General features: G+C 67.8%; 96 protein-coding genes and 5 pseudogenes (1 of these 101 running past the window's edge). 71 read left to right on the top strand and 30 right to left on the bottom strand.

What is annotated here, in order from left to right:
• The 3 genes from ACWCP8_RS22865 to ACWCP8_RS22855 form a co-directional block, all read left to right on the top strand.
• A protein-coding gene (locus tag ACWCP8_RS22865; protein ID WP_451117794.1) for a S8 family peptidase crosses the window boundary here: on the top strand, positions 1-1424 show its 3' end. It extends 2437 nt beyond the left edge of the window; 1424 of the gene's 3861 nt are visible here — the last part of the coding sequence; its start codon lies beyond the left edge, outside the window; the stop codon is at positions 1422-1424.
• Positions 1425-1612: 188 nt separating this feature from the next.
• Positions 1613-2638, top strand: coding sequence for a TrmB family transcriptional regulator (locus ACWCP8_RS22860; protein WP_352269141.1), 1026 nt, complete (start codon positions 1613-1615; stop codon positions 2636-2638).
• Positions 2639-2746: 108 nt separating this feature from the next.
• Positions 2747-3016: a sulfurtransferase gene (locus ACWCP8_RS22855; protein WP_352269142.1), complete on the top strand. Its 270-nt coding sequence runs from the start codon at positions 2747-2749 to the stop codon at positions 3014-3016.
• 101 nt (positions 3017-3117) lie between these two features.
• On the opposite strand, the gene ACWCP8_RS22850 is transcribed toward ACWCP8_RS22855, so the two are convergent.
• Both ACWCP8_RS22850 and ACWCP8_RS22845 read right to left on the bottom strand, forming a co-directional pair.
• Positions 3118-5166: a PA14 domain-containing protein gene (locus tag ACWCP8_RS22850; RefSeq protein WP_451117792.1), complete on the bottom strand. Its 2049-nt coding sequence runs from the start codon at positions 5164-5166 to the stop codon at positions 3118-3120.
• Positions 5167-5590: 424 nt separating this feature from the next.
• Complete coding sequence (locus ACWCP8_RS22845) at positions 5591-6475, bottom strand: SIS domain-containing protein (RefSeq protein ID WP_451117790.1); 885 nt, start codon at positions 6473-6475, stop codon at positions 5591-5593.
• Between the two features lie 185 nt (positions 6476-6660).
• Here ACWCP8_RS22845 and ACWCP8_RS22840 point away from each other — a divergent pair, with 185 nt between their 5' ends.
• Positions 6661-7461 (top strand): DeoR/GlpR family DNA-binding transcription regulator, encoded by an 801-nt coding sequence (locus ACWCP8_RS22840; protein WP_267000833.1) that lies wholly within the window; start codon positions 6661-6663, stop codon positions 7459-7461.
• Between the two features lie 282 nt (positions 7462-7743).
• Positions 7744-8616 (top strand): annotated as a pseudogene (locus ACWCP8_RS22835) (Gfo/Idh/MocA family protein); the annotation flags it as partial.
• A 201-nt stretch (positions 8617-8817) separates the two neighbouring features.
• Here ACWCP8_RS22835 and ACWCP8_RS22830 read toward each other — a convergent pair.
• Complete coding sequence (locus ACWCP8_RS22830) at positions 8818-9084, bottom strand: hypothetical protein (RefSeq protein WP_451117788.1); 267 nt, start codon at positions 9082-9084, stop codon at positions 8818-8820.
• On the opposite strand from ACWCP8_RS22830, the gene ACWCP8_RS22825 reads away from it, so the two are divergent.
• From ACWCP8_RS22825 to ACWCP8_RS22790, 8 genes are all read left to right on the top strand, one after another.
• Positions 9074-10102 carry an MBL fold metallo-hydrolase gene (locus tag ACWCP8_RS22825; protein ID WP_451117786.1) on the top strand — a complete coding sequence of 343 codons (1029 nt, stop codon included), beginning with the start codon at positions 9074-9076 and terminating at the stop codon, positions 10100-10102. The genes ACWCP8_RS22830 and ACWCP8_RS22825 overlap by 11 nt on opposite strands.
• Positions 10103-10164: 62 nt before the next feature.
• A complete protein-coding gene (locus ACWCP8_RS22820) occupies positions 10165-11559 on the top strand; it encodes an ATP-binding protein (RefSeq protein WP_451117784.1) in 1395 nt (464 codons plus the stop codon).
• A complete protein-coding gene (locus tag ACWCP8_RS22815) occupies positions 11556-11981 on the top strand; it encodes a roadblock/LC7 domain-containing protein (protein WP_352269149.1) in 426 nt (141 codons plus the stop codon). The genes ACWCP8_RS22820 and ACWCP8_RS22815 overlap by 4 nt, the downstream gene beginning before the upstream one ends.
• Positions 11978-12331: a DUF742 domain-containing protein gene (locus tag ACWCP8_RS22810; protein ID WP_352269150.1), complete on the top strand. Its 354-nt coding sequence runs from the start codon at positions 11978-11980 to the stop codon at positions 12329-12331. Before ACWCP8_RS22815 ends, ACWCP8_RS22810 begins: the two co-directional genes overlap by 4 nt.
• Positions 12309-12923, top strand: a complete 615-nt coding sequence (locus tag ACWCP8_RS22805; protein WP_355997803.1) for a GTP-binding protein — start codon at positions 12309-12311, stop codon at positions 12921-12923. Before ACWCP8_RS22810 ends, ACWCP8_RS22805 begins: the two co-directional genes overlap by 23 nt.
• Complete coding sequence (locus ACWCP8_RS22800; RefSeq protein WP_352269152.1) at positions 12920-14188, top strand: cytochrome P450 family protein; 1269 nt, start codon at positions 12920-12922, stop codon at positions 14186-14188. The genes ACWCP8_RS22805 and ACWCP8_RS22800 overlap by 4 nt, the downstream gene beginning before the upstream one ends.
• A 104-nt stretch (positions 14189-14292) precedes the next feature.
• Complete coding sequence (locus ACWCP8_RS22795; RefSeq protein ID WP_355997799.1) at positions 14293-14691, top strand: cell division protein SepF; 399 nt, start codon at positions 14293-14295, stop codon at positions 14689-14691.
• Between the two features lie 55 nt (positions 14692-14746).
• A complete protein-coding gene (locus ACWCP8_RS22790) occupies positions 14747-15955 on the top strand; it encodes an AAA family ATPase (RefSeq protein WP_451117780.1) in 1209 nt (402 codons plus the stop codon).
• Between the two features lie 903 nt (positions 15956-16858).
• Here ACWCP8_RS22790 and ACWCP8_RS22785 read toward each other — a convergent pair.
• From ACWCP8_RS22785 to ACWCP8_RS22765, 5 genes are all read right to left on the bottom strand, one after another.
• The gene (locus ACWCP8_RS22785; RefSeq protein WP_451117778.1) at positions 16859-18940 is read right to left on the bottom strand and encodes a restriction endonuclease; all 2082 of its coding nucleotides are present in this window, start codon (positions 18938-18940) and stop codon (positions 16859-16861) included.
• Positions 18941-19048: 108 nt separating this feature from the next.
• Positions 19049-19342, bottom strand: coding sequence for a hypothetical protein (locus tag ACWCP8_RS22780; protein ID WP_451117776.1), 294 nt, complete (start codon positions 19340-19342; stop codon positions 19049-19051).
• A 1751-nt stretch (positions 19343-21093) separates the two neighbouring features.
• On the bottom strand, positions 21094-21231 hold the full coding sequence (locus ACWCP8_RS22775; RefSeq protein WP_451117774.1) for a hypothetical protein: 138 nt from the start codon (positions 21229-21231) through the stop codon (positions 21094-21096).
• Positions 21232-21330: 99 nt separating this feature from the next.
• Positions 21331-21843 carry a hypothetical protein gene (locus tag ACWCP8_RS22770; protein WP_451117772.1) on the bottom strand — a complete coding sequence of 171 codons (513 nt, stop codon included), beginning with the start codon at positions 21841-21843 and terminating at the stop codon, positions 21331-21333.
• A gap of 42 nt (positions 21844-21885) precedes the next feature.
• Complete coding sequence (locus ACWCP8_RS22765) at positions 21886-22185, bottom strand: hypothetical protein (RefSeq protein WP_451117770.1); 300 nt, start codon at positions 22183-22185, stop codon at positions 21886-21888.
• A 353-nt stretch (positions 22186-22538) separates the two neighbouring features.
• Here ACWCP8_RS22765 and ACWCP8_RS22760 point away from each other — a divergent pair, with 353 nt between their 5' ends.
• Positions 22539-22940, top strand: coding sequence for a flavoprotein (locus tag ACWCP8_RS22760; RefSeq protein ID WP_451117768.1), 402 nt, complete (start codon positions 22539-22541; stop codon positions 22938-22940).
• Between the two features lie 72 nt (positions 22941-23012).
• On the opposite strand, the gene ACWCP8_RS22755 is transcribed toward ACWCP8_RS22760, so the two are convergent.
• From ACWCP8_RS22755 to ACWCP8_RS22745, 3 genes and pseudogenes are all read right to left on the bottom strand, one after another.
• Positions 23013-25613 carry an NB-ARC domain-containing protein gene (locus ACWCP8_RS22755; protein WP_451117766.1) on the bottom strand — a complete coding sequence of 867 codons (2601 nt, stop codon included), beginning with the start codon at positions 25611-25613 and terminating at the stop codon, positions 23013-23015.
• A 491-nt stretch (positions 25614-26104) separates the two neighbouring features.
• A pseudogene (locus ACWCP8_RS22750) lies at positions 26105-26350 on the bottom strand (NUDIX hydrolase); the annotation flags it as partial.
• A 338-nt stretch (positions 26351-26688) separates the two neighbouring features.
• On the bottom strand, positions 26689-27090 hold the full coding sequence (locus ACWCP8_RS22745; RefSeq protein ID WP_451117764.1) for a hypothetical protein: 402 nt from the start codon (positions 27088-27090) through the stop codon (positions 26689-26691).
• Positions 27091-27297: 207 nt separating this feature from the next.
• On the opposite strand from ACWCP8_RS22745, the gene ACWCP8_RS22740 reads away from it, so the two are divergent.
• On the top strand, positions 27298-28311 hold the full coding sequence (locus ACWCP8_RS22740; RefSeq protein ID WP_451117762.1) for a hypothetical protein: 1014 nt from the start codon (positions 27298-27300) through the stop codon (positions 28309-28311).
• Positions 28312-29439: 1128 nt separating this feature from the next.
• On the opposite strand, the gene ACWCP8_RS22735 is transcribed toward ACWCP8_RS22740, so the two are convergent.
• Positions 29440-29583 (bottom strand): DUF6233 domain-containing protein, encoded by a 144-nt coding sequence (locus ACWCP8_RS22735; protein WP_451117890.1) that lies wholly within the window; start codon positions 29581-29583, stop codon positions 29440-29442.
• Positions 29584-29885: 302 nt separating this feature from the next.
• On the opposite strand from ACWCP8_RS22735, the gene ACWCP8_RS22730 reads away from it, so the two are divergent.
• Together ACWCP8_RS22730 and ACWCP8_RS22725 are read left to right on the top strand one after the other, a co-directional pair.
• Positions 29886-30767: a serine/threonine-protein kinase gene (locus ACWCP8_RS22730; RefSeq protein WP_451117761.1), complete on the top strand. Its 882-nt coding sequence runs from the start codon at positions 29886-29888 to the stop codon at positions 30765-30767.
• Between the two features lie 177 nt (positions 30768-30944).
• Positions 30945-31943, top strand: a complete 999-nt coding sequence (locus ACWCP8_RS22725; protein WP_451117759.1) for a hypothetical protein — start codon at positions 30945-30947, stop codon at positions 31941-31943.
• On the opposite strand, the gene ACWCP8_RS22720 is transcribed toward ACWCP8_RS22725, so the two are convergent.
• The 3 genes from ACWCP8_RS22720 to ACWCP8_RS22710 all read right to left on the bottom strand — a co-directional run bounded on the left by ACWCP8_RS22720 (position 31921) and on the right by ACWCP8_RS22710 (position 34212).
• Entirely contained in the window at positions 31921-32682 is a 762-nt protein-coding gene (locus ACWCP8_RS22720; RefSeq protein WP_451117757.1) for a hypothetical protein, read from the bottom strand. The two genes, ACWCP8_RS22725 and ACWCP8_RS22720, sit on opposite strands and share 23 nt — an antisense overlap.
• A 79-nt stretch (positions 32683-32761) precedes the next feature.
• Positions 32762-33427: a YdcF family protein gene (locus ACWCP8_RS22715; RefSeq protein WP_451117755.1), complete on the bottom strand. Its 666-nt coding sequence runs from the start codon at positions 33425-33427 to the stop codon at positions 32762-32764.
• The gene (locus ACWCP8_RS22710) at positions 33424-34212 is read right to left on the bottom strand and encodes a GntR family transcriptional regulator (RefSeq protein ID WP_451117753.1); all 789 of its coding nucleotides are present in this window, start codon (positions 34210-34212) and stop codon (positions 33424-33426) included. The genes ACWCP8_RS22715 and ACWCP8_RS22710 overlap by 4 nt, the downstream gene beginning before the upstream one ends.
• Positions 34213-34754: 542 nt before the next feature.
• Here ACWCP8_RS22710 and ACWCP8_RS22705 point away from each other — a divergent pair.
• From ACWCP8_RS22705 to ACWCP8_RS22600, 22 genes and pseudogenes are all read left to right on the top strand, one after another.
• Positions 34755-35063 carry a hypothetical protein gene (locus ACWCP8_RS22705; protein WP_451117751.1) on the top strand — a complete coding sequence of 103 codons (309 nt, stop codon included), beginning with the start codon at positions 34755-34757 and terminating at the stop codon, positions 35061-35063.
• 11 nt (positions 35064-35074) lie between these two features.
• Positions 35075-35401, top strand: coding sequence for a hypothetical protein (locus ACWCP8_RS22700; RefSeq protein WP_451117749.1), 327 nt, complete (start codon positions 35075-35077; stop codon positions 35399-35401).
• On the top strand, positions 35398-35610 hold the full coding sequence (locus ACWCP8_RS22695) for a hypothetical protein (protein ID WP_451117747.1): 213 nt from the start codon (positions 35398-35400) through the stop codon (positions 35608-35610). The genes ACWCP8_RS22700 and ACWCP8_RS22695 overlap by 4 nt, the downstream gene beginning before the upstream one ends.
• Positions 35600-36478 carry a hypothetical protein gene (locus ACWCP8_RS22690; RefSeq protein WP_451117745.1) on the top strand — a complete coding sequence of 293 codons (879 nt, stop codon included), beginning with the start codon at positions 35600-35602 and terminating at the stop codon, positions 36476-36478. The genes ACWCP8_RS22695 and ACWCP8_RS22690 overlap by 11 nt, the downstream gene beginning before the upstream one ends.
• Positions 36478-36810 carry an RRQRL motif-containing zinc-binding protein gene (locus ACWCP8_RS22685; protein ID WP_451117743.1) on the top strand — a complete coding sequence of 111 codons (333 nt, stop codon included), beginning with the start codon at positions 36478-36480 and terminating at the stop codon, positions 36808-36810. The genes ACWCP8_RS22690 and ACWCP8_RS22685 overlap by 1 nt, the downstream gene beginning before the upstream one ends.
• A gap of 2 nt (positions 36811-36812) precedes the next feature.
• Positions 36813-38348 (top strand): hypothetical protein, encoded by a 1536-nt coding sequence (locus tag ACWCP8_RS22680; protein WP_451117741.1) that lies wholly within the window; start codon positions 36813-36815, stop codon positions 38346-38348.
• A 2-nt stretch (positions 38349-38350) separates the two neighbouring features.
• Positions 38351-40427: pseudogene (locus ACWCP8_RS22675) on the top strand (hypothetical protein).
• A 224-nt stretch (positions 40428-40651) separates the two neighbouring features.
• Positions 40652-41137 (top strand): hypothetical protein, encoded by a 486-nt coding sequence (locus ACWCP8_RS22670; RefSeq protein ID WP_451117739.1) that lies wholly within the window; start codon positions 40652-40654, stop codon positions 41135-41137.
• A 268-nt stretch (positions 41138-41405) separates the two neighbouring features.
• Positions 41406-42134: a DNA methylase gene (locus ACWCP8_RS22665; protein WP_451117737.1), complete on the top strand. Its 729-nt coding sequence runs from the start codon at positions 41406-41408 to the stop codon at positions 42132-42134.
• Positions 42131-42970, top strand: a complete 840-nt coding sequence (locus tag ACWCP8_RS22660) for a DNA primase (protein ID WP_451117735.1) — start codon at positions 42131-42133, stop codon at positions 42968-42970. The genes ACWCP8_RS22665 and ACWCP8_RS22660 overlap by 4 nt, the downstream gene beginning before the upstream one ends.
• 2 nt (positions 42971-42972) lie before the next feature.
• Positions 42973-44448 (top strand): ATP-binding protein, encoded by a 1476-nt coding sequence (locus tag ACWCP8_RS22655; protein ID WP_451117733.1) that lies wholly within the window; start codon positions 42973-42975, stop codon positions 44446-44448.
• Positions 44449-44926: 478 nt separating this feature from the next.
• Complete coding sequence (locus ACWCP8_RS22650; protein WP_451117731.1) at positions 44927-45172, top strand: helix-turn-helix domain-containing protein; 246 nt, start codon at positions 44927-44929, stop codon at positions 45170-45172.
• Positions 45173-45249: 77 nt separating this feature from the next.
• Positions 45250-46485: a tyrosine-type recombinase/integrase gene (locus tag ACWCP8_RS22645; protein ID WP_451117729.1), complete on the top strand. Its 1236-nt coding sequence runs from the start codon at positions 45250-45252 to the stop codon at positions 46483-46485.
• Positions 46486-46498: 13 nt separating this feature from the next.
• Complete coding sequence (locus tag ACWCP8_RS22640; protein ID WP_451117727.1) at positions 46499-46879, top strand: nucleotide pyrophosphohydrolase; 381 nt, start codon at positions 46499-46501, stop codon at positions 46877-46879.
• Between the two features lie 124 nt (positions 46880-47003).
• Complete coding sequence (locus tag ACWCP8_RS22635; RefSeq protein WP_451117725.1) at positions 47004-47540, top strand: DUF6099 family protein; 537 nt, start codon at positions 47004-47006, stop codon at positions 47538-47540.
• 114 nt (positions 47541-47654) lie between these two features.
• The gene (locus ACWCP8_RS22630; RefSeq protein WP_352269157.1) at positions 47655-48578 is read left to right on the top strand and encodes an LLM class F420-dependent oxidoreductase; all 924 of its coding nucleotides are present in this window, start codon (positions 47655-47657) and stop codon (positions 48576-48578) included.
• 91 nt (positions 48579-48669) lie between these two features.
• On the top strand, positions 48670-49644 hold the full coding sequence (mmuM, locus tag ACWCP8_RS22625; protein ID WP_451117723.1) for a homocysteine S-methyltransferase: 975 nt from the start codon (positions 48670-48672) through the stop codon (positions 49642-49644).
• A 53-nt stretch (positions 49645-49697) separates the two neighbouring features.
• Complete coding sequence (locus tag ACWCP8_RS22620) at positions 49698-51176, top strand: 3' terminal RNA ribose 2'-O-methyltransferase Hen1 (RefSeq protein ID WP_352269160.1); 1479 nt, start codon at positions 49698-49700, stop codon at positions 51174-51176.
• Positions 51173-53752: a polynucleotide kinase-phosphatase gene (locus tag ACWCP8_RS22615; protein WP_352269162.1), complete on the top strand. Its 2580-nt coding sequence runs from the start codon at positions 51173-51175 to the stop codon at positions 53750-53752. The genes ACWCP8_RS22620 and ACWCP8_RS22615 overlap by 4 nt, the downstream gene beginning before the upstream one ends.
• A 68-nt stretch (positions 53753-53820) precedes the next feature.
• Complete coding sequence (locus ACWCP8_RS22610; protein WP_352269163.1) at positions 53821-55053, top strand: arginine deiminase; 1233 nt, start codon at positions 53821-53823, stop codon at positions 55051-55053.
• Between the two features lie 156 nt (positions 55054-55209).
• Entirely contained in the window at positions 55210-56214 is a 1005-nt protein-coding gene (argF, locus tag ACWCP8_RS22605; protein WP_352269164.1) for an ornithine carbamoyltransferase, read from the top strand.
• 195 nt (positions 56215-56409) lie between these two features.
• The gene (locus ACWCP8_RS22600; RefSeq protein ID WP_352269166.1) at positions 56410-57876 is read left to right on the top strand and encodes an amino acid permease; all 1467 of its coding nucleotides are present in this window, start codon (positions 56410-56412) and stop codon (positions 57874-57876) included.
• A 73-nt stretch (positions 57877-57949) separates the two neighbouring features.
• Here the strand turns inward: ACWCP8_RS22600 and ACWCP8_RS22595 are convergent, their stop codons facing one another.
• Positions 57950-58381: an ATP-binding protein gene (locus ACWCP8_RS22595; RefSeq protein WP_330246739.1), complete on the bottom strand. Its 432-nt coding sequence runs from the start codon at positions 58379-58381 to the stop codon at positions 57950-57952.
• A 237-nt stretch (positions 58382-58618) separates the two neighbouring features.
• Here ACWCP8_RS22595 and ACWCP8_RS22590 point away from each other — a divergent pair, with 237 nt between their 5' ends.
• Both ACWCP8_RS22590 and ACWCP8_RS22585 read left to right on the top strand, forming a co-directional pair.
• Entirely contained in the window at positions 58619-59446 is an 828-nt protein-coding gene (locus ACWCP8_RS22590; RefSeq protein WP_352269167.1) for an enoyl-CoA hydratase family protein, read from the top strand.
• 4 nt (positions 59447-59450) lie between these two features.
• The gene (locus tag ACWCP8_RS22585; protein ID WP_451117719.1) at positions 59451-61733 is read left to right on the top strand and encodes a bifunctional salicylyl-CoA 5-hydroxylase/oxidoreductase; all 2283 of its coding nucleotides are present in this window, start codon (positions 59451-59453) and stop codon (positions 61731-61733) included.
• Between the two features lie 44 nt (positions 61734-61777).
• Here ACWCP8_RS22585 and ACWCP8_RS22580 read toward each other — a convergent pair whose 3' ends face one another.
• The 3 genes from ACWCP8_RS22580 to ACWCP8_RS22570 are packed head-to-tail and all read right to left on the bottom strand — an operon-like array spanning position 61778 to position 65094.
• Positions 61778-62596, bottom strand: a complete 819-nt coding sequence (locus tag ACWCP8_RS22580) for a GNAT family N-acetyltransferase (RefSeq protein WP_451117717.1) — start codon at positions 62594-62596, stop codon at positions 61778-61780.
• Between the two features lie 40 nt (positions 62597-62636).
• The gene (locus tag ACWCP8_RS22575) at positions 62637-63464 is read right to left on the bottom strand and encodes a PaaX family transcriptional regulator (protein ID WP_451117715.1); all 828 of its coding nucleotides are present in this window, start codon (positions 63462-63464) and stop codon (positions 62637-62639) included.
• A gap of 4 nt (positions 63465-63468) precedes the next feature.
• Positions 63469-65094, bottom strand: coding sequence for an AMP-binding protein (locus tag ACWCP8_RS22570; RefSeq protein WP_352269172.1), 1626 nt, complete (start codon positions 65092-65094; stop codon positions 63469-63471).
• Positions 65095-65182: 88 nt separating this feature from the next.
• Between ACWCP8_RS22570 and ACWCP8_RS22565 the strand changes: the two genes are divergently transcribed.
• From ACWCP8_RS22565 to ACWCP8_RS22525, 9 genes are all read left to right on the top strand, one after another.
• Positions 65183-66349 (top strand): acyl-CoA dehydrogenase family protein, encoded by a 1167-nt coding sequence (locus ACWCP8_RS22565; RefSeq protein WP_451117713.1) that lies wholly within the window; start codon positions 65183-65185, stop codon positions 66347-66349.
• A complete protein-coding gene (locus ACWCP8_RS22560) occupies positions 66346-66747 on the top strand; it encodes a RidA family protein (protein WP_352269175.1) in 402 nt (133 codons plus the stop codon). The genes ACWCP8_RS22565 and ACWCP8_RS22560 overlap by 4 nt, the downstream gene beginning before the upstream one ends.
• A 334-nt stretch (positions 66748-67081) precedes the next feature.
• On the top strand, positions 67082-70036 hold the full coding sequence (locus tag ACWCP8_RS22555; RefSeq protein WP_352269176.1) for a Na+/H+ antiporter subunit A: 2955 nt from the start codon (positions 67082-67084) through the stop codon (positions 70034-70036).
• On the top strand, positions 70033-70644 hold the full coding sequence (locus tag ACWCP8_RS22550) for a Na(+)/H(+) antiporter subunit C (protein ID WP_355997752.1): 612 nt from the start codon (positions 70033-70035) through the stop codon (positions 70642-70644). The genes ACWCP8_RS22555 and ACWCP8_RS22550 overlap by 4 nt, the downstream gene beginning before the upstream one ends.
• Complete coding sequence (locus tag ACWCP8_RS22545; RefSeq protein WP_352269178.1) at positions 70641-72299, top strand: Na+/H+ antiporter subunit D; 1659 nt, start codon at positions 70641-70643, stop codon at positions 72297-72299. Before ACWCP8_RS22550 ends, ACWCP8_RS22545 begins: the two co-directional genes overlap by 4 nt.
• Positions 72296-72928, top strand: a complete 633-nt coding sequence (locus tag ACWCP8_RS22540) for a Na+/H+ antiporter subunit E (protein WP_352269179.1) — start codon at positions 72296-72298, stop codon at positions 72926-72928. The genes ACWCP8_RS22545 and ACWCP8_RS22540 overlap by 4 nt, the downstream gene beginning before the upstream one ends.
• Positions 72925-73254: a monovalent cation/H+ antiporter complex subunit F gene (locus tag ACWCP8_RS22535; protein WP_352269180.1), complete on the top strand. Its 330-nt coding sequence runs from the start codon at positions 72925-72927 to the stop codon at positions 73252-73254. The genes ACWCP8_RS22540 and ACWCP8_RS22535 overlap by 4 nt, the downstream gene beginning before the upstream one ends.
• Positions 73251-73604, top strand: a complete 354-nt coding sequence (mnhG, locus tag ACWCP8_RS22530; RefSeq protein ID WP_267000753.1) for a monovalent cation/H(+) antiporter subunit G — start codon at positions 73251-73253, stop codon at positions 73602-73604. Before ACWCP8_RS22535 ends, mnhG begins: the two co-directional genes overlap by 4 nt.
• A 73-nt stretch (positions 73605-73677) precedes the next feature.
• The gene (locus ACWCP8_RS22525) at positions 73678-74814 is read left to right on the top strand and encodes a PP2C family protein-serine/threonine phosphatase (RefSeq protein ID WP_352269181.1); all 1137 of its coding nucleotides are present in this window, start codon (positions 73678-73680) and stop codon (positions 74812-74814) included.
• Here the strand turns inward: ACWCP8_RS22525 and ACWCP8_RS22520 are convergent.
• Complete coding sequence (locus ACWCP8_RS22520; RefSeq protein WP_451117709.1) at positions 74789-76282, bottom strand: DUF6056 family protein; 1494 nt, start codon at positions 76280-76282, stop codon at positions 74789-74791. The two genes, ACWCP8_RS22525 and ACWCP8_RS22520, sit on opposite strands and share 26 nt — an antisense overlap.
• 396 nt (positions 76283-76678) lie before the next feature.
• Entirely contained in the window at positions 76679-77092 is a 414-nt protein-coding gene (locus tag ACWCP8_RS22515) for an organic hydroperoxide resistance protein (protein ID WP_267000747.1), read from the bottom strand.
• A gap of 115 nt (positions 77093-77207) precedes the next feature.
• On the opposite strand from ACWCP8_RS22515, the gene ACWCP8_RS22510 reads away from it, so the two are divergent.
• Positions 77208-77723, top strand: a complete 516-nt coding sequence (locus tag ACWCP8_RS22510; RefSeq protein WP_451117707.1) for a MarR family winged helix-turn-helix transcriptional regulator — start codon at positions 77208-77210, stop codon at positions 77721-77723.
• 2 nt (positions 77724-77725) lie between these two features.
• On the opposite strand, the gene ACWCP8_RS22505 is transcribed toward ACWCP8_RS22510, so the two are convergent.
• From ACWCP8_RS22505 to ACWCP8_RS22485, 5 genes and pseudogenes are all read right to left on the bottom strand, one after another.
• Entirely contained in the window at positions 77726-78043 is a 318-nt protein-coding gene (locus tag ACWCP8_RS22505; protein ID WP_451117705.1) for a molybdopterin cofactor-binding domain-containing protein, read from the bottom strand.
• Positions 78044-78467: 424 nt separating this feature from the next.
• Positions 78468-78944, bottom strand: a complete 477-nt coding sequence (locus tag ACWCP8_RS22500) for a hypothetical protein (RefSeq protein ID WP_425900996.1) — start codon at positions 78942-78944, stop codon at positions 78468-78470.
• A 21-nt stretch (positions 78945-78965) separates the two neighbouring features.
• Positions 78966-79376, bottom strand: a complete 411-nt coding sequence (locus ACWCP8_RS22495; RefSeq protein ID WP_451117703.1) for a hypothetical protein — start codon at positions 79374-79376, stop codon at positions 78966-78968.
• A gap of 120 nt (positions 79377-79496) precedes the next feature.
• Positions 79497-79928, bottom strand: a pseudogene (locus ACWCP8_RS22490) (helix-turn-helix domain-containing protein); the annotation flags it as partial.
• A gap of 252 nt (positions 79929-80180) precedes the next feature.
• On the bottom strand, positions 80181-81005 hold the full coding sequence (locus ACWCP8_RS22485; protein WP_425900994.1) for a thioesterase II family protein: 825 nt from the start codon (positions 81003-81005) through the stop codon (positions 80181-80183).
• A 756-nt stretch (positions 81006-81761) separates the two neighbouring features.
• On the opposite strand from ACWCP8_RS22485, the pseudogene ACWCP8_RS22480 reads away from it, so the two are divergent.
• The 4 genes and pseudogenes from ACWCP8_RS22480 to ACWCP8_RS22465 all read left to right on the top strand — a co-directional run.
• Positions 81762-82316: pseudogene (locus ACWCP8_RS22480) on the top strand (4'-phosphopantetheinyl transferase family protein); the annotation flags it as partial.
• Positions 82317-82325: 9 nt separating this feature from the next.
• Positions 82326-82502: a hypothetical protein gene (locus ACWCP8_RS22475; RefSeq protein ID WP_425901037.1), complete on the top strand. Its 177-nt coding sequence runs from the start codon at positions 82326-82328 to the stop codon at positions 82500-82502.
• A gap of 266 nt (positions 82503-82768) precedes the next feature.
• Entirely contained in the window at positions 82769-83176 is a 408-nt protein-coding gene (locus tag ACWCP8_RS22470) for a hypothetical protein (protein ID WP_425900993.1), read from the top strand.
• A 128-nt stretch (positions 83177-83304) separates the two neighbouring features.
• Positions 83305-83457, top strand: coding sequence for a hypothetical protein (locus tag ACWCP8_RS22465; protein WP_425900992.1), 153 nt, complete (start codon positions 83305-83307; stop codon positions 83455-83457).
• A 7-nt stretch (positions 83458-83464) separates the two neighbouring features.
• Here the strand turns inward: ACWCP8_RS22465 and ACWCP8_RS22460 are convergent, their stop codons facing one another.
• The gene (locus ACWCP8_RS22460) at positions 83465-86524 is read right to left on the bottom strand and encodes an AfsR/SARP family transcriptional regulator (protein ID WP_451117701.1); all 3060 of its coding nucleotides are present in this window, start codon (positions 86522-86524) and stop codon (positions 83465-83467) included.
• 233 nt (positions 86525-86757) lie between these two features.
• Between ACWCP8_RS22460 and ACWCP8_RS22455 the strand changes: the two genes are divergently transcribed.
• From ACWCP8_RS22455 to ACWCP8_RS22395, 13 genes are all read left to right on the top strand, one after another.
• A complete protein-coding gene (locus ACWCP8_RS22455) occupies positions 86758-86952 on the top strand; it encodes a hypothetical protein (RefSeq protein ID WP_425900990.1) in 195 nt (64 codons plus the stop codon).
• Entirely contained in the window at positions 86949-87200 is a 252-nt protein-coding gene (locus ACWCP8_RS22450) for a hypothetical protein (RefSeq protein ID WP_425900989.1), read from the top strand. The genes ACWCP8_RS22455 and ACWCP8_RS22450 overlap by 4 nt, the downstream gene beginning before the upstream one ends.
• 975 nt (positions 87201-88175) lie before the next feature.
• Complete coding sequence (locus ACWCP8_RS22445) at positions 88176-89885, top strand: non-ribosomal peptide synthetase (RefSeq protein ID WP_451117698.1); 1710 nt, start codon at positions 88176-88178, stop codon at positions 89883-89885.
• 99 nt (positions 89886-89984) lie between these two features.
• Positions 89985-90899, top strand: a complete 915-nt coding sequence (locus ACWCP8_RS22440; RefSeq protein WP_425900987.1) for a TauD/TfdA family dioxygenase — start codon at positions 89985-89987, stop codon at positions 90897-90899.
• Positions 90797-92377 carry a condensation domain-containing protein gene (locus tag ACWCP8_RS22435; RefSeq protein ID WP_451117695.1) on the top strand — a complete coding sequence of 527 codons (1581 nt, stop codon included), beginning with the start codon at positions 90797-90799 and terminating at the stop codon, positions 92375-92377. The genes ACWCP8_RS22440 and ACWCP8_RS22435 overlap by 103 nt, the downstream gene beginning before the upstream one ends.
• Positions 92374-93717, top strand: coding sequence for an MFS transporter (locus ACWCP8_RS22430; RefSeq protein ID WP_425900985.1), 1344 nt, complete (start codon positions 92374-92376; stop codon positions 93715-93717). The genes ACWCP8_RS22435 and ACWCP8_RS22430 overlap by 4 nt, the downstream gene beginning before the upstream one ends.
• A 62-nt stretch (positions 93718-93779) precedes the next feature.
• Positions 93780-97058, top strand: coding sequence for an AMP-binding protein (locus ACWCP8_RS22425; protein WP_451117693.1), 3279 nt, complete (start codon positions 93780-93782; stop codon positions 97056-97058).
• Entirely contained in the window at positions 97055-100621 is a 3567-nt protein-coding gene (locus ACWCP8_RS22420) for an acyl carrier protein (protein WP_425900983.1), read from the top strand. The genes ACWCP8_RS22425 and ACWCP8_RS22420 overlap by 4 nt, the downstream gene beginning before the upstream one ends.
• Positions 100615-101841 carry a phosphopantetheine-binding protein gene (locus ACWCP8_RS22415; protein WP_425900982.1) on the top strand — a complete coding sequence of 409 codons (1227 nt, stop codon included), beginning with the start codon at positions 100615-100617 and terminating at the stop codon, positions 101839-101841. The genes ACWCP8_RS22420 and ACWCP8_RS22415 overlap by 7 nt, the downstream gene beginning before the upstream one ends.
• 20 nt (positions 101842-101861) lie before the next feature.
• Complete coding sequence (locus tag ACWCP8_RS22410; RefSeq protein WP_425900981.1) at positions 101862-103022, top strand: acyl-CoA dehydrogenase family protein; 1161 nt, start codon at positions 101862-101864, stop codon at positions 103020-103022.
• Between the two features lie 4 nt (positions 103023-103026).
• Positions 103027-103926, top strand: coding sequence for an aminoacyl--tRNA ligase-related protein (locus tag ACWCP8_RS22405; protein ID WP_451117690.1), 900 nt, complete (start codon positions 103027-103029; stop codon positions 103924-103926).
• Positions 103927-104156: 230 nt separating this feature from the next.
• Positions 104157-104672 (top strand): flavodoxin family protein, encoded by a 516-nt coding sequence (locus ACWCP8_RS22400; RefSeq protein ID WP_425900979.1) that lies wholly within the window; start codon positions 104157-104159, stop codon positions 104670-104672.
• Positions 104673-105085: 413 nt separating this feature from the next.
• On the top strand, positions 105086-106363 hold the full coding sequence (locus ACWCP8_RS22395) for an ATP-grasp domain-containing protein (RefSeq protein ID WP_451117688.1): 1278 nt from the start codon (positions 105086-105088) through the stop codon (positions 106361-106363).
• Between the two features lie 71 nt (positions 106364-106434).
• On the opposite strand, the gene ACWCP8_RS22390 is transcribed toward ACWCP8_RS22395, so the two are convergent.
• The 3 genes from ACWCP8_RS22390 to ACWCP8_RS22380 all read right to left on the bottom strand — a co-directional run bounded on the left by ACWCP8_RS22390 (position 106435) and on the right by ACWCP8_RS22380 (position 110157).
• Positions 106435-107349 carry a transposase family protein gene (locus ACWCP8_RS22390; RefSeq protein ID WP_451117888.1) on the bottom strand — a complete coding sequence of 305 codons (915 nt, stop codon included), beginning with the start codon at positions 107347-107349 and terminating at the stop codon, positions 106435-106437.
• Positions 107350-107785: 436 nt separating this feature from the next.
• Entirely contained in the window at positions 107786-108091 is a 306-nt protein-coding gene (locus ACWCP8_RS22385) for an IS3 family transposase (RefSeq protein ID WP_451117686.1), read from the bottom strand.
• Positions 108092-108627: 536 nt separating this feature from the next.
• Positions 108628-110157: a helix-turn-helix domain-containing protein gene (locus ACWCP8_RS22380; RefSeq protein ID WP_352269187.1), complete on the bottom strand. Its 1530-nt coding sequence runs from the start codon at positions 110155-110157 to the stop codon at positions 108628-108630.
• A 524-nt stretch (positions 110158-110681) separates the two neighbouring features.
• On the opposite strand from ACWCP8_RS22380, the gene ACWCP8_RS22375 reads away from it, so the two are divergent.
• The 3 genes from ACWCP8_RS22375 to ACWCP8_RS22365 all read left to right on the top strand — a co-directional run bounded on the left by ACWCP8_RS22375 (position 110682) and on the right by ACWCP8_RS22365 (position 115121).
• The gene (locus ACWCP8_RS22375) at positions 110682-111557 is read left to right on the top strand and encodes a COG4705 family protein (protein WP_451117683.1); all 876 of its coding nucleotides are present in this window, start codon (positions 110682-110684) and stop codon (positions 111555-111557) included.
• A 427-nt stretch (positions 111558-111984) separates the two neighbouring features.
• Positions 111985-114699: an aconitate hydratase AcnA gene (acnA, locus tag ACWCP8_RS22370; RefSeq protein ID WP_451117681.1), complete on the top strand. Its 2715-nt coding sequence runs from the start codon at positions 111985-111987 to the stop codon at positions 114697-114699.
• A gap of 110 nt (positions 114700-114809) precedes the next feature.
• A complete protein-coding gene (locus tag ACWCP8_RS22365; RefSeq protein WP_451117679.1) occupies positions 114810-115121 on the top strand; it encodes a hypothetical protein in 312 nt (103 codons plus the stop codon).
• The last annotated feature ends 222 nt before the right edge of the window (positions 115122-115343 follow it).

The following is a 115343-nucleotide window of genomic DNA, read 5'->3' as shown; positions in this document are numbered from 1 at the left end:
AGGTGACGGGCCCCGGGCACGTGACCATTCCGCTGAAGTCCTCGGTGAACGCGAAGCGCTTCGAGGGCACCAAGCACACCGAGCTGGTTGACCTGGGCGCCGGCACCGAGCAGGACTTCGCCGGTACCGACGTCAAGGGCAAGACCGTTCTGGTCTCCGTGGCCGATGTCACCAAGGCCGGTGACCAGGCCGTCAGGGCCGCGGCTGCCGGAGCCGTCGCGATGATCGTGGCCCCTGCCGTTCCCGGGCCGAGCGGAAGCGGCGTCCCCGCCGGACAGACCATCCCGGTTGCCCACGCCACGTACGACAACGCCGCAACCCTCAAGGCTTTGCTGGCCAAGGACAAGGTCCGGATCGCCCTGAAGGGCGTCCTGGAGTCGGGCTACTCCTACTACCCGCACTTCACCGACGACCGGATTCCCGCCGACCTGGCCAAGACCGTCGACGTCAAGGACTTCGCCAAGGTCACCAATACGTTCCACTCCGACGGCGCCCGGCGCCTGGGCGCCGAGAACATGAGCATCTGGGGTCCCCTGCAGGTGAGCACCGGCTCCGTCGGCCAGCCCCTCTACCAGGGCACCACCCGCGACGACTACTTCCTCGCGGGCACCGGGGTGACGTACCTGCCGAGCGTGTCGGCCAGCTTCAGCTCCTCGACCTGGCGGATGAACGGCCAGCGCGCCACCTACCTCACCCCGGGCAAGTCCTACACCCGGAGCTGGTTCGACGCGCCGATGCGCCTGTCCCAGTACGAGTTCGGGCCGTGTGTGTTCTGCCGCGCCGACGTCTGGCAGAACCTTCCGGGCAGCAACGGTGCCGACAACGATCCCACCCACACCCTGTCGGGCCTGACCGGCACCTGGAGTTTCTACCTCAACGGGCAGCCGATCACCGGTTTCGGCCAGCTGGCGCAGGAGAAGGCTGACTACCGGTACGTCCTCGACCAGAAGCTGACCAAGGACGTCCCGGGCGTCACCCTGGGCCGCCAGATGCGCACGGAGTGGAACTTCAGCCAGGCGGCACCGACCACCATGGCCATCAAGGACTGCGACACGGCGTTCATTCCCACGCCCAAGGTCTGTGAGTCCATGCCCGTGCTCCTGCTCGACTACGACCTGCCGCTGAACGTGCTCAACCAGGCACAGGCCGGACTGCCGTACACCTTCACCGTGAACGCGGCACGCCCCAAGGGCTGGGCCGGGTCCACGGCGATCGCCGGCGCCAAGGTCTCCGTCTCCTACGACGACGGCGCCACCTGGAAGTCCGCCGCGATGCTGCGTAAGGACGACAACTCCTTCCAGGCACTGCTGTCGCACCCCAAGCTGGCCGACACCAACGGTTTCGTGACCCTCAAGACCGAGGTCTGGGATTCCGCGGGCAGCCGCACGGTCCAGACCATCACCCGGGCCTACGCCCTCAAGTGAGGTTCTGAACCAGAAGTCCGTCGGACACTGCCGGGCGCCCGGCGCAGGGGTGAGAAATTCCCTGCGCCGGGCGCCCTGTCTGTACAACTGGCCGTATCGTCATCACATACATGAACGCTTCGAACTCGCCGTGATGCCGCTTCAGCAGGTGAACGGGGCTTCTCGGAGCCTGTGAGGGAGATACGCAGATGCTGGAGACGCTCGGTCTGAGCACCACCGAGTCTCAGGTGTACGAACTGCTCGTTCGCACAGGACGCACCGATGCGGGCCGGATCCAGCAGCTTCTCCGCCTCGGTGCCGAGCATGTCGAGGAGGCGGTCGGCGGACTGGCCGACAAGGGGCTGGTGACCACCACCGATGACCAGCCCGCACAGCTGATTCCGTCCCCTCCGGACATAGCGGGGGAGGTGCTGCTCCTCGCGCGGATGACCGAGCTGACGAAGGCCCGCGGGGCTCTGGACCGGCTCGCGGACGAGTACCGCAGCGCGCCCCGCCCGGACATCTCGGGGGACATGGCCGACGTCGTCCCCGACGACGAGGTGGCGCTGCGCTACCAGCAGATCCAGGCTCGGGCCCGCAGGGAGGTCGTACGGTTCGACGCCCCGCCGTACGTGGTATCCGAAACCGTCAACGAGGTCGAGATCGAACAACTGGCGGCGGGGGTGAGGTTCCGGACCGTCTACGACCGGCTGGGGCTGGAGGCGGACGGGTCGCGGGAGGAGGTCCTCCAGTACGCGGAGGCGGGGGAGCAGGGCCGGGTTCTGAATCATGTGCCGGTCAAGATGGTCATCGTCGACGGTTCGACGGCCCTTCTTGCGATGCGCTCGGGCGAAGCGTGTGCACAGCGGGTCGTCCACATCCACCCCGGTCCGCTGCTGGAGGCGTTGGTCGCGCTGTTCGAGCTCGTGTGGGAATCCGCACTGCCCCTGCACCCCATGGCCGTCCAGCCGCGCAGCGAACTGACGGACGACGACATCGAGCTCCTGACCCTGCTGCTCTCCGGACTGACCGACACCGGCATCGCCCGACAGCTGCGGATGGGAAGACGGACCGTGCAGCGCCGGGTGCGGGATCTGATGGATCGTGCTGCTGCCACCAGCCGGATCCAACTGGGCTGGCAGGCAGCCCGGTTGGGATGGATCGCCGGGTCGGGGGACCCGATGGGGACCACCCGGGAAGACGTCAGTCCGAGCTGTCGCCTGACGGAGGCCTGACGTCCGTATGGCCGTGGCCGGACAATGCCGTACGGCGCCCGTGGAACCTGACCCGTCTCTGAAACGGCAGGGCATGAAGGGAACTGCGGACCGAAGAACCTTGAAGTCATGGCACCACCGTGGTGGCGCACGACGAACGGGGTCTTCGCCCCGCCGGAGCGGCTGCGCGAGCACTACGAGAACCTCGGTGTCGCACCGGACACCGATGTCATCGTGCGCTGCGGCAGCAGGGTGACCGCCTGCCACGACCTGCCGGCGCCGGAACGGGCGGGGATCGGCTCGGCCGCCCTGTACCCCGGTTCCTGGTCCGCCTGGTCGGCGGACCCGACCCGCCCGGTCGCCACGGGCGACGAGGAGCTGCCGTCGGGACGTCACTGAGTGCGTGCGACGCCGACGGCATGGCGAGGGGGACCGGAAGTTCGACTTCCGGTCCCCCTGGCGGATTGCCGCCCGCGTGGATGCGCTCGATGCGGGTGCGCTCAGTCGGTCACGGCGGCGGTCTGGGACGCGCCGGACTCGGTGCCGTCCTCGTAGCGGACCGTGACGCGGTAGTACACCGTGGTGCCGGCCGGCTGGGTGCTGTCCCACCAGTATCCGGCGCCGGAGTCGTCCACGCCGATCAGGTCGAAGGTCTCGGTCTGCGGGTTCCACCGGTGGACAGCGACACCCGACACCCGGCTGCCGTTCTCGTTCCTGTCGGCGGTGCCGCCCCAGGAGATCCGGCCGCCGAGGCTCGTGCTGAGGTAGGTGAGCGGAGCGCCGGTCGCCGGCGGGGCGGTCGGGCGGAGGTCCAGCTCGGTGACGTCGGCGACGGTCGCGCCGGTGTCCGGGGTGAGCTGGTTGCCGTACTGGTCGACGGCGACCACGCCGTAGCGCGCCTGCTGTCCGTCGGCCGGTACGGCGTCGTGGAAGGTCGTCGCCGTGATCTCGCGCGGCCGCAGGGTCCAGGGATCCTGCACCGGGGTGTACGTCCACTGCCCGTCGACGAGGGTGCCGCGCAGCACGCGGTAGTGGTCGAAGCCGGGAGCGTTGCTCGCCTCCCAGGAGAGAGTGATGCCGTTCTCCTTCGGGGTGGCCGTCACGCCGGTGACCGGTGCGGGGGCGGTCGTGTTGCCGGTGACGGCGACAGTGACCTCCTGGGAAGGGGTGCCCCCGTTCCCTGCGTGGTCCAGGGCGACCACCCCGTAGTAATACGTGACGCCGGGCGGCGGGGCGGCGTCGGTGAAGGTGGTGCCCTTCACTCCCTTGCCGACTTCCTCGCGCTGGGCCCCGGCGACGCCGCGCGGCTGACGCGACCGGAAGATCGAGTAGCCCGCGAAATCGCGGCTGGTCCGCTCGGAGGCGTCCCAGGTCAGCGTGACGCCCGCCTCGCTCTCCGAGGCCCGCGCGTTGAGGGCGGTGTCCACCGGGCCCGTCAGGTCGCGGGTGTAGTACATCGCCGCGCCCGAGGCCGCCGACTCGTGGCCGTGCGTGTCGACGGCGGTGACGACGTAGTAGTAGATGTCGCCGGTCTGCGGCAGGGGCCCGCTGTAACCGCCTCCCGACAACGTGTCGCCGGTCAGCCGGTTCTCGGGGGTCAGGGCGACCGGGGTGGACGTCGAGCGGTACACGCGGTAGCCGGCGAGGTCGGACTCGGTGTTGCTGTCCCAGTAGAGGGTGATCTTGTCCGGGTAGCCCATGGCCCAGTTCTCCTCGACGCCCTTCGGGGCAGCGGGAGCGGTCCGGTCGAGGGTGGTGATGCCGAGGTCGACGGTGCCTGAGGAGGCGTTACCGGCCTTGTCGTAGGCGCGGACCTCGTAGTAGTAGACGTTGCCGTCCTTCGGGACGGTCGTGTCGGTGTACGAGGTGGACGTCGTGGTCGCGATCGGCTTCGCGGGGTAGGAGGTGCCCTTCAGCCGCCGGTACACGCGGTAGCCGGCGAGATCCATCTCCTTGTTCTTGGCCCAGCTGACCTTCGTGGACATGGTCGCCGTGCTGTAGGTGACGGTGGTCCCGGTCGGGACGAGCGGCTTGACCTTGTCGACGGTCGCCGAAGTGCGGGGGGCGTAGGCGAACTTGACGTTGGCTGCGCCGGTCCAGTTGACGAAGTCGACGCGGAGACTGTGCTTGCCCGACGGGATGGTCACGTTGACGGTCTTGGAGACGGTGGTGGCGACGTTCTTCCACAGGTCGACCTTGCGGACGCCGTCGAGGTAGACGCGTATGCCGTCGCGGGAGGAGGCAGCGAATGTGAAGGGCCCGCCGGAGCCGAAGTCGCGGGTCGTGGACCAGCGGACGCCGAAGTTGTTGGCGGGCATGCCGTTGTAGCCGGGTGCGCCGGTGCCCCAGTTCTGGTCGATCACGGAGTCGCAGTCCGTGCCCTTGGGGGTCCCGGAGAAGGTGGTGTTCGCGTAGAACGTCCGCTTGAAGACAGGTGACGCGCAGGTCACTGCGGCGGAGGCGGGGCCGGCTGCGGCGAGCAGCCCGCCCGAGGTGGCGAGCACGACGGCGCCTGCGGTGGCGATCGTTGTGCTTCTTGGTCGGTTCATGCGTTCCTTCAGTCTTGATCCTCGGCGGCAGGATGTGACCGCCGACGATCAAGACTCGCGAGCAACGCGCTTGGTTGTAGGCCCGGGAATTCCGACTCCGGCCCGCTGCTGCGTGTCCGTTCCGCGGCGACCATCGCACGGACCGCGGGGGCCACCTCCTCGCCGAACATCAGCAGCTGATCGGACGCGTGCGCGGGCAGCAAGAAGGTGCTTGTGCCGTGCTCCAGGGTGAGCTCCGTCAGCTGCTCGGCCGGTCGGAGACCGGCGCCGGGCCCTCTCCGGGAAAGCGCGGGCGGTGTCCGCCGTCGGCGCGGGCGATCACCCGTACGCCCGTACCGGCGCGGCGAGGAACCCCTCGCACGCGCCGCCGCGGACACCGTTGTGCGCAACGATGAGCGCGCGCTCGACAATGTCCATCCGCGGGTCAGGCGTCCGCGAGGACCACCGAGCGGGTCAGGTGGCGGGGGCTGTCCGGGTCGATGCCGGCGGCCTCGGCGCGGGCGATCGCCAGGCGCTGTACGCGGACCAGTTCGGCCAGCGGGTCCAGGCCGCTCTCCACCCAGCGGGCCCCGGTCGACAGCACCTGATCGTCGAGCCCCTCCGGCGCGGCGCCGAACATCCAGGTGGCGGTGCCGGTGGTGGAGATGCTGATCGGGCCGTGGCGGTACTCCATCGCGGGGTACGACTCCGTCCAGGACAGCGACGCCTCCTTCATCTTGAGCGCGGCCTCGTTGGCGAGGCCGGCCGTCCAGCCCCGGCCGAGGAAGGTGAACTGGGTGCAGTCCAGCAGGCCTTCGGGCAGCGGCTCGGCCAATGCGGTCTCCGCGTCGCGGACCACGGCGTCGCTGTGCAGGCCGAGGTGGGCGCGGAGCAGCGTGAGCGCGGTGGTGGCGAACCGGGTCTGCACCACGGACTGCTCGTCGGCGAAGTCGAGCACGACGACCTCGTCGGCCGAGGTCATCACCGGGGTGTTCGGGTCGGCCGTGATCGCGACGGTACGGGTGACGCCGCGGAGCCGGCCCAGCAGGTCCAGCACCTCGGTCGTGGTGCCCGAGCGGGTGAGCGCGACGACCCGGTCGTAGCGGCGGCCGAAGGGGAACTCCGATGCGGCGAAAGCGTCGGACTCGCCCTGTCCGGATTCCTCGCGGAGCGCGGCGTATGCCTGTGCCATGTAGAACGACGTGCCGCAGCCGACGACGGCGATGCGCTCGCCGGCGGCGGGCAGGGCGGCCGACCGGCTCGGTGCCAGGTCGGCGGCGCGACGCCAGCACTCCGGCTGGCTGGCTGTCTCAATCTCGACAAACGACACTTTTGCACTCCGTACAAGTGATGGGATGCTCGTTCGCGCACGTTATAGGTGAACTACAAGCATTATCAAGCATCCTTGTTGCAGGAGGCTTGACTGATCAGAGCCTTGTGCGACGCTTGCGCGTGTCCGGTGACCGCGCCCAAGGGGATGGGCGCACGAATCCCGGACCCGTAAGGAGAGTTCTCTTGTCCAGGGATGCCCGGTGGAACGCGCTGCTGGAGCTGGTCGGGAAGCACGGCAGGGTAGAGGTCGAGGACGCCGCGACGACGCTGGATGTCTCGGCCGCGACCATCCGTCGTGACCTGGACCAGCTTGCGGAGCAGCAGCTGCTCACCCGTACCCGCGGTGGCGCTGTGGCGCACGGGGTCTCGTACGAGCTGGCGCTGCGCTACAAGACGGGACGCCACGCCCCGGAGAAGCAGGCCATCGGCCGCGCCGTGTCCGAACTCGTCGCCGTGGGCGAGGTGGTGGGACTGACCGGTGGCACCACGATCACCGAGGTCGCCCGCTCGCTGGCCGTGCGCTCCGACCTCGTCGGTGACACCGGCCCCGGGATCGGCGGCCAGCCGACGCTGACGGTGGTGACCAACGCTCTCAACATTGCCAATGAGCTGGTGATCCGGCCGCAGATAAAGATCGTGGTGACCGGAGGTGTGGCCCGGCCCCAGTCGTACGAGCTCACCGGCCCGCTGGCCAGCGGCGTGCTGGGCGAAATCACCCTGGACGTCGCCGTACTGGGCGTCAACGCGATCGACACCGAGCGCGGGGCGTACGTCCACCACGAGGGCGAGGCCAGCATCAACCGGCTGCTTGCCGAGCAGGCGCAGCGCGTGGTCGTGGCCGCCGACTCCTCGAAGATCGGTAAGCGGGCCTTCGCCCGGGTCTGCGATCTCAGCCAGGTCGATTTCCTGGTCACCGACACCGGCATCACCCCCGAGGCGAAGGCCCGCTTCACCGAGGCCGGTGTCACCGTCATCGCTGTGTGACGGTGACACCCGTCCGTCCGGCGGGGATACCGCCGCGCAGGATCAGCTGCGGGGCGCGGTCCGCCGCTGGTCCGCCTTGCCGGTGCAGTCGCGCAGCTCCACACGATGTCCGGGCCCGTGACCGCCGCCCCAATGGTGTGGGCCGCGGCTGTGGACATTCCTGGTCCGGCGGCCAGTGCCAGTGCCGCGACGGCACTTCCGGCGATGCGGCCGAGGCTGGGCACAGTATGCGAGAGGTCGTACGGGCCCACCCGCCTTTGCTTGAAAATGCTGATAGAGGGAACCGTCGAGAGCTGCGACAACGTTCTGCGCGCCGCGTACGAGACGGGGACCCGGCTGTACGTCGGCCACAACATGCGCCACATGGGCGTCGTGCGGCTGATGCGCGACATCATCGCCCGCGGTGACATCGGCGAGCCGAAGGCCGTCTGGGTGCGGCACTTCGTCGGCTACGGCGGTGACTACTACTTCAAGGACTGGCACGCCGACCGGACCCGCACCACCGGACTGCTGCTCCAGAAGGCCGCGCACGACATCGACGTCCTGCACTGGCTGACCGGCGGCTACACCCGCCGGGTCAACGCCCTCGGCGACCTCCTCGTCTACGGCTGCCTGCCGCGCCGCGAGGCGGACACCCCGCGGCCGGACAACTGGCTGCGGGAGTTCGACTGGCAGCCGACGGCCCGCAAGGACCTGCATCACATCGTGGACGTCGAGGACGTCTCGGTGATGAACATGCAGCTCGACAACGGTGTTGTGGCCGCGTACCAGCAGTGCCACTTCACCCCGGACTACTGGCGCAACTACACCGTCATCGGCACCGAAGGGCGGCTGGAGAACTTCGGCGACAGCCCGGGTGACGAGGTCAAGGTCTGGAACACCGGCCCCAGCGGATACCGCGCCGAGGCCGACATCACCTACCGGGTGCCGGAGACCAACGGCTCGCACGGCGGCGGGGACAGCCGGATCATGGAGGAATTCTGCCGGTTCGTCCGCGCCGGCGGTGTCACCGACACCTCTCCGGTCGCCGCCCGGATGAGCGTCGCCGCCGGTGTGCTCGCGACCCGCTCGCTGCGTGAGGGCGGTGCACCGTACGACGTGCCGGCTCTCGACCCCGAGCTGATCGCGTACTTCGAACGCGGTCAGGTTCGCTAGGAAGCTTCTGGCCGGATTCTGGACGTCCCGGGGAGCGACAGCACCGGTCGGACCGCACTCGATCTCTGGGACTGCCACGGCGGCGCCAACCAGTAGTGGGCGTTGCCCGCCACGTACTAGCCGCACCCGGCCGCGATGTCGGGAAGACCTCCGGGGCAGCGCCGTCAGGTGCCGTCATCGGGGATCTCTCCGCATCTGTTTTCAGCCATGCTCGGTGGGTAATCGGCGCATTCCGGTGCGGCGACCGCCCGATCGGCCGTCGCCGCGATGCGTGGCACTGTCGGGTGAATTGAAGCGGATCGCCCGGAAGATGTCGTACGGAGGCACCGGCAGCCGGTCTCGTACCGTCACCGCCGGACTGCCACTGCCGAGCGCGACCGTCGATTTTGCGCCAACCAGGAGACGCGGCGGCCAGGCTCGAACGCGTGGCCGGATCGGGGTCGGCATAATCGCGTCCATGTCGATCACGGGTGGAGACTTCGTCGAGCTGGGGCGGGACCTGTACGCGTGGCTCCCGCCGAAACGCGGCTGGGGTCTCGCCAACTGCGGCCTGCTCACCTCGCCGCGTGGCGCGATCTGGATCGACACCCCGTACGACCCCGTACTCGCCGGCCAGTTCCTGGCCGAGTCCACGAAGCGGCTGCCCGACGGTGCCTCCATCGACCGGGTGATCGTCACCCACGCCAACGGGGACCACTTCTGGGGCGCGGGCGTGCTCCCGGACGCCGAGATCATCGCGACCCGCGAGGCCCGGGAACACATCCACTACGAACCCACCCCGAAACAGCAGCACGCGCTGGTCCAGGGCAGCGATCCGGCCACCGCGCTCGGCGAATACCTCAAGCGCCACTTCGGCACCTTCGACTGGTCGCAGACCGAACCGGTACAGCCGACCACGTACTTCACCGGGGAGCTCGAACTGACCCTGGGGGAGTGCCCGGTCCAGGTGTCGGCCCTGCCCGCCGCCCACACCACGGGCGACCTGATCGTGCACCTGCCGGCGCAGCGCACCGTGTTCAGCGGCGACGTCATCTTCGCCTCCACACCGCAGCAGCCGGGCGACCACCCGGTGCACTGGGCGGGCCCCCTCTCCCATGTGATCGCGGCCTGCGAACAGGTGCTGGCCACCGGTGCCGAGACCATCGTCCCCGGCCACGGTCCGGTCCTCGACCCGGCCGGGGTGCGCGCACACATCGGCTACCTCGAGTATGTACGGGATCGCGCACACGCCCTCCATGCGGCCGGGGTGCCTGCGCTGGAGGCGGCCCGCCGGGTGATCGGCGAACGGCGCCACCCCGAACTCGGCCTGGCCGAACGGCTCGTGGTGACGATCGGCAGCGAGTACCGGCAGCTCGACGGGTCCGAACTGCCCGGTGTGCTGCAGGTGATGACCGATGTCGCCGTCGTCGCTCAAGAAGTCGCCGCTCAAGAACTCTCCGCGCAAGAAGGGGAGCAGTCCCGTGGGGCGGCAGGCCGCGCGGGGTGACAGCCGGATCTCCCGCCGCCCGGGCAGGGAGACGGACCCGACAACAGAAATGCGGTGACGGCATGGCATGGATCGTGGCGCTGATCGCCGTCGTCGCTGCCGTGACGGCCGTGGTCCGCTCCCAGAACGCGGCCCGTGACGCCAATGTGGCGTGGGGCCGCGTCGAGCTGGCCGAACGCCAGGCGAAGGCGGCCGACGCCCGTACCGCCGCCCTCACCGACGAGATCCGGCAGCTGGCCCAGAAGCGCATACCCGCCGCCGCGCTCGCCCTCTCCCACCCCACCGCGCCGGTGCCCGGCCTGCGCGAGGCGGCCGAGGTCGACGGCGGCTCCGCGCGGCTGCTGACCGAGGCGGTTCAGGCAGCCCGAGCCGCGGTCATCGAGGAGCGGCAGCGCGTCGACGCGGCCGCCCGCGCAGCGATGCGCGGCACCTCCGCCAAGATTCAGTCCCTGCTCAACCAGTCCCAGCAACTGCTGCACGAACTCCAGCACGAGTACGACGACCCGCGGATCCTGCAGCTGGACTTCCGTAACGAACTGGCGCTGCGCCGCACTCAGGCCACCGCGGTGCTCTGCGACGCCTGGCCGGGTCTGGCCCGGCAGAGCTCGCCGCTCGTCGAGATCGTGCTCGGCGCCCAGTCCCGCGTCGCCGGGTACGAACGCATCAAGGTGGCCAACCATCTGCGCGACGAGTGGCTCGCCGTCGTCGCCCGCGCCGCCGAACCTCTCGCGATCGCCCTCGCCGAACTGCTGGCCAACGCCACCGCCTACTCGCACCCCGACACCGACGTACAGGTGACGGTCCAGCAGAGCGGCGGTCGCGGTGCCTTCCTGGTGGTCGACGACGCGGGCATCGGTATGGACGACGACGCGCTCGAACGGGCCCGCGCCCTGCTGGCGGGCCCCTCCGAAGTGCTCCTGACCGAGCTGGGCGATCCGCCGCAGACCGGCTTCGCCGTCGTCGGCCGGCTGGCCGTCCAGTACGGCCTCAGCTGTCATATCGAGCCTTCACCGTTCGGCGGGATGCGTACGATCCTGCGGGTCCCCGCCCACCTCCTGACGGTGCTGGAGGACGACCGCAGCCTCTCCGCCCTCGCCCCGAAGGCGGTGCACGCGCACACCGCCACCACCGCTGGTGCCGAGCCGGAGCCCGCCGCCGAGCGGGAACCCGCCGTCCAGGAGCGCAACGGACTGCCCAGCCGGCGCCGCCGCGCACCCCGCCCGGCACCCGTAAGGTCCGCGCCCGCAGCCGTGACCCCGGCGGCCCCACCGCCGCCCCGTACCCCCGAACAGGCCGAGGCGTCGTGGGCGGCACTCCAGCAGGGCACCCTCAGTGGCCGCAGCGCCCCCGCCGCCCCACCGGAAGCGGAACACCACGACAACAAAGACGGCCAGGACGACCGGAACTGCCGGAACGACCGGAACGACCGGAACGACCAAGGAGACGACGAGACGTGAGCACCCCTACCCCCACCACCGGTGACCTCGCATGGGTGCTGACCCCGCTGCTGGAACTGCCCGGAGTGCAGCACGCCGTGGTCGCCACCGGCGACGGCCTCGTCGAGGGGGCCTCACCCGGCCTGGACCGCGCCTCCGGCGAGCGGGTCGCCGCCATGACCGCCACCCTGCACGCCGCGGCCCGGGCCTTCACCACCGCGTTCACCGACGTCGAGGCGCCGCAGCTGGCCCAGACGGTCGTCGAGTCCGACCGGGGCTTCGCCATCGTCGTCCCGGCGGGGAAGAACACCACGCTCGCCCTGTTCGCGGAACCCGGGGCCAAGCTCGGCGACATCGCGTACCAGATGCAGGTACAGGTCACCGCGCTGACCCGGGCGATGAACGCACCCGCCCGCCGACCGGACACCCCCGCCCGGCCATGACCCCGGGTCCAGGACGCCGTCTGATCCCCGCCTACCTGGTCACCGGTGGCCGGACCCGGCCCAGCGGCCCCGCACTCGACCGGCTCGCCGTGCTCGTACGCACCGACTCGGCCCTGCCCGACGACACGGGCTCGGAACAGCGCAGGCTGTGCGAGCTGCTCGAACCGGGCGCCCTCAGCGTCGTCGAATGCGCGGCCCACCTGGACCTTCCGGTCAGCGCCACCGTCTTCCTGGCCACGGACCTCGCGGCCGCCGGACATCTGCACACCCGACCGCCGATCCCCAGCGCCGGGGAGACCGACCGGTCGCTCGTCGAGAGGCTGCTCGTTGGACTCCGCTCCCTCCACTGACCGGACCGGCATCGGCTATCTGCCGCATGCCGAACAGACCCTGATGAAGCTCGTCGTCACGGGTCCCTTCGGCGTGGGCAAGACGACCCTGATCCGTACGCTGTCGGAGATACCCACGCTCCACACCGAAGAGGCGATGACCCAGTCCAGCACCCGTCTCGACGACACCGCGGGACTGCCGGACAAGACCACCACCACGGTCGCCGTCGACTTCGGCCGGCTCACCGTCCTCGACGACCTGGTGCTCTACATGTTCGGCACCCCCGGCCAGGAGCGGTTCTTCCCGCTCTGGGAGGACATCGCGCGCGGCGCCCTCGGCGCCCTCGTGCTGGTCGACACCCGCCGGCTCGGCGACTCCTTCGCCGTCATGGACATGGTCGAGGAGCAGGGACTGCCGTACGCCGTCGCCGTCAACCGCTTCCCGGACGCCCCCGCCCACCCCGACGAGGTGCTGCGCAAACACCTCGATCTCCACCCCGACACCCCCCTGCTGCAGTGCGACGCCCGCGAACGCCGCGGCAGCATCGACGCCCTGATCGCCCTCGCCGAGCATGTGCTGACCCGCCTGCCCCAGCCTCAGGACCCGTCATGACACCTCCCGGAGCCTCCGTGCGCTCCGTACAGCCGCCGCAGCCGCTGGCGCTGTACGGCCCGGACTTCGCCGCCGATCCGCACGGCCACTACCGGCGGCTGCGCGCGCACGGGCCGCTCGCCCCGGTCCGGATCGCCGCCGGTATCGACGCCCTGCTGGTCACCGACTACCAGGCGGCCGTCGATCTGCTGCGCGACACCCACACCTTCACCAAGGACCCCCGGGCCTGGCAGGCCACCGTCCCCGCGGACTCACCGGTCCTGCCGATGCTCGGCTACCGGCCGACCGCACTTTTCAGCGACGGCGACGTGCACGCCCGCTACCGCGGCGCCATCAACGACGGCCTCGCCATGATCGAGCCGCACATCCTGCGGGCCGAGGTTGCCCGCGTCGCCCGTCGGCTCATCCGGGAGTTCGCCGCCTCCGGCAGTGGTGACCTCGTCGCCCAGTACGCGCGACGGCTCCCGTTGCACGTCTTCACCACGTGGTTCGGCGTACCGCCCGAGGACCGCGAACGGATCGTCGAGGGCATCGGCGGCATGTTCAACTCCGCCGATGACGCCGCCGCCGCGTACGCCGATCTCGTCACCGTCGTCACCGGCCTCGTCGCCGACCGGCGCGCCCGGCCCCGCCGCGATCTCACCTCGTACTTCCTCGGCCACCCGGCCGGTCTCGACAACGACGAGACTGTGCGTCAGATCACGCTGGTGATGAGCGCGGGCCACGACCCGACGACCAATCTGATCGGCAACGCGCTGCTGCACATGCTCACCGACGCGCGCTACGCCGGCTCGCTGCAACGCGGCGCGATGACGGCCCACGAGGCCATCAACGAGGTCCTCTGGCAGGACCCGCCGCTGGCCAATCTGGCCGCCCACTACCCGCGCCACGACACCGAGTTCCACGGCGTCCGGCTGCGTGCCGGACAGCTGCTCCTGGTCTCCTACGCGGCGGCCAACACCCAATCCGCGCCCGCCACTTCGGACCCGGGCGTGCGCTCCGGCGGCAGCGCGCATCTGGCCTGGTCGGCGGGGCCGCACCGGTGTCCGGCGAAGCAGCCGGCGCTGCTCATCGCGATGACCGCGATCGAGCAGCTGACCAGCCAGCTGTGCGATGCCGAATTGACCGTTCCGGCGAGCGAACTGATGTGGCGGCCCGGTCCGTTCCACCGCGCGCTGGTACATCTGCCGGTCAGCTTCACCCCTCTCGAGATGAACCCGGACGCGGAGCCCGCGGACCCGTCGGAGGTGTCGATCAGCCACTGACCCGTGTCGCTGGTACGCCGAACGGGTGAGGGGCGAGAGAATTGCCCGATGAACAGCGAGCGCAGCCGGCGCAACGCCGACCGATGCACAGACGGGGTGGACCGGTGAGCAGATACGACAGGTACGACGTCACGGACGAGCAGTGGGAGGGACTGGCCCAGGTCGTACCGCTGCGCAGCCGCAACGAGTGGCCGTCCCGGGTCGACCACCGCACGGTCCCCGACGGCCACGAGAACGCCGAACAGCGCCGCATGGTCGTGCTGCGGGTGCAGGTCTTCGCGGACGCGCGGGAGGTGGCCGAGTACCTGGTCGCGCAGATCCCCGTGCTGCTCGATCTGACCGGCGCCGAGATCGACGTGGCCAAGCGGATCCTGGACTTCGCCAGCGGTGTGGTCTTCGGGCTGGGCAGCGGAATGCACCGGGTCGACCGGAACGTCTTTCTGCTGTCGCCGGTCGGCATGGAGGTCGAGGGGGTTGCGACGGCGGGCGTACCTCGATCGTAGGAAGGTCCGCCTGGCGGAACGGTTCGCCGGTCGGCGGCGTGAGTACGGTCCGCTCATGACTGCACTCTGCCCGGGGGCCACCCCGCTGCCGCCCGCTGCCTCCGATGCCCGTTCCGGGGTACCGTCCGCCGCCCGGGGTGCCCGTTCCGCCGGCCCCGTCGTGACCGAACTGCGGCTCTCCGCCTTCGCCTCGCACCGGGGCACCGTCCTCCCGATCGGGCCGCTCACGCTCTTCGCCGGGGCCGCCGGCAGCGGCAAGTCCAGCGCGCTGCGGGCGTACGAGGCACTGGCCCGGCTGGGGGCCGGCGACCCGCTCGCCGAGGTGTTCCCGGACCCGGAGGCGTACGTACCCGAACGGGCCGGGGCCGACGCACAGGGCCGCCGCGGTTTCCGGATCGGCTGCACGACGGACGGCCCGGCCGGTCCGGTCCGGCTCGATCTCGCCATCCAGGCCGAACCCACCCTCCGGATCGTCGGCGAACGGCTGACCGGCGGCGGCGAGACCCTGCTCACCACCGCCCTGCGCGATCCAGGGCGTTCGACGGTCCAGGCGGCCTGGCACACGGCAGGCGCGGTTCCGGTGACCCGCGCCCCACTGCCGGACGACGTGCTCGGCACGGCGCTGCTGCCGCTGCGGGTCGCGGGAACGACCGAGGGGCAGGTGCGGGTCCTGGCCGCCGCCGAACAGATGGTGGTGGCCCTCCGGTCGGTCTTCGCATGCGAACCGCAGCCGCAGCGGATGCGGGCGCCGGTGCCGAGCGGCGAGGACCGGCTGCGTCGCGGCTGTGGCAACCTCGCGGCGGTGCTGGAACGTACGCACACCCAGTGCGGTCAGCGGCATGCCCGGCTCGTCGCGGCGGCCGATGCCGGATGTGCGGGGACGGTGACGGGGCTGGACGTCGAGCGGCTCGCGGACGGGACGGTGCGCGCCCTGGTCGAGCGCGACGGCGGGCACCGCACCCCTGTCGGGCGGCTCGGCGACGGCGAGCTGAGGTATCTGGCGCTGGCCCTGGTGCTGCTCACCGGCCCCGGGGTGCTGGCCATGGAGGCGGCGAGGGAGGTGCCGTCGGCCATGCAGACCCTCACCGTGCTGGCCGACGGACTCGACCGGGACCTGGACGGACGTCAGCTGCGCCGGCTGCTGGGCCTGGCGGCATCGATCGGCGCGGCCGGGCACCTCAGGCTGGTGGGCACGGTCGCGGAGGCGGCCGCCTCCGAGGCCCGCGGGACGGCCGGTGTGACGGTGGTAGACCTGGAACCGTGACAGAACTTGATGTATTGAACCGCCCCTCCGGCGGGGTGCAGCATCGCTTGGCAACATGCCGGTGAGCTGTGCGGTTGTGGGCGTCATTGGTCGTTGTCGGTCATCGTCGGCCCCCCTCGGACGGCCCACAGACGGCCCGGACGGCATGTGGCGTCAGTTCGGTAGGCGCTTCCTGCCCCGCATCAACCCGGCTGTCGATTCATGCAACGCTGTCTCCGTCCGTCACGGCCTGCCCGCCGGTACCTTCGGTGATCGTCGGCACGCTGATTATGGTGACCATCATGGTCGGCGACCTGTTCCGCTCTCTGCAGACTCGTCAGGCAGGGGCATGAGGGACGTGCAGCCAGGGCTGGCGTCAAGCCGCTTCGTACCGGTGGGCCCGTCCGCCGCACCTTTCTGTTGTTCTTGATCAGCGTTGGCCGATCTCGGACAGCGGCCATGTCTCTGGTTGACGCAGGAGCGCGGGTCCGAGCCTTCCTCATGGCCAGCTTGCGCTGCGCCTGGCCAGCATTCCGCGACCTCTTCGTCCCGAAGTAACTTGAGTGGGCGCTCGACCTTGGCCGACTGCGCCTCTCACCTGCCGTGGTGGTCCATGGGCGTCCGCGCGTGTCCGCTGCTTTGCTTCGGCGTTGTCACACAGCTAGACACTCACAGACCGAGCGTGCAGATACGGTCAGGCGCTTAGAAGGCGCCTTGGTGCTCACGTCGTCCTGGCCGCCTGACTAGCCCAACTCTGCTGAGCTCACCACAGTTTCGTCTTACTTCGACGCGCATTAGACACGAGCGGCCAGCGGAGCACGTGAGTGCCAAGTGGCTGCCGTGCGTCATTTGGCATCGCATCTGCCAGCCAGCCAGCCAGCCAGCCAGCCCAGTCCTCGTCCAGCCGTGTTCGCAGGAAGGCCGCTACGAAGCCACGTCGATGCCGTAGTCCCGAATCAGCTCCTCCAACCCCCCTCTGTATCCCTTGCCTCCGATAACGAACTCCCAGTTGTCGCCAGCGCGGCGGCGGAAGGACCCGAGCACCAAAGCGGTTTCGTTGGCGCGGCCATCTGAGACCTCTAGCTGGTCGAGCTCGGCCCCCGAGAGGTCCAGTAGTCGGACGCGAGCCTCGGTGAACCCGGAAAGGTCTGCCTCAGGATTAATGACGGGGTCGACTGCGGCGACCAAGACGAGTCGGTCAGCTCTATCGGGCAGTGCGTCAAAGGACACCCGGATTGCGGCCTTGTCCGGCGCTGCAGCGGCATGCGCACGGACCGTGCCATCTGGTGCCTGAGGGTTGTTGAAGAAGACGAAGTGGTCGTCGTCCAGAACCCGGTTGCCATGGCAGACGAGCGCGCACACGTCCACGGCGACGGTGCCTGACCAGCACATGCTCAAGATGTTGGCGTCACCCGCCTCGTCCGCAGCATTCGGTGTCGCCCGATGGGCAGGAACCGAGCGTCCGCCGCTGCCCAGTCGTCCAAGCAGTCCGTGACGGTGCAGCAGGTCGACCAATTCGACGCCAGATACCAGTTCTAGGGGCTTGCCGTTGGCGAAGGTGTGCGAGCCGGGGCCGAATCCGGAAGTCGTGACCAGTACGCCCTTATTAGCGCCGGCGTCCTGGACGGTGCCGTACAAGTCACGGACGGCTGTCGGCGGCACGGTGTTGCGGTAGCGCTTCACCTGCACGACGATCTTGCCACCCCGGATCGGGGTCGGATCCAGCGCGTCGACATCCACACCGCCGTCGTTCGAGCGCTGAGTCGTCACCGCCTGCATGCCCATGGCGCGGAATAGATCAGCGACCAGCGATTCAAAGGCGATCGGATCCATCTCGTATAGATCCGGCTCATCGTCTCCTCCGTGGGTGACGACGCCGTTGCCTACATCCTCGGGCACCCGGCCAGGCCGTACCGTAGCGCGTTGATCAGGGCGCGAGGACAACTGGCCTCGGAGACCGTCCACCAGGCAATCGGCAGCGTTCACCTGCTCCAAATGGAGCTCGGTGAAGGTTGAACGCGAAGCCATGACAGTGGCCAGGAAGACCTGTGCCTGCCTGCCCGTCGCCGGGTCGTGGTCGTCGACGAACCCGTTCAACGCAACCGACTCCAAAGCGCCGAACTCATCGGCTGCGAAGAGGTCGCGCAGAACGAGGAGAACGCACTGCGCGAGCACGTCCCGATACAACGCTCGACGCTGGGCTGCCGGGCGAGCCGTCTCCTTGTCCTGATCCGCCGAAGGCATGTACCGCACCGACTTCATTTCGGGGATGACGTCGTATTTGGGCAGCTCCCAGTTCAGAACCAGCTGGCGCGCCGCAGAGTCGTACGCAGCAGACACCTGACGCGGCAACCCCTCCGGCCACGCGACAGACGAATAGAGAGCAGCAGAAAAGTACTCCACCGCGGCTTCGGGATCACCGTTGCGAAGTGCCGTTGTCATCTCGGCAATGCCGGTGTTGTGCCGGCGGATTTCCGCTAGCTGAGCATTAGCCCACTGCTCGTACTGCTGCTGATACGTCGCCAACTGCTGCTGACGCTGTGCCTCTGCAGCCTGCGCGGCGTGCCAGTCACGCTCGAACCGGGCCCGCGTTTCGGCCTGCGCCTGAGCTCTCCGGTTGGAGGTCCAACCGCCCTGTGCTTGGTACTGGTTCGGATCCGGCATTGCGATGGGGTAGGCGAGTTGGCCCGGCGAGAATGCCTCAATCTCCTCGGGTCGGGTGAGCGTGGTGACTCTGAATGCTGCAGCCCGACATCCAGCGGACAACAAGCGCACCAGGGAGTCAACCTGGGCCTCCAACTCCTCCGTCCGCCGCCTGGCATCCGCCTCTCGCTGCTGCCGATACGCTGCCTGCTGCTCACGATGACTGCGCGCTACTTCCCGCTGGTGGGCGCGGTGTTGCCGTTCATGTTCACGCTGTTGCCTGGCTTGTGCTTCAAGCTGGCGTTGCTGCTGGCGTTGGGCCTCAGCCCAGATGCCGACCAATCCATTGGAGCGACGACTCATGGGTTACAGGCCCTCCCCCCAGAACCTCGGCGTCCCCGTTCACCTAGTCCTGGCCCCACAACTAACAGTAACGAGAGGACTCTAGTCGGCAACCGGCAACTCGCCTAGTCACTTGCCACAGGCAGTGACCGTACTTGGTCGTCGCACAAGAGGCTGGGGAGCGACCGGGAGCTGTTCGCTGTAGAGCCACGTGAAGGTGCGGTCCGGTTCGAGATGCGCGTCTCCCCAGTGGATGGCATGGATGCCGTTTTCCGGGTCCGCGGTGAAGAACACACAGACGAGCTGCGTGGAGGCGCCCAGCGCCTCAAATGTCTCGTTCAGCTCCTCGTACTCCTCTGTCGTCAGGTCGTCGTCGAGGGGAAACAGTCCCTCTTGAGGTTGCGGCCCGTGCCCCAAGAGCATCTGGCGACGTGTGGGGGATGCATTGGAAGCCAGCCTGGCCCGTACAAGCGGCCTCGGACGGTCGGCGTATTTAAGTAGATGGCCCTGATGCTCAGGTGCGCGACCCCGACAGGTGACATCTGCTTTGTAAGTTCGATCAATCTCGGGCCTGCCCGTACCCAGCTGGATGCACCCAACCCATCCGCGGCCGTCCACTGCTGTGGCCGTCCATGCTCGTTGATGTCAGCGCTGGATGTCAGCCCCCCAGCGCTTGTGGGGATCCCTAACTCGGGTGGTAAGACCCCGACCAGCACGCGCACCATCGATCTCCGGGGCAGGGATCGCATGCCCCAGCCCTGCTGCAAGTGAGTGAGGTGCATGCGATGTGGGCCGACGCACCCTACGCTGTCATCCTCACCACCTGAGGGTGCGTCATAGCAACCTGGGTAGACTGCAAGAGGGACAGGGCCAGGGGGAATTGTGGAACAGGAACACATGCTTGGGTACGGAGCCCTTGGCGGCCTGTTCATCGCAGGTTTGACCTTGTTCCGATACTTGCAAGGCGAGAAGATCTGGCCATGGCATGCGCCGGGCGGTGTGAACTTCAAGATCTGGCTCACGATCGAAGTGCTACGTACTGGCTTGGGGGCGGGGGTGGCGTGGGTGCTTGCTGTGTCTGGTCCGATTAGCGCTTTCGGAGCCGTGCTTGCGGGCGCTGGCGCTCCGGCGATTATTGACAAGTGGGGCCGTGCGGCGCCTAAGGAAATAGCATTGGCGCCGGCTTACGACATTCCTGCGCAAGACCTAGGCGCGCAGAATAATTCCAATCCTCAGACTAATATCGCACCGCAGCCGTCGCAGAATATGGCGAACGGGGGTAGCAATGTCTAAGTCGACCCTGCGCTCCATTAAAGATGCCATCGCTCACAGCGGCCCCAGCTACAATTCCGCCCCCAGGTCGCGAGCGTCGCTGGAAAGGACGACTCTTCTTGCTGCGCTAACTCATAGTGGGCCAAGCTATGAGCTCGGAGCCTCTCGCAAGATTTCAGCAAGCGAGGCGCTAAAAATTGAGGCGGAGGAGGTCCTCCCCCTAATTAAGTCCCTCCGCCCCTTGCTTGCTGGGGTCAAAGCTGAAGTCAGCAGCCTTGACCCCAGCAGCCCTGAACAGGCACGTGAAGGCCTCCTAGAGATGCAGAGGCTCCTGGGGCAGGCGGTGGAGTCGATCGAGCTTGACTACATGGAAATGTCAGGTCGAGTTCAACGTGGAATAAATCCCTTCGCATTGACTACTCACTACGGGGCTTGGAAGCAGCGGCGGGGAATGCTTGAAATTTCACGCGGTTTGCGCCAACTTCACGAGTTGACGTCAGAAGCGTTGCTAACACTGAAGCGAGCGGAAGTCAGTCCAGCTCAAAAGTCGGATTCTTTTGATGACTTGCTATCCGCCGCGTTGGCGCCGGCAATTGTCAGAATTTTCGACCGTTTGGACATGGCAGCAAGGACCCTGACAGTCTAGCGATCGTGAGCGTGCGCGACGATCCTTCTGGATCAGAAATGCGTGGCAGCACTACACGAAATCCGCGACAATGGTCCGATATGGCGTAATGTTAAACTTCTTACATCAACTCATCGAATCGCGCGACGGCGAATGCGATCCTTCCGTCGCAATAAACCCTTCGGTTTCAGTGGAGTCGCACGGTCCCCGAGCCAGTGGTTGGAGACCGTGCGGACGTACGCGAAGCACGAGACGCACATCCGGCTCCACCTAGTGCCTAATACTCCAGCTGTAGATCGTGATCTTGCTGGACGGCCTGTGCGGAGACGGGCACCTGGATGCTCACTTCAGCCAGGGCGGTGACCTGATCAATCGTGCCGAAGGTGCCGCCAGTCCAGCCTAGTTCGACACGCATTCGGCAGACTGTCTCAAAGCGACTAGGCGTGATCCGCGGCCTGTCTCAGTCCTCATCGTCGCATCGTTCCAGAACGAGCCCGACAGAGCCCTTCACTAGCTAGACCGTTGTTGTCTTCCAGATGCAAGTGGGGGTCTGGTGCACGATCGGGTGACATCTGAACTGGCTTGCCTTCGGCCGCCCTCCCCGATCGCGGCCCGGCCGCCGTGGGCGGCTACCTGCTAGTGGGTATGGGGGTTCACCTGGGGATCCCTTGATCCATCTATCCGGATCCCACGGGCTGCTATCCATACTCGACACGGATCCGGCCGTGATTGGTAACTCTGTGTCGACGCGGGGCTGGATCTCCACCGTGAAGACGGCGTCGTCGGGGTCAGTGCCTTCTTCGCCCGCCCACACGATCACGCGCACGTGTTGCTCGCAGATGCCGTTCACCTTCCACTCGGTCACCAGGTCGGTGACGACGAGCGCGGCCGCGTACTCGGCGCCCTGCCTGGGGGTGTCGGTGGTGATCTTTCCCCGCCAGCGATGGGAGTGGCCGCCGAGGGGGCGCCAGCCGGCGGAGCCGTGCGGCTCCTCCACCCGGTACACCCACGTCCTCTCGGTGCCCATGGCACCGATCCTGTCACCGTGTGGAGCCTCATGCGCCGGAGATCACGCTGCGTCGATGTCCGACCGGGGCCGGAGCTCCACGATGAAGTTCGCGTCCTTTGTGTCGCCCGCCTCTTCGTGCCAGAGGAAGACTCGCACGTGCATGGCATGGTGGAGGCCGATCCTCCCCCACTCGGTCATCAGATCGCCGACGATCCGGCCGATGGCGTACTTGGCACCCTCGGGCGAGTCGGAGGCGGTGATCGCGCCCTGCCACCGTTCGGGGTCGCTGCCGTAGGGGCGCCATCCCTGGGAGCCGTGCGGCTCGAACACCCGGTACACCCAGTCCGTCTCGGTGTTCATAACACCGATCCTGTCACCGGGGAGTCCCATGCGCCGCATCGGATCCACTCCCGCCGAGTGGGGGTCGACCGGCTACAACAACTGCCCGGACGTCTTGGAGCTGGACACCGGCGACTTCCTGGCCATCGGCACCCTCGTCGGGCGCGGGGTTCTGCTCACCGACGAGGAGCAGGCCCGCATGCGGGAGCTGGGTGCGTCGGTCGGCGTGAACGACGCCATCGTCGAGGTGCCACGCGAGGTGTCGCGCCAACAGCGGTTGCTGATAGTCGCTGTGGTTGCGGTACTTCTCTGCTGTACTGCTGGCCGAGGGGCCGGACCGATGCGGGGTGGTGGAACCGTGAGTGCTGGGAGTCGTGGGCACGGCAGCCGATGGAGTCGAACAACTACGCACCGGCCTGGTCGAGCCAGCGATCGCCCTCGGCTGGCAGGTAGCCGTGACCCTGACCCCGAACGCCGGCCAATGGCTGCGGGCGAACGGTGAACTGGACCGACTGGAAGCCGTAACCGGCCTGCCAGTCCGGGATACGCCTCGCCTACCGGCCGAGGCTCGCCCCCACCCGGTAGCCAACTGCTACGTCGTCGCCCCCGCAAGCGCGAACTACGTCGCCAAGCTCGCGACGGGCATCGCCGACAACCAAGCACTGACGCAAGTTAGCGAAGCGCTCGGCACGATCGACGTTCCCGTCGTGGTGTTTCCGCGGGTCAACGCAGGATGTCGAGCGCTGCCAAGCCTTATGGGAGCGCCGACCTGCTGATTGGCGTTGTAGTCCAGAAGCCATTGAATAGGACTCGTTGCCCGCTGTTGTCACCGCCCATCTACCGTGGACTCACCAATTGACGTCCGGAGATTCGTTTAGCTTCTCCCTCAGCCTGGCCAGATGCGGGTTTGTGGGTTCCTGCAGCAGCCCATCGGTCACCACTTCATTGGCTTTGGAGACGTCCTTCGAGTACAAGTAAAGCCAAGCTAGGCGGCTCAATTCTGTCGGTGTAGCCTCAGCTCTTCTATCCTCCATGAGCCGGATCAGATTATCTATCATCATCGCCCGGGCCTCATGGTCAAGTTGCAAAGACTGATTCTTCTGAGCATGGGCGAAGTGGCTAGCCGCATCTGCGATCTCTGAGTAGTCAACGTCAGGAATCTCGGCGAGTACGATTCGCGCATTAAGCTCTTGAGAGACGTCTCCTAGGCGCTGATTTACGTAAATAAGTTTGCGCCAGGCCGAGATTTGCTCACCGTCTATCTCTAGAAGCCGCTCGATGCTGGTGCGGGCTTTTTCCCAGTCCTCACGAGCGCCCTCCATATAGAAATCTGCGATACGCAGCCAGGCTTCTGGGTAGCGGCTGGCGACATATTCCAGCGCCCTCATCTGTGGAACAAAATCTTGACCTGCCTGTCGACGAGATGCAACCACCCTGACCATGCGTTCGATCCTGGGCTGCATGCCCTTAGATACGTCGGTTACTTGCATGGGACCGAACTGTTGAATTAGCTCAACGTCGGCCAGCACCAGAGAACGGAATGGGCTCACTTTGAGCTTACTCTGTCCGAAAACAGCGGCAGTCATTGGAGTGCGCAGAAATTCCGACCCGCTGTCATCAGTCAGAACTTCAATCATCGAGTATCGCTCCAGCTGACTTAGGGCCCCATCTACGTCCATATTCTCATTCTGGGGCCTGATCAGTGCGGCTTCCAGCGCTAGCCTGGGCACGAGGGAACGCCAGCCACTCAGCGTCAAGAAGACGCGCTGAGCGGCTGGCGAGAGCAGTCCGTACGACCGCTCAAATAGGGCTCTAAGGGAGTCTTCTTTATTGAGGAAAAGCCTCCCCAGGGGGATGGCCTTTCCTTCCTGTCGAGCTTCACCGAGAAGAATCTTTACGAAATACGGATGCCCGTCCGTCTCGTCGAAGAGTGAATCGATGTAGGCCACGTTCAACAAGTCGTAGATTCCCAACTTGCGAGATGTCGATATTACAAGATCCTCGAATTCATCCCTTTTTAGCCCACGGATCTCTACAGGGAAATCTGCTTTAAATTCCCGCATTCGGGTGGTGATTAGAACTTTGTTTGGGCATCGCACGTAGGAGTCGATGAACTGGTACAACTCGATCGGGTTAGATGCCGTCTCAAAGTTATCAAAAACCAGCAGAAGTCGCCTGTCGTCATCCTGCTCCGCAAGAGCCTGAGCTAGATAGTCGACGGGCTTGAACCCCTTCACCTTGGCGCTGGTGGGATTCATCAGTTCCACAAACTGCTTAGAGATATCTTCCTTAGAAAGGACGGCGGGTCGTACCGGCTTAGGCCCGCTAGGTAGCAGATCTATATCCCGAGAGCTGAACCAGAGGATAGCAAAGTAATCCCCATCGCTCGCAATTCGATGCAAAACCTCTAGAGCGAGAGAGGTCTTCCCAATTCCACCTCTCCCTACAAGTGTTACTACTGGATGCCGATTGTCCTTGAGGAGAGAAAGAACCTCTGCTTCAAGATTCGGCCTTTTGATGTATTCATTGAGGGGGGGAGGAATGTTGGCAAACGAATGTCCTTCAATGTCTAGGCTAGGGAGGCCTTCAGTCTCACTGGAGGGAAGCGACTCTGGCGGAGTTTGGTAATCTTCGGCGCTCTCTCTCCGTCTGGTATCGGAAATATATGAGAGCGTCTCATAAGTCGACCCTGAATCGCGTCCGTTTTTATACCCACCGTTTGCCAGATAGAAATCATGGATATCTACGTCTGAATGCACCAAGGGCAGCCTTCTTAGCTTCGCGTCGAAGGCCATGTAGATTCCGTCTTCGTGCGTGTGATCCTTTTCAGATTTCAAATAGGAAAATTTAGAAGAATCCCCGGAAACCGTAGATAGGTGGAACTTTCCGGAAATATTTCTATGGAGGTACATGCATGGCGTTATAAAAGCTGCGCATCCAGTCATTAGGGAGAGGATGGACTCTTCTAGGACGGGTGCCGCGGCTGAACATTTCCCAATAGTGATGGCACCGTGTCCGCGGGTCCTGTTGCGCAGAGTTGCAAAGTTTCTTACCCACCACTGCAAATTTGACTTACGGGGGGCTTTTTCGAGTTCTGGGTCGATTGATTGAAGCGCCGCGCTCAAATTATCGATCGCTACTCGCTGCCAAGAAACGTCACCGGGTTGAAAAATCTCCGTGAAGTCTCGAATGAGAGGTCGAGCCTCGGGGATGATATACGCGTTCGCTGGTCCAGTAATAACTTCTTCAAGGACTCGTGACCACTCGCCAATACCATCGGCTCGAACTAGTTGGTATTCGATTTTGTATCGCTGTCTATCTCTGTCGTTCTCAACGCTTGCAAGGATTGCGGATGTGGTAAATTTGACCAGCAATTCTCCGAGCAGCATCAAATCGTGGAAGTACGCGACGTCTGAATCCTGTTTACTCTGCTCGACCCTCTCCCACATGCGGACGAGGATTTTTGAGCTAAAGGAACCCATCGTGCACTCCCCTTACGTTCGGAATCCTTTAATGGCCTAGCATGCTACGTTCCTGACAAGCCATCAGCAAGCTACTCCGGAGAAACATCTGCAGGACTCTCGACCAGCTTCCGCCGCCTCGGTTCGGTATCCCGTGTGATTCGGGGGCCCACGCGGTCGGCGGAGCGGCTTTGGCCGGTGTCCTGCCCGGTTTGGGGTCGAGCATGATCAGGGGGCCGTACGCTGGCCGGCAACTCGGGCAGGTTGTGATCCTGCCCGGAATTTGAACGAGTGGCCCCCTGGTCTTGCTCGACGCGGGACCCGAACCGGGGAGGTGGCTAAAGCCGTGGAGCCGACCACCCCAGCCACAGCGGGGTTCCCCTGCCCCGTGCCGGCCGTTTCTCACGGGTGGTGCCCCGCGGCCGGGGGCTGCGGCGCGCGCCGCGCTTGCGCGGCGCCTTGATGAAGTAGAGAAAGTCTTACCGCGCCGGGATGAGGTGCTTGCCGTCGTGTCTCCTGAGGTACGGAGCTTCCGCATCCAAGGCATCGAGCAAACGCACTGCGCAGACCTCGGACATGCGCTCTGTGACTTCTTCGGGCGCGAGCCAGTCAACCGCCGTGGACTCGTAGAAGGTGCGCTCGGCGCCGCCGGAGGGCTTGCAGCGGAAGGCCAGGGCGACGATGCCGCACGAGGTGTTCTTGTAGACCCCCGTGAGCTCGTCGACCTGGGAGCGCCACCGTGTATCCACCGCAGCCACCCGCAGAAACCCGGTGACAGCCGGACGGCGCCGGACCTTCCCCACTGTGACCTGGGGTCGGTCCGGCGCTTATGCGTTCGCTACGCGGCCCTCGCTACGGTGCGGTGACCTGCCAAAAAGGCCCTCCCGAGGGAGGGCCTGGCACGGTGCGGACTGTGTGCCCCCGGCAGGACTCGAACCTGCGGCCAAGCGCTTAGAAGGGGGCTGGGGCGGTTCGGGAGAGGCCTGCTTCTGAACTGGTCCCTTCTGCAGGCCAGGTTGAGCGGTGAGCTCACTTCGAAACGTATTCGAACACAGCCACTGCGCTACCAGTCGCGATACCGGTCCGTGAGTTGGTAGCGCCCCAAACCGTGTCGCGCGGTCAGTGCAACGACATCGACCCCCTGCTCGGTGAGTGCTTTGTCAATGTAGTCGCACAGCTGCTCACGTTCGTCCGTCTCGTAAGCGCCACCGTTGTGCTCGTCATTGACGGCGTTCAGGGCCAGGACAACACGTTGCACGGCGGCGAAGACACGCTCGTCAGAGGAGCCCTGGAGCGAAGGGAGATCTGCTTCGAAGGCGTCCAAGACGCTGTCGGTGGCGGTGATCAGGCTCTCCGGGAACAATTCGACCATGCACGCACACCCCGGATCCAGCGTGCCGGCGGCCAGCTCTCGTTGCTCCTCCTCGATGCCCTCGCGCCAACCTGTCGTAGGTCTCTCAGCCATTGCTGGACCGTACAGCTGGACACTGACAATGCTGCGCGGTGACCGCACACGGCTGCGGAGGTCGCTTGGTTCCTGGACAACACAGCAGGTCGCGGCGCCGTCGGTCGTAGATCAGTCGTGTCGAGTCCACGCATAGTCCACGATCCGAGAAGGGGGCTACAAACATTTCCGTTGGAGGCTGGCAACGAGTGCTGGCATGGTTGGGCCATGGCTGATGGGACCTTCTACTCCGACCGTCTAGGGCGAGGTAAACCGCGTGTCGTCGAGGAGATCTCGCACGCAACATGGCGAGGCATCGTAGCTTTGATTCGCCAGTACGTTGGTGGTGGCTCTCTGGCACGAGCCTTTCCCGCCTATGACTGTTCGGATGATCGCACGGGATACAGCACAATCACCGGTATAGATGAGCAGGCCTTTGTTGATTCCCTAACTGCACACGTTCCCGACCTTCTCTCCTGCGCAATGGAGCACATGCAAGATGATGATCGGTTTGGAATGGCGATTCGCAGTAGGGTAGATCCTTTTCTCATGAGGGATCTTCTTGGTACGGGCTGGGCGCCGGACACCGTAACGGCACTGGATGTAGTTGAGTTCATTGTCCGCCACATCGAGGATCCGGCTCATCGTTCACTGCATGCATGGAATGGCGATCATTATCACTACTCCTTCAGCGATCGATCTCGCGGTGGAATCGAAGGGAAAAGTGAGTTCCAGGATGCCGTAAACCTTCTGTTCTCTAGAAATGGAATAGCTTTCACACTGGGTGACAATCTACAGGTCCAAAGAGTCGCACCGCCAGAAACTCGAAATATGATTTCCGATTTTCGGCCGGAGACTGAAGACCCTGAGCTCAACGACAAACTAACTGATGCGATGATCCGGTTCTTGTCGAGGCATCCGGCGCATCGGCGCGATGCGGTTGAGAAGCTGTGGGACGGATTTGAGCGACTGAAGACCCTGGAGTTCGGTGCGAGCGAGGATAAAAAGACATCGGCTAGCGAGCTTCTCGACAGATCATCCTCCGGCTCCGCACCGTACCGCGTTGTACTGGAAGCGGAGTTCAAGACGTTGACAGATATCGGTAATAAGTTCGGAATCAGACATCATGAGCACAGTCAAGCGGCTCTACCCAGCGACGCTGCTGTGGACTACCTGTTCGTACGCCTTGCTTCAGTGATTGCGTATGTTCTGCGAGCGACTGGGCGTATGGCAACTGGCTAACTCCTCGTGCCGAGACGAGCTGGGCGATGGCCGGGACGCGGTTCCCCCGGCTGAGGTCAGCAGCATCATCGCGCGCAGGCACCGCACCGCACTGTTGCTGCCCCTCTTGACCGGTCAGCCTGCGCACACGGACAGGACCAGTGATTGGATCGGGCGTCAACGCACATCCAACCGCCACGACCACCAACCCGGCGAACCAATGTGCTCACAGCACTAGCCGAGCCTTTGCACCTCGTGTGCAAGGGTTCGGCAGCTGCGGACGAAGTCTTGAGCAGCGATGATCGTGACCGTCTCCGGGTTGTGTACTGCCTGGCTACGCAATCGCCCCAACTGTCCGTATACAGCCGCCGCTTCGGTCGTGAAACCCAGCGCCTCAAGCTCGAGCCGGGTAATCATCGATCGGGCAGGGCGTGTCGACTCAGGCCCCGAAAGCGAAAGTCCCCGTGCCCTCAACGCGTCCCAAAGGATGGATTCAAGCTTCGTCCACGCGGTGATTACGGCCTCCACGGGGGACGCGGGCGCCATGGTCAGCGCGTCGTGGAATAGGTCACGGTGCGAGAGGCACTCACTAGCCAGCAAGTCCCGTGCATTCGGCTGCCAAAGTCGTAGCCAGCGTTCCACTACAGGTTGATCGCTGTCGGCCATTTGCTCCAATGCAGCAAGCGTGCGCCGAGTCAGCTCATCACGGGAAACCGCAGTCTCATCCCGCGGTTCGCGCTGAGCAGCGCGGCGCGGCTCGGGCTCAGAAGCAGGCTCGGGCTCAGGCTCGGGCTCAGAAGCAGGCTCGGGCTCGGGCTCAGAAGCAGGCACTGCTAGCGGGGAGCCCGTCACCTCGTCAGACGCGCTGGAGCGAACCAGTTCCTCCGCCTCAACGAGAACGCTGCGCGCCTCTGCCGCAAACTCTGCGCTTCCCGCCGGTGTTTCAACCCGCGTCAGTCGGCCAACCGCTTCCCTGATCTGGCTACGCAGTCCCCATAGCAGGCCAATCGCGACAAGAGGCCACACAAGGGTCTTGACGTACTCCAGCACTAGTTTCGCTATCTCCACGGCGCCATCATGCCGCTGCTCATCCGGCACCCCGGTTCAGCTCCAGGTCCGTGACAGAGACGAGACACGCGACGTGCCTGACTACCCGAGCACCCCCAACTCAGTGTCAGGCCGGCAGTGGATGCAGGCCCGGATCCCGTCGGCGAGGGCCTGCTCGCGGGTGATGGCGCGGTGGCGCTTCCTTGCGGCGTAGCACCCGCCGACATGAACCTCGGGGACGGGCACCGACCTCGATGCTGAGCTCAACGATCCAGTCTGGGATGGGCGGCCGCCGCTCCTCGCCCTGGTGCCACTCCTTCTCCCACTGCTCGACCGTCGGGATCGCCTCGTCGATGCGCTCTACCCACATGGCGGGCCAGGACCGCAGGGTACGCGCACTAAGAAAAAAATATTCCATACCGGAAATAGTGCGCAAGTTACGCTAATTGACTTTTCTGCATATGACTCCAATCAGGCGCTCTGCGAGCTAACATCCGATCAAGTCGACGGGCCGCCGCTAGGCAGCCTCGAAGTCCGCGAGGTAACGCATGAGCCGCCAAATACCCTTGAGTGAGGTCACTGCCGCTTTGGCATCCTCCCTATCTGTCGCCGCGCTAGAGCCTCTTGCGCAAGGCGGTCAAAAGTACGTCTTCAAAGGGAAGCTTGAAAGCGCCGAGGCGGCAGTGAAGGTCGTGCTCCTCCCTGATGGGCCCGACAGCGTCTACGTCCTAGAGAGGGCACAGCGGGAGGTTGAGGTCCTAGCGACTATCGATTCCCCGCGAGTAGTTCGCGTCCTAAGTGAAGTTGTAGAAATAGATTTTGGTGGCGGCGCCCAGGCTGTAGCTTGGGTTGAAGAGTGGCTAGATGGCTCTGACATGCGCAAGAACTTGGACGAGCCATGGGATTACGCACGTTGCGCCCGCCTAATCGTGAATATTGGCGAGGCGCTGGCTGCGTTCCATGACCTGGAAGTAGTACACAGAGACCTAAGCCCGGCTAACGTTCGAGAGCTGAGCGATGGCAGTTTCTCTCTCATGGATCCAGGATTGGCACGACATCTCGCAAAGACCGCGCTGACCGGACTCTTTCAGCCTGGGACGCCTGGGCACCGCAGTCCGGAGCACGTTCCAGGGGGCGACATCCAGCCTGTCAGCGACATCTTCGCCCTGGGGATCCTGGCGTTCCTCGCTCTAACGGGATCTCATCCCATCGACCCCAGCGGCGCTGAGGATGATTACTACCGACGATTGCGCGAGTATGACAGCCCTAGGATTGAAACCGTCTGCCCAGATATTCCAGCACCCTTGCGTGACGTAATTAATCGATGTCTACAGCGTCAACCGGCTCGACGCTTCCTAGATGGGCAAGAACTCATCGAGGAGCTCGAGAGGCAGAAAGATGTTTTCGGCTCCTACTTCATAAACGCCTAAACGAACTGGGGGGTTAGAATGGCGCTTCTGATTCAAGATGGCCGTCGGGGCGGACACCTTAAGTGGGCCGTTGAAGCTGTACAAAGGCGAGCGGCGGATGGCACCATCATCAGCACTTTTTGCACACCCCGTGTTCCTCGCCCTCGACATCGAGATGCGGCGGCGGTCGTTGAAGCCATGGGGTCCGCAGAGGTAATCCTCGACCCAATGACGCATGCCCGTCTTCTCGCTGGCACAAATAAGCTGGAGGATTACGAAACGTGGGGCCTGTGGGGTTCCTCTGGGATCGGACTTAACACCACCACCAGGCGAATTGAGCATGTAGAGCGAGTCTTTGGAAGGCAATCCGAACTCGGTCTCCCGCGGCTTTCTCCGACTCTCGCCGTGGGGGCGGCGAACTCCGCAGAAGCAGACCAAGCGGTCGAGACAGCCCGCGTGGCACGCGGGATCGACCGCGATTGCTACCAGAGCTTCGTTGGCACCCTGGATCTCTTCGCCTCAGGTGCTGCACTGGATGCTTACGTGGGCCGTCTGGCTGGGCTACGGGCGAGCACGTGGGTGGTGACCCTAATCCCAACGGCGAGTACGAACCTTGTGGGAGATCTCGCCGCTTCGACAGCCGCCCTGGCAGGCTGGCTGAGAACCATCCACTCACTCAGCGCACGGAGTCGGGTCATTGTTCAGAACTGCGACTTCATCGGGTTGCTTGCTGCAGCTGCCGGCGCAGACACGGTAGGAAGCGGCTGGGACAGATCCATGAAGGTATTCGACTCTGGCAGCTACCAGCTCTCCTCAGGATCACCCAGGATTCCGGCTTCTTATGTTACTCAGAAGATGCTTCTGGCTGTTCTCCGCCGCTCTCTCGCCGACGACATCCAGCGGTTGGACCCCCAGCGAGCCGAGGTTTTGCGGGGTGGTCGGATGCCGTTGAACGAGGCTCACCAAAGAGTCCATCACCTCCGTGCTATCCGCGATCTAGTTTCTGATATCTACCAGTTCAGAAATCGAGCGGACTCTGTAGCCATCCTCCGGAACCTCTACGAAGATGCCTTGCGGGAATATTCTTGGCTGGACTCGCAAATTCCGGGGTTGATAACCTCGGCAGATAAGGAAACATGGGTTAACGCCCCGCTTCGCGCGCTCTCTGAGTACTCTAAAGCAGAGGGGATCTGGTAGGAGCGAACCCCAGGGCGGCAACGAAATGCTCGCTGCCCCACAGCATCTCCTTCGGGGCAATCTTGGACAGCGGAGGGCGGACTAGCCATTGATCATCAAGTGCCAGCCCAATGCCCAGTCGCCGGACCGTCGAGAACAATGGATCGCAATTTCTCGGCATTCGGCTCAAGACGAGTGCACTCGAACTGCACCATGCTCTGTACCTGAAGGCTTGTCTTACCCCTTTTCGCCAATCGTCAACTTTGGCTTCCAACGCATAAATATTCCCTACGGGGATCATCGCGTCAGCTTTCCGCCACAACTTGCCGTTGGCGATGGCGGCACCCTTTTTTTCTAGATCACGCAGTGCCCGCGAAACAGTCCGGTCACTCTGGCCGCATTTTCTCTTCAGCGCCTCAATGCCGATTTCCCTGCGCACGTAAAGCGCGGAAAGTACTTCGACTCCCACCGGATTCAGAACCGGGGGGATGAGCGAATCAAGCCGCCGTTGCAGTGCAGGCCCAGGGCCGGGTAGCGCCACTAGGTCTGGAATTCCCACTGGCCCCGGAACCTCGGCCATCATGATCGCTCCCGGCTTGGAGCGCGGCAGAGTACTGGCTAGCCTGCGCAGAGCAGGGTCCAATTCGGCCTCTTTGGTCGGAGCAAACCGCACGCCATTGGAGCTTGCCATGGTTTGGTATTCGAAATTACCTTCAAAAATACCAATACTACTCTGCGAAATAGCGTGAAGTGTCAGCATCTTCTAAAGATAGCAAAGGGCACTGACACTTAGGCCTCGCCCCCACCCTTCCCGCCCTTCCCGTCACACTATGTTGCCGCTACAGGTCCAACGGATCGTGCGGGACAAGACGGCTGGTGAAACCTGCGGCGCAGAGCCGCTTGAACGACGCTTCTACGCTGCTCGGCACAACTTGGCTGATCATGAAGCCTTCTTGTGGATAGATCAGAAGCCGCTGGAGAGCGCCGACCAGCATGTCGATCACAAGGTGAGCGTCCCCGATGGAGTCGACGTAATCGTCGAACAGCATCGACGTGGACGCACTCACGACCTCCACCTCGGGCCATAGCTTGCGCGCTGTCGCATAGGCGCGTCGTTCCTCGTACGGCTTGCTGATCAGCAGCACTGACGCGACGTCCACTCCGGCCTCGTCAAGCAGAATCCTTGACAGTCGGATGTTCTCGCCAGTGTTACGGGCCTTAGGCTCGACCAGCACAGCAGAACTGGGAACCCCCAACTCCAAGGCGCGCTCGCGATATTGCTCAGCTTCCCCGCGAGGCATCCGCTCACGCGTCGTCCGGCTGGTAGCGCCGGTGAAGACGATCAGCGGGAACATGCCGCGTTGGTACAGATCCACGGTCACATCTGCCACGCCCAAGTCGTGGCTGCCGAGACCGATGGCAACCGAGCAGGGACGCGGTTCATGGTGCATCTGCTGGAAGTCCCAGAGCCGTTGAGCGTCAGACCGTGTCTGCACCGAGATCATCGGCTCGCTCCTTGTGCTGAATCGGGAACCTTGAAGTCGTACGCCCAGGCGAAGCGGCTCGCTGCGTGGATGCCGATGGCGAACTCAACCACGGTCCCGTCAGCGGTGTAGGTGGTTCGGTGAAGCTCTACGACCCACTCACCGGGCGTCAGCTGGAGGAGCGCCGCCTCCTCCGACGACGCGGGGCGCGCGAATAGTTCCTCCCGCATGTGATCGATCTCGTACCCCGCGTCGTAGAGCACGCGGTACCCGCCACCCTTGCCGGCCGGGCCCGGTGTCGGGTCAACAAGCCGCGTCCCTTCGACGTGCTCGGGACGGTAGTAGCTGGTCAAGGTATGCGTCGGTTGGTCCCCCTCCTTCACAAGGCGGGCGCGCGCGTACACCTCGGAGCCTTCCGGTAGACCGTGCGCCGCCGCTACCAGCGGCGTGGCGGGCACACGGCTGACGTTCTGCGTCTGTTCCCCACGCTTATGCGCGCGGCCCGAAGCCACCCGGTCGGCGATGAAAGCGACCTCGTCCCCATCACGCCATTTGACCTTGTCGTACCGGGCGATGCCGAGCCGCTTGAGCGGGGCCTGCTGCCGCACGACAGTGCCGTGACCTCGGGAAGAGGTCACCAAGCCCTCGGCTTCCAGCGCCTTGTAAGCCGCGTGAACCGTGGACTTCGAGCCTTCACCAGCCTCTACCAGATCCCGGATATGCGGCAGCTGCCGACCTGGGGGGAGCTCACCCCTCTTGATCTGCTCGGCAAGCTTGTCTGCCAGTTCCCGCCACTTGGGTGCCATGCGCACTCCTCTCAACGTCTCCAGTGAAACACAGTCCTAGGACTGTTGACAGTCCCAGGACTGTGCGTCATTGTCATCTTAGACGCACCGCAGTCCTAGGACAGCGGTCGGAGGGTGCCCTCTTTGGGCTGCTCCTGGCGCCCGGAGGGCCCGTGAAACGGCTCGAAGGAAGCGACTGGCTTTTCTTTGAGAACTGAACAGTGAACTCAAGCGAGGTGAGAGCCCTCGCTCCCCTGGCGGCTGGGTGAGCCGTCGGCAGTAGTACGGCGCGTCGGCGCGGTACGCACAATCCTGCGGCCCTGGAGAACACCCCCGGGTGCCACCCGCAGTGAGCTGCCCTGCTGAGCGCCAGGCAGAGAGATGGCGCCCCACCTTCCGTAGCTCGGCTGCGGCCGGTTGCCTCCTTCGCCCGTCTCGTACGGGCGGAGCTGAGGGGAGCCGGAACACCTCTTCCTGCTTCGCCCGCAGACGGCGCGCGGCCCCGGTGCTCGAACACCGGGGCCGCTGGTTGGGCCGTCCACCGACTAAGGAGACAACGACCCATGAAGACCATCGTTGCTGGTCACGTAGCTGTTACTGCGACCGAGTTCGCTGAGCTGGCGCTGGGGATCGATCTGGAGCTGTTCACCGGTTCGGTCACGGAGTCCGCGATGGACCGGGCGGCGCGGCTGGATGTGGCGCACGAGGTTCTCGCGGAGCTCCGCGAGAGTGACCCGGAGGCCGCGGCGTACGCGGAGAGTCTGCTGCGGACGCTCCCGCTCAAGTCGCCGTGCTCGTCCGGCCGGCGTCCGCGTCGTGCGGTCCGCCGCCCGGTGAAGGGCTGCACGGCAGGTTCGGCGGTTGCCGCATGAGCGCCCGGCCGATGAACAGCTTGGCCGCCGCGGTCGCGACCCTGGCGTCGCTCGTGGGGCGGTTCCCGGGTCTGCCTGCCGCGGACGCGGCAGTGTCCACGATCTTCCCGGACCGGCTGTCCTTGTCCTTCCACGGCGACCTCGGAAAGTTCGAGGCGTGGCGGTCGGCCCTGGACATCAGCTACGCGCTGGTGTCGAGGGAAGAGGAGATCGGCGGTCCCCTGATGTGGCTGACCGCGGAGACCGTCCTGGACGGCGTCACCGTCCGGCTGACCGGATACGGGCTGCAGAAGGCAAAACCAGTCGACCAGGCCGCCCCTTGGGAGGTGGCCACATGAGCGCCTCGTCCGCTGGTCTGTGGGCGTGGTGGCTGCGTCACGGTGGTGCGCTGCTGGTCGCGGCGTGCGTCGTGTCGTGGCTGGTGCCGTTGCCGTCGTGGGCCCGGTTCTTGTGGAACCTGCTCGTGGTGGCTGGCTGCTTCCACCTGATGGCCCTGCATCGGGCACACCGCAACCGCGGTGGGGACGGGGGCCGTGATGAGGCGTAAGACGAGCGCGGCCGAGCAGATCGCCGCACTACAGGGTCTGCAATCGGGCCTGACGAAGGTGCTCGTGGCGGTCGCGGTGGTCGCGCTCGCGTTCACCGCGACGAACGTGACGCTGTTCGCGATCGACCACCACATCAGCGTCTGGATTGCCTGGCTGCTCGACCCCATGGTCGCCGTCGCCCTCGGGGCGGTCCTAATCGTGGACGGCCGACTGTCCGAACACGGGGTGCACCCGTCCGGATGGGCCACCGGACTCCGCTGGTTCGCCGGTCTCGGGACCTGGCTGATGAACTGCTGGGCCTCCCTCTGGCCCGCGGGCACCGCCTTCGGCGTCCCACGGGAAGTGGACCCGGCCGGTCTCGTACTCCACTCGATTCCCCCGGTCCTGTTGATCGTTCTCGCTGAGGCGATCACGTTCTACCGGCGCGCGATCCTGGATCGAATCGCTGCCTTGCGCGATCAGGTGGACACCGTGGTGGAACGGGTGGAAGCCCCTCCCGTCCACCCCGCTTCCACCCCAACATCCACCCCGCCCGCCCTCACCGCCCCGGCTGCTCCGGCGGTGGCCGGGCGGAAGGCGTTGCCGCTGGTCATCTGCGGTGGACACCGGGTGTTCCCCCTCACCGTTCCCCCCGCTTCCACCCAGGGCGGTGGGAACGGCCGGGAGGCGGTGAAGCTGCCGGCCGATGAGGCTGCCCGGATCATCCGGGAGTGCTGGGTGGAAGGCGTCACCATCCCTGCCGCGGCGGTCCGTTCCACCCGTTCCACCTCCTACGTCCACAAGGTCTACAAGCAGCTCGAAGAGGACGGCGTGACCCGCCGCCCGCACCTCGTTCCGGTGCCGGAGACCACGGGGGTGGCGCTCTGATGGCCACCGTCCCCGACTACCGGTGGCGCATGGCCCCGCCGGGTCTGGCGACCCGTCGGCAGCTTCGCGAGTTGGGGCTGCGGCCCGGCGGACAGGACGTTGCTGCGGAACTGCAGCGGCCTCGCCGGCGTCGTGGCCCGCTGGTCGCCTACCTCTACCGCATCGACCGGGCCAAGCCCGTACGCCCGATGACACCGGGCTGCGCCGCCTCGCTCGCCAAGGCGATGCGTGCTCGCCGGATGTGCCCCAACTGCCGCTGTGACGCCGGGTACTGCATCCCGCGGTCGCTCGGCATGTGCGTCACCTGCGATGACATCCGAAGGGAGCGTTGAGCATGACGGAAATCAGCACCGAACCGCTGGTGATCGACAACCAGCCCGCACCGACCACACCGCCCCAGGCCGACCCCGCTCCGGCGCCGGCCGAGGTGACCGTGGAGCACACGGCGGGCGGGTGGCCCGTGGTCCCGATCGCGATGACCGGCGCCAACTCCACCGTGACGGCGCTGGCCGCGGCTGCTCTGGCTGGCGGACCCATCGCCGCCGTGGTCGCCGCGACCGGCGCATGCGTCCTCGGTGTCGCCGCCGCAACCCGCAACCACCGGGCCCACCGCAAGCACGCCACCGCCCGCACCAACCGCGCCGCGACCCACCACGGGGGCCGGACAGGCCGCGGAACGGGCGGTGTGCACGGCGCGTCCTCCCGCGGAACTGGCGGCCGATCCGCGAAGCATGCAGGTCGCAGCACCTCGCGCACCGGTTCCACCGGAAGCGTCCCGCACCAGCGCAAGACCACCAGCAACCGGCCAGGGAAGGCCGCCGGTCACACCCCCGGGAAGCCCACTCGACAGCCCGGCCCGGGGCGTGCGGGACAGGTCAAGGCGCTGCGGGCGGCGGCCCGGCAGACGGCCCCGTCACGGGCGGCACGGAGGGCCGAGACGTCCGGGTCGCGGCGCGCCGTTGCGGATGCCCGTCGTGGTGCGAAGACGGCAGCGCGGTCAGCATCCATGGCCCGTAAGGGGCCGATCGGCCGATCCGCGAGCAAGGCCGCGGGCCGGATCGGTGCGGCCAAGGGTGCGGCTATCGAGCGCAACCGCCAGGCACGTGACCAGCGGACCGCCGGAAAGATCGCCGCACGGCGCGACGACGTGCGTAAGGCGCCTGCCCGAAAGAAGGCCCGCAAGGCCCTGTGGCGGTCCGCCGCCCGGTTCCAGGGCCGCCGACTGCGCGCCGCCCTGCTCGCCGGGGCGTTGGGCCTGGTCGGCATGCTCACCACCCCGCTGGGCCGGAAGCTCGGCTGGGCCTGGCTGATGAATCCGGGCCGACGCCTCTACGCCCGCATGACCCGCACCGCCGAGGAACAGCGCCACCAGCGGGACGACGCGATACGCGCCGCCCTGCAGGACGACGAAGCCGCCGCCGACGCGGCGGCCGAGGACGGCGGCGAGCGAGTCAGCGATACGGCGGAGCGCCCGTCGGGGCCGACGCCGGCAGTACCCACCACCAGTGCGAGTGAGGGAGAGAGCGTGTCTGGTTTCCGGTTCGAGGAGTACGCGGCGGAGATGGAATCCGCGGCTGGGCAGTACGACCCCGAGTCTGCCATGGAGATCCTGGCCATGGTCGAGGGGCTCCCGGCCGCGCTGACGAGCGTGGCGAACGTGATGAAGGTCCTCGCGGAGCGGGCCGATTCGGAGTTCCCGCTGGAGAAGGACGTCGCGGACGGCTTCAACGACATCTTCGGCGCGGTCATGTCGGCCGTGGCGGTTGCCGAGGACATGGGGCCGCTGTTCCGCCAGTCCCACGAGCAGGACATCGCCCGCCATGAGGACCCGCGTAACGGGCCCGAGGCCGAGAAGGGATGGAACGTCTGATCATGGCCACCAACACCGCCTCTACGGGGCCGGTGTGGGACTGGGCTGCCGGTCACGGACCCGTGACCGGCGCCTTGTCCGCCACCACCGGATGCCTCGCCGTCGCCACCACCGGAGCAGCCACCGGCATGCCCCCCCGGCTGGGCCCTCGCCATCGGCGCCGCCGGCGCCATCGGCCACACCATCAGCAGCCTCCGCGAACGCCTCTCCGCCCGCACCATCGCCATGCGGTCCGCTTCCTGGCTCATCGGAGCCGGGTGGACCACCTGGGCCATGACCACCGGCCCCCTGACCTGGGCCGCACTCGGCTCCCTCGCCACCATCGGCGTGGGCATGGGCGCCGCCGCCCGCTCCACCCTCCTGTACGAGGAAGCACGGGAGTTGGAGGCCATCGCCGCCGCTGAGCGGCAGGTCGCCCGCGAACTGTCCGCCGAACGCCGCGCGATCGCCGCGGAGTGGGTGGACCGGGTTCAACGGGTCTGCAACATCACCCTGCGGGTCCTCGCGGTGGAGATGTGGCCGACCGGCACCGGGTTCACCATCGACGCCGAACTCCCCTCCGGTGGCACCACCTACGACAAGATCGCGGGCTACTCCGCCCAGCTGTCCGCCGATGCCCGGCTGCCGCACGGCTGCACCGCGGTTGCCTCGCAGGGCATTCACCAGGGACGCGTCCTGATCGACGTGACCACGGTCAACGTCCTGGTCGAAGAGCGCATGTATCCCTCGGACTACACGCCTCTGTCGATCTACACCGGCATCCCGTGGGGGTACCGCACCAACGCCGAAGAGATCTGCGTCTACCTGCGCGAGCAGTGCGCGCTGGTCGTCGGCCCCACGGGGTCCGGCAAGACCAACATGGTGCACGTCATCCTGGCCGGGTTCGCCCGCACCAAGGACGCGCTCACCTGGGTGATCGACCTCAACGCCGGATCGGCCGGCCTGTCCTGGGTGCGCCCCGCCTTCGACGCCAACAGGGCGCCGGTCGACGGGGTCCGGCCGGGTATCGACTGGCTTGCCTCGACGTACGAGGAAGCCGTGCTGATGCTCGATGCGGCCCTGGCGATCGGACTGCGCCGCAAGGTCGCCTACCAAGACCTCATGGCCGAGCGGAACACCGACCAGCTCCCCATCGGCGCGAAGATCCCTCAGATCATGCTGGTCATCGACGAGGGTGCGGAAATCCTGACCAGCACCGACCGGCGCATGAAGGACCTCGCGAAGAAGATCCTCGAAGTGATCCGCATGCTCCGGGCCATGGGCATCCGTACCGTGCTCACCGCGCTCGGTGCCACCGGCTCCGTGCTCGGCAACCTGATGATCCGCCGCGAAGCCAAAGCACGGGTCTGCCTGACCGGCGGGGAGGTGGAGGGCATGGACCTGAGCAAGGTCTTCCCCGGCTCCCGCGGGCTCAAGGTGGACCAGGCCCCGTTCAAGGGCGCCGGGTTCATGGGCACCCCGGAGTCCCCGGCGGCCCTGTTCAAGAACTGGCGGATCCTGCCCAACCAGATCCGCGACATCGTCCTCGCCACCTCCGACATGCACCCCCACCTCGACGACGTCTCCCGCAAGGTCGCAGGCGACGCCTACGCCTCGCGGTGGGATCCAGACCGCACGGCCTGGATGCGGGACACCACCCACACCCCGACCACCGACACCCCGAGTCAGACGGCCGGCAGCACCGGCGGGCTGAACCTCTCCGCGCTCCGGGACGACCAGGCCGCACCGGTGGGCGACGAGGACGCGGCGGTGCGGGCGTTCATGGAACAGGTCGACGCGGAGTTCGCTACCGCCCCCGACCCCGAGAGCACCCCGGAGCCTCCGGCCCCGGCGGGGCTGAACCTGTCCGCGCTCCGCGACACCGACAACGACGACGGCGGCCCGGCATGGCTGTCCGACGCCATCGCCGCAATCAAGGCTGCGGGCCCGACAGGCATGAAGCCGTCCGCAGTCGCCGACCTCGTCCGCCGCAGCCGGCAGGCCGTACGGGCCGCACTCAAAGCGGCGGCCGAGCGAGGCGAACTGGTCTACCGGGACAACGGACCGCACTCCGTCTACGTCCACCCTGACCACGCCTGAACGTCTCACAGAGCGCTACTGGCTAGTGGCTACTGCCAACTTGCCACTAGCCAGTAAAACGCCCCTCTACCGGCAACCAGGGGCCCCAACAGGCCCTTTCCGCTTGCCAGTAGCCAGTAGCCAGTAGCCAGTAGCCACTAGCCACTACGACCACGCACCGTCACAGCGCGTCGGGCGGCACCCACCACCACGGGTGCCGCCCGACGCGCTGAAGGGAGCCCTTTGTGTACCCGGAGACCGCGTACGAGATCACCACCCAGCCCCGTCCGGCCGACTATCCCGCCTACCTCCCCGCCCCCGAGGGACGGGTGATGCTGCCCTCGGAGATCCCGCCCGGCGTCCAGATGGTCACCCTGCCCGGCGGCATACGCACCCTCGCCTACACCCAGCCCACCGCACCACCCGCCCCGGTGCCAGCCGTGCAGCAGATCCCGGCATGGGCCAAGACCACCGCTCTGCTGACGCCGACGATCGGCGGGGGCATCGCCGCCGCGGGAATCGGACTCTCCTACGCAGCCCCGGGACTGATCGCCATGAGCCAAGCCCTGTGGTCCGCCGTCGCCCTCATCGCCGCCGGAGTCATCGCCGTCCCCGTCCTCCTGCGCACCGCCCGCGGCGTCTCCCGCGGACGGGCCACCACCCACATCACCCAGAACATCACCGCGTCCAGGATGTTCGGCCGGGCCAACGGCACCATCAACCACCGCTGAGCGGCGGCAGCCATGCCGTTACTCGACTGGCGTCACGCACGGCACTTCGACGCATCCCGAGATCTCCCCTGCGTGCTGTGCCACCGCCCCACGCCCATGCGCTCCCACGACCGCGAACCGGTCCACAAGGTATGCGCCGAGGACTGGATCGACCAGCACCCCGAATCCCAGCGCTTCCACAACTGACCGAGGGCAGCCCCCGACCTTACGCCAATGAAACCGGGGCTGCCCTCTACGCCAGCACTCAAGAGAACTGGAGACACCCAGCATGACCCAACCCATCCCCATCCGGCGAGCGACCGACCACCGACCCGCCTTACTGGATCTCTTCTGCTGCGCCGGCGGCGCAGCCATGGGTTACAACCGAGCAGGGTTCAAGGTGACCGGCGTCGACATCGCCGACCGACCGAACTACCCCTTCACCTTCCACCGCGCGGACGCCCTCGAATACCTCGCCGCCCTCATCGCATCTGGGGAGATCGAGCAGTACGAGGCCGTGCACACCTCCCCGCCGTGCCAAGCCGGATGCGCCCTGACCGTGGGCACCAACGCCTCACGCGGCTGGGGCCGCACCCACGTCCAGCTCATCCCCGAACTCCGCACCCTGCTCGACGCAACGGGCCTGCCGTACGTCATCGAGCAGCCCAACGGAAAAGCCCCGGTTCGGCCGGACCTGCAGCTGTGCGGGGAGATGTTCGGTCTCGGCGTACTTCGTCACCGTGTCTTCGAACTCGGCGGCGGGTGGAGCGTTCCGCAACCCACCCACCGCCCTCACCGCGGCTATGTGCGCGGTTACCGGCACGGCGTCTACCGCGACGGCCCCTGCGTCGCCGCATACGGGTCCGGCGGCGGCAAGGCGTCCATCGCGGAGATGCAGCAGGCCATGGGCATCACGTGGACCGACGTCCGAGAGGAACTGACCGAGGCGATCCCCCCGGACTACACCGAGTTGATCGGCAGCGCTCGGATCGTCTCCATGCGGGCGGTAGCGGCATGAGTAGCCACCTGAGGACGGCCCTGGACCTCGCAGCACTCGGGTTGCCCACCCTGCCCTTGCGAGTGGGCAAGCTCCCGTTCGGCAACTGCACCCGATGCGCCGGCAACGCCTGCGGTGGGCGCCCCACCATGAAGAACGCCGGGACATGCGCGTGCCCCAGCATCTGCCACGGCTGGGCAGCGGCCACGACTGACACCACCACCCTCACGTCTCCCTTGTGGGCAGGCGCGTGGCGGCAGGCTCAGGCGGTCGCCTATCACCCGGCGGGCGCCCGGCTGACCGTGCTGGACTTGGACGACTCAGGCGCCGTTGCCTGGGCCCGCCAGAGCCTGCCCGCGACCCGGATCGTGCCCACCACCCGTGGGGAGCACTGGATCTACCTCGGTGCCATGCGGTCCGCGAACGCGGTTCGGCCCGGCGTGGACATCAAGTCGTCCATGGCCTACGCCCGGTGGCTCGGCCCCGGCACCGGCACCATGACCGCTCTGCCCGAAGCCGTGCGCGCGCTGACCGTGAAGGAGTCCTCCACGGTCCGTCCTGCACCGCACGTCGTCACGGTGCCCGCACGAGTCGGGGAAGGGCACTGCCGTCACCGCACGCCCGCCTACCTGGACCGTGGCATCGCCATGGCCGAGCAACGCATCACCGAGGCCCGCAGCGCGGTTCACACGACCGTCTACCGAACCTTCCTCGCCGTGCTGTCCGCCCACGGCCGGTGCGGCTGCCTCACCGAGGCACACATCGCGCGACTGTTCACCGCCGCACAAGCCAAGGGCGAATCGCCCCGGCACTGCACTGACGCATGGGCCAACGCCCTGACCAGGTTGGGACTGTAGCCATGTCCGACGACGAGAAGACCCCGGCACGCGAGGTCATCGCCGACTACGCGCAAGCGCACTTCCGGTACTTCCGCACCGCCGACGGGACCGTGTTCGCCCAGAAGAACGGGCACCCTGTGGCCCGTCCGATCCGCTCACAAGGCACCTCGGGCAGCCACCGGCAGGAACTCATGGTCGGCCTCTTCCACGACGGACACGGCGTGTTCAACGGGACCGCCCTCAAGGAAGCGCTGGACTTGATCGAAGCACTGGCGATGAATCAGGACGTACAGCCCGTTCACATCCGCGTCGCACCGGGATTCGACGGTGCGACGTGGCTTGACCTGGGGCGCAGCGACGGGCAGTCCGTCCGTATCCACCCAACTGGCTGGGACATCCTCACCCCCGACCCGCAGGAGGTGTGCTGGCGGCGCACCCAGCTCACCGGGGAACTGCCCCTGCCGGCCAAGGACACCGACGGCAAGGGCATCGACCTGCTGATGAGGCTGTGCAACTTCGCCACCGCAGAGACCGAGTGCCTGGCCATTGCCTGGCTGATCGGCTGCCTCGGTCCGTCCGTGCCCGTCCCCGCCCCCTTCCTCACCGGCCCACAAGGTGCGGGCAAGTCCACCGGCGGGCGGATGCTCGTGAGGATCATCGAGGGAATGAGCGGCGACCTGCGTCGCGCCCCGAAGGACGAGGAGAACCTGATCGCGGCCGTGGCCGCCGGATGGGTCACCGCCCTGGACAACCTCTCTCACCTGGCCCCGGACCTGTCCGACCTCATGTGCTGCATCGTCACCGGGGCCGAGACCATCAAACGCGCCCTGTACACCGACGGCGACGTCGTCCGCGCCCGCTACCGCCGCCCCCTGCTCCTGACCGGCATCGACGTCGGCGTCATCCGACCCGACCTCGCCGAACGCCTCCTTCCACTCCGCCTCGAACGCCCCCGCGTCCGGCGCACCGAGGCCGAACTGTGGGCGGAGTTCGAAGAGGCGCTGCCCGTCGTCCTCGGGTCTCTCCTGGATCTCACCGTCAAGGTCCGGGCCTCCGAGGCCGACATCCCCACCGATCTACGTATGGCCGACTTCGCGCACCTGTGCGCGCAGTTCGACGCGGCGACCTGCCTCGGAGCGCTCAACGCCTACCGGGCCAGTTTGGACGACCTCAACGACGACGTCATCGAGGGCGATCTCCTCGCGCAGACCGTGCTCAAGCACGCCTCCGGCCTCACGGCCGGCGTGGAGACGCGGATGACGTCCTCCGAGTGGCTGCACTGCCTCACCGGCCTGTACACCGGGGACGACTGCCGTCCCCTGCCCAAGGGCTGGCCCACTACGGGCAAAGTCCTTTCCGACCGCCTCAAGCGCCTCCAACCGACCCTCGCCGCCCGGGGCGTACTGATCGACTGGGGCCGCACCAAAGAGGGCCGCTACATCGAGATGACCCGACGCCCGACCCCGCCGCCACACCAGCAAGAGCCGATGCTCTGACCGGCGAACCGCAGCCGCCTGGACAAACAAGAGGAGCACCACCCCGCGCCACGTGCGGGGTGCTCCTCTTGCTGTTCGGCGGCAACGCCGCCGCCCGATGGTCGCGCCGCGAAGCGGCTCCTTCTTCACGCCTAGAGGCGCGCACTACAACAGACACTCCCCATTCTCTTTTCCTAAGAGAAGAGACGCTGCGTCACCTGCGTCACCCAAGGACTGAAAACGGACCCTCACCTGCCGCTACAGCGGTGACGCAGGACTGCCGTAGCTGCGTCACCCCGCGTCACCTGTGTCACCCGGTGACAAAAGCCAGCGTCACCAGGTGACGCACCCCAAATCCTCTGCGTCACTCAAAACCGCAGGTCAGACGCGCAAATGACGCAGATGACGCGGTGACGCAGAATCCCGCACCTCGGACACATGCGAACTCAAGAGAAGCCCCCGAAGCCAACAGCAGTGTGACTCAACTCCCGAGGACCTCATGAGCCGAACCCGTCCAGCTCAACCGGACCCCCGCGCCACCCTCCGCAGCGGCCTGCCCGACCGGTATCTCACCCCCGATGACATCGCCGAGATGTTCGGGGTGCCGCTCGAGACCGTCTACCAGTGGCGCAGGAAGCGCACCGGCCCACCCGGCTTTCGCATCGGCAAGCACGTGCGCTACGACCCTGCCGAAGTACGGGCCTACGTCACGCAGCGCAAGAACGTCGACCGCGTAGCGGCTTGACGCAACCTCACACACCGCCAGGGGCGACCGCTGTCCGGTCGCCCCTGGTTCATGCTGAGAAAGGGGTACCGCCTCAGATGGCAGGTCACATCCAAGACCGCTGGTACAAGACCGAGACCGGCGTCAACGGCAAGACTGTCCGCGTCAAGAGCGACCGCCACGGCACGGGCATGCGCTACCGCGCTCGGTACGTCGGCCCCGACGGCACCGAGAAGTCGAAGAGCTTTCCGGATGGACAGAAGCGCCTCGCCGAGAAGTGGCTGTCCGGGATCGAGGCCGACATGACGCGCGGGCAGTACATCGATCCGCGCGCCGGCCGTCTCACCGTGCGGCAGCACGCCGAACGGTGGCTGGCCTCACTCACCATGGATCCTGCCACCTTCGTGAGCACCGAGCAGCGCATTCGACTGCACGTCCTACCGCATCTGGGTACCCGCTCGCTCGACTCGCTGAGGCCGATCCACGTCCGTGAGTGGCTGCGGAAGCTCCAGGACGGGGGACTGGCTGCCTCCTATCAGCGCGTCATCTTCGCGAACTTCAACGCGATGTTGTCGGCGGCTGTTGACGATCGTCTGATCCCGCACAACCCGTGCCGTTCGTCGTCCGTGAAGGCGCCCAAGGTGGAACCTCGCCGGATCGTGCCGTGGCAGCCTGAACGCGTACTCGCGGTGCGCTCGGCACTGCCAGAGCGCTACCGGGCCATGGTGGACCTGGCGGGCGGGTGCGGCATGCGACAGGGCGAAGTGCTGGGCCTCGCCGCTGACGACGTCGACTTCGCCGCGGGCGTGGTTCACGTTGTCCGACAGGTCAAGCTCATTGCCGGACGGAAGGTGTTCGCGCTGCCCAAGGGCGGCAAGACGCGCACCGTCCCGTTGCCTGAGAGCGTCGCGCAGTCGCTTGAGCATCACATCGCGCAGCACCCTCCCACGGGTGTGTCTCTGCCGTGGCGGTTGGTCGACGGCTCTTCGGTCACCGCATCCGTGCTCTTCCGCAATATCGAGGGACGGGCGGTGAACCGCGTGGTCTTCACCTGTGCGGTCTGGCGTCCCGCTCTCGACACGGTCGGGGTGCCGCGTGGGCGGGAGAACGGCATGCACGCGCTGAGGCACTTCTACGCGTCGGTGCTGCTGGACGCGGGGGAGAGCATCAAGGCCCTGTCGGAGTACCTGGGACACCACGATCCCGGCTTCACACTGCGGACTTACACTCACCTGATGCCGAGCAGCGAGAAGCGCACGCGGGAGGCCGTCAACCGCGCGTTCGAAGACGGTCCGAAGAGCGATGACGGCCCCACGACGGCCCAGGGAGCATGAGAGAGGGAAAAGCATGCAGGTCAAGCCGCAAGCGGGGTCAGAACTTGATGTGCAGACACTGCAGCGACGGCTCGCCGCGTTCGCGGCCGAACGGGACTGGGAGCAGTACCACACCCCGAAGAACCTGGCGGCGGCGCTGAGCGTCGAGGCATCCGAACTGGTCGAGATCTTCCAGTGGTTGACGCCCGAGCAGTCGGCACGGGTGATGGAGGAGCCCGAGACGGCGCATCGGGTGGCGGACGAAGTCGCGGACGTGCTCGCGTATCTGCTGCAGTTCTGCGAGGTGCTGGGCATCGATGCGCTGGCGGCGCTGGCGCAGAAAATCGACCGAAACGAGGCGCGCTTCCCGGTTACGGAGCGGCCGGATTCCCAAGATCGTCACTCTTCGGAGTAATCGACTTATCCACAATCGACTTCCTGTCCACAGATTTCCGAAATCCCCTGGCCTTTCGGTGCCACTCCCCTCACTGTGGGTAATGGATGAGGTGAGCGGGTCTTTGTACGGACGGGGGCAATGTATGGAAGCGGAGCGGCTCATAGGAGTAAGTCGGCGAGCTCTGGCGCAGAGCCGGGGCACGCCGTCCATCATGGCGGAGGCCTGGCAGGCCCAGGCTCTGGCCCAGGCGATCGGCGACCGGCTGGCGGCGAGCGGACCGAAGGAGTTGCGCGGCGAGGCGCGAGGACTCGCTGAGATCGGAGGGAGGGGCAGTGGGGCGCCGGATCATCCGGTGGTGCGGGCCGGTGTGGCACGGGCTGCCCAGCTCTCCGAGGTCGCCGATCCGCGCGCGACTTTGACCGGTCTCGGCGCGCTGCTCGGGGAAGTGGGGATGGCTCTCGTCGCGGTGGCCTGCGACACCGACGAGGAGAGTCTCTACTGGCAGTGCATAGAGGCGATCGATGCCGCGGACGAGTCGCTGGACCGGGTGCACGGGATGCTCCGGCGCCTTGCGGAGCAGGACCGGGAGCGGAAGCACGATCTGGAGCGGGGGAGTGGGGGGGACGGCCCGCGGGGTGCGGTCCGCGGAGCGGCAGGCTCGGCGGCGGGTCAGCCGTGACCGCCCCCGCGGGGACACCTGACCGCACCTGACCGACCGTGCGCGGATCCGCCGCCGGGCCGCACACACAGTGGGAGGAGGGACGACCGGCGTTCGGAGGTGCAGGATGGATCCATGGATCTTCGAATCTTCACGGAGCCCCAGCAAGGGGCGAGCTACGACACTCTGCTCACTGTCGCCAAGGCTGCCGAGGACCTCGGCTTCAATGCCTTCTACCGTTCCGACCATTACCTCCACATGGGGGCGGGGAACGGGCTGCCCGGCCCGACCGACGCCTGGATCACCCTGGCCGGGCTGGCGCGCGAGACCAAGCGGATCCGGCTCGGCACGCTGATGACCGCGGGGACCTTCCGGCTCCCCGGTGTCCTCGCGATCCAGGTCGCCCAGGTCGACCAGATGTCCGGGGGCCGGGTCGAACTCGGCCTGGGCGCGGGCTGGTTCGAGGAGGAGCACAAGGCGTACGGCATCCCGTTCCCCAAGGAGAAGTTCGGTCGGCTGGAGGAGCAGCTGGCGATCATCACCGGACTCTGGGCGACCGGCGTCGGCGAGAAGTTCAACTACGACGGCAGCTACTACCAGCTCACCGACTCGCCCGCGCTGCCCAAGCCGGCCCAGGCAAAGGTGCCGATTCTGATCGGCGGTCACGGTGCGACGCGTACACCGCGGCTCGCCGCGCTGTACGCGGACGAGTTCAACATCCCGTTCGCCTCGCTGGAGGACAGTGAGAAGCAGTTCGGACGGGTCAAGGAAGCTGCGACGGCGGCCGGGCGCGGCGCGGACGACCTGGTGTACTCCAACGCCCTGGTGGTCTGTGTCGGCAAGGACGACGCCGAGGTGGCCCGCCGTGCGTCGGTCATCGGCCGCGATGTGGAGGAGCTGAAGGCGAACGGACTTGCGGGCTCGCCCGCCGAAGTGGTCGACAAGATCGGCCGGTACAGCGAGATCGGGTCGTCGCGGATCTACCTCCAGGTCCTCGACCTGGACGATCTGGAGCACCTGGAGCTGATCTCCTCGCAGGTCCAGTCCCAGCTGAACTGAGCCGGTCCCGACCGAGGTGGACACCCGACCGAGGTGGACACCGGACCGGTGAACAAGAGCAGGTGAACACGAGTCGCCGAGAGGAGCACCTGTGCAACCCGACCGCCCGCTGGCCGCCGCGCTCGCCGAGTCCACGGTCCTGCTGGACGGAGGCCTCTCCAACCAGTTGGAGGCGCAGGGCTGCGATCTGTCCGACGAGCTGTGGTCGGCCCGGCTGCTGCTCGACGAGGACCGGCAGATCGAGGCCGCGCACCGGGCCTATGTGCGGGCGGGTGCGCAGGTGCTCATCACCTCGGGCTATCAGGCGACGTTCGAGGGGTTCGCGCGGCGGGGGATCGGCCGGGACCGGGCGGCGAGGCTCTTCGCCCGCAGCGTGGAGCTGGCCCGGCGGGCCGGTGGCGGGACGGACCGGGAGATCTGGGTCGCCGCCTCGGTCGGCCCGTACGGGGCGATGCTCGCGGACGGCAGCGAGTACCGCGGGCGGTACGGCCTCTCGGTGCGGGAGCTGGAGCGCTTCCACCGGCCCCGGATCGAGGTGCTGGCCGCCGCCGGACCCGATGTGCTGGCACTGGAGACGGTGCCGGACGTCGATGAGGCGGAGGCACTGCTGCGGGCGGTCGAGGGGTGCGGGCTGCCCGTCTGGCTCTCGTACAGCGTGGCGGGGGACCGGACCCGGGCCGGGCAGCCCCTGGAGACGGCCTTCGGGCTCGCCGCCGGGCACGAGCGCGTGGTGGCTGTGGGGGTGAACTGCTGCGATCCGACCGATGCCGACCGTGCGGTGGAGACGGCGGCCGGGGTGACCGGGAAGCCGGTCGTCGTGTACCCGAACAGCGGTGAGCGGTGGGACGCCGAGGGCCGGGCGTGGGCCGGGGGAGCCACCTTCGATCCGGGCCGGGTGCGGGGCTGGCAGGCGGCAGGCGCCCGGCTGGTCGGCGGCTGCTGCCGGGTCGGCCCCGGTCCGATCGCGAAACTGGCCGAGATCCTGGAGGCAGAACGGACGGGACGGACAGGACAGACAGGAGGGACAGCAGGGGCAGGAAGGCCAGGAGGAACACCGGAACCGTAGACATCAACAAAATGCCTGGTGGGGGGCGAGTGCACCGGACCATACTCGGACGTGTGTTCCTGACAATCAGCACGACCGGCACGCCGGAGCGCCCAGCCACCGACCTCGGCTTTCTGCTGCACAAGCACCCCGAGAAGGCGCAGCAGTTCTCCACATCCCACGGCACCGCCCATGTCTTCTACCCCGAGGCATCGGCCGAGCGCTGTACGGCCGCGCTGTTGCTGGAGGTGGATCCGGTGGCGCTGGTGCGGCGCGGCAAGGGAAAGGGCCGGGGCGGCGCCCCCGACGCGGCGCTCGCGCAGTACGTGAACGACCGCCCGTACGCGGCGTCCTCACTGCTCTCCGTCGCGATGAGCACCGTCTTCAAGTCCGCTCTGAACGGTGTGTGCCGGGCCCGGCCCGAGCGCGCGGCGGATCCCATGCCGCTCAGGATCGAGGTGCCCGTGCTCCCGGCGCGCGGCGGACCTGAGCTCGTCTCGAAGCTCCTCGGGCCGCTCGGCTGGGCGAGCGTGGACGCCGTGGCCGTACCGCTGGACGAGCAGTTCCCGGAGTGGGGCGACTCGCGGTACGTACGGCTCGTGCTGGAGGGCGAGTTGCGGCTTGCCGACGCGCTGCGGCAGCTGTACGTGCTGCTGCCGGTGCTCGACGACGCCAAGCACTACTGGGTCGCGCCCGACGAGGTGGACAAGCTGCTGCGGGCCGGTGACGGCTGGCTGGCCGACCACCCCGAGCAGAAGCTGATCACCAGCCGCTATCTGTCCCGGCGCTGGGGGCTGACCCGGCAGGCGATGGAACGGCTCGAGCTGGTGCGGCTCGCCGAGCTGGACGACCTCGCGGTGGAGAGCGTCGACAACGCGGTGGACGAGACGACGGACACCGAGGAGAAGCCGGTGCCGCTCGCGGAGCAGCGGCGCACGGCGATCCTGGAGGCGCTGCGCGCCGCCGGGGCGAGCCGGGTGCTCGACCTGGGCTGCGGACAGGGTCAGTTGATCCAGGCGCTGCTGAGGGACGTGCGCTTCACGGAGATCGTCGGTGTCGATGTCTCGATGCGCGCTCTCACCATCGCCTCGCGCCGCCTCAAGCTCGACCGGATGGGGGAGCGGCAGGCCGACCGCGTCACGCTGCGGCAGGGCTCGCTCACGTATACCGACAAGCGGCTGGCCGGCTATGACGCGGCGGTGCTCAGCGAGGTCATAGAGCACCTCGACCTGCCGAGGCTGCCGGCGCTGGAGTACGCGGTGTTCGGTTCGGCCCGGCCGCAGACGGTGCTCGTGACGACACCCAACGTCGAGTACAACGTCCGCTGGGAGAGCCTCCCGGCCGGGCATGTGCGCCACGGCGACCACCGCTTCGAGTGGACCAGGGCGGAGTTCCGGGCCTGGGCGCAGGAGGTGGCGCAGCGGCACGGATACGGAGTCGACTTCGTGCCGGTGGGGCCCGACGACCCCGAGGTGGGGCCGCCCACACAGCTGGCCGTGTTCACGAGGACCGCCGAGGACGACACGAAGAAGAAGGAGGCGAAGGCAGCATGACCGACAACGACACCGGCAACGACACCGAGAAGCGCACCGGCGCGCACCGCACGCTGCCGGTGACCGACCTCTCCCTCGTCGTTCTCGTCGGGGCCAGCGGCTCCGGCAAGTCCACCTTCGCGCGCAGGCACTTCAAGCCCACCGAGATCATCTCGTCGGACTTCTGCCGCGGCCTCGTCGCCGACGACGAGAACGATCAGAGCGCCAGCGGCGACGCCTTCGACGTGCTGCACTACATCGTGGGCAAGCGGCTCGCCGCCGGGCGGCTGACCGTCGTCGACGCCACCAACGTCCAGGCCGAGAGCCGCAAGCAGCTGGTGCAGCTGGCCCGCAGCCACGACGTGCTGCCGATCGCGATCGTGCTCGACCTGCCCGAAGAGATCTGCCAGGCGCGTAACGCCGTCCGCCCGGACCGCGCCGACATGCCCCGTCATGTCGTCCAGCGCCACCGTCGCGAGCTGCGGCGTTCGCTGCGCGGCCTGGAGCGCGAGGGCTTCCGCAAGGTGCACGTCCTGCACACCGAGGAAGAGGCCGAGCACGCCGAAGTGGTGCTCGAGCGCCGCTACAACGACCTCCGTCATCTCACCGGCCCGTTCGACATCATCGGCGACATCCACGGCTGCAGCTCCGAGCTGGAGTCCCTGCTCGGCAAGCTCGGTTATGTCGACGGCGCGCACCCCGAAGGGCGTACGGCGGTCTTCGTCGGCGACCTCGTCGACCGCGGCCCCGACAGCCCCGGTGTGCTGCGCCGCGTGATGTCCATGGTGTCCGCGGGCAACGCCCTGTGCGTGCCGGGTAACCACGAGAACAAGCTCGGGCGCTATCTCAAGGGCCGCAAGGTCCAGCACACCCATGGACTCGCCGAGACCATCGAGCAGTTGGACCGGGAGGACGCGCAGGACCCGGCCTTCCGCGAGCAGGTGCGGGAGTTCATCGACGGGCTCGTCAGCCACTACGTGCTGGACGGCGGCAAGCTGGTCGTCTGCCACGCCGGGCTGCCCGAGAAGTACCACGGGCGCACCTCCGGACGGGTCCGCTCGCACGCGCTGTACGGGGACACCACCGGCGAGACCGACGAGTTCGGCCTGCCCGTCCGCTACCCGTGGGCGGAGGAGTACCGCGGCCGCGCAGCCGTGGTCTACGGCCACACCCCCGTGCCCAGCACCTCCTGGGTCAACAACACCCTCTGCCTGGACACCGGTGCGGTCTTCGGCGGGAAGATGACCGCGCTGCGCTGGCCCGAGCGCGAACTCGTCGACGTACCGGCCGAGAAGGTCTGGTACGAGCCCGCCAAGCCGCTGACCACCGAGGCACCCGGGGGCCGGGAGGGCCGCCCGCTGGACCTCGCCGATGTGCAGGGCCGCCGGATCGTGGAGACCCGGTACCTGGGCCGGATCTCGGTGCGCGAGGAGAACGCCGCGGCGGCGCTCGAAGTCATGAGCCGGTTCGCCGTCGACCCGCGGCTGCTCGGCTACTTGCCGCCGACCATGGCGCCGACCGCCACATCCCGGGAGGAAGGCTTCCTGGAGCACCCGGCCGAGGCGTTCGCCCAGTACCGGGCGGACGGCGTCGCCACGGTCGTGTGCGAGGAGAAGCACATGGGCTCGCGCGCGGTGGCCCTGGTCTGCCGCGACGCGGAAGCGGCCCGGGAGCGGTTCGGGGTAGAGGGCCCGACCGGGGCGCTGCACACCCGTACCGGACGGCCGTTCCTGGACGACGTCGCCCTGACCGAGGTGATCCTCGGCAGGCTGCGCACGGCTGTCACCGCCGCCGGACTCTGGGACGAGTGGGACACCGACTGGGTGCTGCTCGACGCCGAGCTGATGCCCTGGTCCCTCAAGGCCGGAGGCCTGCTGCGCTCGCAGTACGCGGCGGTCGGCGCCGCGTCCGGTGCCGTCCTCCCCGGGGCCAACGCGGCGCTGGCGGCAGCGGCGCGCCGCGGTGTCGACGTCGCCGACCTGGCTGCGCGTCAGCAGGACCGGACGGCCGACGCGGCGGCGTTCACCGACGCCTACCGTCGCTACTGCTGGTCCACCGAGGGCCTCGACGGGGTGCGGATCGCCCCGTTCCAGATCCTCGCCGTGCGGGGCCGCTCGCTGGCCTCCGTACCGCATGACGAGCAGCTTGCCTGGCTCGACCGGCTGGTGGAGCACGACCCCACCGGCCTGCTCCAGGTCACCCGGCGGCTCGTCGTCGACACGGGCGACGAGGCATCGGTCCGCGCCGGTATCGACTGGTGGCTGGAGATGACCGGCCGCGGCGGCGAAGGCATGGTCGTCAAACCGCTCGGGGCGCTCGTCCGGGACGCGAAGGGCAGGCTGGCCCAGCCGGGCATCAAGGTGCGCGGCCGGGAGTACCTGCGGATCATCTACGGCCCCGAGTACACGCGTCCGGAAAATCTGGAGCGGCTGCGCTCCCGGTTCCTCGGCCACAAGCGGTCGTTGGCGCTCCGTGAGTACGCCCTGGGACTGGAGGCGCTGGACCGGCTTGCCGACGGGGAGCCGCTGTGGCGGGTCCACGAGGCGGTGTTCGCGGTGCTCGCCCTGGAGTCGGAGCCCGTCGACCCGCGGCTCTGATCCCGAAGACGAAGAGACAGGTGGTGATTCGCCGGGTGAACGGCGCTCCGCGCGGTGAGGATGGAGGCATGGGATTCCATGTCGACTCCGAGGCCGGGCGGCTGCGCCGCGTCATAGTGCACCGCCCCGATCTCGAACTGAAGCGGCTCACCCCCAGCAACAAGGACGCGCTCCTTTTCGACGACGTGCTGTGGGTGCGCCGCGCCCGGCAGGAGCACGACGGCTTCGCGGACGTCCTGCGCGACCGCGGGGTGGAGGTGCATCTCTTCGGCGATCTGCTCCGTGAGTCCCTGGACATTCCGGTGGCCAAACGGCTGGTGCTGGACCGGGTCTTCGACGAGAAGGAGTACGGCCCGCTCGCCACCGAACATCTGCGGGCCGCCTTCGAGGAGCTGTCCACCGACGAGCTGGCGGACGCGCTGGTCGGCGGGATGACGAAGCGGGAGTTCCTGGAGCGGCACAGTGAGCCGACCTCCGTCCGCTTCCATGTCATGGACCTGGACGACTTCCTGCTCGGTCCGCTGCCCAACCATCTCTTCACCCGGGACACCTCGGCCTGGATCTACGACGGGGTGTCCATCAACGCGATGCGCTGGCCGGCCCGGCAGCGCGAGACGGTCCACTTCGAGGCGATCTACCGCCACCACCCCCTCTTCACCGGCGCCGAGGCCGGGGCCTTCCACCACTGGTCGGAGGGGCAGGACGACTATCCGTCCACCATCGAGGGCGGCGATGTCCTGGTCATCGGTCAGGGCGCCGTCCTCATCGGGATGAGCGAGCGCACCACGCCGCAGGCGGTCGAGATGCTGGCGCGCGGACTGTTCGATGCCGGTTCCGCCCGGACGATCGTGGCGCTCGACATGCCCAAACGCCGGGCGTTCATGCACCTCGACACGGTGATGACGATGATCGACGGCGATACGTTCACCCAGTACGCGGGGCTCGGCATGCTCCGCTCGTACACCATCGAGCCCGGTGGCGGACCGCGGGATCTGAAGGTCACCGACCATCCCCCGGAGCACATGCACCGGGCCATCGCGGCGGCGCTCGGCCTGGACTCGATCCGGGTGCTCACGGCCACCCAGGACGTGCACGCGGCGGAGCGCGAGCAGTGGGACGACGGCTGCAATGTGCTGGCCGTCGAGCCGGGTGTCGTCATCGCCTACGAGCGCAACGCCACCACCAACACGTATCTGCGCAAGGAAGGTATCGAGGTCATAGAGATCCGCGGCAGCGAACTGGGCCGGGGCCGGGGCGGCCCTCGCTGCATGAGCTGTCCGGTGGTCCGTGACCCCGTGTAGCCGGGGTGCGGCACCCGTACGGAAAGCGCGGGGGATCGTACCGATGCACCGCGGACCGCACGACACGCAGGACAGGGACTGTATAGCGATGCGTTGTCTCGTATAGACTTCCAGGAACTGTACGCGCGACCCTCGCCCGACCCAGGAGCAGCCACCATGGCGATAGACCTCGCAGGCCGCCACTTCCTCAAGGAGCTGGACTTCACGGCCGAGGAGTTCCGCGGCCTGATCGACCTGGCCGCCGAGCTCAAGGCGGCCAAGAAGTCGGGCACCGAGGTGCAGCGGCTGCGCGGTCGGAACATCGCGCTGATCTTCGAGAAGACCTCGACCCGCACCCGTTGCGCCTTCGAGGTCGCCGCCGCCGACCAGGGTGCCTCCACGACGTATCTCGACCCCACGGGCTCCCAGATGGGTCACAAGGAGTCGGTGAAGGACACTGCCCGGGTACTCGGCCGGATGTTCGACGGCATCGAGTACCGCGGTGACAGCCAGGCGACCGTCGAGGAGCTGGCGGCGTACGGCGGGGTGCCCGTCTTCAACGGGCTCACCGACGACTGGCACCCCACCCAGATGCTCGCCGACGTCCTCACGATGACCGAGCACAGCGACAAGCCGCTGGAGCGGATCGCCTTCGCCTACCTCGGCGACGCCCGTTTCAACATGGGTAACTCGTACCTGGTCACGGGCGCGTTGCTGGGCATGGACGTCCGGATCGTCGCCCCGAAGTCCTACTGGCCGGCCGAGGAGATCGTCGCGCAGGCCCGTCGGCTCGCCGAATCCAGCGGTGCGACCGTCACTCTCACCGAGGACATCGCCGCGGGTGTCCGGGGTGCCGACTTCGTCGCCACCGACGTCTGGGTCTCCATGGGAGAGCTCAAGGAGGTCTGGGACGAGCGCATCGCGGCCCTCGCGCCGTACGCCGTCACCATGGACGTCCTGAAGGCCACGGGCAACGCCGACGTGAAGTTCCTGCACTGCCTCCCGGCCTTCCACGACCTCGGCACCAAGGTCGGTCGCGAGATCCACGACAGCCACGGTCTGACCGAGCTGGAAGTCACCGACGAGGTCTTCGAGTCCGCGCACTCGGTCGTCTTCGACGAGGCCGAGAACCGGATGCACACGATCAAGGCCGTCCTGGTGGCGACCCTGGCCGGTGCCTGACCCGGCACGGCCGGGGGCGGCGCTGGGTATTGCATGATCATGCACCGAATTGGGTGAACATGCGAAGAAGTGGCTACCATGGTTCCACTTGGTGGGGTTCGAGCTCGCACGCTCGAACCCCATTTTTTGTGCCGTCCCCCCGCAGGGCCGGAGGACCGGAGCCCCCCACCCGCTCCATCCGCACGAGCCCCCCACATGCTCCACCAGAGAAGAGATCGCCCCGTGAGTCCGCTCCGCCCGCCGAGCCTGTCGCCCCGGCCCGGCCTGCGCATCAAGAGCCCCCACCAGCTGGTCGCCGAATCCGGCGCCGACCTGGAGGGGCACGGCCTCAAGCGCACCATGGGGCTGTTCCAGCTCGTGTGCTTCGGTGTAGGGGCCATCGTCGGCACCGGCATCTTCGTCGGACTCTCCGACAGCGTCGCCGAGGCCGGCCCCGCGGTCGTCCTCTCCTTCGTTCTCGCCGCGATCACCTGCATCTTCACCGCGTTCTCCTTCGCCGAGCTGGGGGGCGCGATCCCGGTCTCCGGCAGCTCGTACTCCTTCGCCTACGCCACCCTCGGTGAGCGCATCGCGTTCCTCGTCGGCTGGTGTCTGCTGCTCGAGTACGGCGTCTCGGTCTCCGCGGTCGCGGTCGGCTGGAGCCAGTACGTCAATGAGTTGCTGAACAGCCTCGTCGGCTGGCACCTGCCCGCCGCCCTGTCCGCCGGGCCCGGCGATGGCGGCGTGATCAATCTCCCCGCCATCGTGGTGATCATGATGGCCGCCACCCTGCTGGTGCGTGGCATCCGGGAGAGCGCGGGCGCCACGGCCGCGATGGCAGTCCTCAAGATCGGCATTCTGATCGCCTTCTGCGCCATCGCGTTCACCGCGTTCGAGGCCGGTAATCTCACGCCGTTCGCCACCCATGGCCCGGCCGGGGTCACCGCCGGTGCCTCGCTGGCGTTCTTCTCGTACATCGGCTTCGACGCGATCACCACCGCGGGCGAAGAGGTCAAGAACCCCCGGCGGAACATCCCGATCGCGATCCTGATCTGCATCGGGGTCGCCACTCTGCTCTACTGCGCGGTCGCCCTCACGGCCATCGGCGCACTCGGCGCGGACGCCGTATCCGACAAGCCGGCCGCGCTCTCGCTGATCGTCGACCAGGTCACCGGATCGACCGTCGGTGGCGGCATCATCGCGTTCGGCGCGGTGGTCGCCATCGCGTCGGTCGTGCTCGCGGTGATGTACGGGCAGACCCGCATCCTGATGTCGATGTCCCGCGACGGCCTGGTCCCGCGGGTCTTCGAACGTGTCTCGCCGCGGACGGCGACGCCTGTCGCCAACACCTGGATCGTGGCCGTCGTCTTCGCCGTGCCGGCGGCCTTCGCGTCCCTCGACGTGGTGGTGAATCTGACGACCATCGGCACGCTCGGCATCATGGTGGCGGTCAATATCGCAGTGATCGCGTTGCGCCGCAGCAACCCGGGGCTGAAGCGCTCCTTCCGGGTGCCGCTCTACCCGCTCAGCCCGATCCTGGGCGTCCTCTTCTGCCTGTATCTGATGTACGGGACGGGCTGGGCGACCTGGGTGCAGTTCGCCGTGTTCCTGGTGGCAGGCGCGGCGGTGTACGCCGGCTACAGCCGGAGCCGGTCGCGACTGGCAGGCGCGGATCAGGACTGAGAGGCGCCAAGAGGTACCGGGGGGCGGCGCCGATCGGCGCCGAAGGTGGGTAAGGAGCGCCGAGAAGCGCTCTTTACCGACGGTGCTGATGCGGCAGCGTGAACCACACGGCCTTGCCGTGCTCCGTCGTGCGATGACCGCAGGACGAGCTGAGCGTACGGATCAGCAGCAGGCCACGGCCGTGCTCCTGCCAGGGGTCCGGCTCGCTGCCGGGCCGGGGCCGCGAGAGGTCGCCCGGCGGGGCCGGGTCGCGGTCGTGGACCTCCACCTGGCAGCCGGTCTCCAGAAGCTCCACCACCAGCTCGACGGGCTCGTCGCCGCCGGTGTGCTTCACGGCGTTGGCGACCAGTTCCGCGGTGAGGAGCTCGGCCGTGTCGGTGGTGTCGGCCGGTGTGTCGATGTCCGCCAGCGCCGTACGGATCAGGGTGCGGGCGATCGGCACTGCGGCCGTGGAGTGCGGCAGCGCGATACGCCAGGAGGCGGGCATCGGTCCATCGGGCGGCAAGGCGGGGGTTCCATTCCGGAGGCACGGCTGTCCGGAGCTCGAGTTTCTGGAGCTCAAGACTTCTTCCTTTCAACCTTACGAAGCGCAACGACACAGACAAGGGACTGCGGTCCGGTCGGAAAGGGACGTTCGCCACATATTCCGATAGCGTCTATCGCGTAGTCGTGACGGAAGTCACGTAAGGGTGATAACTTCGAGAGCAGGTAGCAGCCCGACGGCTGAAGGGGATCACCCTCCATGAGCCCGTTTCCCAGCTCCGCCCGCCGTACCGATGACTGGCGCCATCTGCGGCTGACGACGGACGACGGCGTCGCCACCGTCACCCTGGCCCGCCCCGAGAAGCTCAACGCGCTCACCTTCGGCGCCTACGCCGACCTGCGCGACCTCCTCGCCGAGCTGTCCCGCGAGCGCTCGGTGCGCGCTCTCGTGCTGGCCGGTGAGGGGCGCGGCTTCTGCTCCGGCGGCGATGTCGACGAGATCATCGGTGCCACGCTCGCGATGGACACCGCGCAGCTGCTCGACTTCAACCGGATGACCGGGCAGGTCGTGCGGGCGCTGCGTGAGTGCCCCTTCCCCGTCATCGCCGCGGTGCACGGCGTCGCCGCGGGCGCCGGCGCGGTCCTCGCGCTGGCCGCCGACTTCCGTGTCGCCGACCCGTCCGCCCGGTTCGCCTTCCTCTTCACCCGGGTCGGGCTCTCCGGCGGCGACATGGGAGCGGCCTATCTGCTGCCGCGCGTCGTCGGCCTGGGCCATGCCACCCGGCTGCTGATGCTCGGCGAGCCGGTCCGCGCGCCCGAGGCGGAACGGATCGGGCTGATCAGCGAGCTGGCCGGGGAGGGGCAGGCGGACGCCCGCGCCGCGGAGCTCGCCCGCCGCCTCGCCGAAGGCCCCGCCCTCGCCCTCGCCCAGACCAAGGCGCTGCTCACCGCCGAACTCGACATGCCGCTCGCCGCCGCGGTGGAGATGGACGCCGCCACCCAGGCCCTGCTGATGCACGGCGACGACTACGCCGAGTTCCACGCCGCGTTCACGGAGAAGCGCCGGCCGAAATGGCAAGGCAGGTAGCGCCATGGCATCCGACACGAGGCGGATCGCGGTCATCGGCGGTGGCCCCGGTGGCCTGTACGCCGCGGCCCTCCTCAAGCGCCTGGACCCCGAGCGCTCCGTCACCGTCTGGGAGCGCAACGCCCCCGACGACACATTCGGCTTCGGCGTCGTCCTCTCCGACGAGACGCTCGGCGGCATCGAACATGCCGACCCCGTGGTGTACCGGGCCCTCCAGGCCGAATTCGTACGGTGGGACGACATCGACATCGTCCACCGCGGCCGGACCCAGACGTCCGGCGGCCACGGCTTCGCGGCGCTGGGCCGCCGCCGGCTGCTGGAGATCCTGCACAAGCGCTGCGCCTCCCTCGGGGTACGGCTCCGCTTCCGTGCGGAGGCCCCGTCCGTCGCCGAGCTCGCCGCGACGCACGACCTGGTGATCGCGGCCGACGGGGTGCACAGCACCACCCGCGAGACGTATGCCGACACCTTCCGGCCCACCGTCACCACCCACCGCAACCGCTACATCTGGCTCGCCGCGGACTTCGCGTTCGACGCTTTCCGCTTCGAGATCGCCGAGACCGAACACGGCGTGATGCAGCTGCACGCCTACCCCTTCTCGGCCGATGCCTCCACCGCCATCGTCGAGATGCGCGAGGAGGTCTGGCGCGCGGCCGGTTTCGACGCCATGGACACCGCAGCATCGACGGAACGCTGCGGCAAGATCTTCGCCGACGCCCTCGGCGGCCGCCCGCTGCGCTCCAACAACTCCTCCTGGCTCACCTTCCGTACCGTCGTCAATGCCCACTGGTCGCACGGCAACACGGTTCTCATCGGCGACGCAGCCCACACCGCCCACTTCTCCATCGGCTCCGGCACCAAGCTCGCCGTCGAGGACGCCCTGGCGCTCACCGCCTGTATCGAGGAGCAGCCGGACCTGCCCGCAGCCCTCGCCGCGTACGAGGCCGAGCGGCGGCCCGTCGTCGCCTCCACCCAGCGCGCCGCCGCAGCGAGCCTGCGCTGGTTCGAGGAGCTGGGTACGTACGTCGACCAGGCGCCCCGCCAGTTCGCCTTCAACCTGCTGACCCGCAGCCGCCGCGTCACCCACGACAACCTGCGGCTGCGCGACGCCGGCTTCACCGCCGCCGTCGAGGAGGAGTTCGGCTGCGCCCCCGGCACCCCGCCGATGTTCACCCCGCTGCGGCTGCGCGGCCTGGAACTCCGCAACCGCGTCGTCGTCTCCCCGATGGACATGTACTCGGCCGTCGACGGCGTCCCCGGCGACCTCCACCTCGTCCACCTGGGCGCCCGCGCCCTCGGCGGCGCCGGGCTCGTCATGACAGAGATGGTGTGCGTCAGCGCCGAGGGCCGGATCACCCCCGGGTGCACAGGCCTCTACACCCCCGAACAGGCCGCCGCCTGGACCCGGATCACCGACTTCGTCCATACCTCCGCCCCCGGCACGGCGATCGGCATCCAGCTCGGCCACTCCGGTCGCAAGGGCTCCACCAAGCTGATGTGGGAGGGCATCGACCAGCCCCTCGACGAGGGCAACTGGCCGCTGTCCGCCGCCTCCCCGATCCCGTACCGGGAAAGCGTCAACCAGGTCCCGCACGCGCTGGACCGGGCCGGGCTCGACGTGATCCGCAACCAGTTCGCCGCAGCGGCCCGGCACGCCGCCACCTGCGACTTCGACCTGCTCGAACTCCACTGCGCCCACGGCTATCTGCTCTCCGGGTTCCTCTCCCCGCTCACCAACCACCGCACCGACATCTACGGCGGACCGCTGTCGAACCGACTCCGCTTCCCTCTCGAAGTCTTCGACGCGGTCCGCGCCCGGTGGCCCGAGGACCGGCCCATGACCGTCCGCATCTCCGCCACGGACTGGGCCGACGGCGGCACGACGGCCGAGGACGCCGTCGAGATCGCCCGCGCGTTCGTCGCGCACGGCGCCGACGCCATCGACGTCTCCACCGGCCAGGTCGTTCCGGACGAAGACCCCGAGTACGGCCGCTCGTACCAGACCCCGTTCGCCGACCGGATCCGCAACACCCTGGTCGTGCCCGTCATCGCGGTCGGTGCGATCTCCTCCTGGGACGACGTCAACTCACTGCTGCTGGCAGGGCGCGCCGACCTGTGCGCCCTGGCCCGCCCGCATCTGTACGATCCGCACTGGACCCTGCACGCGGCGGCCGACCAGGGCTACGGCGGACCGGGCGCGCCCTGGCCGCTTCCGTACCGCGCGGGCAGCCGTACACCGCCGACCGGCCGCACGGACGCACCGAAGCCGCGGCTCACCCTGGGGTGAGCGCCGGACACCCGTGGCACAGACGGAGAACGGGGTGTGCTCCCTCACCCGTCCGCGCTGATCAACAGCCGGTCCGAGACCGGCCGGTAGCCGATGCGCCGGTAGACCCCGTTGCTCGTCGGGTTCGCGAGATCCGTGAACAGCAGCACCTCCTGCGCGCCCGCCTTCCGCGCCGCCCGGCTGACCTCGGCCGTCACCGCCGCCGCGTACCCGTGGCCCCGGTGCTCCGGCGGGGTGTACACGGCCGTCACCCGCACCGCGCCCGCGATCCGCGGGGAGACACCCGCCATCGACACCGGGACCCCGCCGGTCTCCCAGAGCGTCAGACCGCCGGACGCCGTCCGCTCGTCCACCATCCGCTCGGCGTGGGTGTCCGGCTGGCCGACGTCCGCGGCGAACGCGCGATGCCAGGCCACCAGCAGGGTCCGGTCGGCGGCCGCGGCGGACCTGGGGCGGCCCGACGGCGCGGGGGAAGGCGGGACCAACTCGCCCAGACGGTACAGCCGTTGCACCTGCTCGACCCGGTGGCCGGGCCAGCCGGCGGCCAGCGCCTCGGCGGTGGCCCGGTCCGCGTTGACGGCGGTCAGCGGGAGCGCGGCGGCCAGCGGACCGACCGCCTCCGGGGCGACGACGCCGAGCAGCGGCCGGTACGGCGGGGTCTGCACCAGGGCCCCCGCGACCTCGCCGTCCGGCCCGCGCCACCAGCCCAGCACCGGGGCGTCCTCGCCGTACGCATGCGGGCCGCTGCTGCGCAGGGTCGCGGTGATGGTCAGTACGAGATTGTTCTCGGCGGGCCGGGTCGCCAGCCACGCACCGGCGGTGTCCAGGAACACATCGACGTCGTCAGTGAAGGTCCAGGTCATGGTTCATGATGACCAGTCGGGACCGTGCTGTGCACACGTTTTACGAGCCGCCCGGCCCGCATCGGACGAACTCCGCCCCCGTGTCCCGCAACCGGGCGTGCAACAGCCCGAACACCTCCGCCGCCCGTCCCCCCGGCCAGTCCTTCGGCAGCAGCTCCTCCGGCAGCCCCGGATCGGCGTACGGCAGCCGTCGCCAGGAGTCCAGGGCGGTCAGATAGTCCCGGTAGGCTGCCTCCGCGTCCGGCTCGCCGGTGCGCGACTCCCAGGACCGCAGCACCGGTTCGTGCTGGGCCAGGAAGTCCAGGTGGAGCCGGGCGATGGCCTCCAGGTCCCACCAGCGTGCCACCGACTCCCGCGTCGCGGCGAAGCCGAGGTGCTCCCCACGGAACAGGTCCACGTACGGGGCGAGTTCCAGCCGCTCCAGGGTGTGCCGGGTCTCGTCGTACAGTGCGGCGGGTGCGATCCAGACCCCTGGCGCGGCCGTGCCGAAGCCCAGCCGGGAGAGCCGGGAGCGCAGCAGGTGCCGCTTGTGCCGTTCCGCTTCCGGTACGGAGAAGACGGCGAGCACCCAGCCGTCCCGCAGCGGTGGTGACGGATGTGCGTAGATCCGGCGGTCGCCGTCGTCCAGCAGCTGGCGGGCGTCCTGCGACAGCACGTATCCGGCCCCGCCGCTCGCGGTCCGCGCCGGTTCGAGCAGCCCGCGCCGCTTCAGCCGGGAGACGGAGGAGCGCACCGACGGGGCATCGACACCGACGGCGTTCAGCAGCCGGATCAGCTCGGCCACCGGCAGCGGTGTGTTGCCGGGGGTGCGACCGTACGCACCGTAGAGGGTGACGATCAGGGATCGGGGGGTGTGCAGGTCGGCCACGTGATCACTCTAGGGCCTGGCTCCGGTCCGCCTCGGTACGCAGCCGGAACCGCTGCAGCTTGCCCGTGGCGGTCCGGGGGAGAGCGGGCAGGAACTCGATGACGCGCGGGCACTTGTGCGGCGCCAGTTCGCCCTTCATGTAGGTGCGCAGGTCGTCGGCCGACGGTGCGGTGCCTTCGCGAGCCACTACGTACGCCACCACGACCTGGCCACGCAGCTCGTCCGGCCGGCCGACCACCGCGGCCTCCGCGACCTGGGGATGGCGCAGCAGGGCGTCCTCGACCTCGGGGCCCGCGATGTTGTAGCCGGAGGAGATGATCATGTCGTCGGCGCGGGCGACGTAGTGGAAGTAGCCGTCGCTGTCGCGGGTGTACGTGTCGCCGGTGAGGTTCCAGCCGTGCTGTACGTACTCCGTCTGGCGTGCGTCGGCGAGATAGCGGCATCCCGTCGGGCCGCGTACGGCGAGCAGCCCCGGCTCCCCGTCGGGCACCGTGCGGCCGTCCCGGTCCAGCACGCGCGCCTGCCAGCCGGGCACGACAACCCCCGTGGTGCCGGGGCGGATAGCGTCGTCGGCGGCGGAGATGAAGATGTGCAGCAGTTCGGTGGCGCCAATGCCGTTGATGATGCGCAGACCGGTCCGCTCGTACCAGGACTGCCAGGTCGCCGCGGGCAGGTTCTCGCCCGCCGAGACGCAGCGGCGCAGCGCGGACAGATCGTGCTCGCCGAGATGGTCGAGCATCACGCGGTACGCGGTCGGGGCGGTGAACAGGACCGAGACGCGGTGGGCGGCCAGTGCGGGCAGCAGCTGCCTCGGGCCGGCCTGTTCCAGCAGCAGCGCCGAACCGCCGGCCCGCAGCGGGAAGACCACCAGGCCGCCGAGCCCGAAGGTGAAGCCGAGCGGCGGACTGCCCGCGAACACATCCTCGGGGCCCGGCCGCAGGACGTGGCGCGAGAAGGTGTCGGCGATGGCCAGCAGATCGCGGTGGAAGTGCATACAGCCCTTGGGGTGCCCGGTGGTGCCCGAGGTGAACGCGATCAGCGCGACATCGTCCGCGGCGGTGTCCACGGCCCGGTACGGCCCCGGCCGGCGTGCGGCCAGCCGCAGCAGATCGTCCTCCCCGTCCCCTCCGTACGCAGTGATCCGCAGACCCGGCACCTGAGCCTTCACCAGATCGTCGACCGACCGGACATCGCAGAGCGCATGGCCGACCCGGGCGATCGAACAGATGGTGGCGAGCTCCTGGGATCGCTGCTGCGCCAGTACGGTCACGGCGATCGCGCCCGCCTTCAGCACGGCGAGCCAGCAGGCGGCCAAATGGGGGGTGGTGGGGCCGCGCAGCAGGACCCGGTTACCGGGGACGACCCCCAGATCGGAGGTCAGGACGTGGGCGATCCGGTCCACCCGGTCCTGGAGCTCCCCGTAGCTCCACGTCGGGCCATCAGGGGTACGGAAGGCGGGACGGTCGGGTCCGAGACGGGCGACCGTGGTGTCGAGTAGTTCGGCGGCGCAGTTCAACCGGTCCGGATAGTCCAGCTCGGGAAGGCCGAAGACCAGTTCCGGCCACTGGTCCTGGGGTGGCAGTTGCTCTCTGGCAAAGCTGTCGATGTGCGCTGAGGTCTTCGGGTCCATAACGGATCGCCCCCTTGTCGCCCTTGGAGCGTATCGTTTGAATGACGGTAGTCAATACTTCGCGATACGATCCAGGAGAGGCGCCGGTATGTCGGCATTCTCGCTCGATCCGTCACAGACCGCCTGGTGCGAGGAGCTGCGCGCCCTGGCCGAGCAGCAGTTGCGCCCCCTCGCAGAGAAGGGCGAACCAGGTCACGTCAACCGCCCGCTCGTCGCCGCCCTCGGTGAACTGGGCCTGCTCGACCGGCTGTTCTCCTCCGGAGCCCTCGACCTCTGTCTGCTGCGCGAGTCCCTGGCCCGCGGCTGCACGGAGGCCGAGACCGCGCTGGCCCTGCAAGGACTCGGCGCGTACCCATTGGTCCAGGCGGGTACCTCGGCCCACCGTGAACGCTGGCTCCCCGAAGTCCGCGCGGGCCGCGCGGTCGCCGCCTTCGCGCTCAGCGAGCCCGGCGCCGGCTCCGACGCTGCGGCCCTCGCCCTCAGCGCGGCGCACGCCCCGGACGGCTGGCGGCTGACCGGCGAGAAATGCTGGATCTCCAACGCCCCCGAGGCCGACTTCTACACCGTCTTCGCCCGGACGACGCCCGGCGCCGGAGCCCGCGGCGTCACCGCGTTCCTGGTGCCCGCCGACCGCCCGGGGCTGACCGGCACAGCGCTCGACATGCTCTCCCCGCACCCGATCGGGGCGCTCACCTTCGACGGGGTGCCGGTCACCCCCGACGACGTACTCGGCGAACCCGACCGCGGCTTCCGGGTCGCCATGAACACCCTCAACCTGTTCCGCCCGAGCGTCGGTGCCTTCGCCGTCGGCATGGCCCGCGCCGCCCTCGACGTGACCCTGGCCCACACCGCGCAGCGCACCGCGTTCGGAGGCCCGCTCAAGGATCTGCAGGCCGTCTCGCACCAGGTCGCTGAGATGGCCACCCGCACCGAGGCCGCCCGGCTCCTGGTGTACGCGGCCGCGGCGGCGTACGACGCGGGGGAACCGGGGGTACCGCGCAGAGCGGCGATGGCGAAGCTGTACGCCACGGAGGCGGCGCAGTACGTCGTCGACGCCGCCGTCCAGCTGCACGGCGCCCGCGCACTGCGCCGCGGCCATCTGCTCGAACACCTCTACCGGGAGGTGCGCGCCCCACGGATCTACGAGGGCGCCAGCGAGGTCCAGCGCACGATCATCGCCAAGGAGCTGTACGCGACGGCGGCGCAGCCGACCATGCAGCCGGAGCCGTCCGGGAATCAGGAGCCGTCCGCATGAGTCCGATCCACCGCATCAATCCCGCCGAGCTGTCCCCGCCCACAGGCTTCTCGCACGCCGTCACGGCCACCGGCGGTCAACTGGTCTTCCTGGCCGGGCAGACCGCCCTCGACCGGAACGGCAAGGTCATCGGCGACACACTGCCCGAACAGTTCACGACGGCCCTCACCAATCTGCTCACCGCACTGCGCGCGGCCGGTGGCTCCCCGGCCGATCTGGCCCGGGTCACCGTCTATGCCACCGATGTCGCCGACTACCGCACCCATGCCCCCGAACTCGGCCGGATCTGGCGGCGGTTGGCGGGCCGCGACTACCCGGCGATGGCGGTCGTCGGGGCGGCCCGGCTCTGGGACGAACAGGCTCTCGTCGAGCTCGACGGGATGGCCGTACTGCCGTGAGGAGACCGGGCGGGCGTGATCCCGCCGGATACATCGGTTCGTCAGTGATCGGGGTGAGCCGCGCCTCGGCGTCCTTGCCGGCGGCGCCGCTCACCGACCCTGGGCCTCGGGCTGACGCGGCACCGTCACCCGCCAGTTGGTGAAGCCCGTGTGCTGGGGAACGTGACGGTCGCCGGACAGCCGCGTCCGCAGCGGTGTCCCGCATCTGCGCGGCGCGCCGTACGGGTGATAGCAGGCGGGGGATATATCTCTATTCAGTGCCCTACGCCCGTGATGCTTCGCCCCGGCCCCGGACGCCCGCCGCGGGTAGGCGCGGGACGTCCACCGGGGCCGTATGACAGCGCTCATCGTCTGCCACTTCGTCCTTGCCGCGTGCGCGGCCCCGCTGGTGCGGCGCCTCGGCAGCCGCGCGTTCGTCGTGCTCGCGCTGCCGCCCACGGCCGCCACGGTGTGGGCGGCCACGCAGTGGAACACCGCGGCGTCCGGCGGATCCGTGACCTGGTCGTGGCGGTGGATGCCGGCGTACGACGTCTTCTTCGAACTGCGCCTCGACGCGCTCGCCGAACTCATGGTGCTGCTCGCCGCCGGAATCGGCGCGCTCGTCCTGCTGTACTGCGCCTCGTACTTCTCCGACGACGCCCCCCGGCTGGCCGGCTTCGCCGGGAACCTGCTGGCCTTCGCGGGTGCCATGCTCGGCCTCGTCCTCGCCGACGACCTGATCACGCTCTATCTGTTCTGGGAACTGACCACGGTCTTCTCCTACCTGCTGATCGGGTACAGCAGCGAGCAGAAGCACAGCCGCCGCTCCGCGCTCCAGGCGCTGACCGTGACCACGCTCGGCGGCCTCGCGATGCTCGTCGGTTTCCTGATCCTCGGTCAGGCAGCGGGAACGTACCGGATCTCCGCGATTGTCGCCGACCCACCGGCCACGAGCCTCGCCATCTCGGTGGCCATGGTGCTGATCCTGTGCGGGGCGCTCTCGAAGTCGGCGATCTGGCCGTTCAGCCTCTGGCTGCCGAACGCCATGGCCGCCCCCACCCCCGTCAGCGCCTATCTGCACGCCGCGGCCATGGTCAAGGCCGGTGTCTACCTGGTGGCCCGCCTCGCGCCCGGTTTCGCCGACGTCCCCGTCTGGCGGCCCGTCGTCCTGGTCCTCGGCGGCGCGACCATGCTGCTCGGCGGCTGGCGGGCGCTGCGGCTGAACGACCTCAAGCTCGTCCTCGCCTACGGCACCGTCAGCCAGCTCGGCTTCCTCACCCTGCTCGCCGGTACCGGTAACCGCGATGCCGCTCTTGCCGCCGCGGTCATGATCCTGAGTCACGCCCTGTTCAAGGCGCCGCTGTTCCTCGTCACCGGCATCGTCGACCATGCGGCGGGCACCCGCGATCTGCGCAGACTCTCCGGCGTCGGCCGGGCGCTGCCGTACGTCTGCGCGGTCGCCGTGCTCGCCGCCGCATCCATGGCCGCACTGCCCCCGCTGCTCGGATTCGTCGCGAAGGAGGCCGCGTTCGACGCGCTGCTGCACGGCGACGCCGCGGACCGCTGGGCGCTCGCCGTCACCGTGGCGGGCTCGACGCTGACCGTCGCCTACGCCGTACGGTTCGTCTGGGGCGCGTTCGCCCGTAAGCCCGGCGTCGAGGACACCCCGGTGCACCGGGTCGGCTGGGCGTTCCTCGCCCCGCCCGCCCTGCTGGCGCTCTGCGGCCTGGTGCTCGGACCGGGCGTCGGCCGGATCCAGCGGCTGCTCAGCGCGTACGCCGACGAGTTCCCCGTACCCGCGCATCCGTACCACCTCGCACTCTGGCACGGATTAGGCACCGCCCTACTGCTCTCGGCCGTCGCCGCGGTCGGCGGTGCGGTGCTCTTCGCCGGGCGTACCACCGTGACCCGGCTCTCCCGGCGGATCGCCTGGCCGACCGCCGACCGGGTCTTCGGCCGTCTGCTGCTCGGTCTGGAGCGGACCTCGCTGGAGATCACCGGCTTCGTCCAGCGCGGCTCGCTCTCCGGCTACCTCGCCATCACCCTGCTCGTCATGCTCGCCGGACAGCTCGCCGTGCTCGGGGTGGACCGGCCGTGGCACGGGGCATCGGCGCCGCGGCTCTGGGACGTTCCGCTGCAGGGTGCCGTGGCCGCCCTGACCTGCGCGGCCGCGCTTCTCTGCCTCACCGTCAGCCGCCGGATGAAGGCGGTGGTCCTGGCGGGACTGACGGGGTACGGGACCGCGCTGCTCTTCGTCGTCCAGGGCGGCCCCGATCTGGCGCTCACCCAGTTCTGCGTCGAGACGGTGTCCATGGTCGTGTTCGTGCTGGTGCTGCGGCGGATGCCGGTGCACTTCCAGGAGTCGGTCAGTACGTGGCGGCGCGCGGTACGCATTCCCGTGGCGCTGGCCGCGGCCGCCACCTTGAGCGTGGTGGTGTGGGTCGCGGCGGCCGCACGTACCGCCGACCCCGCTGGGGCCGCCATGGTCGAGGAGACCGCGCACCACGGGCTCAAGGACGTCGTCGCCACCATCCTGGTCGACCTACGGGCCTGGGACACGATGGGGGAGTCCGCCGTGCTCGCCGCCGCGGCTATCGGCGTGACCAGTCTGATCTATCTGCACCGCCGCGCGGACGGATCCGGGCTGCGCGAGGAGGTCCCCGGGCGTACGGCATGGTCGCTGACGGAGCGCGGACTGACCGGGCTGCCGCACGGCGACGAAGGCGCGCCCGAGCGGAGCTGGCTCGCGGCCGGCGCCACGCTCGCCCCCGAACACCGGTCGGTCGTCTTCGAGGTCGTGGCCCGGCTGCTGTTCCATCCGATCCTGGTGCTCTCCGTCTATCTGCTGTTCTGCGCCGAGAACATGCCGGGCGGCGGGTTCGTCGCCGGACTCGTCGCCGGTGTCGGGCTGATCACTCGCTATCTGGCGGGCGGCCGCTTCGAACTCGCCGAAGCCGCACCGCTGCAGCCGGGTCTCTTCACCGGCCTCGGGCTGTTCCTCTCCACCGGAGTGGCGCTGCTCGGCCTCGCCGAGGGAACCGTGCTGCACGCCTGGACGTATCACGGCCGGCTGCCCGTGTTCGGCTCGTACCACCTGGGCACACCGGTCCTCTTCGACTTCGGCGTGTACCTGCTGGTGCTGGGCGTGGTGCTGGACATCGTGCGCGCACTCGGAGCCAAGATCGACCGCCAGATCGAGCGGGCCGCGGCGGAGAAGGCCGCGGCGGAGAAGGCGGCGGCGGAGAAGGCGGCGCCCCGGGGGGAAGCGGGACCGGGAGCCACGCCCGAAGTCGGAGGTGCCCCAGGATGACGGTCAGCGCCTCGCTTCTGGCCACGGCCGCCGTGCTGTGCGCCGTCGGCGGCATCCTCATGCTCACCCGCCCCCTCACCCGCATCCTGCTCGGAGCGGTGATCGCGGGCAACGGCATCAACCTGCTCGTCCTGTCCGCCACCGGATCGGCGGGCAGGGCGCCCCTCCTGTACGGCGTCCCGCTGTGGCAGGTGACCGACCCGCTGCCGCAGGCCATCGCCCTGACCGCGATCGTCATCACGCTCGCCACCACGGCGTTCCTCCTCGCCATGGCGTACCGCAGCCACCAGTTGACCGGCACCGACGAGGTCCACGACGACCTGGAGGACCGGCGTATCGCGCTGCGCGCCGAGGTGCTGGGGGAGCGGGACGAACTGCGCGAGCAGTACCGGTCCGCGTCCGAACGCACGGTGGAGGAACGTGCCCGGTACCGGGAGGAACGCAAACGCCTGCGGGCCCGGCTCCGCGCCGACCGCGCCCTCCAGGCCCGCGGCCGGGACGCTTCCGGAGACCTCTGGCACGACGTGCTGGGCGCCGACCCGCAGGACTACGCCGAAGCCCGTACCGAAGCCCCCGCCGCAGACGCGAACCGAGGAGACACCGGGTGAACACACTTGTCCCGCTGCCGGTGCTGCTGCCGCTCTGCGCCACCGGCCTGAGCCTCGCCTTCGGCACCCGGCTCAAACAGTTCCAGCGCATCATCAGCGTCGCCGTGCTCACCGCCGTGCTCGTGCTCTCCGTCGCCCTGATGATTGCCGCCGACTCCCGCGGCCCCCTCACCGTCCACCTCGGTGACTTCGCCCCGCCGCTCGGCATCACCCTGGTCGCCGACCGGCTGTCCGGGCTGATGCTGACCGTCTCCTCGGCCGTCACCCTCTGCGTGCTGGTCTACTCCCTCGGCCAGGGCATGGCCGACCGCGACGAAGAGACACCCGTGGCGGTCTTCCACCCCGCCTATCTGATCCTGGTCGCCGGGGTCTCCTGCACCTTCCTCGCCGGTGACCTCGTCAACCTCTACGTCGGCTTCGAGATCATGCTGGTGGCGAGCTTCGTGCTGCTCACCCTCGGCGGCACCGGCCCCCGGGTCCGGGCCGGCTCCACATACGTGATCATCTCGCTCTTCTCGTCGATGCTGTTCCTCACCGCGATCGCCATGACATACGCGGCCACCGGCACCGCCAACCTGGCCCAGCTGGCCCAGCGGCTGGGCGAGCTCCCGCTCGGTGTACAGACCCTGATCCAGGCCATGCTGCTGACCGTGTTCGCCATCAAGGCCGCCGTGTTCCCACTCGCCGCCTGGCTCCCCGACTCGTACCCCACCGCACCCGCCCCCGTCACCGCCGTCTTCGCGGGCCTGCTGACCAAGGTCGGCGTCTATTGCATGCTCCGTACGGAGACCCTGCTCTTCCCCGGCAACCGGCTCGGCGACCTGCTGATGGCGGCCGCGCTCGCCTCGATGATGATCGGCATCCTCGGAGCCGTCGCCCAGACCGACCTGAAGCGGCTGCTCTCCTTCATCCTCATCAGCCACATCGGCTACATGGTCTTCGGTATCGGCCTCGCCTCCCGCGGGGCGTACGGCGGCGCGATCGTCTACGTAGCCCACCACATCACCGTCCAGACGACGCTGTTCCTCGTCGCCGGACTGATCGAGCGCCGCACCGGCACCACCGAACTCACCCGGATCGGCGGACTGGCCAGAGCCGCACCGGTGCTCGCCGCCCTCTTCTTCGTGCCCGCCATGAACCTTGCCGGGATCCCGCCGCTGTCCGGCTTCATCGGCAAGCTCGGCCTCATGCGGGCCGGTGTCGCCGACGGCGGCGTCTGGGCCTGGATCCTGGTCGCCGGCTCGGTGGCGACCAGCCTGCTGACGCTGTACGTGATGGCCAAGGTCTGGAACCTGGCGTTCTGGCGGGCCGCACCACCCGGCCAGGCCGCGGACGGCACCGTCCTGGAGTCCGACGACGAGAACGACAGCGACGAGGACGCCGACGAGGGCCCGGACCGCATTCCCGGCACCGGCGACGAACCGATTCTCCACCGTCACCAGCCCGCCGGGCTCGCGGTCGCGGCCACCCTCCACGGCCATGCCGTCACCACCACGACGAAGCTGCCGACGCTCATGACCGCCGCCACCGCGGCAGCCGTCGCCCTCGGACTCTCCTTCACCGTGCTCGCCGGACCCCTGACGTCGTACACCGACCGTACGGCCGCCGAACTTCTCGCACGCTCCCCCTACATCGAGGCGGTGCTCGGCCGGTGAAACGCTGGATCACCCTGTCCTACCGGAACGCGGAACTGCCGCCCTTCAGCTGCGAATTCGCCGGCCGTCGACGGCGCGTCCTCGACCTTCCGCTGATCGCCTGGCTCACCGTCATCTGGGTGCTGCTCTGGTCCAGCCTGAGCTGGGCCAATGTGGTGACCGGCGTCGTCGTCGCGGTGGCGGTCTGTCTGGCCTTCCCGCTGCCCCACGTCGATCTCGGGCTCCGGCTCCACCCGTGGGGCATCGTGCTGCTCGCCGGCTATCTGCTCTACGACATGTACACCTCGGGCGTGAAGGTCACCCGGCAGATCTTCGTCGACCATCCGCACCGGGCCGCCGTCATCGCCGTACCGCTGCGCTGCCGCTCCGACCTGATGCTCGCGGCGACCGCCGTCGCCGTGTCGAACGTGCCCGGCGGATCCGTCGTCGAGGTACGCCGCGCCACGGCCACCGTCTTCGTCCACGTCCTCGACGCGGACCGGCCCGCCGTGCTCGACGCGGCCCGGCGTTCCGTCTGGCGGCTGGAGGAGCTGACGGTACGGGCTTTCGGCACCCGTGACGAGATCGTCCGGGTGGCCGAACCACCACCGGCGACGCCGCGGACGGACGGGCCGGGGGTGGGCGCATGAGCGCTCCGGAGACCGTCGACCGGGTTCTGCTCACCGCCTCCGTGGTGGTGCTCGTCATTGCCGGGGCGGGCCTGCTCGCCCGTATCTGGCGTGGCCCCTCGATGCTGGACCGGGCGATCTCGCTGGATGTGTGCGCCGCCCTCATCATCGCGGGCCTCGGCGCCAAGTCCGCCGTCGCACGCGACCCGTTCTATTTCCCGATCATGCTGGTGCTGGCCTTTCTCGGGTTCACCGGCTCGGTGGGCATCGCCCGCTTCATCGCCGTACGCGACCGGCCGAGGAAAGCCGTACGCGACCGGCCGAGGACCGAGGGGAAACCGGAGTGAACGTCTGGCTCCAGATCGCCGACACGACCGGTGCGGTACTGGTCTTCATCGGCGCGGCCATCTGCCTGCTCGGGGTGATCGGCATGCTGCGGCTGCCGGACGTCCTGTCGCGCAGTCACGCCGCGACGAAGCCGCAGAGTCTCGGCCTGCTGCTGGTGCTCGCCGGAGTCGCGCTGCGGCTGCGCAGCGGCATGGACCTCGCCACGCTCGCGCTGATCGGGTTCTTCCAGCTGATGACCGGACCGGTCGCCGCGCATCTGGTCGCGCGATCGGCGTACCGGACCGGCCAGATCGACCACGGCGAGCTGCTTTTCGACGAACTGGACGCCCAGCTGACCGAAGAACGCTGACCCGGGAGAGTCGACAGCAGCGGGCGGATCCATCGACGAGGCGGGCCGGGCATCACAGGTGTAAGCAGGAGATATGCGCGTCCGGCACAGGGTCATCCATTTCACCACTCCGTGGCGCCCGAGCCACGGACTGCTCATCGTGCCGCTCGCGATCATCGCGACGACCGCGCTGATCGACATCAACACACCGGAGACCATCCACCTTGGTCCGTTCCTCATCGCGGCGCCCGCGCTCACCGCCGCGTTCGCCGGCCCCGGACCGACGGCGGCCGTCGGGGCGCTGGCCGTCGTGGCCCAGATCGTCATCGCCGCGCTGCACGGCGGCGTCTCCACACCGAACCACGAGGCGCAGATCGCCGCCGTCCTCGTGATCTCCGTGTTCCTCGTGGTGTTCCGCCGGTTGCTCGACCGGTACGAGCGACAACTGGGCCGGGTGCGCTCGGTGGCGATCGTCGCGCAGCAGGGCCTGCTCCGCCCGTTGCCCCGCCGGATCGGACCGCTCACCATCGCGTCCGTGTACATCGCGGCCGAGGCGGGGGCCCAGATCGGCGGGGACCTGTACGCGGTGGTACCAGCCCCGGGCGTGACCCGCATGGTGGTCGGCGACGTCCGAGGCAGCGGTCTCCCTGCTTTCGGGCACGCCGCGGTGGTGCTGGGGGCGTTCCGCGGGTCGGCGTACCGGAACCTTTCGCTGCCCGGCGTCGTGTCACACATCGCCAACGCCTCGTACTGGAACATGGCGCAGATCGCCGAGGCCGAACCGGACTGCAACGAGTCGTTCGTGACCGCGCTGGTGCTCGATGTCCGCGACGACGACCACAGCGTTCAGCTGGTGAACTGCGGGCATCCCCCGCCGATGCTTCTGCGCGCCGGGCACGTACGGACACTGGAGGTCAGTGAGCCCGCGCTCCCGCTGGGGCTCGGCGCCCCCTCGGAGAGCGAGTACCGGGTCGAGACGTTCGACTTCGCACCCGGCGACCTCCTGCTCCTCTACACCGACGGAGTCATCGAGGCACGCGACCGCAGGGGCACCTTCTACCCGCTCGCCGACCGGCTCGCCGCCTGGACGGGGACCGGCCCCGAGTCCCTCGTACGCCACTTGCACGACGACCTGTTGCGCCACGTCGGAGGACGCCTGGGCGACGACGCCGTCATGATCGCGGTCACGAAGACGTCCGGCGACGTCAGGGCAGCCGCAGCGAGTAGGTGATCCGCTCCAGGCGGTAGTAATCGGCGACACAGGCGGCCGGCCAGACCCTCCGCCCGTGCTTGCGGAACGGTTCCACCATTCCGGCGACCGACACGGGCGTGTACGGGAGGACCCGGTCACCGGCCGCCGCACGCGCCCGCAGCCACTGGTCCTGGTGGTCCCACTTCACGGCCCGGACACGCATGTCCGCTTCGAGCCGCCACAGTGGGACGGCAAGTGCGAGGCACACGGCGACGCACACCGCCGCTCCGGCCACCTGCACCGCACCGGTGTGCCGAGTCCGCTGCCCCAGGGCAAGTCCCAGCAGCGCACCGGCACCGACGAGCACCGCGACGTACAGCAGGAGGTAGTCGTTCCAGATCCGCGTAGAGGTGGTCACGCTCTTCCCGAAGACGGGATACGCGACGACCGTGCAGAGGTACCCGGAGAGGAGAAACGCCAGAACAGCCACGCAGGCCATCAGCCGCCGGCGCACCGGCAGGACCACGCGCCGCCCGCCCGGCCCCCTGATCAGGAGCCCCAGCAGGACCCCGGCCGCCACCGCGCCCAGATAAGCCCACGTCGTGAGGAGCGTCCCCAGAATGTGCCCGAAGCCGCGCAGGGACCCGAGGAGCGAGTCGGGCGCGAGGAAGGACACCCCGTCCGTGCCGAATCGCCCCCGCCGGATCCGGGCACCCGGCGACGTGTAGAGCACGAGCGTCCCGATCCCGGTCCCCGCCATGCCGGTCAGGCACCAGCCCCGTACGTAGCCACGGCGTTGCCCGGCGAGGAGCAGCAGAACGGCCGAGAGGACGACGAGCACGACGACGGACGTCTCCTCCGAGAGCGTCCCGATGCAGAGACCGGCCACGAATACCGCGACCAGGGCAATGCGCCGCCCCCGGCGGGACCGGGCCCGGAGCAGCGGCACGGCCGCGGCACAGGCGAGCACCGGGGCCATGGTGTGCGAGACGGACGCGGCGGGCCAGTAGAACGTCTTGTACGTATTGGGCGTCGCGAACAGAAAGACGGCCGTCACCATCGACGCCACGAGCAACGGGACTCCACGCGGCGCCGTGAGACGGGCCCTGCGCAGCGCCGATACGGTCACCGCCCACAGGATCCCCAGCATGACGGCCCCGCTGACCAGCCCGAACCACTGGTGCCCCGCGACACCGAACCTCGCGTACGCCCAGACCAGTACGGCATTCGCGATCCGGCCGTTGTCCCCGAAATAGAACTTGCCGACCATCCCGGAGAGGCCTTCGTCGCGCACGACGGGCAGAAAACACCACTCGTCGCCCCCGGGCCGGGCCCATCTTCCGAACCACGCCGCCACACCGAGGAGCCCGAGCGGCAGAAGACAGAGCGCGGCCGGCCAACGACCGATCCGTGGCCGTACGGCTGCCGAGCTCTCCACCCCACCGGCGACCGGCTGCTCTCCTTCGCACGGCTGCAGCCCGGTCGGAGCCGGACCGGCGGCCGTCATCGCGATTCCCCTGCCGTGACCATTACGCCATCTGATACGGCGAGGCAGGCTGCCCGGGCCCCGTACACGCCATCCGGGCCCAGCTCCATGCGAATGGCGGACGCCCATGCACACCGGTCCCCGGCGGTGGCCGCGGTCATGCAGGACAGCAGGCCCCGCACCATCGCCCCGGAGAAACTGCCCGGGACGATCGCTCGCCACCTTCAGGCCCACCGTGCCCACGACACCGCCACCGCAGTCACCGGCGACGCCACAGTGATCGACGACGGCACGAGGGCAAGCGGCAGCCGGGCACCCTGGCCCCGCTCACACGGTGAGCGGGGTGGAGCCGGCGCAGGGCGAGGCCTGCCCGGGCCGGGCCGGCCCGGACGCCGGCCCGTCGCCGCCCGGAGTCCGCTACTCGATGACGAGCTCGACCGGGATGTTGCCGCGGGTCGCGTTGGAGTAGGGGCAGACCTGGTGGGCCTGCTCGACCAGCTTGCGGCCGGTGGCCTCGTCGACCGTTGCGGGCAGCTCCACGCGCAGCGTGACCGCGAGGCCGAAACCCTCACCCTGCTTGCCGATGCCGACCTCACCGGTCACGGCGGCGTCGCTGACGTCGATCTTGGCCTGACGGCCGACGAGCCCCAGGGCGCTGGCGAAGCAGGCGGCGTAACCGGCGGCGAACAGTTGCTCGGGGTTCGTGCCCTGGCCGCTGCCGCCCATCTCCACCGGGATGGCCAGCTGCAGATCCAGCTTGCCGTCAGGGGTGACGGCACGGCCCTCGCGGCCGTGGGTGGCAGTAGCGACGGCGGTGTAGAGCGCTTCCATGGAAACCATTCCTCTCGAAGTTCATGTTCCGGCGGCGCTGTCCGCCGCTCAACCTCAGCAAAGCACACAACTGAGTTGTGCACAACTCAATGGCATGCGGGGCTATGCTGGATCCATGACCTCCACGCCCAGTCCGAGCCGCGAAGCCACGTCCGAGGCCGACTACCTCCACCTCGACCAGCAGATCTGCTTTTCCCTGAACGCCGCGTCGCGCGCCTTCGGCAGCGTGTACCGCGTGCTCCTCAAGGACCTCGGACTCACCTATCCCCAGTACCTGGTGATGCTCGCGCTCTGGGAGCACGGCGAGCTGCCGGTGAAGAAGCTGGGAGAGCACCTGCGGCTCGACTCCGGCACACTGTCGCCGCTGCTGAAGCGCCTGGAGGCGGCGGGCCTGGTACGGCGCGAGCGCAGCACCCTGGACGAGCGCTCGGTGCACATCCACCTCACGGACGAGGGCACGGCACTGCGCCAGCGGGCGCTGGCCGTGCCGCGCCGGATCGCCGCGGCGACCGGCTTCGACCTCGACGAGATCACCGATCTGCAGGGCCGCCTCAACCGACTCACGGCAGCCCTGAACACGGCGGCACTGGACGAGAACCTGAGCTGCGCCGACGGGGAATTCGAGAAGTAGCGTCACTTGCTGCTCCGGGTCTCGTTCGAGAGCTTGTGGTGCCGCAGCGCGGTGATGCGTCCCTCCCTGCTCGCCCCCAAGGTGATGTGCTGCTCCTGCTCCTCCCGGTGACCGACCGACGTGAACATCTGCTCACGGGTCAAGCTGAGCTTGACCGGGCGTCCGACGTGCCGGGCGGCGAGCGCGGCCAGGGCGGGATGCGCCCAGATCATGGCCTTGCAACCGAAGCTGCCGCCGACGTAGTGGGAGATGACGCGGACGTTCGAGGGCGTCAGGCCGAGCAGTGCGGCGACACCCTTCCCCGAGCTCTCAACTCCCATCGAGCAGGTCAGACGGATTGCGGTGGCCCTTCGGGCAGGACCCGTTCAGATGTCGCGGAACTTACATCGCAGCGCTGCGACCTAATGGGATAGATCCTCAGGCCCCGCTGACCAGCACGGAAAGGGTCGTTGCTGGTTGTTGTCGGTCGTCGCGAGTTGACCTCAGACGGCCCAGGGACGGCCCAGGCGAACCGGCGTCGGCAGGAGGCCGCGCTGGGGTGGAGCAGTTGCGGACCAAAGCAGCTGCCGTGTTCGACCGCCGAAGCAGACCTAGTCAAGCGCTCGGGGACACTGGCCCCGGCGCGAAGGAGGGAGCCATGCCGTCGGCGAAGGCGGGTGGCAAACCTATGGCCCGGTGCAGGGCGTACCCCGAGACGCGATCAAGTCCGCCTCGGTCTGCCGACGTTGCCGTCAGAGACTGCCGTCATTCGACTCGTAGAGGGGCCGCGTGATAGCTGAGCGGGACGTCGCGCACGCGCACGGCAGGTACGACGCCGATCCGCTGAGGCCGGCCGATGGACCGGTCGGCGTGGCCCTTCCAGCCGCCGCCGGTCAGCACGAGCGATCCCTCCGGCAGGTCCAGGCAGGGCACGCCCATCGCCTCCATCCGCTCCAGTACGGCGTGCAGCAGGGCGGGGAAGCCGACGATCCGCACCGGCTCGTCGCGGGCGGCGAACTCGAGGAGGGCGTCGACGGAACCCATGGGGTTGAACTCGTGGCCCTCGCCGGTGTTCCGCAGCGCGTGGACGGCGGAGGCGACGGGGGCGAAGTCGCAGAGCTCGTTGAGACCGTGCGCGGCGCCGACGGTGAGCCGCGGATCCGGCTCGTAGCCCAGCACCAGGTAGTTCGCGGGGCGCTCGACGTCGATGAGCCCCAGTGCCTTGATGGTCCAGGCATCCATGCGCTGGGCGGCGCCGATGGATCAGGTGTCGAAGCCTATTTCGGTCTTTTCGCCGCCTGTGCCCGAGGGAGTCAGCCGGAGCGCCACGGTGTCGTCCGCAATGGAGCTCAGGGCATGCCGTTTGAACAGGTTGACGTGGATGTAGGGCAGGTCGGCGACCTGCTCGACGCCGGTGATGTCCGGCGCGCCCGCACCCTTCCACATGGCCCCGTACAGCGGGTTGCGGGCGGCGTGCCAGGCGTTGATCTCCCGCATGGCGGCGACGAATACGGCGTCGGCGGCCTCGTCGGCACGAAAGGGGTCGGCGATGTCACACAGCTCTTGTACCCGGGGCAGATCCCCGGGGTCCGGCACCTGGAAGGGACGGAAGTACTTCGCGAGCGAATTGAGCCGGCGCGTGAGGTCGGCATAAGAGGTCGACGCGGTTGTCATAGCACTCCTTGTTGATCACTACGTACGTACTTCTCTTCGAGCCCGTCGAGAGGGGCCTTGCTCCGCTCTGACGGGCACCGTTGGTTAGTCGGGCAGGCTGCCTGACGGAGCCTTTTCCATCTGCTCGACCAGGTCCCGGATCTTCGCGTGGGACCGGTTGGCGGCCTGCTGGCCTGCGGACAGCGTCTCCCACCTGCCGCGGTAGGGGACACGGACCGAGCCCCCGGCTCCTTGGTAGCGCTAGTCGGCCCGGCAGACGATGCCGGCCAGCAGGACGAACGCCTTCGCCGACGCCGCCCGGACCGCCTCGGGGAGAGTCGGGGCGAGGGCGGCCAGGACGTCGACGGCCTCGGTGATGTAGCGGTAGGCGGTGGTGGTGTCGATTCCGAACCCGGCCGCGAGCTGGGCGTACGGATGACCGTTGCGGAGGTGGGCGAGAGCGGGCAGGGCCTGCCGCCCCGCGCTCAGGCGCCGCCATCGGGTGCCGAGACGACGACGGTGTTCCCGCAGACGAGCGGTGAGGAAGCGCAGGGCGGAGCTGAGCACGTCCAGCCCGGACGGCTAGACAGGCATACGAAGCCTCTGGTGGGCACGGGTTCTTCTTGGTCGAAAACCCGTCCACCAGGGGATTCACCCGTCTGTCAGCCGAACCGACCAGACTGGCCCGCAGGTTGGAAAAGGCTCGCTGAGGTAGCGCTCGTCAGACTCGAAGATGGTGTCGCTGACGCCGTGACCGAAGGGGAAGCCGGGGAGTGAAAACTTCCCCCAATCCTGGCCGTCTTCTAACGGCTGCCCTTCCTTACCTCAGGCAGGAATGTGCTCGACGGCACCGGCGTTTCCTTGCGCCATGCCAGGGTGATTCGGCGCGACAAGAGTGCGCAGGCGCGAAAAGATATCCGTGAGTAGTTCACGGCGGTGGCTCATAAGATAGAAGTGGCCTCCAGCGAAGCCGCGCATAGTGAAGCTGCTGCTCGTCACGGCCGACCAGCTCGCGACGGCTGCCTCGCCTGCTCTCGTGTCCTGGGATCCGTAATAAGCGATGACCGGCATGTTCAGCATGTGTTGGCCGACTGCGGTCTGATACTGGCTCACGAGATGGTAATCGCTACGGATGGCGGGAAGTATCAATTCCAGCAGCTCCGGGTCGCGAAGGACCTGTGCATTGGTGCCACCCAACGATTCAATGTGTTTCAGTAGTTCGGTGTCTGTGGCTTCAGGGAAGGTGCGGTGGGGCGCCTGACCAGGTCCTGATCGGGAGGAGAGGAACAAGCCAGCCAGCATAGGGGCGGGTTGCTCTCGCAGGTGCATTGCCGTCTCGTAGGCGATGGATGCCCCCATGCTATGGCCGAAGAAGGCGAGAGGGGCGTCAATGAACTGCTGGCATGCCTGTGCTGTGGAATACGCCAGCTCTTCCAAGGAGTCGGGCAATGAGTCGTGCAATCGGTCTTCTCGTCCGGGGTAGCGGACAGCCAGAAGCTCCACGCCGTCTGGAACAAATGGTGCCCAGTCGCGAAAGAAGCTTGCCGCACCGCCTGCATGGGGAAAGCACACCAGCCTGACACGTGGAGTGCTGCAAGCCTTGATCGTCCGAAACCACAGACCGCGGGTTCGGTCCTGCGGCATGTTCATATCCAACCTTCCTGGCGTGCAGCTGATGAGAGTAAGAGGCTCTGATCCTCTCCTACGCGTGAGCTGGGGAGGCTGCCCGAGGTCTGCCCTTGGTGGCTGCGGTACGTAATGTTCTGTCCGCCGGCAAAGGCTCGGCGAACGCCTCCTCGTTGGGGAGGTTGAAGTTCATCAGGACAGCACGGCGGCGCAGACGCGCCTGCTCGGATTGCGGCCATGGTTGGCCTAGCGGCATGTCTGCCGCTAGGCCAACAAGCCTGAACAGGGCGCGAGTCACCGGGCCTCACTCTCAAAAATTAACAGAAGAGTTGACGCGAAGGAAGCTCGGTGTGGCGCGAAGTGCACCGGAAGTCGGGAGATGTGTCGGCCGGAGTGGGGGAAGGGAATCGGACAGGATCAATAAGGGACCGGAACAGTAGCGGAAGGTGACAGGGTTCGCAATGCCGGGAGAAAGGGGCGGGAGCGTGAAGAGGAACGGGAATGTCTTCCCGGTTGGCGCCGGAGTGGAATATGCATGTGAAAGTGCTTGGCCTGGGGGCGACGTCTTCCGCAGCTCCGACGTCGATCCCTCCCCTTCGCGCCGCCCGCACGAGCAACTATTCAGGTTTGGCTCCGCCGAGCGGCGCCTGGACCTACTCGTGACTTGCCTCTGCAAGACAACGGAGCGCTGGTGCACTTCGGCATGCTCTCCGAGTTCGGGTCCCCGGGAGAGCTGGATTCCATACCGGCATCGGTCGGCCGACTTTTTCAAGGACGAGCGTGTACGACAGGCTGTGTGAACAAGACGGGACGTGCCACATCTGGTGGGCTGAGGTTTCGGGTGCTGCGCGCAGCCGTCACCATCTGCTATCGCCGGCTGAACTGGACCGCGTCGGCACTCTTCGGAGGGCTGATGACCAAGACCGCTTTGTCGCAGGGCGGGCGCTTCTGCGCACCCTTGCGGCTGATCTACTCGGCACCGAACCGCGTCAGGTGGTAGTGGGATCAACATGCCCTGACTGCTCGCGCCCGCACGGGAAGCCAACTCTCCCGGGGACCGCCTGGGAGGCCTCCATCTCCCACTCCGGACGACTGGTCGCCGTGGCGCTCTCCTCAAGCGGGCCAGTGGGGGTGGACGTTGAGCGGATCGACGAGTCCGTGCCCCTGAAGGAGCTAGTTCCACAAGTCTTCTCCGAGTTGGAGCCAATAACCCAGGGCGGGCCGAGCCCCTTGTCTTTCTTCCGGACTTGGACTCGGAAGGAGGCCGTACTAAAGGCGACCGGGGACGGACTGCGTATTCCGATGTCGCGGATGGCAGTCGCACCTGCGGATTCTCCGCCCGCTGTGACTTCATTCGTAGGTCGGCCGGACCTCCTCGGCCGTATCCAGCTGGCCGATCTGCTGGCAGTACCTGGATACACAGCCGCTGTCGCGGTGATCTCGACTGCGGCCGTCGAGTACGTCGACCACGGAACCACGGAGCTCACCTCCGGGGTTCTAGCCGGGGTGGAGGTCCGGTGAACGAGGGACACCCCACGTCACGCGTCCTGCTGGTCCTGCCTCCTGCTTCCGCAGTGCGTGCAGCGATCGCGTCCGACCTCCGAGTATGGGCAGTGGTCGATCCGGCAGTGCGGACGTCGGACGCGCTGGCCGCAGTTGGACTCCCGTCACGCCGCCTGCTCTTGGCGAGCCTTGCGGATCCTGATGCCCTGCGGACGCTGCTGGAGCGCTGCGCGCACGTCTACGGAATCGATCGGATCATCCATTCCGAGTGCGGAACCCGGAGCATGCTGCAGCCCATTCTGGGCAGCGAGGCGGCCGCTCTCACGGCGGCAAAGGCCGCAGCGGTGGTACGCGAGATCTCCAGGCGGCTGGGATGGGCGGTGAGTGAACTGCCCGGCACGGCTGCCCTGCAGCGGCTCTTGGAACAGGGCGGATACCAAGGGCCCCACCTCGGCGACGAGCCACCGGCGTGGCCCACGTTCGAGGTGTGGACGCTGAGCGTCGATGGGATGCATCTCGTTACGGATGTCACCGCTCAACGAGCCGACGTCGAAGAGGCCGATACGGATCAGGCGAGGATCCGGGCCACGGTGCGGGCCCTGCTCGACCTGGCCGGGTACCAGCACGGGATGGTTCGGACTGCAGTGGAGCTCACCGCGCAGGGTTGCCGGATCATCGACGTAACCCTCTGATCAGCGAGCCCTTGAGAGGTATGCGCAAAGGAACCGTTCGGTATCGGCCTGCGCCACTCTCTGAGATGTCGAAACGGGCACTGTCCGACACGGCACCGTATCCCTCTATGCAAGACAGGTGACGAGACATGCGCACGAAGCTGATCCGACTGGCCGGAATCCTCGCAGTCGCTGCCCTGGCGCTTGGGCTGGGAGCGACCGTGCAGACCTCCGACGGCGGCGGGGCCGCCACCCGGCAGGTTCTTGCGGACAACAAAGGCCCGGCTTCATCCACCCCGTAAGCTCCACTCAGTGGCTGCGGCTGGTGTCGGGCAGTTCCATGAGGTCGAAGAGCTTGGTCGCCGCTACCTGGTGCGCCCGAGCCGTCGAGGTGTCACCGACCCCCGCTGCCGCCCGTGATAGACCGAGATGCGCAGATGCCTCCTCGGACCGGAAGCGGATCGCCGAGGCAATCTCCAGCGCATGCGAATGCAGGGCCATCGCTGCCGTGTGCTGGCCCTGTGCGTTGCGCAGCCGGCCGAGGATGTTCTCGGTGTATGCCTGGCGGACCGGCGTACCACCGCATCGCGCGAGGGCCAGAGCACGCTCGGCCCAGTAGGGCACTGCATGGGTGTCGCCCATTTGATGGGCCACGACGGCGGAGAGCGCCAGCACCAGTGCGGTGTCACCAGGAGGGCCGCTCTCGTCGCAGATCTCCCGGGCTCGGCGCAGGCTCTCATGGGCGTCGGCGTACTGTCCCATCCCCATCTGAGCCGCCGCGAGATCGGCCAGTGCCATGGTCTCGTTGACCGGGTCGGGGGAGATCCGCGTGAGCTCCAGGGCCTGATGTGCGGCGGCCGTCGCCTCCCCATATCGGCCCCACCGGGTGTATAGCGAGCTAAGATTCGTTTGGGTTTCCGCCTCCGCACGTGAGGCACCAATCTCCCGCGCCACCTCGATCGCTCGCTTCATTCGCGGGAGCGCTTCTGCATAACGTCCCAGCATGAGTAGGAGGAGCCCGAGTGTGGACTCGCAGTGCGCCTCGGTGTCCCGGTTTTCCAGGCGTACCGCGATGTCACAACCTTCGCGGGCGACGTCGATGCCCTCCTCGAAGCGGCCGAGCTTCCAACAGGCAGCCGCCAGGTTGGACAGACTGACGCTCAGCAGGACCGGGTCGTCGAGCCTGCGCGCGGCTCGGGTCGCGCGGCGCGCGAGCTCATGAAACTCCTCCAGGTATCCGCCCGCGTACAGGTGGAAGGCCACGTTACGGATCAGCCAGCCGACATGCCGGTCCTGAGCGAGCCGGTCGGCTAGGTCTATCACCGCAAGCAGGCCCTGGTGCTCGTGGGCGAACCAGAGCCGTGCCGACTTCTCGTCCGTCAGCTCCGGCAGCTCTCCTGCGTATTCCTCGATTCCGGTGGAGTGGTGGGCGCGTCCGGTGAACAGCGCGTCGCAGGCTGTGCCGGTGGCCGTGTGGTAGTAGCGCACCAGCCGCTCGACGGCCGCTGCGTCGGTGCGCTCAGTGGAGGGTCCGCGCCGGCTTCCAGCGAAGCTGCGCACTAGGTCGTGGAAGGTGTAGGCGCCCAATTCGGGCTGCTGGAGCAGTTGTGCGTCGAGCAGGAGCTCAAGAATGTACTCGGCTCCCCTGAGATCGGTGTCCAGCAACGCGGCCGCGGAGTAGCCGTCGATGCGTGGGCTCGGATGCAGCGCCAGACTCCGGAAGGCCTCTCGATGCCTGTCGTCCATGGCCAGATACGAGAGCTGAAGTGTGGCAGCGACGCTGCGTTCGCCCGAGCTCAGCTCGTCCATCCGGCGGCTTTCGTCCCGCAGCCGCTCGACGAGATACCGAATCGTCCAGCGCGGACGGTTGCGCAGCCGGGTGGTCGCGATACGTAGAGCTAGGGGAAGGTGACCGCACAATGTGGCGAGCTCGACGGTAGCGTCTGGCTCGGCGGCCACACGGTCCGGGCCGAGCATCCGGGTGACCAGTGCCGCGCTGTCCTTTGGTGCCATCGTTCCCAGGGAGTGCCACTCGATGCCGTCAAGATCAAGCAGCCGCACCCGGCTGGTGATCAGTATCAGGCAGTTGGGGGAGGCCGAGATCAAGGGACGAACCTGGGCCACGTCGGAGGCGTTGTCGAGGAGCAACAGCATCCGCCGCCCTGATATCGCCACTCGCCACTCGGCTTCACGTCCCGGCAGGTCCTCAGGTATGCGGTCGCCCGGGACACCGACGGCCCGTAGCAGAATGTCCAATGCGGCAGACGCCGATACCATCGATTGGCTGCCTGGGGTGAAGCCGTGCAGATTTACGTAGAGCTGCCCGTCAGGAAACTCATCGGATAGCTGATGGGCGGCGCATACTGCTAGGGAAGTCTTCCCCGAACCGCCCATCCCGTCGATGGCATGGACCCGCGTGCCCGGCGTGCCCAGCGGCTCCGCGGACCGGACATGTCTCAAGAGACTGGCGAGTTCGTCGTTCCGCCCTGTGAAATCAGGCAAAGCATAAGGCAAGGTGCATATAGGCCCCCGTGGCGCGACAGGTGCTGCGGAGGCGGTAGTCGTCTCACCGGGCGATCCAGTTAGCTCGGGACTCTCGCGCAGGATCCCTTCGTGGAGCTGGACCAGCTGCCGCCCGGGGTCGACGCCGAGCTCGTCGGCGAGCAGCTCGCGTACTCTCGCGTACTCCTCCAGCGCCTCCGCCTGCCGTCCCGAGCGGTACAGGGCGAGCATCAGCTGTCCACGCAACGTCTCGCGCAGGGGATTGGCTGAAATCAGGGCCCGTAGCTCGGGGATGAGTTCTCCGGCCTGGCCGAGCCCCAACTGTAGGTCGTACAACTGCTCTGCCGCATTCAACCGACGCTCATCCAGCGCGGCCGCCGCCAGGCCGATCACCGAGCCGCCGGCATCGGCGAGCACAGTGCCCTGCCACAGGTCGAGCGCCCCCTGGAGGTCGGTGCACGCCTCCTCTGGCCGTCCCGCCCCCGCGGCTTGTGCTGCGGCCTGCAGTCGTGCCTCGAACTCCAGGAGATCCAGTCCGCCAGGTGACACCACCGTCCGGTAGCCCGGACCGTCGGTGAGGATCGTGCTCCCGCCGTCCGGCAAGCGCCGGCGCAGATCGGCCACAGCCTTTCGCACCTGGTGAACTGCGGTCGCCGGAGGGTTCCCTTCCCAGGCAGCCTCAATCAGTTTGGCTACGGGTACCACTCGCCCGCATTCAAGCAGAAGGGTGGCGAGCACCCGCTCCTGGATTGCTCCCCCGAGTCGCAGTCGCACTCCGTTGGCCCATACCTCCAGGCGGCCGAGAACGCGGAAGTAAAGGTCTTCTGCGCGGGGCACCACATCCTTCCCCGCGTCCATGTCCTTCATTGCTTCTCCAGCCCCCGTAACTTGCCAAAAACCCAGGTCGAGGGCTTGGCCAGAAGGATCATAGGTCATCCGCCTTAGCGCTCAAACTGGCTTTGTTGGTGAGTTTCAGAACATCTGATGCTCAGTGGCGGGAACGCCCGGTTCCACGGGTGAGTGATGTCGCCGCGTTTTCGAGGATGCCTCGGCGCACGCTTCGGGACCATGGTTGTGCTCTGCACGACGAGGGGGCCCGGGTGTTGCCGAAGTCCAAGGTCGATCTGTACGCGGCGATCCGTCGTGACGCCAAGGACGGCATGTCGTTGCGGGCGCTCATGCGGAAGCACGGTGTCGGCTTCGAGACCGTACGGAGGGCCTTGATCTCGGCGTTGCCGGAATCGCGGAAGGAGATGGAGCCGCGGGAGACAAGGCTGGACTCTGCAAGCCGATGATCGACGGCATCCTCACGGCTGATCTCACCGCACCGTGCAAACAGCGGCACACCGTCAAGCGAATCTACGACCGGCTGCTGGACGAGCATGGCGCCGGCATCTCCCACCAGATGGTCCGTGGCTACGTTGCCGCCCGCCGCCAGGAGATCCGGCCGGAGGCCGGCAAGGGTGTGGTCGACGCGTTCGCCGAACAACAGCAGGCGGTCGGCCGAGCGACGAGAAGCCCCCGCCCTTTCAGCCATCCATGAGGCGTCGACGCCACCATCCGCACGCACCCCACGGGCTCGCCAGCGTGAGGTGAGGACCGAGGGGAACGGTCCGGCGGTCGAACTCAGCATCGAGCCTGGCGACGAGCTTGCCCAGGTCCGCCCGAGCGCCGCGGGGAAGCAACAACAACACGTCCTCCAGGCGGTCCCTCGCCACGAGGGGGTCACAGCACTCACAGCCCATCACCGGATCCGGCAACACGCGCCCTGGCTGTTTCAGATACCACTCACATTCGGCCAGGGCAGCGACTACGACCCCCAGCCACAGCCGGTCCTCCTCCACCTTCCGGATCGCCACGCGAGTCGCCGCAGTCACACCGGCGATCCGGCGAACCGGGATACCTCTTCGGGGCTGCCAACGCTGTGCGCGCAGCCCCTTCGGACGCCTACGCGGCATCGGCCTTTCGGATCGGCATCCCGTCATCCTGCCACGGACCGGGCTGCCTCCGCCGTGTGCCGGGATGCATCCGGATCCGGCCGGGAACGAGACGGGACCGGGTCGGGAGGCGCTGCGGCAACCATGAGATCACGCAGATCCGAGGCGGATCGGTTGACGGTGAGACCCATGCCGATCAAGTACTACCGACTTCGCATCGAAAGGGCTGGCCGGGGGTCACGGCGGAGACGTCAGTGAAGTCATCAATTCGCGACATGTCCGATGTGCCGGTCGCCGTCCCGACGCAGACACCGTTGATCTGCAACTGGAGTCCGCAGGAATCGGCTCTCGCCGTCTGCCGACTCAGCATGCCCAGATCGATCAAGACCCTCGCCGGCCGTACGGCCGATGGCGCCACGGCCTTCCGGACAGTGCGCCATCGGATGCGGTGAAAGCGGCGGAAAGGAAGAGGAATGGCTGACGAAGCGCCGGGGACAGAAGAGCCCTCGGCTCAGCGACGAGACCTCCCGTGCCCGACCGGGTGGGAGCCGGCGCCCCAGCCCGACACGAGCGTGCTCGCCTTGTTCGGGGAACAAGCCGCACGCACCCCGGACGCCGTCGCGGTGATCGCTGGTGATCGTCGACTCACCTATCGGGAGCTGGACGTCGCCGCATCTCGCGTCGCGGCGCGGTTGCGTGCTGCCGGTGCGCCGGCGGTGGTGGGGGTCTCCGCGGAACCGTGCCTCGAACTTCTGCCCGCGGTGTTGGGAGCGTGGAAGGCCGGGAGCGCATGGGTCCCGGTCGATCCTGGTCACCCGGCCGACCGCGTGGCGTACGTGCTGGGCGATTCCGGAGCGCGGCTGGTACTGGCCGGCTCGGCAGGGCCGTTCCCGGGGGACGTCCTCCTGATCAATGACAAGGTCGGTGGCGAGGCTGACGGAGACGCCGATCGCGACCTGGTGCCGGCTTCGCCGAGCGATGTCGCGTATGTGATCTACACGTCAGGGTCGACCGGTCGGCCCAAGGGCGTGGTGGTCGAGCACGGGTCGCTCGCTGCCTACCTGACCTGGGCGGCAGATGTGTACCCCGGGCTGGCTGGACGGTCCCTGGTCCATTCCACGCTCTGTTTCGACCTGACTGTCACGGGACTGTTCGGCCCGCTCATCGTTGGCGGCTCAGTGCGCCTGGCACCGCTGATCAGCAATGTGCCGGAGCGTCCTTCGTTCCTGAAGGTCACGCCGAGCCACCTGCCGCTGCTGGAGGCCATCGGTGACGCCGCATCGCCGAGCGAGGATCTCGTTGTGGGCGGCGAGGCACTGCCCGCGGACGTTCTCGAGGCTTGGCGGGTCCGTAACCCGCGGACTCGGGTCACCAACGAGTACGGCCCCACCGAGGTCACCGTCGGCTGCGTTGCTCTGACCATCGAGCCCGGCACCCAGCCGCCGGTCGACGCTTCCGGGGGAGTCGTGATCGGGCATCCAGTGCCCGGGCACGCCGCCTACGTTCTGGATGCCCAGGGACAGCCCGTCCCGGACGGGGGCATTGGGGCCCTGCACGTCGCGGGGCCGCAGGTGAGCCGTGGGTATCTGGGCCGTGACAGTGCCGCGTACGCGAGCAGCCCCTTCCACCCTGGCCACCGGATGTACGCGACGGGCGACTTGGTGCGGCGTCGGGAAGACGGGCTCCTGGAGTACCTGGGGCGCAACGACCAGCAGATCAAGCTGCGTGGCTTCCGGATCGAGCCCGGCGAGATCGAGTCCCTGCTGCGCGCCCAGCCCGGCGTCGAGCAGGCGACCGTCGCGGTTCGCGCCGACCAACTCGTGGCCTACGTCGTGGGCCAGGGTGAGCCCGACCGTGACGCGCTCGCTCGCGAACTGCCGGAGTACATGCTTCCCAGCATCTTCGTCAAGCTCGATGCCCTGCCGTTGACCTCCAACGGCAAGTTGGACAGCGCTGCGCTTCCGACGCCGGACTTCTCGGTCGAGCCTGCATATGTCGCCCCGCGCACTGACGCCGAGCGGCTGGTTGCCGAGGTCTTCGCCGACCTGCTCGGTGTGGAAAAGGTGGGTACGGAGGATGACTTCTTCGAGCGCGGTGGCAATTCACTGACCGCCATCCGAACGATTGCCCGTATTCGTGCGCAGCTCGGCGTGGACATCCCGGTTCGAGGAATGTTCACGTTCACGACGGTCGCCGCGCTGGCTGCGGAGATCGAACGACTGATCATGGCGGAGCTCGACGAACTCAGCGACGCGGATGCGGAGCAGCTCCTGCGTCAGGGAGCTGTCTGAGCCTGAACCGGATCTTACCGCCGCCGGCGATCTCGGCCGGCCGACTGGTGAATCTGCCCTTGACGGGCCAATCCAAATGTGCGAAAAGGAACCATATTCATGCGGTATGTAGGAAATGAGTACACGCGCGTCGCCGTCTTCGATGACGTGACGGACCTGGGCCGGTGCCGTGAACTTCTCGGCGAAATGGACAGCGCGCTGCACGATCAGGGGGCGGTGCTGCTCCGTGGACTTCCCGCCGATCTGGAACTCTTTGACGAGATCACCCGCCTGGTGGGTGGGTCCCCCCTGGAATACACCGAGCGGTCCACACCGCGGTCCGAGGTCCAGGGAGCCATCTACACCTCCACGGAGTATCCGCCGGACCAGGCCATCCCGATGCACAACGAGAGCTCCTACTCGGAGAATTGGCCGAGGCTGCTGTTCCTCCTCTGTGATGTGCCCGCGGAGTCGGGCGGAGCGACGCCGGTCGCCGACAGCCGTGCGGTGTACCAGGCGTTGCCGACCGATGTCCGTGAGCGGTTTGCCAAGGGAGTCGTCTACACCCGCTCGTTCCGCCAGGGGCTTGGACTGTCCTGGCAGGAGGCGTTCCAGACCGATGATCCGGCGGCCGTGGAGAAGTACTGCACGGAGCACGGGCAGACCTTCGAGTGGACCGACGAGGGGCTGCGCACGTCGCATCACCGGCCGGCGTGGCAGGTGGAGCCGCGCACGGGGGACACGGTCTGGTTCAATCAGGCCCACCTCTTCCACGCCACGAGCCTGGAGCCGGACGTACTCGAGGCACTCCTTTCCCTCTATGCCGAGGAGGATCTGCCCCGGCATGCCTACTACGGCGACGGCTCCCCGATAGAAGAGGCCGATCTGGACGCCGTCCGGAAGGTCTACGACGAGGTGTCGTTCGCTTTCCCGTGGGAGGCGGGGGACGTGATGATCGTCAACAACATGCTGGTCGCGCACGGCAGGCAGCCCTTCACCGGGGCTCGCCGGACCCTCGTCTCCATGACGGATTAGGGGCCTGTTCAATGACCTTCCCAACGAATCCAGACCGCTTTGCCGACGGCGCTGTAGAGCCACAAGGACGTGCACGTCTGGACACCCTGTCTCAGGCGAAGCGCGAACTCTTTGCTCAGCGGCTCGCCGGCCGCCGGACCGAGTCCAACAGTTCCACGGCCCCTCTTCAGCAGCTCCGGGAGAAGAAGTCTGTTTGGTCCAACTCGCTGAGTCCTGCGGAGGAACGCTTCTGGATGGCGTACACCTTTGAGGAGCAGTCATCCGCCTACCACATCCCGATCACCTTCCGCCTCTTCGGACGCCTGGACGTTCCTTCGCTGAACGAGGCTTTGCGGACGGTGATGGCGCGTCACGAAATTCTGCGCACCCGGTACGAACTCCTTCCGGCCGGCGAGCTCACCGCGGTGGTCGACGAACCTGGGGCTTGCACGTTCGAGGTCGTAGACGCGGAGGCAGACGCACAAGAGTTGCTCGTACGGGCTACTGAGATGCCCTTCGACCTGGCGACGGGGCCGTTGCTGCGTCCGCTGCTGTTGCGCATCAGTGACGACGAGCACTTCCTTCACATCACTGTTCACCACATCATCACCGACGGATGGTCCATCGGAAATCTCATCGAAGAACTGTCGGTCGCGTACAACGCGCACGCGCAGGGAACTGATCCGGATCTTCCCGAGCTCCCTCTCCAGTACCGTGACCACGCGATGTGGCAGCGTTCGCAGACCGAGGAGTTCGCCCGTCAGGCGGCGTACTGGAAGCAAGCGCTGAGCGAGGTGCCTCGCGAACTCGGCTTGCGTACCGACCGCCCCAGGGAGTCCCGGGTGATGGTGCCGGGCAAGTCCGTGACGGTCACGTTCCCCAAGGCCGCTGCGCTGGGCATAGCACGGCAGACGAGAACAACACTGTTCATGGTGCTTCTGGCCGCCTACTCCATCGTTCTCGGGCGGCACGCGGGCCGTGAGGACGTGGTGGTCGGAACTCCGGTCGCGGGTCGACAGGATCCGGCGACCGAGCCGCTCATGGGCTGCTTCATCAACACCCTCGTGATGAGGACGGACTTCTCCGGAGATCCCAGCTTCCGCGAGCTGCTCCTCAGGGTCCGCAAATGGGCCCTGCGTGCCTACGAGAACCAGAGTGTCCCGTTTCAGCAGGTTGCTGACAGTGCGATTCCGCGGACGGGGGTGCGCAGCACGCTGATCCAGGCCTGGCTGGCACTTCAGAACTTCCACAACCCGACGCTCGAGATGGCAGAAGTCGACGCCGAGGACGTATTCGTCACCACGGATGCGACCAAGTTCGATGTCACGTACTACATCACCGAGCTCGATGACCAACTGGAACTCGAAGTCGAATACGACAGCTCGCTGTTCGATGAGAGCACCATGCGGAAGTTCGCCGGAGAGTTCGCCGACGGCCTCGAGGCCGCCTCGTCCGATCTCGACCGAAAGATTTCTGAGATCTTCAAGGAGAACCAATGACCGCGCCAAGCGAGACGGCCTCGCTCTTCCGGCACCGAGATTTCCTGCTGTTGTGGTCCAGCCAAAGCATGTCGGTCTTCGGGGCGCAGCTGACGTACGTGGCCATCCCGCTCACCGCCGTCATGATCCTTCATGCCACGCCCATGCAATCCGGGATCCTGGGTGCGCTGACCACGCTTCCCTTCCTGTTGTTCGGCCTGGGTGTCGGAGCCCTGCTGGACAGGCGGGCGCGCCGCCCCATCCTCATCGGGGCCGATGTCGTGCGAGCCGTCGCGCTGGCCTGGATCCCCATCGCCTACGTCCTTGACATGCTGACGATCACGCAGCTCTTCGTCGTTGCGTTCATCGTCGGCACGATGAGTGTTTTCTTCGATCTCGCCTATCAGTCGTACCTCCCCACTTTGATCCCGCGGTCAAGGCTGATGCAGGCAAATTCGAAGATGCAGGTTTCGGAATCGATGGCCGAGGTCGCCGGTCCCGGAGCGGCCGGCGCGTTGATCGGCCTGCTCAGCGCACCCTTGGTGATCGCCGCCGACGCCGTGAGTTATCTTCTGTCCGCTGCGGCAGTTCTGAAGTTGCCTGCGGATGCGACGCCTACGGCGGACAAGGGGCAGAGCAAAGCGGCCCTCTCGTTCGGGGCGTCGATCCGAGAAGGCATCGACGTGGTCAGGCGCCACTCCGTCCTTCGCTGGTGCACGACCGCTGCGGTTCTCGCGAACCTCTTCGAGAGTGCCCTGTTGTCGGTCTTCTTCCTCTTCCTCGTCCGGGACATCGGATTCGGATCGACGGAGGTCGGCCTGGTCGTCGGATTCGGCGGTGCGGGTGCCGTCGTGGGTGCGCTCCTCGTCGAACGGGTGACCCGTCTGCTGGGCGCCGGCCCGGCGCTGATCCTGTCCATGTTGCTCCCCGGAATTGGTTGCCTGCTGCTGGGGTCGGTCGACGGGGACTCGTCGTGGGCCATCGGACTCGCGGCAACCGCGAACTTCATCGCTCTCCTCGGGCTTCCCGTGTTCAACGTGACCGTCATCAGCTTCCGCCAAGTGGTCACTCCCGACCACTTGCTGGGCCGGGTCAATGCGACGGTGCGCACCTTCGCTTGGAGCGCGCTGTCACTGGGTTCTCTTCTCGGCGGTGTGCTGGGCACGTCGCTGGGCCTCCGTGAAACCGTCCTCGTATCTGCGTGCGGTGGCTTCCTGGCCGCGCTGCTCCTGTTCTTCTCTCCGCTGCGCACCCTTCGTCGCCTCGAGGATGCGGAGGCCGTGGAAACGGATTCCGAAGCGGACCAGAAGCTCGGCGCATCCACGGAAGAGAAGTCCGAACCGGTGGGAGATGCGCAATGAGTGCCGTAGGAACCAAGCAGAACGAGAGCCGGCAGGTCTCTCTTCACCAGGAATCGGAAGACATGCTCAAGCCATCGACTTTTGTACCCTTCATCTCGCCCGCCGGCCTCTGGAGCGATCACGCATCGCCCGAGACCCTGTCGGTGCCGCTCGAAGGGTCGCTGCTGGAGCGCCTGTGGGCGGTTGCCGACGAGCTCGCCGTGAGTGAAGAGGCGATTCTGCTGGCCGCATGGCGATCCCTCTACGCGCGGTACACGCAGGACCGCGATGATCAAGTCCTGGTGGTGACACAGGACCACGCCGCGGACGTGGCGGTGGACATCTCGGGGCGGCTGGCACCTGTGGCGCAGGTGCGCCTGTCGGCTCCGCTGAGCGCCCCCTTCGCCGACGTCGTACGGGCGTCGGAGGTCGCGCTGAAGGCCTCGGCGGATGCGGCGCGCGGCGTTGCCGGCCGCGAGGTCGCACCGGGCAGTGGTGATCTCGACTCCGGGCCCGTGCTCTCCTTCCGTTACGGGAAGATCCACGAGGAGCTGCCCGCCGGGCGGACGCCCCTGACCGGCTCCGATGTCCCGGGAATCCTCCACCTGGACTGCTCACGCGAACCCGAGCGCCTGTACCTCACCCTCGCCGGCACTTTCGCACGTGTGGCGAAGGCCGAACTGGTGCTGCTGGCGGAGGCGTTCGAGCAGCTTCTGGGCGATGCGCTGGCAGACGGCCATCGGGCGGTCGGTGTGCTGCGCATGCAGGCTGACCAGCCGCTCACCCCTCGCCCGCACCGGCGTCACCAGTCGCTGCTGCACCGCTTCCTGGAACAGTCCGAAACGACCCCCGATCGTCCCGCGGTCCGTTGTGGGGACAAGGTCCTGTCCTATCGAGAGCTGGCGCAGCAGTCGGCCGCGGTCGGAGCTCTGCTCCGCGAACGCGGTGTCCGCGCCGGCGACAACGTGGCGTTGCTCGCTTCGGCGTCCGAGGACACGGTCGTCGCGATGCTCGGGACCTGGATGGCGGAGGCCGCCTTCGTCCCCTTCGACCCGGCGTGGCCGGCGGAGCGGGTCGAGGCCGTACTGCGGCAGTCCGGTGCCTCGTTGGCTCTGGTGCCCGACGCCGACACGGCTGTCACCCTGCCGGTCCCGACCGTGTCGGTGGCGGTTGCCGCCGCCTCGGCCGCACCGTCGGGTTCCGCGGCGCCGAGCGCGGAGGGGGCCGCCTACACGATCTTCACCTCGGGTACCTCCGGTACGCCGAAGGGCGTCGTCATCGGCCACGATCAACTCGCGCACTACACCTCCGCGATTCTGGAACAGCTGAGGCTCCCCGACGATGCCGAGTTCGCGACCGTCTCCACGCCGGCCTCGGATCTCTCCTATACGGCGATCTTCCCGATGCTCGCGAGCGGCGGATGCGTCCGTCTGGTCGGCTTGGACGATGCCACCAGCCCGCAGGTCCTTGCCGAGCGGTTCCGGGCGAACCCCGTGAGCGCGATGAAGCTCGTACCGTCCCACCTCTCCGCGCTGCTGGCGGAGTCGGCCGAGCCGCTGGCGCTGCTGCCGGGCGAGGTGCTCGTGCTGGGTGGGGAGAAGCTGCCGCAGTCCCTCCACGATCTGCTGCGCGAGCTCGCTCCTGACCTGCGCGTGTACAACCACTACGGTCCGACCGAGACCACCATCGGCGCTTCGTGCCTCTCCCTGGACGCACTGTTCGACGAGCGGTGTGCCTCGCTGCCGGTCGGCTTCGGCCTCGGGGAGAACGTTCTCACCGTCGTCGACGAGGAGAACAAGCCGCTGCCCCCGTGGTGCCCGGGTGAGGTCCTGATCAGCGGTCCGGGAGTCGGCATGGGCTACCTGTCGGAGCTGAAGGAGGGCAGGTCGGGCTTCGGGGACCGGGGGGCTTCCGGGCACTACCACTCCGGTGACCTCGGTCGCTTGGTGCCCGGTGTCGGCATCGAGATCCTCGGCCGACTCGATGACCAGGTCAAGCTGCACGGCTATCGCGTCCAGCTCGGCGAGATCGAGGGCCTCCTGAACCAGCAGCCGGGTGTGTCGGCCTGCGCCGTGGTCCCGCGGACGGACGACAGCGGTCTCGTCTCCCATCTGGACGCCTACGTGGTCGGCGACAAGAACCAGACCGGTGCCGCGCCTTCGATCGCAGGCATCCAGGCCGCACTGGGCCGTAGGCTCCCCGCGGCCATGATGCCGACCGGCTGGGAGATCCTGGCACAGCTGCCGCTCACTCGCATCGGCAAGGTCGACCGCAAGGCCCTCCCGCCCATCGAAGCGCGATCGACCACAGCCGGTCGTCCACGCGACTCCGTCGAGCAGCGCCTGCTCGCACTGTGGGCCGCTGTCCTCGACGTCGAGGGCCTTTCACCGGAAGACGACTTCTTCGAGAACGGCGGGCACTCGCTCCGTGCCATCAAGCTGATATCCGTCGTCAACAACGCCTTCGGCTGCAAGCTGCCCATGTCGTCCATATTCAGCGCGCGGACGGTCGCGTCGATGGCCACCCTGATCCGGAACACCGACAGGCGCGATTCGAACCTCGTGCCCTTGCGCAACACGAAGTCCGGCAAGCCGGTCTTCTGCATCCACCCCGGTGGCGGCAGCACCCTGAGCTACTGGGAAATGGCCCGCCTGCTGCCGGCCGACGTGCAGGTCATCGGTGTCGAGTCCTGGGGGCTGCACGGCAGGGCCCCCCAGGAGAGCCTCGTCGAGATGGCCGAGGGGTACGCCGCGGCCATCTCCGAGGCCTCTCACGAACCGCCCGTGCTCATCGGGTGGTGCTACGGCGGCGCCATGGCCTTCGAGACCGCTCAGGCGCTCCGACGCGCCGGCGTCGAGGTGGGCAAGCTGATCCTGATCGACAGCTCCGTGCCCACGGCCGTCGAGGAGGAGAACGACGAAGAGCTCCAGGAGGCGGAGCCGCTGACGGAAGCCACTCTGATCAGCCGCTTCGCCTGGCACTACGAACTGGAGCTCCCTGAGGAGACCTCGTCGGCCCACACCTACGACGACGTGCTCATGGCCATGCAGAAGAACGGACATCTGCCGCCGGACGCGGGCGCGGACGAACTCCGCACGCTGCTCGATGTGTACATGGCCAACATGGCGGCCTCGGAGAAGCACTTCGAGGAGCAGCCGGAGCTCCCCACGCCCGACTACCCCGTCACGCTCATCCGTGCCGAGCCGGCCGAGCTGCTGCTGGACGAGGACCGGACCTGGGGCTGGAGCTCCGTGGTCGGCCCCGGCCTCGGCTTCGGCTCCGTGGACGCGGACCACCACAGCATCATGCGCGCACCCGCCGTCTCCGAACTCGCGAGGCAGATCGGGCAGGCCTTCGAATGATCCAGGCAACACATGACCGGGTGCGGCAGGGTTCCCTGACGCTGCACGAACTCTTCGACGCTGCGGCGGCGCGTCGAGCGGATCACCCCGCACTGATCCAGGGGGATCGTTCCCTCAGCTACGCCGACCTGGCCGAACGGTCCGACGCTGTTCGCGCCCACCTCACGGCGCGCGGGATCGGACCGGGAAGCACCGTCGCAGTTTGGATGGACCGAAGCCTCGCATGGCCGGCGGCACTCCTCGGCATCCTGAAGGCCGGAGCGGCCTACGTCCCCCTGGATGTCCGGCATCCGCGGGAACGCATCGAGTACGTGCTCGGAGACGCGCAGGTCGGTCTCATCCTCGTGTCGCGCAACGACGGCACGCCCCCGACGGGGCAGGTGCCCGTCGTCGTCGTCGAGGACGTCTTCGAGACCGGGGTGGACGTCGCGTCGTCCGCCGCACACGTCGCGCCCTCGGCACCGGCCTACGTCCTGTACACGTCCGGTACGACCGGCCACCCCAAGGGCGTGTGCGTCGAACACTCCCATCTCGTGCACTCGCTGCGAGCCGTCGCCGATTGCTACGAGCTCGTCCCGGGGGACCGCGTCCTGCAGTTCTCGGCACTGACGTTCGACGTCGCGGCCGAGGAACTCTTCGCGACCCTCATTCGCGGCGCCACCGTCGTCCTCCGGGACGCCGGCCCCGTGCCCGACATCGGTGAACTCGTGGCCCTCGCGGACCAGGCGGGCGCCTCCGTACTCAATCTGCCGGCGTCCTACTGGCATCAGTGGGTGTCCGAGCTGTCCGAGTACCCACCGTCCCTCTGCGGGAGTCTCCGCCTCGTCGTCGTCGGCAGTGAAGCCGTCGACGCCGGGAAGCTGGCGACGTGGCAGGCCGCGGCGCCCGCGGGCGTGAGGTGGCTCAACGCCTATGGGCCGACGGAAACAACGATCACGGCCACCGTGTACGAGCCGCCTGTGCCCGGAACGACCTCGACCGATCAGCCTTCCGGCAGCGTCGTTCCCATCGGCCGGCCGCTGCCCGGTGTGCGTGCCTACGTGCTCGACGACTCGCTCCGCCCTGTTCCGCCGGACGTGCCCGGTGACCTGTACATCGCTGGTCCGGGTGTGGCCCGTGGCTATCTGGGCGACCCCGCTCGGACCGAGGCGTCCTTCCTGCCCGATCCCTGGGGTGGGCCGGGCGAGCGCATGTTCGCGACGAGGGACCGCGTGCGCCGTTCCGTCGGAGGCCTGCTCGAATTCCTCGGGCGGAGCGATGACCAGGTCAAACTCCGTGGCTTCCGCATCGAGCTGTCCGAGATCGAACACGTGCTGAGGACGCATCCACGAGTCACCGACGCGGTCGTGGTGCTGCGCGAGGACCGGCCCGGGGACCAGCGGTTGGTCGGCTACGTCACCTCCGGACGAGGCACGAACGCCGAGACCGAGGAGCTCATCGCGGAGCTGCGCGCCCTGATGACGGCCAAGCTGCCCGAGTACATGGTGCCCACGAACGTGCTGGCGCTCGATGCGCTGCCTCTGAACTCGAACGGGAAGATCGACCGGCGCGCCCTGCCCGTGCCCGCGGTGCGTGACGAGCTCCACGGCGAAGCGCTCGCACTGCGGACACCGACGGAACATCGGCTGAGCGCGATCTGGTCCGACGTGCTCGGGATACCGACGATCGGTGTCGACGACGACTTCTTCCGCCTGGGCGGACACTCCCTCCTGGCCACTCAGATCATGGCCCGCGTCCGGAAGGAGTTCCGGGTGGACCTGTCGCTGCGCCGGCTCTTCGATCATCCGACCGTGGCCGGGCTGGCCGGGGCGATCCAGGACGCGGCCGTTGGCACCGCGGCGCGGAAGACCGATCGGATCCCGGTGGCGGACAGGCCGCCACGGCCACCACTGTCCTTCTCCCAGCAGCGCATGTGGTTCATGGATCAGCTGGTACCGGACAACGCGTTCTTCAACGTCGTCGAGGCTCTCCGTCTGACCGGCCCCGTGGATGCCGATGCGCTGCAGGGCGCCTTGGACACGGTCGTCGATCGCCACGAGGTGCTGCGCACGAGCTATCCGAGTCCCGGTGGCCAACCGCACCAGGCGGTGGCCGAGGCCGTGACGGTGCCGCTGGACAAGGCGGCCGCCGTCGACGAGGAGCACGCACGCGACATCGTCATGGAACGCATCCGCATCCCGTTCGACCTCAGTGAAGGCCCGGTCATCCGCGCAGGCCTGATCCAGTTGGCGGACTCGGACTCGGAGCACGTGCTGTGGATCTGCGTCCACCACATCGCCTACGACGAATGGTCCAACAATCAGCTTCTGCGGGAACTTTCGGAGTTCTACACCGAACTGACCACCGGTCGACCCGCCGCGCTCGCCGCGGTTCCGCTGCAGTATGCCGACTTCGCCATGTGGCATCGGGACTGGGTGACCACCTCGGTCCGTGACCAGCAGATCGACTACTGGCGCAAGCGGCTGGCCGGTGCGCCGCCGGCTCTGCCATTGCCGACGGACATGCCCCGGCCGAGGCGTCTCAGCCAGCGAGGGGCGGCCGTGACGTTCAGGCTGGACCCCGAGGTCGCGGCCGGGCTGCGAAATCTCGCCCGTGCCCAGGGCTGTACGCCCTTCATGGTGCTCCTCACGCTGTTCGGGGTGCTCCTGCAGCGGCACGGTGCGGGTGACGACGTTCCTGTCGCGACGCCCGTTGCGAACCGGACCCGTCAGGAGACCGAGGACCTGGTCGGGCTCTTCTTCAACACGCTGGTCCTCCGGCTCGATCTGTCCGGAGAAGCCGGCTTCAGCGAGCTGTTGCGCCGGACCAAAGACGTGGCCGTGGGCGCGTACGAGCATCAGGACCTGCCGTTCGAGCACCTGGTGGAGGCACTCAGACCGACCCGTGACCCCAGCCGGAATCCGCTCGCACAGGTGCTGTTCCAGCTCCACAGCAGGCGACCCGGCGTGGGAGAGCTTTCGCTGCCGGGCGTCACGGCACGGCAGTTCGAGTTCGCGTGGACCACTGTGCGAGTCGACCTGGAATGGCACCTGCGCGAGGTCGACGACACCTTCACCGGCATCGTCGCGTACGCCACCGACCTCTTCGAGCACGCCACCGTCGCGAACATGGTGGCCGACTTCGAGGCGCTGGCCACCGCCGTCCTCGCCGCGCCGGGTCATCCACTGTCCGCCGTGCCGCTCGCGGGTGCCCGCGGTACCCGCGGCCAGGAAGTCGACGACGCACCCGGTGACCGGCCTCGCGACGAGGAGAGCGGGGGCGGCACGCCGTCTGCCGGAGGCGTGGAGGAGATACAGCAGGTCATGTGCGGGATCTGGGCCAAGGTGCTCAACCTGGACGAGGTCGCTCTCGACGACGACTTCTTCGACCTGGGTGGGCAGTCCCTGCTCGCCACTCAGCTGATCTCGCGCATCGACGAACTCTTCGGAGTACGGATTCCGTTGAGCGAGCTGTTCGACCAGTCGACCGTCGGCGGGCTGGCCGAGCTGGTCGCCGAAGCAAAGGGAATCACGACCGAGGACGTCTTGCGGCCCGATGTGATGCGAGAAGGAGAAGCATGCTGAACACGATCGAACCATCCACCGACGGCATGCTGAAGGAGCTACGAACCGGGTTGCCCTACGTGGGCACCACGCAGTTCGGCAGCTGTGTCCAGCAGGCGGCCTGCAACGTCCTGGAAGCACAGGGGCTCAAGGGCGCCGCCGATCTCATCGGTGTCAGCTGGGGGTTCACCTATGGTCCCGGGCACGACCGGCTGCGCGCCGGAGAACGATGGGTTCCCGCCGTGGCCCGGCTTTCGGGACTGGACCTCAGTCGCCGGCGGTTCGAGTCGGCCGCGGCGGCCTTCGACGCCGAGCAGGCCGCGCTCAAGGCCGGTGTGCCGGCGGTGGTCGCGGTCGATTCCTTCGACATCGCCTCGCCCTATCTCGGGCGCACCCATCTCATGCACGCGCTGATCGTGGTGGAGTGGGGCCCGGACTCCGTCACGGTGCTGGACCCGATGAACGAGCCGAGGCCGTCGTCCTTGTCGCTCGACACGTACCGGCGCACCCGGGCGAGCGCGGTGGCCCGCGACTTCGACATGGTCGTTTCGTACGGGACGGTCGAGCGGCCCTACTCCGCCGTCGACGCGCTCACCGCACTGCACGCCGACGCCGTCACCCACCGCGAAGCCGGCCTGGCCGACCTCGATGAATTCATCCGCGCCGTCGAGGCCGGAAGGGTCGCACCCGATGTGGCGGACGTGGCCGCGGAGCGTACTTACGCCCAGCGCCTGATGGCGGCGGCGGCCAAGGAACTCCCGACCCTGGAGCCGCTGGCCACCAAGGTGGACGCCCTGGCCCGCCGCTGGTATTTCGCGCACACCGTCGGGATGGATGGAAACGGTCAATCGCCGCAGCGAATGGCCAAGATTTTGCGGGACTTGAGGGAGCGTGAAGTGAAGTTGCTCGATGAAATGACCGAGGCCGTGGAAGCAGCCGGTCCGAAGCCCACCGGAGAGGAAATCGCCGTGGTGACGCCACCGAATCTCATCGAGCGGATCACAACCGTTCTCGCTCGGCAGACGAGCGTGACGACCGAGGGCCTGGAGGCCACCGATGACCTGTGGGCAGCCGGCCTGACTTCGCTCGAGTCCGTGCGGCTGATGATCGGCCTCGAGGACGAGTTCGGCATCGAATTCCCGGCCTCGCTGTTGTCCCGAAACTCCTTCGGAAGCGTCGCCGCCATGGCGGACGCAGTCGGTGGCCTGCTGGCCGGAACCTCAGAACTCGCAGAAGGCTAGGCCGGAAGATGACACTTCAGATGACAGAACGGCCGGCACGGGAGCGGGCGATCGCCGCTGCCGCAACGGCCGCCCGTACCCTCGCCGAGAATGCCGACCAGGTCGACAAGAACGCGGTCTTCCCAGAGGCATCCGTAGCGGCCCTCGCCCGTGCCGGTCTGCTCGAGGCCGCGCTTCCCGCGCGGCTGGGCGGGCCGGGCCTCGACACCGCCACCCTGGCGGACATCGCCCGCATCCTGGGTCGTTCCTGCGGATCGACCGCGATGATCTGGACCATGCACCAGGTGCAGGTGGCCTGTGTCGCACGGCACCTCGGCCCCGCCGAGACCGCCACGGAGGAACTCTTCACCTCGACGGTCGCCGCGGGCGGGCTGATCGCCTCGGTCACCTCGGAGCTCGGGGTGGGTGGCAATCTTCGAGAGAGCCGCGTCCCGTGCGTCACCCGGGGAGATCGAGTCACCCTCACCAAGGAAGCGCCCACCATCTCCTACGGGCGGATGGCGGACGCCTTCCTCCTCACCGCACGACGGAACGAGGGCGCCGCCCCTGGCGACCAGGTGCTCGTGCTGGCGTCCAAGGAGCAGGTGGAACTGCAGAACGTCGGCGAATGGGACGTCATGGGCATGCGCGGTACGCGCAGCCCCGGCTGTCGCATCCTCGTGGACGTCCCTTCCTCGCAGGTGCTCGCCACGCCTTTCGCGGAAGTGGCGGCACACACGATGGTGCCGCTCTCGCACATTCTGTGGAGCGCCGCCTGGATCGGAATCGCGGAAGAAGCCACTCGGCGGGCCACCCGCCGCATCCGTCACGCCGGCCGGCAGGGGAAGACCGGTTCCGTCGCCGATCTGCGGCTCACCTCCATCGGGCAGCGGCTCGATTCTCTGAACGGCCTGCTGCAGAACGTGATACGCGGTTACGAGCGCCTGAACAAAACGAACACGGACGCCGTGGCCACCGACTTCGCCATCGAGGTGAACAGCTTGAAGCTGGCCGCCTCGACCGAGACGGTGAAGATCGTCGAGACCGCGCTCGAAATCTGCGGCATGCCGGGTTACCAGGAACGCGGAGAGCTCTCGGTGGCACGAATGCTCCGCGACCTGTACTCGGCCAGATTGATGATCTCCAATACCCGACTGCAAGAAACCAATGCAACTGCGATGCTGATGAGGCGTTATGGATAACTTCGTGACTCGAGCTGCGACCGTTCCCTCGAACGGGACGGTCCTCGCGGACACCGGCCTGCCGGGTCTGGTGACATCCGGCGCCATTTTCGAAACGCTGATCGATGCACTGCAGGCATCCATAGCGCGACTCGCGGCCGGGGACGCCCCGACGCGGATCGGTGTGCCCCCGGTGATCTCCAGGGAGCTGCTCCAGCGGCTCGGCTACGTCGAAACGTTCCCGCACCTGCTGGGCACCGTGCACACCTACGAGGGCGACGATCAGGAGTGGCGCGAACTGGCGGCGGCGCTGCGCAACGGTGAGCCCTGGACGCGGCGGCACGAACTCAGCGACGTCGCTCTGCTCCCGGCCGCTTGCTATCACCTGTATCCGCAGCTGACCAAGGCGGAGTTCACCGAACCCGCTGTTTTCGACCTCACCGGGCACTGCTACCGCCACGAGCGCACGTCCGAGCCCGGCAGGATGCGCTCCTTCCGGATGCATGAACTCATTCGGGTCGACAAGCCCGAGTCCGTACTCTGCTGGCGTGACGCCTGGATCGAGCGCGCGGCCGAGTGGCTGCGCACGCTGGGGCTGGTGGTCAACGTGGTGCCGGCCAACGATCCCTTCTTCGGCGCCGCGGGGCGCATGATGGGCATGATGCAGCGCGAAGAGCAGCTGAAGTGGGAACTCGTAGTGGAGGTGGCGGACGGCCTCAGCCAGGCTGTGGTCTCGTGCAACTGCCACAAGGACCACTTCTCGGCCGAGTTCGAATTCCGGATGGCCGATGGCGAGGCGCACACTTCGTGTGTCGCCTTCGGGCTGGAGAGGATCGCGCTGGCGGTTCTCCACAAGCACGGTGCCGACAGTCGCCACTGGCCCGCGGAATTGACCCACCCTGTGGTCGCACATCCGGCCGGATAGCCCGCAAGACGTGGTCCCCACGCGGAAGCCCCTGGTGGAATCGGTGTCGAGCTCTCGTCCACCAGGGGAATCATCCGCTGCCGGAGTGACCGTCATCCAGTTGACGTCCACAGCAGATTGACAGGAAGAGATTGATGCCGAGTTCGGTTCTGGCAGCGAATCCAGCGAGGAGAGTGCTGAGCGGCGCGGATCCATCGCTTGGCGAAGACCGCGCGAGGAGCTTCGCCTTCATGCTCGGCAGTGCGCGTGAGGGAGGCGTCACCGAGTCGCTGGCGCGCCGTGCGGCCGAGGGCCTTCCTGCGGGGGCCGAGTGCAGTTGGCACCAGCTGAGCGGGCTTCGCTTTTCGGGAGAGGCCACAGCCGGAGCCGAGGGGGACGAAGAAGCCTGCCTCAAGGCGACGTTGGAGCATTCCGACATCGTGATGGTGTCCCCGCTCTACTGGTACAGCGTTTCCGCACAGACCAAGCTGTACCTCGACCACTGGGCTACGTGGATGATGCGTCCGGATCTCCACTTCCGGGATCGGATGCGCGGAAAGACGCTGTGGGCGGTCAGCACGTTCGCCCGCGGAGGGGCCCAGGACGCGGAACCTCTGGTGGGCATGCTGCAGCGCACCGCCCGCTATCTGGACATGACCTGGGGAGGCGCCCTCCTCCACCGGGCTCGAAGCAACGGACACCTGGCCGACCCGGATGCCCGGCGTCATGCGGAGTCCTTCTTCGCCTGCGTACCCGAGTCGCCCTGACCGCGCGGATCAAGGCCGTTTCGCTCGTGGGGAACGAGCGAGGACGACCGGCGTACGACCGGGCGTCCCACCGGCGCTGTCCGCCGTTCCGGCGGGTGGACCCGACGCGGAGAGCCACACGAGACCGACCGACCCACTGCCACCGGCAACGCTGTTCCGCACGTGAGCGGACCAGCCTGCCCCGCTCCGTAGGAGCCCTGTCCTTCCCCCTCGTCCCAAGCCGAGGGTATCCACGGGGGCTACCGGCGCGCCTTGCGCCCATGCGGCTGCCCATCTCCTTCCGGAGCTCCTCCGCTGAGGTCGTTGCGCCTTCAGAGGCGCACCCGGAAGCCGCTGCCGACACCCGGCGGGAACCGCACGATGCCGCGATCCCCGCCCCCGCACTCGCGACGAAACACCCAGAGGTGAACCCCATGACCGCAATCCGCATTCTCGTGCTCGGTGGCAAGGCCGTCATCGTGCGCAAGGCCGCCGCTCTCGGCTACGAGGTGGTGCACGTCCAGAAGCCGTCCGCCTTCGACCCGGAGGTCGTGCCGCACTGCGCCCAGGTCCTGTTGGTGGACTACCAGGACGTGCCGACCGTCACCGCGCTCGTGCGCGCACTGCACGAACAGCGTCCCTTCGCCCGCGTATTCACCCAGACGGAGGCCGCACAGGTAGTGGCCGGCCACCTCGCCGACACCCTCGGGCTGCCCGGCAACAACGCCCGCACGAACCGTCTCCTGCACGACAAGCCCGCGCTGCGCGCCCTGCTCAACACGCAGGGCATCGGACCGGTTCCCACCCTCACCGCACCCGGCCACGAGGAACTGCGTGAGTTCGTCAAGGAACACGGTGGGGCCGTGCTCAAGCCGACGATGGGTTCGGGCAGCCTCGGCGTTCGCAAGATCGAATCGGTCGCCGAAGTCGACGGGGCATGGGCCTGGCATGAGGAGTTCGGCGTCCGTGACTTCATGGTCGAACAGCTCCTGATCGGCCGGGAGCTGAGCGTGGAGAGCTTCTCGGTGGGAGGCCGTCACACGATCGTCGCGATCACCGGCAAGGACACCGGCGGGGGTGTGGTGGAGCTCGGCCACGTGGTGCCCGCGCCGATCACCGGGGAAGAGCAGGAGTCCGTACGAGAGCTCGTGACGTCCCTCCTGGACGCGGTCGGCCTCGTGGACGGCCCCTCCCACACCGAGGTGATCCTCACCGCTGGCGGTCCCCGGGTGATCGAGTCGCACAGCCGCTGTGGCGGCGATAACATCAACGACCTGGTGCGACTCGTCCACGGCATCGACCTGGAGGAGACCACCTACTTGCTGGCCGAGCGGGACGAGCCGCTTTCGGGTCCCTATCCGGCCGAGGGCGCGGCAGCCATCCGGTTCCTCGTCGCCGAACCCGGTCGGGTCACCGCAGTGACCGGTGTCGACGACGCCAGGGCGGCCGAGGGTGCCTTCCAGGTTTCCGTCCCGCTGGAGATCGGCGACACCGTACACGAACTGCGCTGGTCGGAGGACCGTTGCGGCTACGTCATGGCGTATGCCGGGGACGCTGCGACCGCCGAGCGGCTTGCCGCTGCGGCGGCCGCCCACATCACGATCACCACCGAGCCGGTCGATCGAGCGGCGCAGGTCCGCTCGACGCTGGGCGACATTCTCGGCGAGGTCGACGAAGAGCTGAACCCGTTCGCCGGCACGGCCGCCCCGTGAGAACACCGCGAACCTAACGAGCTGGTGCGTGATTGCGTTGGAGACGTGGTGGCCTGAGCTGGGGGTTTGTGTCAGCCGGTGGTGTTGCGGTCGGAGACGAGGCCGGCGATGGCCCGGTAGGTGGAGGGCAGGTTCTCCCGGCGGTGGGTCCAGCGGACCAGTTGCTTCCAGCGTTTGTGATCGGCGAGGGCGTGTTCGACGGTAATGCGCTTTGAGGAGTGCCGGTGTCGGGCTCGTAGGCGGGCTTCGAGGACCTCGGGCGGGCTGATCTTGTTTCCCTTCCTGGGCGGAGTCACCGCTTGGCCGGGATGATCGCGACGGAGCCCGAGGTAGCCGTCGTCCAGGAGGACCGCCGCGTCGCGAAAGTGCTGGAAACAGGTACTGATGCCTTCGTTGCGTGCGGCGGTCGCGTCATGCATCCGCCCTGGTCGCAGGGCGTCGGTCCAGAGCGTGCGGCCTTGATGGTCGGCGACGACGGTGGCTTTCATCGTGTTCTGTTTCTTCTTGCCTGACACGAACGCACGGCGCCCACCCCGGCCGGCCGGGGGCCGGCGGACCTGGACTTCGGTGGCGTCCAACCGCAGCTCAACACCTTCGGCCTGGGCGTATGCGAACACATCCGCCAGGGTCCGCAGCCGCAGGCCGGGCCGGTCGGGGACCGCGCATCCCCGCTCGGCCAGCAGCCCTCGTATCTCGCCGATCGCACGGGTGATGGTGGAGCGGTCGACGCCGAACAACAGCCCCAACGCCGCATGCGGCAAATCGTGCCGCAAGTGAATCAACGTGGCCACGAGCCGGTCGACGAACACCAGCCGATGCCGGACACCGGCTCCGGCCTCGCGCTTCCTGGCCCCGCCACGAGCTTCGTGACGACGCCCCTCGACCACGGCCTGCCACGGACCAGCCAACTCCTCAACCAGAGAGGCGAGATGCCCACGAGAGACCCCCGTGAACACCTGATGCGCAAGAACCGTCCCACTGAGCATGATCGCCACATCCGGATCATGCCACCCACCAGCAAGAACACCTCACCCGCAATCACGCACCAGCTCGTTATGCATGGCGCGGACCGAGATATCGACCTGGTCGCCGATGGTGTCCACGGTGTGGGCGCCGGTAAGCGGTAGCACCGTCCTCTCGCGCGGCATCAGCGCGCTCCCCTCTGCCCGCTTGGCGGGGCCGATTGCCCACCGAAGAACTCCGTTCCTTCACCGAGGAGGCGCGGGGCTCATTCGTGCGTAAGGGTGTCCCGCCAGCGATCGAGGAGGTGCGCCCCATCTAATGCATCGCACAGCACGACCATTGCCAGTGGGCGGAGCCTGAAGTGCGGTGAGCTCGGGCCTGCCGCCACCGGTCATGATGCCTTCCCACGTCCTGTGGTCTCGGACCTCTGAGATTCCCCCTGTGTTCGGGAGGTGCTGATCAGCTGGTCAGGGCGGGTTGCTGGATGCTTAGGTTCGCTTGTTCGGCCGTCGCCCGGTCAGCGTAGTACTGCTCCTCGAATTTGATCGGGCCGAGGTAGCCGAGCCGTTTCTGGATGCGCCGGCTGTTGTCGAACCCGTCGACGTACTCGAAGAGCGCCAGGTTCGCTCGGGGCTCGGATGGCGAAGACGCAGCTGCGGAGCGGGCAGCGGCCGCCGACCGACGCTCGTGCACCAGGCAGTGAAGGCGGCCATGTCGGCGGAATACATCAGGCGGGTGGTGTCGGTCGGCCTCGGCGGTCCCCACGGCTATGTGCTGAGGGCCAGAGCCTGGGGCGCGGAGACTTGTCACGCTGCTCATCGTAGGGCGGCCCCCCGCTGGCCCCGACGTCACGGCGGGTGCTCCCACCAGGTGGGCGCAGGCTCAGCCCGTCACGGCGCCCGTCTACGACGGAGGACCATACGCGTGGTAAGGGTCCTCTTCTGCGTGGCGAGGTGGTCAGCCGGAGGACTCGGATGCGCGGCCGGATCCCAGGCTGCGTCGCGAGGCCGGATACGTCGGGCAGATGGCGGTTCACCTCGTCGACCAGACGCGGTCGGCGTGACACGACCGACATCGGACGTTCCGAGGCCACCTCGGCGACAACCCTCCGTGAAAGCTGACGGATACTCAGACTTTCCTGACGTACCGTCAGCCATTCAAGATCATCTTGCACGTGCGTTGCACAAGGTGCTGAAAAACAACAGTGATCAGTGGAGGGCTGTGAAGGTAGGTATCCGCAGGTCAGTTGGCATGTTGAGGTGTCGTGTCCCGTGCCCCCAAGGGGCACGGGAACACGCCGGTCAGATGTCGCGGAAGATCTCGATCTGCGCGCCCACCGAGTTGAGGCGCTCCGCCAGTTCCTCGTAACCGCGGTTGATCACGTACACGTTGCGCAGTACGGAGGTCCCCTCGGCGGCCATCATCGCGAGCAGCACGACCACGGCGGGTCGCAGCGCCGGCGGGCATATCATCTCGGCCGCGCGCCAGCGGGTCGGACCCTCCACCAGGACCCGGTGCGGGTCGAGGAGCTGGAGCCGGCCGCCCAGTCGGTTGAGGTCCGTCAGATAGATGGCGCGGTTGTCGTAGACCCAGTCGTGTATGAGGGTCTTGCCGTGCGCTGAGGCGGCGATGGCCGCGAAGAACGGCACGTTGTCGATGTTGAGACCGGGGAACGGCATCGGGTGGATCTTGTCGATCGGGGCCTCCAGCTTGGAGGGCCGGACCGTCAGATCGACCAGTCGGGTGCGGCCGTTGTCCGCCGCGTACTCCGTCGTGCGGTCGCAGTCGACGCCCATCTCCTCCAGCACCGCGAGCTCGATCTCCAGGAACTCGATCGGCACCCGGCGGATCGTCAGCTCGGACTCCGTCACCACGGCGGCGGCGAGCAGACTCATCGCCTCGACCGGGTCCTCGGAGGGGGAGTAGTCGACATCCACGTCTATGTTCGCCACACCGTGCACGGTCAGCGTCGTCGTACCGATGCCGTCGATGCGTATGCCCAGCGCCTCCAGGAAGAAGCACAGGTCCTGGACCATGTAGTTGGACGACGCGTTACGGATGACGGTCGTGCCGTTGTGACGGGCGGCCGCCAGCAGTGCGTTCTCCGTCACCGTGTCGCCGCGCTCGGTCAGCACGATGGGGCGGTCGGGGGTGACCGAGTGGTCGATCTGGGCGTGGTAGAGGCCCTCGGTCGCGGCGATCTCCAGGCCGAACCGGCGCAGCGCGATCATGTGCGGCTCGATGGTCCGGGTGCCGAGGTCGCAGCCGCCCGCGTACGGCAGCGTGAACTGGTCCATGCGGTGCAGCAGCGGGCCGAGGAACATGATGATGGACCGGGTGCGGCGGGCGGCGTCCGCGTCGATGGCGGCCATGTCGAGCTGGGCCGGCGGGACTATCTCCAGGTCGGTCCCGTCGTTGATCCACCGGGTCCGCACACCTATGGAGTTCAGAACTTCGAGGAGGCGGTAGACCTCCTCGATCCGGGCGACGCGGCGCAGGACCGTACGCCCCTTGTTGAGCAGCGAGCCGCAGAGCAGTGCCACGCACGCGTTCTTGCTGGTCTTGACGTCGATCGAACCGGAGAGCCGGCGCCCGCCGACCACCCGCAGGTGCATCGGTCCGGCATAGCCGAGCGACACGATCTCACTGTCGAGTGCTTCACCGATACGGGCAATCATCTCAAGGCTGATGTTCTGATTGCCCCGCTCGATGCGGTTGACGGCGCTCTGGCTGGTGCCGAGCGCTTCGGCAAGTTGGCTCTGCGTCCAGCCCCGGTGCTGACGGGCGTCACGTATGAGCTTGCCGATGCGTGCGAGGTAGTCGTCTGACATGGCGCCAGGTTATCTCAGATATGAGATGAGGACCCGATGGGGCTGTGGTGTTCGGGTGACGGACGGGGCGACACGGCGGCGGGCGTGGGGCTGGTGCGGGGACGGAGTGATAGGGGCTGCGGGGCGCGGTGACCCGGCGGAGGCGCCCAGCACGGCTGCGCCACCCTTCCCATCGTCCGCGCAGTGCGGCAGTCAGGCATGTCGTGCGCGTCCATGCGGGTGTTCGGGCTGCGGGGTCTCCGTCAAGCGGCGGAGCCTTCGTATCGCCGCGCTGCCAGGTACGCACGCGGTCGGCGCTCGTGACGCCGAAAGCGAAGACCGCTACCGCGTCGTCGAATTCACCGAAAACGGCGCGCCTCGCTTTCCGTGTACCGAGAAGCAAGAAACACCCGTGAACACGCGACGCCACCGACGTAGAGGAATGTCTCGTGTCCGCAACACTGTGATGTCCGGTCGCCCGCCACGTACAAGGTGCTCACTCCGGGAGAGCGGGACGCCGATCAGCCGACGAGGAGTGATTGAAATTGGAAAAGTCGGAATTCCTTACCGACGCGAACGTCACCATCAGTAAAAATGTGATGAAGAAACTGCCGGAGGTCACCCTGGCCTTCTGGATCATGAAGATCGCCGCGACGACGCTCGGTGAGACGGCCGGTGACCTGTTCGCCCAGACCCTGGGGCTCGGCTATTTCCTCACCACGGTCGCACTGTTCCTGATCTTCGTCGTCACGCTGGTCGTACAGCTGAGGTCCACGCGCTACAACCCCTTCTTCTACTGGACCGTCATCCTGTCCACCAGCATGGCGGGCACCACGATGTCCGACTTCATGAACCGTGACGCCAGCGCCAAGTACCTTTCCGGCGGTTCCAAGTCGCTGGGCTGGGGGCCGCAGGGCCTGGGGCTGGGATACCCCACGGGAGCCGCGATCCTGGTCTCGCTTTTGATTGCCATCTTCGCCATCTGGAAGTTCACCGGACTGACGTTCGTCATCCGCGACATCGTCACTTTCCGCGCGGAGGCCCTTTTCTGGTCGGCGATCCTCGTGTCGAACACGCTCGGCACATCCATGGGCGATTTCCTGTCCGACAGCTCGGGGCTCGGCTATGCGGGTGGCGCACTTCTCGTCACCGGGCTGCTCGCGGGGCTCCTGGCACTCATGTGGGTGCCAATCGTGCCGAACGTCCTGCTGTTCTGGATCGCGTTCGTGCTCACTCGCCCCCTCGGCGCCACCGCCGGCGACTTCCTCACCAAGCCGGCCGCCAAGGGGGGCCTCGACCTCGGTACGGCGGGTTCGTCGATCGCGCTCCTCACACTTCTCGTCGGCCTCGTGAGCTATGCCCACGTGCAGGAGCGGAGGAACGCCGTGCCGCGCAACGAGGTCCTGGCCGAGAATTCCTGAGCGCCATCGGGGGTCGGCGCGGGCGACCGCTCGTCGGTCCGCCTGTGTCGCCGCTGATCTTCGCCGACGATCTTCATGTGCACGCAGTCGGTGCTGGGCGGGGTCGTGGCCTTGGAAGGCGGTTCCGGCCCTCGGCCCGGCAGCGCCAAGAAGGCCGAGAGGCCGGGGCCTCGGGGGAGGCGCCTCGATCGCATGAGGCCGACGGTGCTGCACGGGCAGCCGGACATGACCGTTCAGCGGCGATGTACTAGGGTTATCTCGACATCGAGATATCTGCCGAAGGCGCACCGCAGCCGCCGAACGGTAAGGGTTACCTAACTAAGCCTTACCTTAGCGGATGGTCGAGAAGCCGTAGGCGGCACCACGCGGCGCCCGCCGTAATGAGGCGCGGCGCGGTGGTACGCGCACATTGATGAAGGAGACTGTCGTGTCGGCGAACAGCTTCGACGCCCGCAGCACGCTGCGCGTGGGCGACGAGTCGTACGAGATCTTCAGGCTGGACAAGGTCGAGGGCTCCGCGCGCCTCCCTTACAGCCTGAAGGTGCTGCTGGAGAACCTGCTCCGCACCGAGGACGGCGCGAACATCACCGCCGACCACATCCGGGCACTGGGTGGCTGGGACTCCCAGGCCCAGCCCAGCCAGGAGATCCAGTTCACGCCGGCCCGCGTGATCATGCAGGACTTCACCGGCGTCCCGTGTGTCGTGGACCTCGCCACCATGCGTGAGGCCGTGAAGGAGCTCGGCGGCGACCCGGCGAAGATCAACCCCCTCGCGCCGGCCGAGCTGGTCATCGACCACTCCGTCATCGCGGACAAGTTCGGCACCAACGACGCGTTCGCGCAGAACGTCGAGCTGGAGTACGGCCGCAACAAGGAGCGCTACCAGTTCCTGCGCTGGGGCCAGACCGCCTTCGACGAGTTCAAGGTCGTCCCCCCGGGCACCGGCATCGTCCACCAGGTCAACATCGAGCACCTGGCCCGTACGGTCATGGTCCGTAACGGCCAGGCGTACCCCGACACCCTCGTCGGCACCGACTCGCACACCACCATGGTCAACGGCCTCGGCGTGCTGGGCTGGGGCGTCGGCGGCATCGAGGCCGAGGCCGCGATGCTCGGCCAGCCGGTCTCCATGCTCATCCCGCGCGTCGTGGGCTTCAAGCTGACCGGTGAGCTGAAGCCCGGCACCACCGCCACCGACCTCGTGCTGACCATCACGGAGATGCTCCGCAAGCACGGCGTCGTCGGCAAGTTCGTCGAGTTCTACGGTGAGGGCGTCTCCGCCACCTCGCTCGCGAACCGCGCCACCATCGGCAACATGTCGCCGGAGTTCGGCTCCACCGCCGCGATCTTCCCGATCGACGACGAGACGCTGAAGTACCTGCGTCTGACCGGCCGTGACGAGCAGCAGGTCGCGCTCGTCGAGGCGTACGCCAAGGAGCAGGGCCTCTGGCTGGACCCGGCCGCCGAGCCGGACTTCTCCGAGAAGCTGGAGCTCGACCTCGCCACGGTCGTCCCCTCCATCGCCGGCCCGAAGCGTCCGCAGGACCGCATCGTCCTGGCCAACGCCAAGGAGCAGTTCGCGCAGGACGTCCGCAACTACGTCTCCGAGGACGAGGAGTCGGGCAAGGAGTCCTTCCCGGCCTCCGACGCCCCGGCCTCCGCCAACGGCGTGCCGTCGCGTCCGACCACGGTCACGGCCCCCGACGGGACGACGTACGAGATCGACCACGGTGCCGTCACCGTCGCCGCGATCACCTCCTGCACCAACACCTCGAACCCGTACGTCATGGTCGCCGCGGCGCTCGTGGCCAAGAAGGCGGTCGAGAAGGGCCTGACCCGCAAGCCGTGGGTCAAGACCACCCTCGCCCCGGGCTCCAAGGTCGTCACCGACTACTTCGACAAGGCGGGCCTGACCCCGTACCTCGACAAGGTCGGCTTCAACCTCGTCGGCTACGGCTGCACCACCTGCATCGGTAACTCCGGCCCGCTGCCGGAGGAGGTCTCCAAGGCGGTCAACGAGCACGACCTGGCCGTGACCTCGGTGCTCTCCGGCAACCGTAACTTCGAGGGCCGGATCAACCCCGACGTCAAGATGAACTACCTGGCGTCCCCGCCGCTGGTCGTCGCGTACGCCATCGCCGGTTCGATGAAGGTCGACATCACCAAGGACGCCCTGGGTATCGACCAGGACGGCAAGCCGGTCTACCTCGCGGACATCTGGCCCTCCGAGGCCGAGGTCAACGACGTCGTCGCCAACTCCATCGGCGAGGACATGTTCAACAAGTCCTACAAGGACGTCTTCGCAGGCGACGCCCAGTGGCAGGCGCTGTCGATCCCGACCGGCAACACCTTCGAGTGGGACCCGCAGTCCACCTACGTACGGAAGCCCCCGTACTTCGAGGGCATGACGATGGAGACGACCCCGGTCGCCGACATCGCCGGTGCGCGTGTGCTCGCCAAGCTGGGCGACTCGGTCACCACCGACCACATCTCCCCGGCCGGTGCGATCAAGGCCGACACCCCGGCCGGCAAGTACCTGACGGAGCACGGCGTCGAGCGCCGCGACTTCAACTCGTACGGCTCGCGCCGCGGCAACCACGAGGTCATGATTCGCGGCACCTTCGCGAACATCCGCCTGCGCAACCAGATCGCCCCGGGCACCGAGGGTGGTTTCACCCGCGACTTCACCCAGGCCGACGCGCCGGTGTCGTTCATCTACGACGCCTCGCAGAACTACCAGGCCGCCGGCACCCCGCTGGTCATCCTGGCGGGCAAGGAGTACGGCTCCGGCTCGTCCCGCGACTGGGCAGCCAAGGGCACCGCGCTCCTCGGCGTCAAGGCCGTCATCGCCGAGTCGTACGAGCGCATCCACCGCTCGAACCTCATCGGCATGGGCGTTCTCCCGCTCCAGTTCCCGGAGGGCGCGACCGCCGAGGCCCTCGGACTCACCGGCGAGGAGACCTTCTCCTTCACCGGCGTGACCGAGCTGAACAACGGCACGACGCCGCGCACGGTGAAGGTCTCCACCGACACCGGTGTGGAGTTCGACGCGGTCGTCCGCATCGACACCCCCGGTGAGGCGGACTACTACCGCAACGGCGGCATCATGCAGTACGTGCTCCGCAGCCTGATCCGCAAGTAAGCAGTCCGGTACGTCGCGAAGGGCCGCACCCCCGCCGGGGGTGCGGCCCTTCGGCGTGCCAGGGGTGCGACGGCATCGGCGCGGAAGCCGGTGCCGGTCACGCGGCCCGGGTGACAAGTCAGGCGGCGGGCGGCGATCTCGCCCGCGCCGCCGAGGTGTCCGGTGCCACCGACCGGCAGGGGCTCCTCGACTTCCTGAGCCAGGCCTACTACTCCGCCTTCCACACCGTGCTCCGGGGCCTCGCGGTGGCCCGCCCCGTCCTGTGCGCCGTCGTCTTCGCCCTGCTGCGCGGCGGCAGCCGTCAGCAGCACGCCGCGTGGCCGGCTGCGCCTCCTGAACGGCCCGGCACCCGCGAGCCCGACGCGCATCCTGCGCTGTCGGCCCGGGCGATGGCGGAACCGCTGCTCGACGCCAACGGCTGAGCGCGGGAGCCGACTGCGCTGGCCCGGACACAAGACGCGCCCGGGTGCGGATCCCGACGGATCCGCACCCGGGCGTGGCAGGGCAGGGGCCAGGGCTCGCCCGTGGGCGGACCCTGGCCCCTGCAGGCTCAGCGGACGCCGAGGAGGTGTTCCATGGCGAGCTGGTCGAGGGCTTCGAAGGCCATCGAGCGTTCGGCGGCGGCCGTGACGTCGAACTCCTCG

This window comes from Streptomyces sp. NPDC002206 (genome assembly GCF_053593595.1).
This window is presented reverse-complemented; position numbering and strand designations above follow the sequence as displayed.

What these genes read in the sequence shown, in the direction of transcription:
- ACWCP8_RS22860 (WP_352269141.1), top strand. Translation starts at nt 1,613, where the DNA reads ATGCTGGAGACGCTCGGTCTGAGCACCACCGAGTCTCAGGTGTACGAA.
- ACWCP8_RS22855 (WP_352269142.1), top strand. Translation starts at nt 2,747, where the DNA reads ATGGCACCACCGTGGTGGCGCACGACGAACGGGGTCTTCGCCCCGCCG.
- ACWCP8_RS22850 (WP_451117792.1), bottom strand. Translation starts at nt 5,166, where the DNA reads ATGAACCGACCAAGAAGCACAACGATCGCCACCGCAGGCGCCGTCGTG.
- ACWCP8_RS22825 (WP_451117786.1), top strand. Translation starts at nt 9,074, where the DNA reads ATGTCGATCACGGGTGGAGACTTCGTCGAGCTGGGGCGGGACCTGTAC.
- ACWCP8_RS22820 (WP_451117784.1), top strand. Translation starts at nt 10,165, where the DNA reads ATGGCATGGATCGTGGCGCTGATCGCCGTCGTCGCTGCCGTGACGGCC.
- ACWCP8_RS22810 (WP_352269150.1), top strand. Translation starts at nt 11,978, where the DNA reads ATGACCCCGGGTCCAGGACGCCGTCTGATCCCCGCCTACCTGGTCACC.
- ACWCP8_RS22800 (WP_352269152.1), top strand. Translation starts at nt 12,920, where the DNA reads ATGACACCTCCCGGAGCCTCCGTGCGCTCCGTACAGCCGCCGCAGCCG.
- ACWCP8_RS22790 (WP_451117780.1), top strand. Translation starts at nt 14,747, where the DNA reads ATGACTGCACTCTGCCCGGGGGCCACCCCGCTGCCGCCCGCTGCCTCC.
- ACWCP8_RS22785 (WP_451117778.1), bottom strand. Translation starts at nt 18,940, where the DNA reads ATGAGTCGTCGCTCCAATGGATTGGTCGGCATCTGGGCTGAGGCCCAA.
- ACWCP8_RS22780 (WP_451117776.1), bottom strand. Translation starts at nt 19,342, where the DNA reads ATGCTCTTGGGGCACGGGCCGCAACCTCAAGAGGGACTGTTTCCCCTC.
- ACWCP8_RS22775 (WP_451117774.1), bottom strand. Translation starts at nt 21,231, where the DNA reads ATGCGTGTCGAACTAGGCTGGACTGGCGGCACCTTCGGCACGATTGAT.
- ACWCP8_RS22770 (WP_451117772.1), bottom strand. Translation starts at nt 21,843, where the DNA reads ATGGGCACCGAGAGGACGTGGGTGTACCGGGTGGAGGAGCCGCACGGC.
- ACWCP8_RS22765 (WP_451117770.1), bottom strand. Translation starts at nt 22,185, where the DNA reads ATGAACACCGAGACGGACTGGGTGTACCGGGTGTTCGAGCCGCACGGC.
- ACWCP8_RS22755 (WP_451117766.1), bottom strand. Translation starts at nt 25,613, where the DNA reads ATGTGGGAGAGGGTCGAGCAGAGTAAACAGGATTCAGACGTCGCGTAC.
- ACWCP8_RS22745 (WP_451117764.1), bottom strand. Translation starts at nt 27,090, where the DNA reads ATGGCTGAGAGACCTACGACAGGTTGGCGCGAGGGCATCGAGGAGGAG.
- ACWCP8_RS22740 (WP_451117762.1), top strand. Translation starts at nt 27,298, where the DNA reads ATGGCTGATGGGACCTTCTACTCCGACCGTCTAGGGCGAGGTAAACCG.
- ACWCP8_RS22730 (WP_451117761.1), top strand. Translation starts at nt 29,886, where the DNA reads ATGAGCCGCCAAATACCCTTGAGTGAGGTCACTGCCGCTTTGGCATCC.
- ACWCP8_RS22725 (WP_451117759.1), top strand. Translation starts at nt 30,945, where the DNA reads ATGGGGTCCGCAGAGGTAATCCTCGACCCAATGACGCATGCCCGTCTT.
- ACWCP8_RS22720 (WP_451117757.1), bottom strand. Translation starts at nt 32,682, where the DNA reads ATGCTGACACTTCACGCTATTTCGCAGAGTAGTATTGGTATTTTTGAA.
- ACWCP8_RS22715 (WP_451117755.1), bottom strand. Translation starts at nt 33,427, where the DNA reads ATGATCTCGGTGCAGACACGGTCTGACGCTCAACGGCTCTGGGACTTC.
- ACWCP8_RS22710 (WP_451117753.1), bottom strand. Translation starts at nt 34,212, where the DNA reads ATGGCACCCAAGTGGCGGGAACTGGCAGACAAGCTTGCCGAGCAGATC.
- ACWCP8_RS22705 (WP_451117751.1), top strand. Translation starts at nt 34,755, where the DNA reads ATGAAGACCATCGTTGCTGGTCACGTAGCTGTTACTGCGACCGAGTTC.
- ACWCP8_RS22700 (WP_451117749.1), top strand. Translation starts at nt 35,075, where the DNA reads ATGAACAGCTTGGCCGCCGCGGTCGCGACCCTGGCGTCGCTCGTGGGG.
- ACWCP8_RS22695 (WP_451117747.1), top strand. Translation starts at nt 35,398, where the DNA reads ATGAGCGCCTCGTCCGCTGGTCTGTGGGCGTGGTGGCTGCGTCACGGT.
- ACWCP8_RS22690 (WP_451117745.1), top strand. Translation starts at nt 35,600, where the DNA reads ATGAGGCGTAAGACGAGCGCGGCCGAGCAGATCGCCGCACTACAGGGT.
- ACWCP8_RS22685 (WP_451117743.1), top strand. Translation starts at nt 36,478, where the DNA reads ATGGCCACCGTCCCCGACTACCGGTGGCGCATGGCCCCGCCGGGTCTG.
- ACWCP8_RS22680 (WP_451117741.1), top strand. Translation starts at nt 36,813, where the DNA reads ATGACGGAAATCAGCACCGAACCGCTGGTGATCGACAACCAGCCCGCA.
- ACWCP8_RS22665 (WP_451117737.1), top strand. Translation starts at nt 41,406, where the DNA reads ATGACCCAACCCATCCCCATCCGGCGAGCGACCGACCACCGACCCGCC.
- ACWCP8_RS22660 (WP_451117735.1), top strand. Translation starts at nt 42,131, where the DNA reads ATGAGTAGCCACCTGAGGACGGCCCTGGACCTCGCAGCACTCGGGTTG.
- ACWCP8_RS22655 (WP_451117733.1), top strand. Translation starts at nt 42,973, where the DNA reads ATGTCCGACGACGAGAAGACCCCGGCACGCGAGGTCATCGCCGACTAC.
- ACWCP8_RS22650 (WP_451117731.1), top strand. Translation starts at nt 44,927, where the DNA reads ATGAGCCGAACCCGTCCAGCTCAACCGGACCCCCGCGCCACCCTCCGC.
- ACWCP8_RS22645 (WP_451117729.1), top strand. Translation starts at nt 45,250, where the DNA reads ATGGCAGGTCACATCCAAGACCGCTGGTACAAGACCGAGACCGGCGTC.
- ACWCP8_RS22640 (WP_451117727.1), top strand. Translation starts at nt 46,499, where the DNA reads ATGCAGGTCAAGCCGCAAGCGGGGTCAGAACTTGATGTGCAGACACTG.
- ACWCP8_RS22635 (WP_451117725.1), top strand. Translation starts at nt 47,004, where the DNA reads ATGGAAGCGGAGCGGCTCATAGGAGTAAGTCGGCGAGCTCTGGCGCAG.
- ACWCP8_RS22630 (WP_352269157.1), top strand. Translation starts at nt 47,655, where the DNA reads ATGGATCTTCGAATCTTCACGGAGCCCCAGCAAGGGGCGAGCTACGAC.
- ACWCP8_RS22615 (WP_352269162.1), top strand. Translation starts at nt 51,173, where the DNA reads ATGACCGACAACGACACCGGCAACGACACCGAGAAGCGCACCGGCGCG.
- ACWCP8_RS22610 (WP_352269163.1), top strand. Translation starts at nt 53,821, where the DNA reads ATGGGATTCCATGTCGACTCCGAGGCCGGGCGGCTGCGCCGCGTCATA.
- argF (WP_352269164.1), top strand. Translation starts at nt 55,210, where the DNA reads ATGGCGATAGACCTCGCAGGCCGCCACTTCCTCAAGGAGCTGGACTTC.
- ACWCP8_RS22600 (WP_352269166.1), top strand. Translation starts at nt 56,410, where the DNA reads ATGCTCCACCAGAGAAGAGATCGCCCCGTGAGTCCGCTCCGCCCGCCG.
- ACWCP8_RS22590 (WP_352269167.1), top strand. Translation starts at nt 58,619, where the DNA reads ATGAGCCCGTTTCCCAGCTCCGCCCGCCGTACCGATGACTGGCGCCAT.
- ACWCP8_RS22585 (WP_451117719.1), top strand. Translation starts at nt 59,451, where the DNA reads ATGGCATCCGACACGAGGCGGATCGCGGTCATCGGCGGTGGCCCCGGT.
- ACWCP8_RS22580 (WP_451117717.1), bottom strand. Translation starts at nt 62,596, where the DNA reads ATGACCTGGACCTTCACTGACGACGTCGATGTGTTCCTGGACACCGCC.
- ACWCP8_RS22570 (WP_352269172.1), bottom strand. Translation starts at nt 65,094, where the DNA reads ATGGACCCGAAGACCTCAGCGCACATCGACAGCTTTGCCAGAGAGCAA.
- ACWCP8_RS22565 (WP_451117713.1), top strand. Translation starts at nt 65,183, where the DNA reads ATGTCGGCATTCTCGCTCGATCCGTCACAGACCGCCTGGTGCGAGGAG.
- ACWCP8_RS22560 (WP_352269175.1), top strand. Translation starts at nt 66,346, where the DNA reads ATGAGTCCGATCCACCGCATCAATCCCGCCGAGCTGTCCCCGCCCACA.
- ACWCP8_RS22555 (WP_352269176.1), top strand. Translation starts at nt 67,082, where the DNA reads ATGACAGCGCTCATCGTCTGCCACTTCGTCCTTGCCGCGTGCGCGGCC.
- ACWCP8_RS22550 (WP_355997752.1), top strand. Translation starts at nt 70,033, where the DNA reads ATGACGGTCAGCGCCTCGCTTCTGGCCACGGCCGCCGTGCTGTGCGCC.
- ACWCP8_RS22535 (WP_352269180.1), top strand. Translation starts at nt 72,925, where the DNA reads ATGAGCGCTCCGGAGACCGTCGACCGGGTTCTGCTCACCGCCTCCGTG.
- ACWCP8_RS22525 (WP_352269181.1), top strand. Translation starts at nt 73,678, where the DNA reads ATGCGCGTCCGGCACAGGGTCATCCATTTCACCACTCCGTGGCGCCCG.
- ACWCP8_RS22520 (WP_451117709.1), bottom strand. Translation starts at nt 76,282, where the DNA reads ATGACGGCCGCCGGTCCGGCTCCGACCGGGCTGCAGCCGTGCGAAGGA.
- ACWCP8_RS22515 (WP_267000747.1), bottom strand. Translation starts at nt 77,092, where the DNA reads ATGGAAGCGCTCTACACCGCCGTCGCTACTGCCACCCACGGCCGCGAG.
- ACWCP8_RS22510 (WP_451117707.1), top strand. Translation starts at nt 77,208, where the DNA reads ATGACCTCCACGCCCAGTCCGAGCCGCGAAGCCACGTCCGAGGCCGAC.
- ACWCP8_RS22505 (WP_451117705.1), bottom strand. Translation starts at nt 78,043, where the DNA reads ATGGGAGTTGAGAGCTCGGGGAAGGGTGTCGCCGCACTGCTCGGCCTG.
- ACWCP8_RS22500 (WP_425900996.1), bottom strand. Translation starts at nt 78,944, where the DNA reads ATGGATGCCTGGACCATCAAGGCACTGGGGCTCATCGACGTCGAGCGC.
- ACWCP8_RS22495 (WP_451117703.1), bottom strand. Translation starts at nt 79,376, where the DNA reads ATGACAACCGCGTCGACCTCTTATGCCGACCTCACGCGCCGGCTCAAT.
- ACWCP8_RS22485 (WP_425900994.1), bottom strand. Translation starts at nt 81,005, where the DNA reads ATGAACATGCCGCAGGACCGAACCCGCGGTCTGTGGTTTCGGACGATC.
- ACWCP8_RS22470 (WP_425900993.1), top strand. Translation starts at nt 82,769, where the DNA reads ATGCTGCAGCCCATTCTGGGCAGCGAGGCGGCCGCTCTCACGGCGGCA.
- ACWCP8_RS22465 (WP_425900992.1), top strand. Translation starts at nt 83,305, where the DNA reads ATGCGCACGAAGCTGATCCGACTGGCCGGAATCCTCGCAGTCGCTGCC.
- ACWCP8_RS22460 (WP_451117701.1), bottom strand. Translation starts at nt 86,524, where the DNA reads ATGAAGGACATGGACGCGGGGAAGGATGTGGTGCCCCGCGCAGAAGAC.
- ACWCP8_RS22450 (WP_425900989.1), top strand. Translation starts at nt 86,949, where the DNA reads ATGATCGACGGCATCCTCACGGCTGATCTCACCGCACCGTGCAAACAG.
- ACWCP8_RS22440 (WP_425900987.1), top strand. Translation starts at nt 89,985, where the DNA reads ATGCGGTATGTAGGAAATGAGTACACGCGCGTCGCCGTCTTCGATGAC.
- ACWCP8_RS22430 (WP_425900985.1), top strand. Translation starts at nt 92,374, where the DNA reads ATGACCGCGCCAAGCGAGACGGCCTCGCTCTTCCGGCACCGAGATTTC.
- ACWCP8_RS22425 (WP_451117693.1), top strand. Translation starts at nt 93,780, where the DNA reads ATGCTCAAGCCATCGACTTTTGTACCCTTCATCTCGCCCGCCGGCCTC.
- ACWCP8_RS22420 (WP_425900983.1), top strand. Translation starts at nt 97,055, where the DNA reads ATGATCCAGGCAACACATGACCGGGTGCGGCAGGGTTCCCTGACGCTG.
- ACWCP8_RS22415 (WP_425900982.1), top strand. Translation starts at nt 100,615, where the DNA reads ATGCTGAACACGATCGAACCATCCACCGACGGCATGCTGAAGGAGCTA.
- ACWCP8_RS22410 (WP_425900981.1), top strand. Translation starts at nt 101,862, where the DNA reads ATGACAGAACGGCCGGCACGGGAGCGGGCGATCGCCGCTGCCGCAACG.
- ACWCP8_RS22400 (WP_425900979.1), top strand. Translation starts at nt 104,157, where the DNA reads ATGCTCGGCAGTGCGCGTGAGGGAGGCGTCACCGAGTCGCTGGCGCGC.
- ACWCP8_RS22395 (WP_451117688.1), top strand. Translation starts at nt 105,086, where the DNA reads ATGACCGCAATCCGCATTCTCGTGCTCGGTGGCAAGGCCGTCATCGTG.
- ACWCP8_RS22390 (WP_451117888.1), bottom strand. Translation starts at nt 107,349, where the DNA reads ATGCTCAGTGGGACGGTTCTTGCGCATCAGGTGTTCACGGGGGTCTCT.
- ACWCP8_RS22380 (WP_352269187.1), bottom strand. Translation starts at nt 110,157, where the DNA reads ATGTCAGACGACTACCTCGCACGCATCGGCAAGCTCATACGTGACGCC.